Below are 83,100 nucleotides of genomic sequence, written 5' to 3'. Positions count from 1 at the left end.
CGCGATGGGCTGCGCAGCGGCCCCGGCGATTCTGAAATCACCTGCACTCGCTGGCTCAATCGTAAATGCCAATGGCCTCAGGGGCCGCTGCGCAGCCCATCGCGGCCAGGTCCGCTCCTACAAAAGCTGCGAGTTCAGCTCCTTAACTGACTGGCATTGGCCCAGCTCCTACAGGGGTTTGTCAGCAACCTGCGTTCCACAGGGTGGAACCACCTTTGATTGTTCTTGCTCCTCACTCGCGGTTAGCTGACAGCTCATCAATAAGACCGGACTACAGTCCTGCCGCGAGCCCTGGAGAAACAACATGCACCCTGCACAGCGTGGAACGTCGCGAACCCGACAGGTCACCGCTGCCGTGATCGGCAACGCCCTGGAGTGGTATGACTTTATCGTTTATGGCTTTTTGTCCAGCATCATCGCCCGGCTGTTTTTTCCCTCCGACAATGAATACACCTCGTTGCTGATGGCGCTGGCGACCTTCGGCGTGGGCTTTTTCATGCGCCCGGTCGGTGGCGTGTTACTGGGCCTGTACGCGGATCGCAAGGGTCGCAAGGCGGCCATGCAACTGATCATCCTGTTGATGACCCTCGCCATCGCCATGATTGCCTTCGCCCCCGACTACGCCGCCATCGGCATCGGCGCCCCGGTGCTGATCGTGGTGGCGCGCATGCTCCAGGGCTTTGCCACCGGCGGCGAGTACGCCAGTGCCACTGCCTTTCTGGTGGAAAGCGCTCCGGCCAATCGCCGGGGTTTGTACGGCGCCTGGCAGTTGTTCGGGCAGTGCCTGGCGGTATTTGCCGGTGCCGGTATGGGGGCGTTGGTCACCCACCTGCTGTCGCCGGAAGCGCTGGACAGCTGGGGCTGGCGGCTGCCCTTCGTGGTCGGCTTGCTGATCGCCCCGGTGGGGCTGTGGATGCGTCGTCACATGGAAGAAACCGACGACTTTATCGACGCCCGCAAGGCCAGCACCGACAAGCCCATGGGCTTGCTGGACGTGCTGCGCGAGTACCGTCGCGGCGTGCTGGTGACCATGGGTTCGACCATCAGCGGCACCGTGACCTTCTACGTCATGCTGGTCAACATGCCGACCTTCGCCCACCGCCAGCTCGGCCTGGCGCTGGACCAGGTGTTCATGGTGCAGATGCTCGCCGTGGCCCTGATGACCGTGATCATCCCTCTGGCCGGTTTGCTCTCGGACCGCATCGGCCGGCGGCCGGTGTTGTTTGCCGGTAACCTGGCGTTCTTCCTGCTGGTGTACCCGATGTTCAACTGGGTCGCGGCGGCGCCGAGCGTGGAGCGTTTGCTGATCATGCAATTGCTGCTCTGCGCGATCATCGGCGTTTGTTTTGGCCCGGCACCGACTTCGGTGGCCGAGCAATTCCCCACCAAGGTTCGCTCCACCGGTCTTGCCCTGGCCTACAACGTGGCGGTCATGCTGTTTGGCGGCTTCTCGCCGTTTATCGTTACCTGGCTCAGCCAGACCACCGGCAGCGCCGTGGCGCCGGCGTATTACGTGCTGTTTTCCTCCCTGATCGGCCTGATCGCCATCTGCTTCCTGCGTGAAGCGGCGCCGGCCGTGCTTGAACGTCGTCGCCGTCGTGACACTACGCTTGCGTCACGGAGTATCTGAATGAACCTGCCCGAGACTGTTATGAGCACCCCTGAGACGAAGTACTCGACCACTCCCCAGGCGCAGATTGTGGGCCTGGATGCCTTGCAGCTGTCGGACGCGATCCGCACCCGACAGGTGTCCTGCGTTGAGGTGATGCGGGCTTACCTGGAACAGGTCGAGCGCTACAACCCGAAGGTCAACGCCATTGTTTCGCTGCAACCGCGCGAGCAGTTGCTGGCCCAGGCCGATGAGCGCGACCGCCAACTCGCCGACGGCCAGTGGCTGGGCTGGATGCATGGCATGCCCCAGGCCATCAAGGACTTGGCGGCGACAGCCGGCATTCGTACCACGATGGGCTCGCCGATTTTCGCTGATCAGGTGCCCGCGCATGACGCGATCAGTGTTGCGCGGGTACGGGCCAGCGGCGCGATTTTTATCGGCAAGACCAACGTGCCGGAATTCGGCCTCGGTTCGCAAAGCTACAACACGGTGTTCGGCACCACCGGCAATGCCTACGACCCGCGCCTGTGTGCCGGTGGCAGCAGCGGTGGCGCCGCCGTGGCGCTGGCGCTGCGGATGCTGCCGGTGGCCGATGGCAGCGACATGATGGGCTCGCTGCGCAACCCGGCGGCGTTCAACAATGTCTATGGCCTGCGCCCGTCTCAGGGCCGGGTGCCCTATGGCCCGGCGCCTGAGCTGTTCATGCAGCAATTGGGCACCGAAGGCCCGATGGGCCGCAGCGTCGCCGACGTCGCCCGATTGCTGCAGACCCAGGCCGGCTACGACCCACGCTCGCCGCTGTCGATCAACGACGACCCGGCCCGGCTCGGCGGGCCTTTGCAACGTGACTTCAGAGGTACCCGCATCGGTTGGCTCGGTGATTTCAACGGCTACTTGCCCATGGAACACGGGGTGATGGCCCTGTGCGAAAGTGCCCTGGCCGACTTCACTGACCTGGGCTGCGTGGTCGAGGCCTGCCAGCCGGACTATTCGATGGAGCGGCTCTGGCGCACCTGGCTGACCCACCGTCAATTCCTGGTCCAGGGCAACCTCGGCAAGCTCTATGCCGACCCGGCCAAGCGGGCGCTGCTCAAGCCGGAAGCGATCTGGGAAGTGGAAAGCGGCCTGAACCTCAGCGCCGCCGATGTCTATCAGGCCTCGGTGGACCGCAGCGACTGGTATCGGGCGCTGGCCAAGCTGTTCGAGTGTTACGACTACCTGCTGCTACCGAGCGCGCAAATGTTTCCTTTTGATGCAGATGTGCACTGGCCACGCTTTGTCGCAGGGCGGGAAATGGATACCTATCACCGTTGGATGGAGGTGGTGATCGGCGCGACCCTCGCAGGCTTGCCGGCGATGAACGTGCCGGTAGGCTTCAATCCGGCCGGCCTGCCCATGGGAATGCAGATCATAGGCCCGGCGCAGGCGGATCTGGCGGTGCTGCAACTGGCCCACGCCCACGAGCAGCTGACCCAGTGGGTCGCCAACTGCCCGCCGGGGATGTTGGGCAAGACCCGCTAGCCACGTTCGGGCCTGCATCTTGCAGCATGAGCCACGGTCTTCAGCACGGGGTTGAAGAGGGAGTAGACATGCTGAGCAAAGACGGAGCAGGCACCGTACGGTCGGTCGAGCGCGCACTGGCGATTGTCGAGTTGCTGGGTGAACACGATGACCTCGGGCTGGAAGAGCTGCACTACCTGACCGGGCTGCCCAAGGCCACTGTGTCGCGCTTGCTGCACACACTGCAAGAGCAGGGCTGGCTGTACCGCAGCCCCACCGACCGGCGCTACCAACTCTGCGCCCGGCGCCTGTTCGGTGATGCCGGCAAGCGCTTGCGCCGGGGCCTGGTGGAGCATTCGGCGCCGTTCTTGTGCGACCTCAGTGAACGCACGGGGCTGGTGGCCGACCTGTCCTATTTCGACGGCAACGACCTGTTCGTGGTCGAAAGCTGTATCCCGCAAGTGCTGCGCAAGCGCTACCCGCTCAACCGCATGATCGTCGGTCAGTCCGCCAGCCTGTTTCATTCGGCCATGGGCAAGGCCTGCCTGGGCGAGTTGGGCGAGGACGACATGGAGCGCCTGGCCCAGCGTCACAAAGTGGCTGTCGATGCCCTGCAACAGGCCCATCGACAAACCCATAGCCAAGGCTTTGGCGAACGCACCGAAGGCGTCTGGGAATACCCCGTGAAGCTACCGTTCCTGATCCGTGCCGTGGCCTTGCCGGTGTACGCCGGCGAGCGGCTGGTGGGCAGCATTGCCCTGCACTGGCCCAGTGATCAGGGGTGTGTGGAGCAAGTGCAGCGCCAGCATATGGGGGCGTTGGCGGCGACCGTGAGCCAAGTCGGCGCCACTTTGTCCGCCGTCGTCTGAATCACCTGAGTGCCCACAAATGCTGGGCGGGTAATGTGGGAGCGGATTTATCCGCGAATGATGACGACGCGCAATGCCTGAAAAAACGCGGTGCATTCATTCGCGGATAAATCCGCTCCCACATTAGTTTCTATGTAGATCCAGATCGATTCCACCTCGTGGAACCGCATTGCATTGCGCAATTTCGGCAACTTTTCAGAATGGACCTCGCCCGAATAATAAAAACTGGTGAGCCCGACATGTGGAACAAACGACAGTATCTGGCGGCGATGGTGTGCGGTGTGTTGTTGAGCGAGGCGCAGGCGGCGGGGTTTATCGAGGACAGCAAGACGACGCTGCGCTACAGCCAGTTCTACTGGAAGGAAAACAACGGCGAGGGTGTCGGCCCGACCCGCAATGAGTGGGTGCAGGCTGCGCAGTTCAGTTTCAACTCCGGCTGGTTCCAGGACTTGCTGGGCGTGGATTACAGCTACGGCCTGGCCGAGGACCTGTACGTAGGCGACAACGCCACCAGCATCAGCAACCTTCAAGCCCACCATTCGGTGCAGTCGCCCCATGGCATGGCCAAACCGATCGAGGCCTATGTGCGCGGCCATCTGGTCGGCGACCTGGGGGAGGTCTACGGCGGGGCCGGCAAGAAGATCCGCCGCTACGCCCAGTACCGCGACGACAGCACGCGCATCCTGCCGGCGTCCACGCTCGGTTATGACCTGGGCTACAAGCTCAAGGCGCTGGACCTGCGCTACAGCCGCATCAACGGGTTCAGCCCGCGCAACGAATCCGGCTGGAGCGAAGATCTGAGCAACTTCCGCGGCCAGAAAATCGACGACCTGCAGCTCTATGCCGCCGCCTACAAGCTGCCTTGGGGCACCAGCCTGCAAGCCGAGTACGCCGAATCCGAGGACTACCTGCGCGAGGCGATGGTCAAGCTTGAACACAGCTTCGCGCTGGGCGAGGGCAAGAATCTGGATCTGTACGTCACGCACGGCAGGCAGCAGGACGCCGGCAAACTGTTCGAATACGGCGGCGTGCCGGGGCTCTACGACCCGGAAAGCGCCCACGATGCGCGCTACATCGACGTGTCGGCCAAGTACCGCTTTGGCGCGTATTACCTCGGCGCGGCGTACAACAAGGTCAGCGGCGACGACTTCGACCGGTTGTTCTTCGCCAAGGACCACGGCACCTGGAACAGCAGCGCCAAGCTGTTCTACTACTTCGGCCTCAAGGATGAGGAAATGTACAAGGTCAGCGGCGGGATGAACTTCGCCGAGCTGGGCCTGCCGCAGCTGAGTTTGGATCTCTACTACGCGCTGTCGGATCACGCCGCCGGCTACGAAGGCTTTTCCCGCCGCGAATTCCAGAGCCTGCTGCAGTACAACTTCACAGGCCTGCTCAAGGGCCTGAGCCTGGTGTGGCTGCACGACGAGTTCCATACCAAGGGCGTACCTGACGGCGACACACGATTGACGACATCACGCGGGCCGGCCGGGATCATTACCCATAACGCCGAGCGGTTTTATCTGAATTACATCTATTCATTTTGAGAATCAAAGGCATCGCCGCCACCCGTTGGTGACGGCTTGCCGCAGATTTGGCAGCGCCGATCCCCCCCTTTGACGCTTTCGGCAATTCCCCTGTCGTTTTTGCATCGGGGCCTGTCGCCCCCTAGGCATATGCTGGCTCCAAAGCGCCGGCAGACGATTCGGCGCGGGATAGATCGAGAAAGGGGACAGCCTGATGAGCCCAGCCGAGTTACACGCCGACAGCATCGTTATCGACGGGCTGATCATTGCCAAGTGGAACCGTGAACTGTTCGAAGACATGCGCAAGGGCGGCCTGACCGCGGCCAACTGCACCGTGTCGGTCTGGGAAGGCTTCCAGGCCACCGTCAACAACATTGCCGCCAGCCAGAAGCTGATCCGCGAGAACAGCGACCTGGTCATGCCAGTGCGCACCACCGCCGACATCCGCAAGGCCAAGGAGCTGGGCAAGACCGGCATCCTCTTCGGCTTCCAGAACGCGCATGCCTACGAAGACCAGATCGGCTATGTCGAAGTCTTCAAGCAACTGGGCGTCGGTATTGTGCAGATGTGCTACAACACCCAGAACCTGGTCGGCACCGGTTGCTACGAGCGCGACGGCGGCCTGTCTGGCTTCGGTCGCGAAATCGTTGCCGAAATGAACCGCGCCGGGGTCATGTGCGACCTGTCCCACGTTGGTTCCAAGACCTCCGAGGAAGTCATCCTCGAATCGAAAAAGCCTGTCTGCTACTCCCATTGCCTGCCGTCGGGGCTCAAGGAGCACCCGCGCAACAAGTCGGATGAAGAACTGAAGTTCATCGCCGACCACGGCGGTTTCGTCGGCGTGACCATGTTCGCCCCGTTCCTGGCCAAGGGCATCGACTCGACCATCGACGATTACGCCGAAGCCATCGAGTACACCATGAACATCGTCGGCGAAGACGCGATCGGTATCGGCACCGACTTCACCCAGGGCCACGGCCAGGACTTCTTCGAATACCTGACCCACGACAAAGGCTACGCCCGCCGCCTGACCAGCTTCGGCAAGATCATCAACCCGCTGGGTATCCGTACTGTCGGCGAGTTCCCGAACCTGACCGAAACACTGCTCAAGCGCGGTCACAGCGAACGCGTGGTGCGCAAGATCATGGGCGAAAACTGGGTCAACGTCCTCAAGGACGTCTGGGGCGAATAAACCCCCGCCCCAACCACCCAATCCCTATAAAAAATTTCTGGAGTTAAGTTTCCATGGCCAAGATCGCCCCGCAATTGCCAATCGAAGTCGACAGCGAGACCGGTGTCTGGACGTCCGATGCCCTGCCAATGCTCTACGTACCACGGCATTTCTTCGTCAATAACCACATGGGCATCGAGGAAGTGCTGGGCGCCGACGCCTATGCCGAGATCCTCTACAAGGCCGGCTACAAGTCTGCCTGGCACTGGTGCGAGAAAGAAGCCGAATGCCATGGCCTGGAAGGCGTGGCGGTGTTCGAACACTACATGAAGCGCCTGTCGCAACGCGGCTGGGGCCTGTTCAAGATCCAGGACATCGACCTGGACAAAGGCACCGCCAGCGTCAAGCTCGAACACTCCGCGTTCGTCTACGTGTACGGCAAGGTCGGGCGCAAGGTCGACTACATGTTCACCGGCTGGTTTGCCGGCGCCATGGACCAGATCCTGGCAGCCCGTGGCAGTTCGATCCGCACCGTTGCCGAGCAAGTCTACGGCGGTTCGGAAGAAGGCCACGACGACGGCCTGTTCATCGTCAAGCCGCTGTAAGTCGAGGACCCTGCCATGGCTTTCGAAGCAATGTTCCAGCCGATCCAGATCGGCAAACTGACCATCCGCAACCGCGTCCTCAGTACCGCGCACGCCGAGGTGTACGCCACCGATGGCGGCATGACCACTGACCGTTATGTGAAGTACTACGAGGAGAAAGCCAAGGGCGGTATTGGCCTGGCGATTTGCGGCGGTTCGTCGAGCGTCGCCATCGACAGCCCGCAGGGCTGGTGGAAGTCGGTGAACCTGGCCGACGACCGCATCATTCCGCACTTCCAGAACCTGGCCGACGCCATGCACAAGCATGGCGCCAAGATCATGATTCAGATTACCCACATGGGCCGGCGCTCGCGCTGGGACGGCGAGCATTGGCCGACCCTGCTGTCGCCCTCGGGCATCCGTGAACCGGTGCACCGTGCAACCTGCAAAACCATTGAGCCGGAAGAAATCTGGCGGGTGATCGGCAACTACGCCAGCGCCGCGGCACGTGCCAAGGCCGGTGGCCTGGACGGCGTCGAGCTGTCGGCGGTGCACCAGCACATGATCGACCAGTTCTGGAGCCCGCGGGTCAACAAGCGCACCGATGAATGGGGCGGCAGCTTCGAGAACCGCATGCGTTTCGGCCTGGAAGTGATCAAGGCGGTGCGCAAGGAAGTCGGCCCGGATTTCTGCGTCGGCCTGCGTATCTGCGGCGACGAATTCCACCCCGATGGCCTGAGCCACGAGGACATGAAGGAGATCGCCAAGTATTACGACGCCACCGGGATGATCGATTTCCTCGGCGTGGTCGGCTCCGGGTGCGACACCCACAACACCCTGGCCAACGTGATCCCGAACATGAGCTACCCGCCGGAGCCGTTCCTGCACCTGGCGGCCGGCATCAAGGAAGTGGTCAAGGTTCCGGTGCTGCACGCACAGAACATCAAGGACCCGAACCAGGCCACGCGGATTCTGGAGGGCGGTTACGTCGACATGGTCGGCATGACCCGCGCGCACATCGCCGACCCGCACCTGATCGCCAAGATCAAGATGGGCCAGGTCGACCAGATCAAACAATGCGTCGGTGCCAACTACTGCATCGACCGCCAATACCAGGGGCTGGATGTGCTGTGCATCCAGAACGCCGCGACGTCCCGCGAGTACATGGGCGTGCCGCACATCATCGAGAAATCCACCGGGCCCAAGCGCAAGGTGGTCGTGGTGGGTGCCGGCCCGGCCGGGATGGAAGCGGCGCGGGTGGCCGCCGAGCGTGGCCACGACGTGACCCTGTTCGAGAAAAAAGACGCCATCGGCGGGCAGATCACCACGGCCTCCAAAGCGCCGCAGCGCGACCAGATCGCCGGTATCACCCGCTGGTTCCAGCTGGAACTGACGCGCCTGAAAGTCGACCTGCGCCTGGGCACGGCGGCCGACGTGGCGACCATCATGGACCTGCGCCCCGACGTCGTGGTGCTGGCCGTGGGCGGGCACCCGTTCGTGGAGCAGAACGAGCACTGGGGCGCGGCCGAAGGGCTGGTGGTCAGCAGCTGGGACGTGCTCGACGGCAAGGTGGCGCCGGCCAAGAACGTGCTGGTGTACGACACCATCTGCGAATTCACCGGCATGTCGGTGGCCGACTACATGGCCGACAAGGGCAGCCAGGTCGAGATCGTCACCGATGACATCAAGCCGGGCGTGGCGGTGGGCGGTACCTCGTTCCCGACCTACTACCGCAGCATGTACCCCAAGGAAGTGATCATGACCGGCGACATGATGCTGGAAAAGGTCTACCGCGAGGGCGACAAGCTGATTGCTGTGCTTGAGAACGAATACACCGGCGCCAAGGAAGAACGCGTGGTCGATCAGGTGGTGATCGAGAACGGCGTGCGGCCTGACGAAGAGCTGTATTACGCGCTCAAGGAAGGCTCGCGCAACAAGGGCCAGATCGACATCGAGGCGCTGTTCGCGATCAAGCCGCAGCCATGCCTGAGCCAGAGCGGCGACGGTTACCTGCTGTTCCGGATCGGCGACTGCGTGGCGCAGCGCAACACCCATGCGGCGATCTATGACGCACTGCGGCTGTGCAAGGATTTCTGACCGGTCGTACACAAACCCCAATGTAGGAGCGGATTTATCCGCGAATAAAGGCGACGCGGTTTAACAGATACATCGCAGCGCCTGCATTCGCGGATAAATCCGCTCCTACACAGAGCCCCGAGATCTTTGGGAGCTACACCATGCTAAACACCCTTCTTCCCATCCTGCTGTTCGCCGCCCTGGGCCTTGCCGCCCTCGGCGCATTGCGGCGGGTTTCATTGTGGCGCCAGGGGCGGCCGGCCAAGGTCGAGCTGCTCAAGGGCCTGCTGGCCATGCCGCGTCGCTACATGGTCGACCTGCACCACGTGGTCGCCCGCGACAAATACATGGCCAACACCCACGTCGCCACCGCCGGCGGCTTTGTGCTGGCGGCGGTGCTGGCGATCCTGGTACACGGTTTCGGCCTGCATAACCGCATCCTCGGTTATGCCTTGCTGTTCGCCACGGTGCTGATGTTCGTCGGCGCGTTGTTCGTCTACAACCGCCGTCGCAACCCGCCTGCGCGCCTGTCCAAGGGCCCATGGATGCGCCTGCCGAAAAGCCTGCTGATGTTCTCGGTCAGCTTCTTTCTGGCGACCCTGCCGGTGGCCGGTATTCTGCCGGCCGATTTCGGCGGTTGGGTAATGGCCGCGATTCTGTCTGTGGGTGTGCTGTGGGGCGTGTCCGAATTGTTCTTCGGCATGACCTGGGGCGGGCCAATGAAGCACGCCTTCGCCGGAGCCCTGCATCTGGCCTGGCACCGCCGCGCCGAGCGCTTTGGCGGTGGCCGTTCGACGGGCCTCAAGGCGCTGAACCTGGATGATCCGCAAGCGCCGCTGGGCGTGGAAAAGCCCAAGGACTTCACCTGGAACCAGCTGCTCGGCTTCGATGCCTGCGTGCAGTGCGGCAAGTGCGAAGCCGCGTGCCCGGCCTTCGCCGCTGGCCAGCCGCTGAACCCGAAAAAACTCATTCAAGACATGGTGGTCGGCCTGGCCGGCGGTACCGATGCCAAGTTCGCCGGCAGCCCGTACCCGGGGAAACCGATCGGCGAGCATGGCGGCAACCCGCACCAACCGATTGTCAACGGCCTGGTCGATGCTGAAACCCTGTGGTCGTGCACCACCTGCCGCGCCTGCGTCGAGGAATGCCCGATGATGATCGAGCACGTCGATGCCATCGTCGACATGCGCCGTCACCTGACCCTGGAAAAAGGCGCCACGCCGAACAAGGGCGCCGAAGTGTTGGACAACCTGATCGCCACCGACAACCCGGGCGGTTTTGCCCCGGGCGGGCGGATGAACTGGGCAGCGGACTTGAACCTCAGCCTGATGGCCGAGAAGAAAACCGTCGACGTGCTGTTCTGGGTCGGCGACGGTGCCTTCGACATGCGCAACCAGCGCACCCTGCGGGCCTTTGTCAAAGTGCTGAAAGCGGCCAAGGTCGACTTCGCGGTGCTGGGCCTGGAAGAGCGCGACAGCGGTGACGTGGCCCGGCGCCTGGGGGATGAAGCGACCTTCCAGCAATTGGCCCGGCGCAATATCAACACCCTGGCCAAGTACAACTTCAAGCGCATCGTCACTTGCGATCCGCACAGTTTCCATGTGCTGAAAAACGAATACGGCGCCTTCGATGGCCACTACCACGTGCAGCACCACAGCACCTACATCGCCGAACTGATCGGTGCCAATCGCCTGAACCTCGGGCAACACAAGGGCGGCAGCGTGACCTATCACGACCCCTGCTACCTGGGCCGCTACAACGGCGAATACGAGGCCCCGCGCGATGTGCTGCGCGCCCTCGGCATCGAGGTCAAGGAGATGGAGCGCTCGGGCTTCCGTTCACGCTGCTGCGGTGGTGGTGGCGGCGCGCCGATTACCGACATCCCCGGCAAGCAGCGGATTCCCGACATGCGCATGGAAGACATTCGCGGCACCGGCGCCGAGCTGGTAGCGGTGGGTTGCCCACAGTGCACCGTGATGCTCGAAGGCGTGGTCGAACCGCGCCCGGCCATCAAGGACATTGCCGAGCTGGTGGCCGACGTGCTGATCGAGGAAGCCATCGCCCCAAAGTCGGTACCGAGTAAACGTGAACCTGCGGAGGTGCACTGATGAGCGACATTATCCGCCGCGATCCGCGCGCTGAATGGATCGCCCGCAACCGCCTGCACCCGCTGCACGCGGCCATGCAACCGGCGCAAACCAGCTGGATGGGGCCCAACGGCATCATCCGCAAGAACCCCCATGCAGTGGGCTTTATCGGCCCCAATGGCATCAAGCGCATCGACCGCAGCGGCGCACAGCAGGGCGGTTCAACCAAGCGCACGGCAGCGGCCGAAGTGCAATTGCCGCTGCATCAAGTGCCGTCGCCAGCGTTTTACATCGCGGTGGCGCCCGACATGGTCGGTGGCCGCCTGAGTAGCCACGACCGTGACCTGCTCGGTTTGGCTCATAGCCTGGCCGGCAGCGACGGTGCGGTGCTGGCCATCGTTTTCGGTGAGCACAAGGAATCGGCTTTCGCGACCGCAGGCGTTGACCGCCTGCTGGTCATCGAAGGCGAGCAATTCGATGGTTATGCACCGGAGCAACGTATCCAGGGCCTGCGGGCTGTGGATAACCAGTTCAGCCCGCGCCACTGGCTGCTGCCAGACAGCCGCACCGGTGGCGGTGAGCTGGGTCGCCGATTTGCCGCAGCGCTGGGCGAACGCCCGGCGACGCGGGTCTGGCAGGTCAAGGACGGCCAGTGCATTGGCCGTGCCGGTGCCGGCCAGCAGGACCTGCAACGCGCCGTACCGCGGCTGATCCTGGCCGCCGCCGAGTGCGCGGACCCGGTCAGCGATACCCGTCACGAAGTTTTGCCGGTGGAGTTGTCCACAACCGTGGCGCGCAGTCTCTCGCGCATCGAGGATCTGGGCGCGGTGGCAGTGGACCCGGCAGCCATTCCGATGGCCGAGGCCGAGTTCATTTTTTCTGGCGGCAACGGGGTCAAGGACTGGCCACTGTTCCATCGCACGGCCGCCGCCCTGGGCGCCACCGAAGGCGCCTCACGGGTGGCGGTGGACGACGGCTTCATGCCGCGTGATCGGCAAGTCGGTGCCACCGGTACCTGGGTCACGGCACGGGTGTATGTGGCCGTCGGTATCTCGGGCGCGATCCAGCACCTGCAGGGCATCGGCGCCTGCGACAAGGTGGTGGCGATCAACATGGACCCGGGCTGCGACATGATCAAGCGGGCCGACCTGTCGGTGATCGGCGAAAGCGCCGCGATCCTGAAGGCCCTGATCGATGCCATCGAAGGCTACCGTAACCAAGCCAAGCGCGATGCCGCTTAACGCAGGATGAAAGCATGAACACAAAGGTCATCAGCCTGGTTTCAATCGGTGCCCACCCCACCTCCGGCCGCGCGCGCCGCGCCGAGCAGGACGCCCGCGCCGTAGAGCTGGGTTTGCAATTGGCTGGGGATAACCTGCAGGTGCTGCACGCCGGCGACCCGCAGGAGCCGGCCTTGCGTTCTTACCTGGGCATGGGCCTGGCGCAACTGCACGTGCTGGAACAACCGGCCGGCGCCGATGCCCTGGGCGTACTCGGCGAGTACTTGCGCCAAGCGGGTGCCCAAGTGGTGCTGACCGGCAGCCAGGCCGAAACCGGCGAGGGCTCAGGGATGCTGCCGTTTCTGCTGGCCGAGCAACTGGGCTGGCCGCTGGTGGTGGGCCTGGCCCAGGTCGAATCCATCGACGGCAGCATTGCCCACGTGCTGCAAGCCTTGCCCCGTGGCCAGCGCCGCCGCCTGAAAGTGCGCCTGCCGTTTCTGGCCACGGTGGACAACGCCGCACCCAAGCCGCGCCAGAGCGCGTTCGGCCCGGCGCGACGGGGTGTGCTGGCGGCGCGGGAAGTGGAGATTGTCGAAGACGAGTTATCCACAACCGCGCAGCTGTTGCCGGCCAAACCTCGGCCCAAGCGGCTGAAAGTGATCAAGGCCAAAAGCGGTGCCGATCGCATGAAGGCGGCAACGGCCAAGGCCAGTGGCGGCGGTGGGCAAGTGCTCAAGGATGTCAGCCCGCAGGCGGGGGCGGAGGCGATCTTGAAGTTGTTGATCGAGGAGGGGGTGGTGCGCTGAACCTAGCAGTTCTGTCAGTACCGGGCATGCCCTGAGGTTGCTAGGATCAGGCGTTGATTCAGCTACCACAGGGCATTAGCCATGCACACCTCACAACGTACACCGCGAGCGCTGCTGCTGGCGGTTGACCGGCAGCAAAGCCCCTTATTTGAATCATTTTCTGAAGGTGTCCAACGGCAGGCTTATACGCCTTATGGTTGGCACAGCAGAGAGCGCCAGTTGCAGACTCAACTGGGATTCAATGGGCAGCTCAGGGAACACAGCAGCGTCGTTTATATGCTGGGTAACGGCTATCGGGCGTATAACCCGGTTTTGATGCGTTTCAACAGTTCGGATCATTTCAGCCCCTTTGGAAAGGGCGGCTTGAATGCCTATGCCTACTGCGCCGGCTCCCCTGTTAATCGGATCGATCCCTCAGGCGCATCCTGGCTAGCCCTATTGGGTCAAGGCGTAGGGTCTCTGTTGAATGCGATCTTCGCAGGAGCCGCAATTAACAGGGCTGCCGCCACGATTGTTTCCGGCATACCGTCCCCGATGACGACGCGTGTTGGCAACGTGTTAAGTTTCTGGGGAGGGGCAGGGGGTTTGCCTTCCCGAATGCTGGGCGTTCCATCTTCTGCGAGTGCTGCGCTCCCGACCAGCGGCATATCGATTGCATCGAACGCGGGTGTCATTGGAACCCAGGTTCTGACAGGCGCTGGGGCGGTAGCGCAAAACCATGTTATTGCCAAAAAATGGTGGGCGACAGCGGGTACAAACGGTCAGTCCAGGCCGCGGGTAGTGTGGGAGGCGGTCAAAGAGGCAAGTGGTTGGAATCTGCTCCGGCGGCAACCTCCAGGACAGGTTCCGTCAAGGTCTCCCGAAGTACCACTGCAGGATGTCGTCGTTGAAACTAGACGTACGTAGTTTTAGACATTCGAGCCTTTTGCCTGGGAACTAGCCAGCAGATTTGCTAGTACCAGCCAGGCATATTTGGTGACTGCCAGGATCCTGCCGCAAAGCCGAAAGACAGAGGCATTAAATGGTCGTTTCAAAGAGACTTCAGCAAGCCTCGCAGGCAGTGTTGCTAGCGGTTGATCAGCAACGAACTCCATTATCTGAAGCGTCCAATCGCCTGGTGTTTACGCCTTATGGCGAGCGGAGTGCACCGTGCCCTCCACAAATCCTTTTGGGCTTTAATGGGCTCTTGAGAGAGGCTGCCAGTGGGGCTTATCTGTTGGGCAATGGCCATCGGGCCTATAACCCGGCATTGATGCGATTTCATAGCCCGGATGCTTTGAGCCCTTTTCGCCAGGGCGGAGTTAATGCCTATGCGTACTGTCTGGGCGATCCGGTGAATGCTTGGGACCCTTCGGGTAAATTCCATGTCCGATATTTCCCACGAGTTCCCATTACTGCTCCCTTGACAACCCTGGCGCCCTTAACGGCTCAATCGGTTGTTTCGTACGTGCAGCAGGGGTTTTCCGTTGCGCTCAATATTTTCTCGTTTCTTGCAGGTGTTGCGACAGCGTCGGCGACGCCTCCGCCATCAGGGCTTTCACTGGCGGCAGCGCGTTTAGGCGTGCTAGGCCCGACACTCAGTGCAATAGGTGGGGCAATGCAGTTAGGAGGTGTGCCACAGGGGGTTTACGTTTCCATGGCCGCTAATACGGTCTCGACCGCCGGCGCTGCACTCAGAATGGTGGGTGCGTGGCGGAAAGTCGACGGAGCAATGGAGATGGCCCGTCGTGTCAGGGGTGGTGTTGTTCGATTGACTGGGTGGAATAACCCCTATCCAAGAGACATTGGGACGTCGGTATAAAGCCAGAGGAATATTCCCACATGGTTTCGACTGACATCTTGGTTGGAGTTTCTCTATTCCTGTAACGGGTCACGGGCTCTAGGAAATACCCTACGAAACCTGTCGCCTGCCATGACCTTGTCCCTGGGAAGCCCGATCCCTAGTCTTCCTCGGCCGCTGAATGTTCAGCGGTCGGGTGTGGAAACCCAGGTTAGATCTAGATAAGCGACAGTGCTTAATGGCAGCTGTGCGTGGGAGGGCCCTCGGGTCCTGCCGGGTTTCTAGGTCTCCCCCGGTTTTCCACCCTGCGTACAGTTGCCACCCATTCATGTGGAAACGAGCGGGTGCAACGCCATCAGGAGATCCTAGAATGACCAAAGTACTTCCCGACCCACCCCCCTCTTCAATCAAAACCGTCCAAACCCCCTTCGGCACCTGCGACGCCCCGCACGGCCCGCTGTTCGCCGTCCTCGGCGGCATCGGCATTGAAGACGCGCTGATCCACACCTCGCTGTACCTCGACGGCGTCCTTGCCACCTACCAGCAGGCCGTGGCCCATGCCAGCGAAGAAGGCCGGGGGATGTTGTGGTCGACGGTGCATTTGGCCGAAATGGCCAAGGCGCTGGTGGATGGTTTGCTGGATGGGTTAGAGGCCGAGCAGGACAAGGTTGCCAGTTGAGTCGGTGGTGACCTCTGGGGCCGTTGCACGGCCCATCGCGGCCAGGTCCGCTCCTACATGGAGCCCGCGTTGTTTGTGATTAACGCGCGAATCTGTAGGAGCGGACCTGGCCGCGATGGGCTGCAAAGCAGCCCCAAAAGGCGCCGCGAATGTTACTGCGCGGCAACCCCCTTCAAATACGGCGCCGGCGCAGCCCCGAGGTTGTTCAGCATCCGCTCGCTGTACCAGTCAATGAAATTCACCACCCCGATGCAGCAACCACAGCGGCATCGACCTTGGTGCCAATAGATGTAGCTACCACAGCCAGACAAATAGCATTGACAACGGCCAGCGCTTTTCCGGTGGATTCAGTCTTGTGAGTGCAGGTGCGAACCCGCCCCCAGGGCCGCTGATAACGACCGCAAATTACGCGGGCACATTTGGGGCGACGGCTTCATTTACAGCGACGGCACTGACTCTTGCTGGCGTGGGGGGGAGCGATTGTTCCTGCGGTTGCCGCTGCTGGTCCGGCTTTTACTGCCACCAGTGTAGCGTTGCGCCTGATCAACCACGCATTGACCCCTGGCGAAGGAATGATAAGGCAAGGGGCTCGAGGCCTGGGCAGGTTGCTGAGGGTGCACGAACGAATCAGAGGTAGGAATCCAACGGCTATGGTCTAGGCGAAGCCGTTAACGTCAAAAGAATATTCCTACTCAATCAGGGCGGTAATCTTCCAGGTTTTTTCTGCATTTCCCTGGCGGGCGACGAGCACTAAGAAATACCCTACGAAACCTGTCGCCTGCCATGACCTTGTCCCTGGGAAGCCCGATCCCTAGTCTTCCTCGGCCGCTGAATGTTCAGCGGTCGGGTGTGGAAACCCGGGTTTTAGGTTTTGGAAAGCGCACGCTTGCGATGCTTTATGGCGGCTGTGCGCGGGAGGGCCTTTGTGCCCTGCCGGGTTTTCCAATTCCTACCGGTTTTCCACCCCGCGCACAGTTGCCACCCAATCGAGTGGAAATCGAACGGGCGCGACTTCACCAGGAATGTGAATATGACAAAAGCAATCCCCGACCCACCCCTCTCTTCAATCAAAACCGTCCAAACCCCCTTCGGCACCTGCGACGCCCCGCATGGCCCGATGTTCGCCGTCCTCGGCGGCATCGGCATTGAAGACGCGCTGATCCACACCTCGCTGTACCTCGACGGCGTCCTCGCCACCTCCCAGCAGGCCGTGGCCCATGCCAGCGAAGAAGGCCGGGGAATGTTGTGGTCGACGGTGCATTTGGCCGAAATGGCCAAGGCGTTGGTGGATGGTTTGCTGGATGGGCTAGAGGCTGAGCAAGACAAGGTTGCCAGTTGAGTCGGTGGTGACCTCTGGGGCCGTTGCACGGCCCATCGCGGCCAGGTCCGCTCCTACATGGAGCCCGCGTTGTTTGTGATTAACGCGCGAATCTGTAGGAGCGGACCTGGCCGCGATGGGCTGCAAAGCAGCCCCAAAAGGCGCCGCGAATGTTACTGCGCAGCAACCCCCTTCAAATACGGCGCCGGCGCAGCCCCGAGGTTGTTCAGCATCCGCTCGCTGTACCAGTCAATGAAGTTCACCACGCCAAACTCATAGGTCTTGGAATACGGCCCCGGCTGGTATGCGGTGGAGTTGATCCCACGCTGGTTCTCTTCGGCCAGGCGACGGTCCTGGTCGTTGGTAGCATCCCAGACCTGGCGCATGCGCTCCACGTCGTAGTCAACCCCTTCAACCGCGTCCTTGTGCACCAGCCACTTGGTGGTGACCATGGTTTCCTGCGCGCTGATCGGCCACACCGTGAAGACGATGATGTGGTCGCCCATGCAGTGGTTCCACGAATGCGGCAGATGCAGGATGCGCATCGAGCCCAGGTCCGGGTTCTTGATCCGGCCCATCAGCTTCTGGCAGCCCTGTTTGCCGTCCAGGGTCATCGACACGGTGCCCTTGAGCAACGGCATGCGCACAATACGGTTGCGCAGGCCGAAGCTGGCGTGTGCGTATGGGATCTTCTCGGCTTCCCAGGCGGCGGCGGAGGCAGCCACGTGGTCCTTGAAGGTCTGGTCGGCGCGCGGGTCGGTGACGTCGTCCCACTCCAGCAGGGTTTTCAGCAATTCAGGGTGCGAGCCGCCGCAGTGGTAGCACTCACGGTTGTTTTCCAGCACCAGTTTCCAGTTGGCCTTTTCCATCAAGGTGGTTTGCACCGCCACCTTGGTGTTCTCCATGTCGTAGGGCTCCATGTAGTGGTTCAACGTGGAGAGGAAGTCGTCGATCGCCGGTGGGTTCTCGGCCAGGCTGATGAAGATGTAGCCGCCCGAGGTTTTCACCTTCACAGGCTTTAGGCCGTATTGCTTCATGTCAAAGTCGGCGCCCATCTCGGTGCCGGCGAACAGCAGGCGACCGTCCAGCTCGTAGGTCCACTGGTGGTAGTGGCAAACCAGCTTGGCAACCTTGCCCTTGTCCGAAGTGCACAGGCGCGAGCCACGGTGGCGGCAGACGTTATGGAAGGCGTGCACCTGGCCTTCGGCACCCCGAATCACAATGATCGGGTTGTTGCCGATCTGCAGGGTAATGAAGTTGCCCTTGGCAGGGATCTCGCAGGTCATGCCCGCGATCAACCATTCCTTCTGGAAAATCTCCTGCATGTCGATCTGGAACAGGCGTTCGTCGTTATAGAAGGGCTGCGGCAGCGAAAAGGTGCGCTCACGGCTCTGCAGCATCTCGGCGGTGGCCTTGCGTGCGGGTTCCAGTGGATCGCCCAGGCTCAAGGTTGCGGTGACGTCCATCGTTGTGGTCCTCATGGCCATACAGTGTGGCCGGCGAAAGTGGCTAATCGGTTGTGGTGCGACGCAAGGCTGAAAAATCAGCAGGATCATTTGCGATGGAGTGTGCGTTCAGGCGCGCCGATGACCTTACCTATGGGCGACATGGTCGAATCAGTTCCCGACGTCCAAGCCCTTATGGCAGGCGGCTGGTCGCGATAAGCACGTCAATGTCGCGGATAGGAAAGTGACCGTCGTGCAGCTTGATCAGAATCGCCAGTATGAGGCCGGCAGTCGGCCGTGGAGATGAGCATGTCGAACAGCTTTCTGAATCCGGTTACCACCCAGACCTGGGCCAATGGCCGGCACATCGTCCGTTGCGTCAAGGTGATCCAGGAAACCTGGGATGTGCGCACCTTCTGCTTCATGGCCGACCAGCCGATCATGTTCTTCTTCAAGCCCGGCCAGTTTGTCACGCTGGAGCTTGAGATCGAAGGCCAGCCGATCATGCGCTCCTACACCATCTCCAGCTCCCCGTCGGTGCCTTACAGCTTTTCGGTGACCATCAAGCGCGTGCCCGGCGGCAAGGTCTCCAACTGGCTGCACGACAACCTCCAGGAAGGCCAGGAGCTGGCCGTGCACGGCCCGGTGGGGTTGTTCAACGCCATGGATTTCCCGGCCACCAAAGTGCTGTATCTGAGCGGCGGCGTCGGTATCACGCCGGTGATGTCCATGGCGCGCTGGTTCTACGACACCAACGGCAACGTCGACATGGTCTTCGTCCACAGCGCCCGCTCGCCCAAGGACATCATTTACCGCCGCGAGCTGGAACACATGACCTCGCGGATCGAGAACTTCAACCTGCACATCATTTGCGAGAAATACGGCCATGGCGATCCGTGGGCCGGTTATCGCGGCTACTTGAACCACAAGCTGCTTGAACTGATCGCCCCGGACTTCAAGGAACGGGAGATTTTCTGTTGCGGCCCGACCCCGTACATGCACGCGGTCAAACACCTGCTCGAATGCGCCGGCTTCGACATGAGCCGCTACCACGAGGAGTCGTTCGGGGCGACCCCGCCTGAGGTCAAGGCCGATGCGCTGGAGCACGCCGAACAGGCTGCCGATGCACCGGAAGTGGACATCGCCGACCAGCACCAGGTCGAATTCACCGCCACCGGCAAGAGCATCCGCATCGCCCCCGGCGAGACCGTGCACGCGGCGGCCGCCAAGCTTGGCCTGATGATCCCCAAGGCCTGCGGCATGGGCATCTGCGGCACCTGCAAGGTGATGAAACTGGGCGGCGAAGTGGAGATGGACCACAACGGCGGCATCACCGATGACGACGTGGCCGAGGGTTATATCCTCTCGTGCTGCAGCGTGCCCAAGAGCGATGTACGCATCGAATACTGAGGCTTGCGCACGCTGACCGACGAACAACGGGAACCGACCGGCAATACCGGGGTCAACCCGCACGCATGAAAACTGTGTCAGCAGGCCCGGAATCAGTGGCTTGCCGACCCAGTTTTCTTTATCGTGTCCGCCCCCTGAAACTGCCGAGAAATCATTATGTTGGAAGCAACCCTCAGCCAATTGGAACAACTGGTCAGCGAACTGGTAGAAAAAAACAGCGCCCTGACGTCCGCCAACGCGCAACTGAGCGCCGAGCTGGCCCAGGCCAAGGACGAAAACGAAACCCTGCAACTGAGCCTGCTGGAACAGGAAGAAAAGCAGAACGCGACCGCCAGCCGCATCCAGGCCCTGGTTGATCGCGCAAGCGCCGGTACCGTAAGCGCATGACGGTGGCGGCAGAATCGATCAAAGTCGTCTCGATTCTGGGCAACGACTATTCGATCAAGGCCCCGGTAGGCGAGGAGCAGACTCTGCTCGATGCCACCCACATGCTCAAGGTCGCTCTGGCCGAAACCAAACGCAAATACCCGAGCCTGATCGGCGACAAACTGTTGGTGCTGGCAGCGCTGAACCTGTGCTCCAGGCAGATCGAACTGCAGCAGCAACACCGCCAGGCCCTCGACCGTTACCAAGAGCAAGTCAACGCCACGGTCGACGTCATTTCGCGGACCATCGCGAACAACTGAGCCCCCCAAGGCTTGCGCTACTTCCCCGCTGAATGCTTGCCCACGGATTGATTGCAATCTGTGGGCAGATTTTCTGCGCGCGACGCTAAAGAGCGCCATCAATCCTGTAGGAGCCGGCTTTAGCCGCGATGGCCTACACAGCAGGCCCATCGATTGGGGCCGCTACGCGACCCTTCGCGGCTAAAGCCGGCTCCTACAAATTCAATTCTGATGTCGAACAATTTCGCAAATAACTGTATACAGTCTGCCGGGCTGTTGGTCAGTGACAGCTCACTCTTGGGGGAGAGACGGGCATGCGAGTGTGGCGACGCAGTATTCAGTGGCAATTGACCTTGAGCATGGGCGCGGCCCTGCTGGCCAGTATCCTGATTGTGGTGGGCATCTACACGGCGGTGGTCAATCGCCTGACCGAGCGCTATTTGATCGACACGGCGTTGCCGTCGAGCGTCGAATCGATCCGCAATGATATCGAACGCATGCTGACCCGGCCGCTCACCGCCGCTGCCGATATCGCCAACAACAGCCTGTTGCGTCGCTGGCTGGCCGAGGGCGAAGACCCCGCCCAGGCGCCGCAATTCATCGAGTACCTCGAAGGCCTGCGCGAAGAAAATCAGGCGTTCACTGCCTTGTTCGCGGCCACCGCTTCCAACCATTACTACAACGAAAAAGGCCTGGACCGGACCTTGAGCCGCAGCAACCCGGCGGACAACTGGTTCTACCGCTTCGTCGACAGCGCTGACACGCGCATGCTCAACATTGACACCGATGGCAGCACCGGCGAGCTGGCGCTGTTTATCGACTTCAAGGTGCGGCAGGCGGGGCAGTTGGTGGGCATTGCCGGCCTTGGCCTGCGGATGCGCGAGCTGTCGGCGCTGATTCATGATTTTCGATTTGGCGAGCGGGGGCTGGTGTACCTGGTGCGCAATGACGGCTTGATCCAGGTGCACCCGCAGTCCGAATTCAGCGGTAAACGCCAGCTCGCCGAGCAGCTCGGGGCGACCACGGCGCAATCGCTTTTGGGACAGCATCAGGGCCTGAGCAGCAGTCGCTTCGAGCGCGACGGTGAAGACTATCTGGCCCTGAGCCTGCCACTGCGCGACCTGAACTGGACGCTGGTGGCCGAAGTGCCCGAAGCGCAGATTTATGCACAGGCCAGGCAAGCCCTGTGGCTGACCAGCCTGGTGGGCGTGGCGGTGGCGCTGTTCTCGTTGCTGTTGGTGGTGCTGTTGGCGCGCGGGCTGGTGCGGCCGTTGCGGCAGGTGACCAGCGCCTTGACCGACATTGGTAGCGGCGGGGGTGACCTGAGCCGGCGGCTGGACGATTCACGGGCCGATGAGCTGGGCGATCTGGCGCGTGGCTTCAACCGCTTTCTCGACAGTCAGCGTGAATTGATCACTCAGGTATTGAGCACCAGTGAGCGGTTGCGCAACGCGGTGGGGCAGGTGGCATTGGTGGTGGAAAATACCGCTGAGCGCTCCCAGCAACAGCAGGAAATGACCGAGATGGTTGCCACCGCTGTGCATGAAATGGGCCTGACGGTTCACGACATCGCCCAGAATGCTGGCCACGCGGCGGTGGCCTCCCAGAACGCCCGGGATGAGGCACTGCAGGCGCGCGAAGTGGTGCAGCACTCGATTGTGCAGATTGAAGGGATGTCGACCGACATTGGCGTCGCCGCCGGAGCGGTGGGGGAACTGGCGACGGAAGTGGCGTCCATCGACCAGGTGTTGGCGGTGATTCGCAGCATCTCCGAGCAAACCAATCTGCTGGCGCTCAATGCCGCGATTGAAGCGGCGCGGGCGGGTGAGATGGGCCGGGGCTTTGCCGTGGTGGCCGATGAAGTGCGCACCCTGGCGCAGCGTACGCAGGCCTCGACCAATGAGATCCAGCAGATGATCCAGCGCCTCAAGCAGGGTGCCCACAATGCCGTGGCGTCGATGCACGCGGGGCAGGCAGCGACCGGGGCCGGGGTTGCATCAAGCCAGCGCACCGGGGTGTCGTTGACGGCGATTACCGGGCAGGTTGAGCACATCAGTGATATGAATCATCAGGTGGCGACGGCGACGGAAGAGCAGTCGGCGGTGACCGAGGAGATCAACCGGACTGTGCAGGGCATTTCGGATCTTGCCCGCGAGACGGTGGGGGAGGTGCAGGCCAGTCGGGAGGATTGCCGGGTGCTGCGTGGGTTGGCGGATGACCTGGCGCGGCAGATGGGTGGGTTCAGGTTGTGATCCGGTGAAGCTTGGGGCCACTTCGCAGACTATTGCGGCCAGGCCGGGACGCCGGACTGCCGCTCCTGCAACGACAGCGCAACACATGTAGGAGCGGACCTGGCCGCGATCGCCCGCGGAGCGGGCGCAGGATCTAATAGACAAAGATGGTCAGCCCGCCATCGCCGCCCGAATCTCCGCCGCCAATGCCCTTACCCGCTCCTATCCAGCCATGCTCCCGAAGGCCCTTGCCTAGCAGTTCTGCTAGCTAGGCACGCCTCGCCATCCATCACACACTCGATCACAGGCCTTCCCTTGAGGTGGGCCAGACATTGAGGCGCCTGCGGGCGCATGGAATTCGATCGGGGTGCGCACAGATGCAAGATTCACGATTTGCTCAGGGATTCAGAACGCTGGGGGTTGGCCTGGCAGCGCTATCGCTGGCGGCGTTGATGTCGGGGTGTGTGAGTAGCGAAGGCAAACCTGCCAATGACGTGCCCATTGAAAAAGAGACCAGTGCGGTGCCGATGGCAACGCCGCCGCAGGTGTATGCAAAGGAGATTGGCTCGGCGCGGTTTGAGCGGTCGGGGATCAAGGAGGTGCAAGGGTATACCGTAGAAAGCGGAAACCTGCTGACCAAGGATGGTGACACGGGGTCGCTGGTAGTGGTTCGGTCCGCCACAGGAGCGGTCCTCGCCATCGTCGATAAACCGGGTGAGCGCGGTTTGCTATTGGTTGATAAGGACAACAATCGGAAGTTTATTCCGGAATCACCGTCAGATTACATGCAGCTGGATACAGTGGAGCAGGCTGAAGTCATTCAGCCGGCCAAGGGCGACGAGAAAAAGGCGGGTGAGCATAAGTATGTGGACATGCTATTTGCATTCACAGCGTGGTCAGCGGAAAAAATCGGGGGTGACCCAATTGCTTACGCGCTTGCCCAAACGGAGACTGCAAATCTGGGGCTGAGGAACTCACTGGTTTCTGGCGTTTCGTTGCGATTAGTGGCCGTGAGCATATTTAATGAAGGTGGAAGCGTGACCGCGGAAGGGTTGAGGTGGTGGCAGAATACTCTTGAACCTTACCGTACGTTATACAATGCGGACGTCAGTGCCGCCATCAGCGGTGGCAACGCTACTGCCAATGGCTGGGCATATAACCCCGGCTGGACCAGTGCGAATGTGTATTGGGCGCCACTTGTATTCAGGCATGAGATTGGTCATAACGCCGGTGGTAGTCACTGTAATAATGATCCGAATTCCACAAATTATAGGTTTGGCCATAGCAATGGCAAGTCCAACACCTTTCTCTGTGGCAACAATGTCCCCTATTACTCAACGACCCGTGTTCGTGATCCGGACGGAAATCCATTGGGAAATGCAAAAACCGCGGATATGGCGAGAGTCTGGGAAGAGAATACTGCCAGGATGACAGGTTACAGACCCGAATTACCCGGCGAGCGCTTGATTCTTGCAGGCCTTGGCGAACAGGAAACAGCCCGTTTGCGGATGGATACCTCAGTGCCAAATCCGCGAGCGGGCTTGGTAGCTCTTGATCCGAGTGTCGGGCCAACGCAGTTGCAAGCGCTGCCGGGGGGCGGTTATACGACGCTGACAGTGAAACTGAAGAATGACGCAGGTGTTGAGTTTCCGGTCAAGCTGCGAGCACAGCGCTCTATTGGTGGCTGCCCGGTTAGTGGGATGAATAATAATGCCGCTTGCCAGGGAGGGGGGGCGCTCTTTTTCACACTTCAGTATTTCAATATTGATAATCAACACCTCGCCAATGGCTTTTATAACGGTGTTTTGAAGTTGAAAGCGATGGATGCTGCTGCGCCTGGGTGGCAAGTGCCGGTCACGATTTCTGTCTCCGTGGCGGTTTCCGGATCTTCTGGGTCCAGGGAAAGCGTTACTATTCGACATGAGGATGCATGTGTTGTCCTGGATTTCGGAGCACCTGGAATGCTTGGGTTGGGGCGAGACGAATGTAATCGGAAGCCAGAATCTTCCCTCACTGATCCTGCCCAGTGGCACATAACCGCAGACCAGAAGATAACGTACAATCTCGGCTTATACTTTTTGCACGGTAATCGCAGGCCTGAACTTAATGAATTGAACACCGGTAAGCCGCCGCTCCATGTCAGGTATCTGGGCGGCGACTCGGTAAGAATAGAAAATGGAGGTCAGTGCATGACCTATGCCCCTAATCCGAGAGCGTTATATCTGGATGTCTGCTCAGCAGCGAATCATGGGCAAGTCTGGAGGCTACAGGATCGGTAAGACGTAGCTGGATCAGCGAAAATATTTGGGCCTGTTTTTTCGCTATAGCACCGGGGGCATGCGTTGCGCTTGCCCCCGCGCTTCACAGCAGGGTATCACCGCCATCGCCGCCCGAATATCCGCCGCCAATGCCCTTCCCGCGCCTATACAGCCATGCTCCCGACAGCCCTTTTCAGGCCCTTACCTAGCAGTTCTGCTAGCTAGGCACGCCTCGCCATCCATCACACACTCGATCACAGGCCTTCCCTTGAGGTGGGCCAGACATGGAGGCGCCTGCGGGCGCATGGAATTCGATTGGGGGTGCACGCTTATGCAAGATTCACGATTTGCTCAGGGATTTAGAACGCTGGGGGCTGGCCTGGCAGCGCTATCGCTTGCGGCGTTGATGTCGGGGTGTGTGAGTAGCGAAGGCAAACCTGCCAATGACGTGCCCATTGAAAAAGAGACCAGTGCGGTGCCGATGGCAACGCCGCCGCAGGTGTATGCAAAGGAGATTGGCTCGGCGCGGTTTGAGCGGTCGGGGATCAAGGAGGTGCAAGGGTATACCGTAGAAAGCGGAAACCTGCTGACCAAGGATGGTGACACGGGGTCGCTGGTGGTTGTTCGTGCGCCGGATAACTCGGTCGTTGCGATCATTGATGAGCCGGGCAATCGCGGCATATTGCTGGTAAATCGCAACGGTGAAAGAACATTTCACCCAGAACCGCCGCTGAATTACATGACCGCTGACACCGTTCCAGGCGCTGAGGAGCTGCGGTTGGCAGCGCCTCCACCGAGCTCTGGTGAGCACAAGTATGTCGATATGCTTGTTGGCTATACGAACTACACGCTCGGCCAGTTGGGGGGAGATGCCGTGGGTTATGCACTGGCACAACTTGAAACGCTGAATCTGGGACTTCGTAATTCCTTAGTGTCAGGGCTTTCTTTGCGACTGGTGGGTATTAAAATCATTGATGAAACGCCTGATTACGGTACGTCAAGTGAGGGCTTGCGAAATTGGCAAAATAATCTTCAGAACGACAAGGTGGCCTTGCATGCTGATGTCAGTACGTCTTATGGGTCAGGGAATGGTCCCGGAGGCCGTGCCTATATGCCCGGACACACGAGTGTGAATCTATGGTACGCGCCATCAGCGTTTCGTCATGAGATCAGCCATAACGCAGGGGGGGACCACTGTAATGGCGATCCAGATTCAAAGAATTATAAATACGGTTACAGCAATGGCAGGTCGGCCACTTTTTTATGTGGTAACAACGTTCCCTATGTCTCAACGCCCGCGGTTCGTGATGCGCATGGCCTACCTCTGGGTAATGCGAATACAGCTGATATGGCCAGGGTGTGGCGAGAAAACATCGCTCGGTTAACGGGGTATCAGCCTGAACTACCCGGCGAGCGCTTGATTCTCGCAGGCCTTGGCGAACAGGAAACAGCCCGTTTGCGGATGGATACCTCAGTGGCAAACCCGCGAGCGGGCTTGGTAGCTCTTGACCCGAGTGTTGGGCCAACGCAGTTGCAAGCGCTGCCGGGGGGTGGTTATACGACGCTGACAGTGAAACTGAAGAATGACGCAGGTGTTGAGTTTCCGGTCAAGCTGCGAGCACAGCGTTCTATTGGCGGATGCTCTCAGAGTGGTATGAATAATAATGCCGGGTGCCAGGGAGGAGGAGCGCTATTCTTCACGCTTCAGTATCTCGCCACCGATAACCCCCAGATTCCCGAAGGCATGTTCAACGGTGTCTTGAAACTTAAGGCCATTGATGCGGCTGCCCCTAACTGGGAAACGCCGGTGACGATTTCAATTTCAATTCGGCAGACGAAACTTCCTAAAGTTAGATTCCTGAGCGAGAACTACTGTTTGTTGGACGAAGGGGTGCTCGCGGTGAAAATAGTCACAGGGGCAGCCTGCCACGGTGCTGATCCATCAGCGCATTGGACGGTCTTGCCCAATGGAACGATCGCTCGCGGTGATTTATTTGTCGTTCGCGCTGGAGATAAGGCCGTGCTAGGCACTCCCTCGACGGCAACACCTGCATTGAAGGTGGATTTTTCTTCTTCGCCGCCGACAATAAAACAAGATGATACTTGCTTGACAGCAGGCGCTGCTTCATTTGGATCTAAGCCGTTGTCTTTGGCTCGGTGCGGTATGAATGGGCAAAAATGGGATTACGTCCCCATCCCTAATCAATAATCATGGTTTTTGACTGTTCAGCAACGGCGTAATCAAGCGTGTGCTTCGGTCATCGGGTGCAACACCCGATGACCGAATGAACAGAGTTATCACCCCTCCATCGCCGCCCGAATATCCCCCGCCAATTCCCTTACCCGCTCCTCCTCGGTATCCCACGAGCACATAAACCGCGCCCCCCCACTACCGATAAAGGTATAAAACCGCCAGCCCTTGATCCGCAGCACCTCCAGCGCCTGCTCCGACATCTGCAGGAACACGCCGTTGGCCTCCACCGGGAACATCAGTTCAACCCCGGGAATGTCCTTCACCAACGCGCTCAGCAGCTGCGCGCAGTGGTTGGCATGCCCGGCATGCTTGAGCCAGGCCCCGCCTTCGAGCAAGCCGACCCAGGGTGCGGAGAGGAAGCGCATCTTCGACGCCAGTTGCCCGGCCTGCTTGCAGCGATAGTCGAAATCCACCGCCAGGTCGCGGTTGAAGAACAAAATCGCGTCACCCACCGCCATGCCATTCTTGGTGCCGCCAAAGCACAGCACGTCGACCCCGGCTTTCCAGGTCAGTTCGGCCGGTGAGCAGCCCAGAAAGGCGCAGGCGTTGGCGAAGCGGGCGCCGTCCATGTGCAGGTTCAGGCCCAGCTCTTTACAGGTGGCGCTGATCGCCTTGATCTCTTCCGGGCGGTAGACGCTGCCCACTTCGGTGGCCTGGGTCAGGGTGACCACGCGCGGCTTGGGGTAGTGGATGTCCTGGCGCTTGAGGGCGATTTCGCGGATCGAGGCGGGGGTCAGTTTGCCGGCTTCGGTGCGGGCGATGAGCAGCTTGGAGCCGTTGGAGAAGAACTCCGGCGCGCCGCATTCGTCGGTTTCGACGTGGGCGGTCTCCGAGCAGATCACGCTGTGGTAGCTCTGGCATAAAGACGACAAGGCCAGTGAGTTGGCCGCCGTGCCGTTGAAGGCGAAAAACACTTCGCAGTCGGTTTCGAACAAGGCGCGGAAGTGATCCGCGGCGCGGGCCGTCCATTGGTCGTCGCCATAGGCGCGCTCGTGGCCGTGGTTGGCTTGCGCCATGGCGGCCCACGCCTCGGGGCAGATTCCGGAATAGTTGTCGCTGGCGAACTGCTGGGTTTGTTCTGACATGGCCCTGTCCTTTGTTCGATGATGGAACGCACTGTAAACCATGCTTTCGGACGTCGCCTACGGGGCATTTTTGACAGGCTGTAGCGAGTGCGCTACAGCCATGTCGTAAACGCACCTTTGTGTGGCGCGTGTAGGCATTCCGCGTGCCTGTCCCGGCCATACCATCGCATCCAATGAGGCCCAACCCGTTCGGTCCGGTGCCCACCGATCCGCTGCCAGGAGAGATGCGATGTTTAGCAAGCAAGACCAGATCCAGGGTTACGACGATGCACTGTTGGCGGCCATGAACGCCGAAGAGCAGCGCCAGGAAGATCACATCGAGCTGATCGCCTCGGAAAACTACACCAGCAAGCGTGTCATGGAGGCCCAGGGCAGCGGCCTGACCAATAAATATGCCGAAGGTTATCCGGGCAAGCGCTACTACGGTGGCTGCGAGCATGTGGATAAAGTCGAGCAACTGGCCATCGACCGCGCCAAACAGCTGTTCGGTGCCGACTACGCGAACGTGCAGCCGCATTCGGGCAGCCAGGCCAACGCCGCTGTCTACCTGGCGCTGCTGCAAGCCGGCGACACCGTGCTGGGCATGAGCCTGGCCCACGGCGGCCACCTGACTCACGGCGCCAAGGTCAGCTTCTCGGGCAAGCTGTATAACGCCGTGCAGTACGGCATCGACACCGACACCGGCCTGATCGACTACGACGAAGTCGAGCGCCTGGCGGTCGAGCACCAGCCAAAAATGATCATCGCCGGGTTCTCCGCCTACTCCAAGACCCTGGACTTCCCACGCTTTCGTGAAATCGCCGACAAGGTCGGTGCCTACCTGTTCGTCGACATGGCCCACGTGGCCGGCCTGGTCGCTGCTGGTCTGTACCCGAACCCGCTGCCGTACGCCGACGTGGTCACCACCACCACTCACAAGACCCTGCGCGGTCCGCGTGGCGGCCTGATTCTGGCCCGTGCCAACGAAGCGCTGGAAAAGAAACTCAACGCAGCCGTTTTCCCCGGCGGCCAAGGCGGCCCGCTGATGCACGTGATCGCCGCCAAGGCGGTGTGCTTCAAGGAAGCCCTGGAGCCTGAATTCAAGGCCTACCAGCAACAAGTGATCGACAACGCCCAGGCCATGGCCAGTGTGTTTATCGAGCGCGGCTACGATGTAGTCTCCGGCGGCACCGACAACCACCTGTTCCTGGTCAGCCTGATCCGTCAGGGCCTGACCGGCAAAGACGCCGACGCCGCCCTGGGCCGTGCGCACATCACTGTGAACAAGAACGCCGTGCCGAACGACCCGCAATCGCCGTTCGTGACCTCGGGCCTGCGCATCGGCACCCCGGCCGTCACCAGCCGTGGCTTCAAGGTCGCCCAGTGCACCGCGCTGGCCGGCTGGATCTGCGACATCCTCGACAACCTCGGTGATGCCGACGTTGAAGCCGATGTTGCGCAGAATGTCGCCGCCCTGTGTGCAGACTTCCCGGTTTACCGCTGAGTGGGTTCAGGAGTAATGACTATGCAACGCTACTCTGGCTTTGGCCTCTTCAAACACTCGCTCAGCCACCACGAAAACTGGCAGCGCATGTGGCGCACGCCGACCCCGAAAAAGGTCTACGACGTGGTCATCGTCGGCGGTGGCGGGCATGGTCTGGCGACCGCCTACTACCTGGCCAAGGAGCACGGCATCACTAACGTGGCCGTGGTCGAGAAAGGCTGGCTGGGCGGCGGTAACACCGCCCGCAACACCACCATCGTGCGTTCCAACTACCTGTGGGACGAGTCGGCGCACCTGTACGAACACGCCATGAAACTCTGGGAAGGGCTGTCCCAGGACATCAACTACAACGTGATGTTCTCCCAGCGCGGCGTCTACAACCTGTGCCACACCCTGCAAGACATGCGCGATTCCGAGCGCCGGGTGTCGGCCAACCGTCTCAATGGCGTGGACGGTGAACTGCTCAACACCCAGCAAGTGATGGACGAGATTCCGTACCTGGACTGCTCGAAAAACACCCGCTACCCGATCCTCGGCGCCACCGTGCAACGGCGCGGCGGCGTGGCCCGTCACGATGCCGTGGCCTGGGGCTTTGCCCGTGCGGCCGACGCCTTGGGCGTGGACCTGATCCAGCAAACCGAAGTGATCGGTTTTCGCAAGGAAAACGGCGCGGTCATCGGCGTTGAAACCAACAAGGGCTTTATCGGCGCCAAGCGCGTCGGCGTGGTCACCGCCGGTAACTCCGGGCACATGGCGAAGCTTGCGGGCTTCCGTCTGCCGATCGAGTCGCACCCGCTGCAAGCACTGGTGTCGGAGCCGATCAAGCCGATCATCGACAGCGTGATCATGTCCAACGCCGTGCACGGCTATATCAGCCAGTCCGACAAGGGCGACCTGGTCATCGGTGCCGGTATCGACGGTTGGGTCGGCTACGGCCAGCGCGGCTCGTACCCGATCATCGAGCACACCCTGCAGGCCATCGTGGAAATGTTCCCGATCCTGTCACGCGTGCGCATGAACCGTCAGTGGGGCGGCATCGTCGACACCACGCCGGACGCCTGCCCGATCATCTCCAAAACGCCGGTTGCGAACATGTTCTTCAACTGCGGTTGGGGCACCGGTGGCTTCAAGGCCACCCCGGGTTCGGGCAACGTCTTTGCCGCAAGCCTTGCCAAGGGTGAAATGCACCCGCTGGCCGCACCGTTTTCCATCGACCGTTTCTACAGCGGCGCCCTGATCGACGAACACGGCGCTGCCGCTGTCGCCCACTAACAGGAGAAATTCATCATGTTGCACATCTTCTGTCCTCATTGCGGCGAGCTGCGCTCCGAAGAAGAGTTCCATTCCTCAGGCCAGGCGCACATTCCGCGCCCGCTGGACCCCGGTGCCTGCACCGATGAAGAGTGGGGCACCTACATGTTCTTCCGCGACAACCCGCGTGGCCTGCACCACGAACTGTGGATTCACGCCGCCGGTTGCCGCCAGTACTTCAACGCCACCCGTGACACCGTTACCTATGAAATTCTTGAAACCTATCCGATCGGCGCCAAGCCGCAAGTGACAGGCAAGAGCACAAGCCCGCAATTGGTTGCCAGTGGTCAGGGGGAAAAGGTATGAGCCAGGTCAATCGCCTGTCCAACGGCGGTCGTATCGACCGCAGCCAGGTCTTGAATTTCACCTTCAACGGTGTGCGTTATCAGGGCTATGCCGGTGACACCCTGGCCGCGGCCTTGCTGGCCAACGGCGTCGATATCATTGGTCGCAGCTTCAAATACTCGCGCCCACGCGGCATCGTTGCCGCCGGTGCCGAAGAGCCGAACGCGGTGCTGCAGATCGGTGCCACCGAAGCGACCCAGGTGCCGAACGTGCGCGCCACCCAACAGGCGCTGTACGCAGGCCTGGTCGCGACCAGCACCAACGGCTGGCCGAGCGTCAACAACGACGTGATGGGGATTCTCGGCAAGGTCGGCGGCAAGCTGATGCCGCCGGGCTTCTACTACAAAACCTTCATGTATCCGCAGTCGTTCTGGATGACGTACGAGAAGTACATCCGTAAGGCGGCAGGCCTTGGCCGTTCGCCGCTGGAAAACGACCCGGACACTTACGACTACATGAACCAGCACTGCGATGTGCTGATCGTCGGTGCCGGCCCTGCTGGCCTGGCCGCGGCCCTTGCTGCTGCCCGTAGCGGTGCCCGGGTGATTCTTGCCGACGAGCAGGAAGAGTTCGGTGGCAGCCTGCTCGACAGCCGTGAAACCCTCAATGGCAAGCCTGCGGCCGAGTGGGTCGCCAGCGTTATCGAAGAGCTCAAGGGCTATTCCGACGTGACCCTGCTGCCACGCTCGACCGTGAACGGCTATCACGATCACAACTTCCTGACCATTCACCAGCGCCTGACCGACCACCTGGGCGACCGCGCGCCGATCGGCCAGGTTCGCCAACGCATGCACCGTGTCCGCGCCAAGCGCGTGGTGCTGGCCACCGGTACCCACGAGCGTCCGCTGGTGTATGGCAACAACGATGTGCCAGGCAACATGCTGGCCGGTGCGGTGTCGACCTATGTGCGCCGCTATGGCGTGGCACCGGGCAAAAAACTGGTGCTGTCGACCAACAACGATTACGCCTACCGCGTGGCACTGGACTGCCACGACGCCGGCCTGCAAGTGGTCGCCATTGCCGACGCACGCCACAACCCACGTGGTGCGCTGGTTGAAGAAGCCCGCGCCAAGGGCATTCGCATCCTGACGTCGAGCGCAGTGATCGAGTCCCGTGGCAGCAAGCACGTGACGGCTGCCCGCGTGGCGGCCATCGATGTACGCGCCCATAAAGTCACCAGCCCCGGCGAGTGGCTGGAGTGCGACCTGGTGGCCAGCTCCGGCGGTTACAGCCCGGTGGTGCACCTGGCTTCGCACCTGGGCGGCAAGCCGATCTGGCGTGAAGACATTCTCGGTTTCGTCCCTGGCGAAGCGCCGCAAAAACGCGTTTGCGTCGGTGGTATCAACGGCGTTTACCCGCTGGCCGATGCCTTGGCCGATGGTTTCGCAGGCGGTGCTCTGGCAGCGACAGAAGCCGGATTCAAGGCGGTTGAAGGCGTGTTGCCGAAAGCCGTGGCCCGTAAGGAAGAAGCCACGATTGCGCTGTTCCAGGTGCCACACGACAAATCCACTGCACGGGCGCCGAAGCAATTCGTCGACCAGCAGAACGACGTGACCGCTGCCGCCATCGAACTGGCGACCCGCGAGGGCTTCGAGTCGGTCGAGCACGTCAAGCGCTACACCGCACTGGGCTTCGGTACCGACCAGGGCAAACTGGGCAACGTCAACGGCCTGGCCATTGCCGCCAAGTCCATGGGCATCACCATCCCCGAGATGGGCACCACCATGTTCCGCCCCAACTACACGCCGGTGACCTTCGGCGCGATCGCCGGGCGTCATTGCGGGCACCTGATGGAGCCGGTGCGCTTTACCGCACTGCATGCCTGGCACGTGAAAAACGGTGCCGAGTTCGAAGACGTCGGCCAGTGGAAGCGCCCTTGGTACTTCCCGAAAACCGGTGAAGACCTGCACGCCGCCGTGGCCCGTGAATGCAAGGCCGTGCGCGACAGCGTGGGCCTGCTCGATGCCTCGACCCTGGGCAAGATCGACATCCAGGGCCCGGATGCGCGCGAGTTCCTCAACCGCGTCTACACCAACGCCTGGACCAAGCTCGACGTGGGCAAGGCCCGCTACGGCCTGATGTGCAAGGAAGACGGCATGGTCTTCGACGACGGTGTGACGGCGTGCCTGGCCGACAACCACTTCGTCATGACCACCACCACCGGCGGTGCGGCTCGCGTGCTGCAATGGCTGGAGATCTATCAGCAGACCGAATGGCCGGACCTGAAGGTGTACTTCACCTCGGTCACCGACCACTGGGCGACCCTGACCCTGTCCGGACCCAACAGCCGCAAGCTGCTGGCTGAAGTCACCGACATCGACCTGGGCAAGGACGCTTTCCCGTTCATGACCTGGAAGGAAGGCAACGTCGCTGGCGTACCGGCGCGGGTGTTCCGTATCTCGTTCACCGGCGAGCTGTCATATGAAGTGAACGTGCAGGCCGACTACGCCATGGGTGTGCTGGAGAAAATCGCCGAGGCCGGCAAGAAGTACAACCTGACCCCGTACGGCACCGAAACCATGCACGTGCTGCGGGCCGAGAAGGGCTTCATCATCGTCGGCCAGGACACTGACAGCTCGATGACTCCGGACGACCTGAACATGGGCTGGTGTGTCGGTCGCACCAAGCCGTTCTCGTGGATCGGCTGGCGTGGCATGAACCGCGAAGACTGCGTGCGCGAGAACCGCAAGCAGCTGGTCGGCCTCAAGCCGGTTGAATCCAACAAGGTTCTGCCAGAAGGCGCGCAGCTGGTGTTCGACACCCGCCAGACCATCCCGATGAAAATGGTCGGCCACGTCACCTCCAGCTACATGAGTTCGACCATGGGTCACTCGTTTGCACTGGCGGTGGTCAAGGGCGGACTCAAGCGCATGGGTGAGCGGGTCTTCGCTCCGTTGGCGGACGGCACCTTCATCGAAGCAGAAATCTGCTCGTCGGTGTTCTTCGACCCTAAAGGCGATCGCCAGAACATTTAAGAGCATCGCTGGCAAGCCCTGCTCCTACATTCCCCGAACGTAGGAGCAGGGCTCGCCCGCGATAGGCACGACACAAAATTCAAGGCAGGTGTCACATGACAGCAGTCAACGTTTACCAGCAACGCCCAGACAACGGCGCCAAAGCCGAGTCCTCGCTGCACCACGCAGACCTTCCCAGCCTGGTCGGCAAGGGCCGTAAAAACGCAGGCGTGACCCTGCGCGAGAAAAAACTCCTCGGCCACCTCACCCTGCGTGGTGATGGCAAGGACCCCGCCTTCAGCAGCGGCGTGTTCAAGGCCCTGGGCCTGGAACTGCCGGTGGCCCTGACCGTGGTCGCCAACAAAGACATGTCACTGCAATGGCTCGGCCCGGACGAGTGGCTGTTGATCGTCCCCGGCGGCCAGGAAGTGGCGGTCGAGAAAAAACTGCGCGCGGCGCTGGGCGACCTGCATATCCAGATCGTCAACGTCAGCGGCGGTCAGAGCCTGCTGGAGTTGAGCGGCCCGAACGTGCGCGACGTGTTGATGAAGTCCACCAGCTACGACGTGCACCCGAACAACTTCCCGGTCGGCAAAGCCGTGGGCACCGTGTTCGCCAAGTCGCAACTGGTGATTCGCCGCACGGGCGATGAAACCTGGGAACTGCTGATCCGTCGCAGCTTCGCCGATTACTGGTGGTTGTGGTTGCAGGATGCATCCGCTGAATACGGCCTGAGCATCCAGGCTTGATCGTCTACACAGGAGTTTAAGCATGAGCCGCGCCCCGGATACCTGGATTCTCACCGCCGACTGCCCCAGCGTGCTTGGCACCGTGGACGCGGTGACCCGCTACCTGTACGAGCAACGCTGCTACGTCACCGAGCACCATTCGTTCGATGACCGGGTGTCGGGGCGTTTCTTCATTCGCGTGGAGTTTCGCCAACCCGAAGGCTTCGATGAAACGGCCTTCCGCGCAGGCCTGGCCGAGCGCGGTGAAGCCTTCGGCATGCTGTTCGAACTGACGCCACCCAAGTACCGGCCGAAAGTGGTGATCATGGTCTCCAAGGCCGATCACTGCCTGAACGATTTGCTGTATCGCCAGCGTATTGGCCAACTGTCGATGGACGTGGTCGCGGTGATCTCCAATCACCCTGATCTGGAACCTTTGGCGCGCTGGCACGAAATCCCCTACTACCATTTCCCCCTCGACCCACACGACAAACCGGCGCAAGAGCGCAAGGTGTTGCAGGTGGTCGAAGAGTCCGGCGCGGAATTGGTGATCCTTGCCCGCTACATGCAAGTGCTGTCACCCGAGCTGTGCCGCCGACTCGACGGTTGGGCGATCAATATCCATCACTCGCTACTGCCGGGCTTCAAGGGTGCCAAGCCTTACCACCAGGCCTACAACAAGGGCGTGAAGCTGGTCGGGGCGACGGCGCACTACATCAACAATGACCTGGACGAAGGCCCGATCATCGCCCAGGGCGTGGAAGCTGTGGACCACAGCCACTACCCCGAAGACCTGATCGCCTGCGGCCGCGACATCGAATGCCTGACCCTGGCCCGGGCGGTGGGCTACCACATCGAGCGACGCGTGTTCCTAAACGCCAACCGGACGGTGGTGCTCTAACCGGCACCATTGGATTGCTTTTGATTTTTAATGTGGGAGCGGATTTATCCGCGAATAGGGCCCCTGAGGTCTTTCAAAACTACCGCGGTGCCCTTATTCGCGGATAAATCCGCTCCCACAGGAGAATGCATTCCCATAGGGAATCGCATCGTTTCTAGCTTCACGCAATACAACCAGTTTCCAGAGCAACCGGCGTTACGCCGACTCGGCGAACGCTTTACAGCGCTACAAAAACAATACAGCGAGGTGAAAGCATGTCTGGCAATCGTGGTGTGGTGTATCTCGGCGCGGGCAAGGTCGAAGTGCGGAAAATCGACTATCCGAAGATGCAGGATCCCCGTGGCAAGAAGATTGAGCATGGCGTCATCCTGAAAGTGGTCTCCACCAACATCTGCGGCTCCGACCAGCACATGGTGCGCGGCCGTACCACCGCTCAGGTCGGCCTGGTGCTCGGCCACGAGATCACCGGTGAAGTGATCGAAAAAGGCAGCGATGTCGAAAACCTCAAGATTGGCGATCTGGTCTCCGTCCCCTTCAACGTCGCCTGCGGCCGCTGCCGCAGCTGCAAGGAACAACACACCGGCGTCTGCCTGACCGTCAACCCGGCCCGTGCCGGTGGTGCTTACGGTTACGTCGACATGGGCGACTGGACCGGTGGCCAGGCCGAATACGTGCTGGTGCCCTACGCCGACTTCAACCTGCTCAAACTGCCGGACCGCGACAAGGCCATGGAGAAAATCCGCGACCTGACCTGCCTCTCCGACATCCTCCCCACCGGCTACCACGGCGCCGTCACCGCAGGCGTTGGCCCGGGCAGCTCGGTGTACATCGCCGGTGCCGGCCCGGTCGGCCTGGCCGCCGCCGCTTCGGCACGCCTGCTGGGCGCCGCCGTGGTCATCGTCGGTGACGTCAACCCGGTCCGCCTGGCCCACGCCAAGGCCCAGGGTTTCGAAATCGCCGACCTGTCCCAGGACACCCCGCTGCACGAACAAATCGCCGCCCTGCTGGGTGAGCCGGAAGTCGACTGCGCCGTCGACGCCGTAGGCTTCGAAGCCCGTGGCCACGGCCATGCCGGTGCCCAACACGAAGCCCCCGCCACCGTGCTCAACTCCCTGATGGGCGTGGTACGTGTTGCCGGCAAAATCGGCATCCCCGGCCTCTACGTCACCGAAGACCCGGGCGCCGTAGACGCCGCCGCCAAAATCGGCAGCCTGAGCATCCGCTTCGGCCTGGGCTGGGCCAAATCCCACAGCTTCCACACCGGCCAGACCCCGGTGATGAAATACAACCGCGCGCTGATGCAAGCGATCATGTGGGACCGCATCAACATCGCTGAAGTGGTGGGTGTGCAGGTGATCAGCCTGGATCAGGCGCCGGAAGGGTATGGCGAGTTTGATGCGGGTGTGCCGAAGAAGTTTGTGATTGATCCGCATAAGACGTTTAGTGCTGCCTGAGTAGCGTAAACCACCGGCATGTAGGAGCCGGCTTTAGCCGCGATGGCCTGCACCGCAGGCCCAACGATAGGGGCCGCTGCGCGCCCCATCGCGGCTGAAGCCGGCTCCTACCGCCAGCTCGCTTGCATCGCCGCAAGCGTCTCCCCTATAGTTCGCCCCGTCGCTGCAAAATCAGCGGCCGGGAGTGCAAGCCCGAAAAACTTAAGGTGCATCAGCCACTGCCTGCAGGTATTCGTACCTATGGGCGGCTTAACAGCTTTTGGAGCCTTGAATGACTGACCCTATTTCACCACTTGAAACAACCAAAGTCCCGGTGATGCTCATCAACCCGGACGCAACCCTGCAAGACCTTCTCGCCTATACCGATCTGCGAATCAAGACCACCAAGGAATTGATGATCAGCCTGTCGTGCCTCAATGCCGATGCGATGGAACGCCGTGATGTCAGTGCCGTGGCGGATGTGGCTTATCTGTTGTTGCAGGATGGGGGAGAGGTGCTGGATGCAGTGCGCTGGCGATTGACCTGACGGTCCAGGCGGTAGGAGCGACTTCAGTCGCGAAGGGCCGCATCGCGGCCCCGGATGCCGATCTTGATCCACGCTAGGGGTGATGGCTTACAGCGCCCCTAAGCAGCCCCTTCTGTATTACGCTTTCAACTGCCGGCCCAGCACATCCAGCAGATCACACCCATCGCGCAGCAACATCGTGGCCGCCTGAGCAATATGCTGCAGGTCGGTGCCGTCGACGTGGGTGATTTCGGTACGGGCAAGGCTTTCCATCATTTGTGTCGCACTACGGATTCGGTACAGCGCGGTGGCATGGATGCTGACAAGCGACGCTTGGCTGTCGATCATCAGGGCAGGGGTGTCCAGATCGATGTCGGTCAGGGGGATGTATTGAGGCATATGAAGTTCTCTGTTGGGTTGGAGATCATTTGCACTCTGTGATTGCGAGTCGCCAAACCCGGCCGCCATGTGGACGACGGGGCAAACTATAAACGCCAGATCCTGATACAGGCAAGGGAGGGTCAGAGGCTTCGTGGGCAAGCGCGGTCGTTGTAGGAGCGGACCTGGCCGCGATGGGCTGCGCAGCAGCCCCAAATTATGGGATCAAGAACGGTGATGGAACGAACAATGCCGGGGCCGTTTCACGGCCCATCGCGGCCAGGTCCGCTCCTACATTCGATCGTGTACACCATTTGCCCGGCGCGGGAACATTCCCCCCTCCATCCAGTCCAACCGCTGTTTCTTGCCGTTCCCGGCTTACGAGGTCATTTCATGAAGATTACCCGTCCCCTCGCCCTGGCATCCTTGATGGCGCTGGCCGCAAGCTCGGCCTTTGCTTTCAATCTGAGCGATGCGGCCAACACGGTTTCGGCCATGCAGGGCAACAATCAGGATGGCGCAGCGGTCAGTGCGGCGCCGGCATCGGCGAATTTGCTCAATACCCTGGGCAGCGAATTGCAGATCACCCCGCAGCAGGCGGTGGGCGGCACCGGCGCGTTGCTGGGCCTGGCCAGGAATCAATTGAGCGGCGATGACTATTCGCAATTGAGCAAGGCCGTGCCGGGCCTGGACCTGCTCTCGGGCGACAATGCCCTGGGTGGCCTCATTGGCCTCGGCGCGCTGCTGGGCAAGGGCAGTGGCGAGCAGTCGCCCTTGAGCCAGGCGCTGGGCGGTGTGGAGAACAAGGACGACCTGAACAAGGCCTTTGACGCGTTGGGGATGCAGATCGGAATGATCGGCCAGTTCGCCCCGCTGATTCTCCAGTATCTGGGCCAGCAGGGCGTGGGCGCCTCGCTGCTGCAGAACCTGGGCAATATCTGGGGCGTGGGCGGCCTGGGCACTGAAGTGGCCGCAGGCCTGGGCGGTTAAGGCTTGAGCTCGGCGCGCAGGGCGTCGATGCGCTGATCCTTTTGCCTCCAGAGCTGGTTGACCCAGTCCTGGACGAACTGGCGGAAGACCGGGTCGTTTTCGTAGTCACCGGCCCACAGGGCCGGGTCCAGTTCGTGCACCTGAATGTCGATGATCACGCTGGAGACATCGCCACACAGCAGGTTCCAGAAACCCGGAGGCGAATCGCCCGGGTACACCAGGGTCACGTCCAGCAGCGCATCCAGTTGCTCGCCCATGGCCGCCAGCACGAAGGCCACGCCACCGGCCTTGGGCTGCAGCAGGTGCTTGAACGGTGAGCGCTGGGCGTCATGCTTGGCCTGGGTGAAGCGGGTGCCTTCCAGGTAGTTGACCACCGTCACCGGCTGGCGCTTGAACAGCTCACAGGCCTGGCGGGTGATCTCCAGGTCCTTGCCCTTGAGCTCGGGGTGCTTGTGCAGGAAGGCCTTGCTGTAGCGCTTCATGAACGGGTAGTCCAGCGCCCACCAGGCCAGCCCCAGCAGTGGCACCCAGATCAGCTCCTTTTTCAGGAAGAACTTGAAGAACGGCGTGCGCTGGTTCAACGACTGGATCAGCGCCGGAATATCCACCCAGGTCTGGTGATTGCAGACGGCCAGGTAGGAGGTGTCGGTGCGCAGGCTGGCGGCACCGCGTACCTCCCAGCGGGTGGGGATGCACAGGGCGAAGATCAGTTTGTTGACCTCGGCCCAGGTCTCGGCAATCCACATCACGGCCTTTGAGGCGTCATCGCGGTAACGCCCCGGCAAGACCAGCTTGAGCAGGGCAAACGCCAGCAGCGGGCCGATCAGTACCAGCGTGTTGAGCAGAAGCAGCAGGGTGGTGAAACTGCCGGTGAGCAGGCGGCGCATAAGCAAACTCTTGAGTTTTTGTCGGTGGGCAATGATAAGCAGGGAAGGGCGCGGCGCCAAACCCGAGGGCGGGACCGGTCCTACAAAAGTTTTACGAATTGTCCGATACACTGGGTTTTTCGTCGGCGAACGATTCCCACATCCCGGGTCTAACGTCGGGCGCCCATTCTTATTTCCGAGGAAGTCATTGCACGTGAAAGCCCTTCTTGCACTGTTAGCTGTGCTGGCGCTGCCAGTCATGGCCGCCGAGCCGACCCTCTATGGCCGCTACGAATACATCGGCCTGCCGGAAATCGGCGAAACCCTCAAAGCCAAGATGGACACCGGCGCCCTGACCGCATCGCTGTCGGCCAAAGACATCGAGCGCTTTACCCGCGATGGCGACGACTGGGTGCGCTTCCGCCTGGCGACCAAGGATGCCGATGGCAAAGTCTACGAACACAAGATCGCGCGCATCAGCAAAATCAAAAGCCGCGCCGATGAAGACGAAGACGGTGAAGGCGCCGAAGTGGCCAAGCGCCCGGTGGTCGACCTGGAACTGTGTCTGGGCGGGGTCAAGCGCACCGTCGAGGTCAACCTGACCGACCGCAGCAGTTTCAACTACCCGCTGCTGATCGGTGCCAAGGCGTTGCGTGAGTTTGGCGCGGCGGTGAACCCGGCTCGGCGGTTTACGGCCGGCAAGCCGGAGTGCTGATCGGCTGAACTCACGCCACCGGCGGCTCGGTCGCCTTGAGCGACGGCCGCTCGCTGACTTCGGCGAACCACTTGGCCAGCTTCGGATGACGCTTGCGCCAGGCCAGGTCCGGCATGCGGAAATCCAGATAGCCCAGCGCGCAGGCGACGCTGATGGCGGCGATGTCGAAGGCTGAGCTCAGTTCGGCGATGGCGTCCTGTTCCAGGTGCGTGAGTGCGCGTTCGATTTTGTCCTGTTGATTGTCCAGCCACAGGTCCCAGTGTTTTTCTTGCGGACGCAGGAAGGTTTCGTAGCGAATCATCACTGCGGCATCGAGTATCGCGTCGGCCAGCGAGGCGATGGTCAGGCGCCGCCAGCGGGCGCTGCCTTCACGGGGGATCAGCGGGTTACCAACGTGCTGCTGGTCGAGGTATTCGAGGATGACCCGGCTGTCGTGCAGCACCGTGCCGTCGGCCAGGCGCAGGGCCGGGATCTTGCCGGCGGGGTTGTCTTGGTTGAGGTCGGCATTGGGGTTGACCGGGCTCAGCACGATGGTCTTCAGCGCCACCCGGTCAAGCTGGCCGGTCTCGTGCAACAGCACCATGACCTTGCGCACAAAGGGCGAGGCGGGGGAGTGGAATAGGGTCATGCTCGGGGTGGACATGGTGTTCCCTCTGGCTGGATGAGAACACCATAGTAGGGGATCAGGCGCGACGCCTGCTATCGGCACAAACCTCGCAAGCTGAGTAGCGCCGGGATGCCCAGGCCGATCCAGGCCAGCACATCCCAGCCGCCATCGCCCAGCAGCGCTGTCACCAGCCCGGCAAAGCCGAGCACGGCGATCAGGCTCGGCATGCCGAACACCGGCCAGAAGGTGGACGCGTTTTTCTTCATCGGGCCAGCTCCGTCCGGCCGACAATGGCAGTTGCCCGACGGCGAACCCACCACAAATACACACCGCTGCCGAGCACGATGATGGTCAGTACATCCAGCACTGCCCAGAGGATCTGCATCGGCCGACCGCCGTAGTCACCAAAGTGCAGCGGCTGCGACAGGCCCATGGCGTCCATGTACCAGGGTCGCTCGCCGATGGCCGTGACCTTGAGGGTGCTGGCATCGATCAGCACCGGCGTGAGCAGGTGCGAGGTCAGGTGCGTGCTGCCTTTCATGAACACCGCGTAATGGTGCTCGCTGGAAAAGCGCGTGCCGGGGAAGGCAATGAAGTCCGCTTTCATCCCGGGCGCTGCTTCGCTGGCGATGTCGAGCAGGGCAGTGGCCGCAGCCCGTTCGGTCAATGGCGGCGCATCGCGGTACGGCGCGACCATGGCGGCCAGGCTTTCGTTGCGCCAGGCGGCGATGATCAGGTCGGCGCAGGCGCTGATCACGCCCGTCACGCCTACCACCAATGCCCAACTCAGGGTCACCATGCCGATCAGGTTGTGCAGGTCGAGCCAGCGCACGCGGGTGGATTTGGCCTGGCGCACGGTGCCGAACTCCAGCCTGCGCATAAACGGTGAATACAGCACCACGCCGGAGATGATCGCGACCACAAACAACAGGCCCATGAACGCCAGCAGCAACTTGCCCGGCAGGCCGGCGAACATGTCCACATGCAGGCGCAGCATGGTCAGCATGAAGCCGCCGTTGGCCGAAGGCATTTCAACGGTTTCGCCGGTGCGGGCGTCGAGCATGAAGGTGTGTGAGGTGTTGGGGTCGGCGCCCGCGGTGGCGGCCATGATGACGACCACGCCATTGGCGTCGTCTTCGTCCCTGCCCAGGTATTGCACCACTTCGCCGGGGCGATGGGCCTGGGCCTTGAGCACCAGCTGCTGGAGGTCCAGATGCGGGGTGTCGGCGGGCATTGCCTTGAGTTCAGGGGCATCGCCGAGAATGTGTTCCAACTCGTGGTGGAAGATCAGCGGCAGGCCGGTGAGGGCGAGCAGCAGCAGGAACAAGGTGCAGATCAGGCTGGTCCAGGTGTGGATGAAGGACCAGCGTCGAATGGTGTGGCTTTTCATTTGGGCTCCAGGCCGTTTTCGCGGGCTTGCCCCATTGCCGGTCAGTTAAGGCGAGATCCATGTAGGAGCGGACCTGGCCGCGATGGGCCGCGCAGCGGCCCCTTGGGCCTGTGACATCTGCGAATCAGCTTGCGAGTGCCGGCGGTTTCAGAATCGCCGGGGCTGCTGCGCAGCCCATCGCGGCCAGGTCCGCTCCTACAAGGGTTGCGTCGTTCAATTGCTTAACTGACCGGCATTGGGGCCTGCGAAGCTTTTAGAACGTGTAGTTCACGCTGGCCACGACGTTGCGCTCGTCACCGTAGTAGCACCAGTAACCATCACACGACGCCAGGTAGTCCTTGTTGAACAGGTTCTTGGCATCCACCGCCACCGAGGCGCCCTTGAGGGCGTTGCTCAGGCGACCGAGGTCATAATGCACCGAGGCGTCATAGATGGTGTAGGAACCGACGTGGCCCAGCTCGGTGTTGGTGGTGTTGCCGTAGGTGTCGCCGACATAACGCACACCCGCGCCCACGCCAAAGCCGTCGAGCACGCCGGCGTGCCAGGTGTAGTCGCTCCAGAGGGTGGCCTGGTTGCGTGGGATCAGCGCCATGCGATTGCCTTGTTCGGCGGCCGCGCCCTTGCGGATTTCGGTGTCGGTATAGGTGTAGGAGCCGACCAGCTTGAGGTTGTCGGTGACGTTACCGGTGGCTTCCAGCTCCAGGCCGCGGACCTGCAGTTCGCCGACCGGGCGGGTGATGTTGCCTTCCGTCACTTGCACGTTCTTCTGACGCAAGTCGTAGACGGCGGCGGTCAGCAGGGTGCTGCTGCCCGGTGGCTGGTACTTGATACCGGCTTCGTACTGGCGGCCTTCGGTCGGTTTGAACGAGGCGTCGGCTTTGACGCTGGCGCCGGTGGTCGGCTGGAACGACTCGGTGTAGGAGAGGTACGGGGTGATGCCGTTTTCAAACACATAGCTCAGGCCCAGGTTGCCGCTGAAGGCCTTGTCGCGCTCGGTGCTGGTGGCATCGTTGTTGTTGTGGAAGACGGTGGAGGTGTGAATCCAGTCTTCACGCCCGCCCACGGTCAGGCGCCAGTTGTCGAGGGCGATCTGGTCCTGGATGTAGAGGCCGGTCTGGCGAATTTTCTGGTTGTAGTCGTACATCGTGAAGTACGACACGTTGGAAAAATCCTGGCCGTAGATCGGGTTGTTCACGTTGCTGGTCGGGACCGAACCGCTCAAGCCGTAGAGCCATTGGTAGTGAGTGTTGGAGCGCTGATGGTCCAGGCCCAGCAGCAGCGTATGGGTCAAGGCGCCAGTGCTGAAATCGGCCTGGAAGTTGTTGTCCACGGCGAACTGGCTGATGTCTTCATCGACGATGCCGGTTTCGCGGTTGACCGTGCCGTCATCGGCCACGGTGTTGAGGGTCGCCACGTTGATGCCCTGGAACGATAAATCGCTCTTGGTGTAACGCAGGTTCTGACGGAACTGCCAGACGTCATTCAGGCGGTGGTCGAAGGCATAACCCAGCGCGTAGTAGGTGCGGTCGTAGAATTCCCAGTCCGGGTCACCCAGATTCTTGTGGTGGGAAATCTTGCCGGCCGCCGAATCCAGGGTAGTACCTTGCAGGGGCAGGAACTGGCCGGTGATGCCGGTATCGTCGCGGGTGTACTGGGAAATGAAGGTCAGATGGGTGTCTTCATCCATGTTCCAGGTCAGGCTGGGGGCGATGTTGTAGCGCTTGTCCGGCACGTGATCGACCGGGGCGCCGCTGTCACGCACGACGCCGCTGACGCGATAGAGAAAGCGCCCGTCATCATCGACCTTGCCGGTGCTGTCGAAGTTGATCTGCTTGTGGTTGTTGCTGCCGGCCTGCACTTCGATTTCATGGCTGCTCTCGGCGTCCGGGCGACGGCTGACCATGTCGAGCATGCCGCCTGGCGGGGTCTGGCCGTACACCGATGAAGACGGGCCGCGCAGCACGGCGATGCGCTCAAGGTTCCAGGGCTCGACTTTGGGGTTGGCGAATGAGCCGCGTGGCAATGGCAAGCCATCGAGGAACTGGGTCGGGTCGAAACCGCGCACGCGCAGCCAGTCGGCGCGGGAGTCGGAGCCATAGCCGCTGCTTTGCACCCCGGCGGTGTAGCGCAGGGCATCATTGAGGTTGAGGACCGAACGGTCGTCCATCTGCTCGCGGGTGATGACCGAGATCGAGCGTGGCGCTTCGACGATCGGGGTGTCGGTCTTGGTGCCGGCGGCAGTGCGGGTGGCGAGGTAACCGGTGGTCGGGCCCCAGGCGCTTTCAGAGTCCTGGCGGGCGTTCACGCTGGTCTCTGGCAGGGCCAGGCTCCCTTCCGGCACTGCCGCCAAGGTAAAAGTTCCGGCGGCACTCTGTTGCAGTTGCAGGCCGGTGCCGCGCAGGGCAGCGCTCAAGGCGCCGACGGCATCATATTGGCCCTGAACGGGGGCAGACGTTTTGCCCGAGGCCAGCGCCGGGTTCAGCGACAGGGCCAGGCCCGACTGGCTGGCGATCTGGTTCAGGGTGCTGGCCAGGGGGCCGGCTGGCAGATTGTAGCTACGGGTGCCGGACTGTTCGGCGGCGAGCAGCGGGCCGCTGGCCAGCGGCGCGGCAACCGCGATGGCCACAGCCAGAAGGCTGGGGCGAAGAAGGGTCTGGATGGCGCGGGACATGCGGCAACTCCTGAGAGAAACGGTGCTTATTGCCTCCTTGCCGCACGAGAATGAAAAAGTGATAGGGCTGATCGAAAATAATTTCGATTCAGATTCTACGGCGTGTTTTTGGCCATCACCGTGACCCACCAAGGCGTGCGTTGCTCGATCTGCACCGGCAGGGTCGGCAGCAGCGATTTGAGCGCAAGGTCGGTGTCGGTCAGGGGGAAGCTGCCGGTGATGCGCAGGTCCGCGACCTGCGGGCTGACGCTCAGGTGGCCGCTGCGATAACGCCCCAGTTCCTCGATCAGGTCGGCCAGGCGCACGTTGTCGACCACCAGCATGCCGCGGGTCCAGGCATCGGCGCCCGGGGTCAGGGCGAGGCTGGCGCTCAAGCCGTTTTCGCGCATGAACACCTGCTCCCCTGCCTTGACGATGCGTTCGTCGTGGCTTGCCTGCGGGCGGGCGGCGACGGCCGATTGCAGCACGCTCAGGCGCGTGCCGTCGTCTTCACGCCGCACCAGGAAGCGGGTGCCGAGGGCTTGCAGGGTGCCGTCGGGGGTTTTGACCAAAAACGGACGTTCGTCCTTGTGCCCGGTCTCGATGGAGATTTCGCCGTCCTGCAGCACAATCAGGCGCTGCTGGTCATCGAAGCGTACGTCGATGGCGCTGTGGGTGTTGAGACTGATCAGGGTACCGTCGTCCAGATGCAGGGTGCGCTGTTCGCCGGTGGCGGTGCGTTGGTCGGCCAGCCAGTACCCAACGGGGAAATAGTGCTCGCCGATCACCAGTGTCAGGCCACCGACCAGCACGACACTGGCAACCCCGCTGCCCATTTTGCGCAGGCGCTGGCGAATCCCGGCGCGCGATTCCAGCAACGCCTGGCGAGCAGGGCCGGCAGCGGCACTGAAGCGCCGGTCGAGCATGCCCAGTTGCATCCAGGCCTGGGCGTGTTCTTCATCGGCGGCAAACCACTTCTCGAATTCTGCTCGCTCAATCGCGCTGGCGTTGCTGCCGTCCAGGCACAGTTGCCAGGCGATGGCGGCATCGAGCACTCGCGAGGACACCGGGCGGTTGTTGAGCGGGTTCACGTCGGCTCTCCGTACAAGGCCACGTAGCACTGGCGCATGCCCTGGGCCAGGTATTGGCGCACACGCGGCGCGGAAACGCCCAGGCGCTCGGCGATTTCGGCGTGGCCGAGGCCGTCGAGGCGGTTATACAGAAACGCGGCGCGGGCCTTGCTCGACAGCTTGCCGAGCAGACGGTCGATGGCCCTGAGGTCTTCAAGGATCAGGTGTTGTTCTTCCGGGGACGGCTGTTCGGCTTCGGGGATCAGCATCAGCTCGGCCAGGTAGGCCTGTTCCAGCGCGGCGCGGCGGAAGTGATCGAATAGCAGGCCTTTGGCGATGGCCAACAAAAAAGCCCGTGGCTCGCGCGGCGGGCTGATCGAATCGCGGCCCAGCAGGCGCACGAAAGTGTCCTGGCTCAGGTCCTCGGCGCGCTGCGGGCAGGCGATGTTGCGCCGCAGCCAAGCGAACAGCCAGCTGCGGTGGTCACGGTACAACGCCCCGACCAACTCACGCTGTGGGCTTTGAGCAGACGACAAGGATGGCCCCGAAAAAGAAGTGTTAACCAACGAGAATTATTCGCGATTGTGTCAGAGGCAGTGGTGGGGTGCAATTCGCGCTCATCGGAAGGGGGGTACTTGCATTCTTCTACTGTGGGAGCGGATTCATCCGCGAATAGTTTCACTGAGGTTCGACTGACACACCGTGGTGAAGCTATTCGCGGATGAATCCGCTCCCACATTTTGTCCGCACCCAGATCTTAGAATGAATGGGAATGCTGCTGCCGGCGCCGCCACTGGTTCAGGCGCTGTTCGAGCAGCAACGGGCTGTCGATGCCTTGCTTGCGCGCCCGGCTGAACAAGATTAACGCCAGCTCCGCCGTCACCAGCGCGTCAGCACTGGCGTGGTGGCGCACTTCGGCTTGCAGGCCGAACCGGGCAGTCCAGTCATCAAGCCCGGCTTGGCGCAGGGTAGTGTCGAGGCAGAGCATCGGCGCCAGTTCCGCCACGTCGATAAAGCTGTGCTGCAGGCGCAGGCCCAGGCTGTCTTTCAAGGCCCGGGCCAGCATGCGTTGGTCGAACGGTGCGTGAAAGGCCAGCACCGGGCTGTCGCCGATAAATGCCATCAGGTCCAGCAAGGCATCGGCCGGGTCGCAACCGGCGGCAATCGCGCTGGGGCCCAGGCCGTGGATCAGCACGCTGGGGCCCAGCTTGTGTTCGCGGCGGTGCAGGGTGCGTTCAAACGCCTGGCCCAGATTGATGGCGCCGTCTTCTATCACCACGGCACCGATCGACAGCACCTGGTCCCGGTTGACGTTCAGGCCGCTGGTCTCAAGGTCGAGCACCACCCAGCGCTGTTGCCGCAGGCTGCCATCGCCCATCGGGGTCGGCTGGGCCAATTGCGCCAGGCGTCGCTGTTGTTTGCTGTTCAATGCGGGTGCGGCGGGGCGTAGCCAGGCAAACAGGCTCATAGTTGATACCGCAAGGTCAGGCTGGTTTGCAGGCGCTGGGCCTGGCGCAGGGATTCGCGCAGGATACGCCGGTCCAGGTCATTGAGGGTGCTGGGGTCCAGCCGGTTGGAATAGGGCAGGTTCTGCCGGGTTTGCAGTTGATGCTGCTGCATCCGGGTCTGCTGGATGAAGTGGTAGGCCTCTTCATAAGCGGCGCCGTCGAGGCGGTCGATCACTTCCTTGGCGACCAGCTGGCGCAGGCGTTCCAGGGTATTGTTGGCGCCAATGCCATTGGCCAGTGCCAGCAGCCGGGCGCCGTCCACGAACGGGGTCAGGCCTTGAACCTTGAGGTCCAGCGTGGCGGTTTTGTCGCTGCCCTGGCGGGTCAGGACAAAGTCACGGAAGCGCCCGACCGGGGGGCGGTTGCGCAGTGCGTTATCGGCCAGCATGCGTTGGAAGATGCGGTTGTCGGCGACCTGATCGAGGATGCCTTGGCGCAGGTGTTCACAGCCCTGCTCGTCGCCCCAGACCCTACGCAAGTCGAAGTAGATGCTCGAGCCCAACAGGCTCTGCGGGGTGGCTTCGCGAATGAACTTGGCGAAGCGCCGGGCCCATTCGGCGCGCGACAGGCACAGCTCGGGGTTGCCGGCCATGATGTTGCCCTTGCACAGGGTAAAGCCGCACTGGGCCAGGCTCTGGTTGATATGGTGCGCCAGTGGCAGCAGCTTGCCGCGAATCTCGGCGGCGTGGGCGGCGTCGCGGGCCTCGAAGAGGATGCCGTTGTCCTGATCGGTGTGCAGGGTTTGCTCGCGGCGCCCCTCACTGCCAAAACACAGCCAGCTGAAGGCGATACCGGGGTCGCCTTTTTCTTCCATCGCCAGCTCGATCACCCGGCAGACGGTGTGATCGTTGAGCAGCGTGATGATGTGGGTGATCTGGGTCGACGAGGCGCCATGCGCCAGCATGCGGTCGACCAGTTGGCCGATCTCGCCGCGCAGGTTGACCAGGGTTTCCAGGCGCGGCGCATTGCGAATGGTCCGCGCCAGGTGCACCAGATCGACCCGTTGCAGGGAGAACAGATCGCGCTCGGAGACCACGCCGCACAGGCGCCGGTCTTCGACCAGGCAAACGTGGGCGATATGCCGCTCGGTCATGGCAATCGCAGCATCGAAGGCGGTGGCTTGCGGGCTCAAGTAGAACGGCGCCTGCGTCATGTGCTGCTCGATGGCCCGGGTGAAATCGCAGTTGCCGTCGGCCACCACCTGACGCAGGTCGCGCAGGGTGAAAATTCCCTGTGGGGTCCTATGCTCATCCACGATGACGATGCTGCCGACCTGCTGTTCATGCATCAGTTTGACCGCTTCACGCAACGGCGTTTGCCGGCCGCAGCTCACCGGGTGACGCATCGCCAGTTCGCCCAGGCGGGTATTGAGCGAATATTGATTACCCAGCGATTCTACGGCGCGTCGTTGGACTTGCAGGTTGACCTGATCGAGCAGGCTGCTGACGCCGCGCAAGGCAAAGTCGCGAAACGGCTCGGACAGGGCGAACAGCCGGATAAACGCCTGCTTGTTCAGTTGCAGGCAAAAGGTGTCTTCAGCTGCCAGGTGTTCGGTGCGGGTGGCCCGTTCACCCAGCAGCGCCGCCAGCGGAAAACACTCGCCGGTGGTGATTTCAAAGGTGGTTTCGGTGCCGCGCCGAGCACTGTGGGGGCGTTCGCCGACCACCCGGCCTTGTTTGACGATATAAAAATGCTCGACCGCGCCGTCGCTGGGCTTGATGATGCTTTCGTCGGCGGCAAAAAACCGCAGTTGGCATTGTTCTACCAGATACGCCAGGTGCGCCTGCTCCATCTGGTTGAACGGTGGAAAGCGCTGGAGAAATTGCAAGGTGCCGTGAATATTCTGCAGCACCGCTGTTTTCCCGGCCTGGGCGAAGGCGTCCATTTTGCTCATGACCATTACCGCATTGTTCTTGTTGAGGCCCATGGTCGGCCGGTAACCGGGCAGTGCCCATTGGACGTAAGTCTAAGCAGGTATATGGGCAAAAAAAACCGACGAACGGCCCGTCGCGCGCCGATGAAACGCGGTCTGATCGTGATTTGCAGGGATTTTTGGCGTTGATGAAGAGAAAGACATGGCCGATAACGACAAACTGTTGAGCGATGCCGAGATCGAGGCCCTCAATGCGCTCATTTTGGCCTCACCCACGGCTGAGCCACTTCAAGCGCTGATTGTCGATGACGACGTGCGAACCTGTGATTTATTGGCGCAAATACTCGAACTGAACGGCATCAAATGCCAGCGGGCGCACAGTGGCACTGCAGCGTTGGGAGTATTGGCGACCGAGCGCACGATCGGCTTGATGATCACCGACCTGCGGATGAAGGCCATGGACGGTCTGGATTTGATTCGCAAGGTGCGCGAATCGGAGCGCGCGGCGTTGCCGATCATCATCACTTCGGGCGATGCCGAAGTACGCGACGCCATCGATGCGATGCATTTGAGCGTGGTGGATTTTTTGCTCAAGCCGATTGATACGCAGCGGCTGCTTGAGCTGGCGCGGCGGGAGTTGGGGATAAATCCCTCGCAGGAGCGGCTTTAGCCGCTCCTGCGAGAGGTAGGTCAGCCGTCTTACAGGCCGTTCCTGGCCTTGAACTCACGACGACGACGATGCAGCACCGGCTCGGTATAGCCGTTCGGCTGCTTCGCGCCTTCGACCACCAGTTCGACCGCCGCCTGGAAGGCGATATTGCTGTCGAAATCCGGGGCCAATGGGCGATACAGCGGGTCACTGGCGTTCTGGCGGTCTACCACCGGCGCCATGCGCTTGAGGCTTTCCAGGATCTGGGCTTCGCTGACGATGCCGTGGCGAAGCCAGTTGGCCAGCAGCTGGCTGGAAATCCGCAGGGTGGCGCGGTCTTCCATCAGGCCTACGTCATTGATGTCCGGCACCTTCGAGCAACCCACGCCCTGGTCGATCCAGCGCACCACGTAGCCGAGAATGCCCTGGGCGTTGTTGTCCAGTTCGTTGCGCTTCTCTTCTTCCGACCAGTTGGTATCAACGGCCAGCGGAATGGTCAGGATGTCATCGACCGAGGCTTTTTCACGCGAAGCCAGTTCAGCCTGACGAGCAAACACATCAACCTTGTGGTAGTGCAGCACGTGCAGGGCGGCCGCGGTGGGCGACGGGACCCAGGCGGTGTTGGCACCGGCCAGCGGGTGAGCGATTTTCTGTTTCAGCATCGCGGCCATCAGGTCCGGCATGGCCCACATGCCTTTGCCGATCTGGGCGCGGCCTTGCAGGCCGGTGGCCAGGCCGATATCAACGTTTGAGTTCTCGTAGGCGCCAATCCACTTCTGCGACTTCATATCGGCCTTGCGCACCACGGCGCCGGCTTCCATGGACGTGTGGATCTCGTCACCGGTACGGTCGAGGAAGCCGGTGTTGATGAACACCACGCGCTCGCTCGCCGCCTTGATACAGGCCTTGAGGTTGACGGTGGTGCGACGCTCTTCGTCCATGATCCCGACTTTGAGCGTGTTGCGCGGCAGGGCCAGGACGTCTTCGATGCGGCCGAACAGCTCGCTGGCAAAGGCCACTTCTTCAGGGCCATGCATTTTCGGTTTGACGATGTAGACGGAACTGGTGCGGGTGTTCTTGCGCGAGGTGTTGCCGCTGAGGTTGTGCACTGCGGCCAGGCAGGTGACCAGGCCGTCGAGGATGCCTTCCGGCACTTCATTGCCTTGGCCATAGAGGATGGCGTCGATGGTCATCAGGTGGCCGACGTTACGCACGAACAGCAGCGAACGACCGTGCAGGCTCAGCGTGCCGCCCTCTGGCGTGGTGTACTCGCGGTCCGGGTTCATGGTGCGGGTGAAGGTCTTGTCGCCCTTGGACACGCTTTCGGCCAGGTCGCCTTTCATCAGGCCCAGCCAGTTGCGGTACACCACGACCTTGTCGTCGGCATCGACCGCGGCGACCGAGTCTTCGCAGTCCATGATGGTGGTCAGCGCCGCTTCCATCAGCACGTCTTTGACACCGGCGGCGTCGGTCTGGCCGACTGGGGTGCTGGCGTCGACCTGGATTTCGAAATGCAGGCCGTTGTTTTTCAGCAGGATCGAGGTCGGTGCCGAAGCGTCACCGTTGTAACCGATCAGTTGGGCGTCGTTGCGCAGGCCGCTGTTGCTGCCACCCTTGAGGGCGACTACCAGCTTGCCGGCTTCGATGCGGTAACCGGTGGAGTCAACGTGGGAGCCTGCCGCCAGAGGCGCGGCTTCATCGAGGAAGGCACGGGCAAAGGCGATGACCTTGTTGCCACGGATCGGGTTGTAGCCCTTGCCCTTTTCCGCGCCGCCGTCTTCGCCGATGGCATCGGTGCCGTACAGCGCGTCGTAGAGCGAGCTCCAGCGGGCGTTGGAAGCATTCAGGGCAAAGCGGGCGTTCATCACGGGCACAACCAGTTGAGGGCCGGCCAAGCGAGCGATTTCTTCGTCGACATTTTGCGTCGATGCCTGGAAGTCCGCTGCTTCTGGCAGCAGATAACCGATTTCTTGCAGGAAGGCTTTGTAAGCCGCAGCATCATGCGCTTGACCCTGGCGTGCCTGGTGCCAGGCGTCGATCTGCGCCTGCAGCTGGTCACGCTTGGCCAGTAGAGCTTTGTTCTTCGGAGCGAGGTCGTTGATGATCTTTTCCGCGCCGACCCAGAAGGCGTCGGCGTCGATGCCGGTTCCGGGAATGGCTTCGTTGTTCACGAAGTCGAACAGGACTTTGGCGACCTGAAGGCCACCGACTTGAACGTGTTCAGTCATTGCTTGCCTCACTCTGCTCAGCTATTCAGCTCTTCTATTTAAAGCCTGTCAGCGCTTCTCTGACTACGGAACCAGAACATGCCCGAACGGACGGCTGGGCGAAGCTCGCCAGCGCTTGGCCGGCGGGGCTTTCCGTATTCTCACAGGCGCCTTGGCAGACATCGATCCAGCATTATGTAGTCCGCGCTGCGGCATACTACATGATGAGCTGCGGTTGTGAAAATTAGACTAAATACGTCGCTCCGCGACCGATATGGGGAATGCGGTCACGCTGGGGAGGCGTATGTTCTCAAAAAAATGGTGGATTGTTCCAGATAAATCTTAAAACGGTACACGATTTGTCTGCGCCCGCCGCTGCGGCAGGTTGCCGCGGCTTGCCTATACTTCTCCAATCCGGCGTGTTCGGCCAAGTGCCCGCGTCATCACTGCAGAGGACCTTTGCGTGGAACATTTAGTGTTGACGGTATCGGCACCCGACAAGCCTGGGTTGGTGGAGAGCATTGCCAAGTGCATCGCCGATCATAGTGGCAACTGGCTCGAAAGCCGCATGTCGCGGATGGCCGGCCAGTTCGCCGGCATCGTACGCATCGCCGTACCCGCCGAAACCCACGAAGAGCTGCTCAATGCCTTGGAGGCGTTGGCGAATCAGGGCATTCACGTGAACATCGCCGAATGCGGCATCGAGCCGTCCTGCACCTGGAAGCCGATTGCCATGGAGTTGGTGGGCAATGACCGTCCGGGGATCGTCCGCGACATCACCCGCTTGCTGAGCGAGCAAGGTGTGAACATCGAGCGTTTAACCACCGACGTGCGCCCGGCGCCCATGAGCAGCGAGCCGCTGTTTCATGCCGAAGCACTGTTGGCCCTGCCGTTGACCCTGTCGCTGGACCAGCTTCAGGAACGCCTGGAAGCCCTGGCCGATGATTTGATGGTGGAATTGGTACTGCGCGCGGAGGACTGAGCGCAGTTATCCCGTTTTACCGGGGATGCCCCTGTGGATAACCTTGGGAGAGAGTGCTGCAGGCCACGGTCAGCGTGGCCTGTAGCGGTTTGTTCGTTTTTTGATCAGGCGCGGCGGCGCAAAGTCAGCCAGGCATCCAGGCTGTAAACCGCAAGGCCAGCCCAGATAAACGCGAAAGTCACCAGGGTGCTGGAAGACAGTTTCTCGTCAAACAGGAACACCGCCTGGAGCAGCACCAGCGTCGGCCCCACGTACTGAAGAAAGCCCAGGGTCGTGTAGGGCAAATGCCGCGCTGCTGCGTTGAAGCACAGCAACGGCAGCAGCGTCACCGGGCCTGCGGCCACCAGCCAGAGCGCCTCGGGGCTGGTGTAGAACGCTGCTTGCGCGCTTTGCGCCGCCGGGTTCAGCAGCATCCAGCCCAATGCCAACGGCACCAGCAACCAGGTTTCCACCACCAACCCTGGCAGCGCAGCCACCGGCGCCTGCTTGCGGATCAGGCCGTAGAAGCCGAAGGTCAGCGCCAGTACCAGCGATACCCAGGGCAGGCTACCGACTTGCCAGACCTGCTGGGCGACTCCAATCCCCGCCAGCGCCACCGCGACCCATTGCAGGCGGCGCAGACGCTCACCCAACAACAGCATGCCAAGCAACACGTTAAGCAGCGGATTGATGTAATAGCCCAGGCTCGACTCGAGCATGTGGCCGTTATTCACCGCCCACACATACACCAGCCAGTTACTCGCGATCAGCGTGCCGCTCAGAGCCAGGATGGCCAGCCGGCGAGGATTGTCGCGCAGCTCGCGCCACCAGCCCGGGTGTTTCCAGACCAGCAGCAACAGCGAGCCGAAGAGCGCCGACCAGAGTACCCGGTGGACGATGATCTCGACCGCGGGTACTGCCTGGATGGCTTTGAAATAAAGTGGGAACAAGCCCCAGATGATGTAGGCGGAAATGCCCAGAAGATACCCGCGACGCGGGTTGGCGGCATGCATGCAAAATCCTTGCTTAGGCAGCTATCAAAATTGCCCCATTGTAGGGCGCCCAGCAAGGGTTGTCTTTGCGGTCAGAACAATTTCAACGGCTCTTCGTCCAGCGCTGCGCGTTGCTCGCGCAGGGCCAGAATCTGATCGCCCCAATAGCGTTCGCTGCCGAACCACGGGAAGCTGTGCGGGAACGCTGGATCGTCCCAGCGCCGCGCCAGCCAGGCACTGTAGTGCAGCAGGCGCAAGGCTCGTAGCGGTTCGATCAGGGCCAGTTCACGCGGGTCGAAATCGTGGAATTCGTTGTAGCCGTCCATCAGTTCCGAGAGCTGGCCGAGGCGCTCCTGACGGTCGCCTGCGAGCATCATCCACAGATCTTGGACCGCAGGGCCCATGCGGCAGTCGTCAAGGTCGACGATATGGAAGACCTCGTCGCGGCACATCATGTTGCCGGGGTGGCAGTCGCCGTGCATGCGGATGGCTTGGTAGGGCGTGGCTTGGTAGATGGCTTCGACCCGTTGCAACAGGTCGCGCGCCACTGATTCAAAGGCGGGAAGGAGGCTGCGCGGGACGAAGTTGCCTTCCAGCAGGGTGGTCAGCGAGTCATGGCCAAAGTTCTGCACGCCCAGCGCTTCGCGGTGCTGGAAGGGGCGAGTGGAGCCCACGGCATGCAGACGCCCGAGCAACTGGCCGAGGCGATACAACTGGTCGAGATTGCCCGGCTCCGGCGCCCGGCCACCTCGGCGTGGGAACAGGGTAAAGCGAAAGCCCTGGTGTTCGAACAGGCTCGCACCGTTGTGCTCAAGGGGGGCGACCACCGGCACTTCGCAGTCGGCCAGCTCGGCCGTGAAGCTGTGTTCTTCGAGGATCGCTTCGTTGCTCCAGCGCCCTGGCCGGTAAAACTTGGCGATCAGCGGTTCGGCGTCTTCGATGCCGACCTGATAGACACGGTTCTCGTAACTGTTGAGCGCCAGCACACGGGCGTCACTGAGAAAGCCGATGCTTTCGACGGCGTCGAGGACCAGGTCAGGCGTCAATGTTTCAAACGGGTGGGACATGCTCACTCCTGCGCGCGGCAGGTTGCCGCGTGGCCTCTCATGGTAACGCAGAAGGTTGATGGGCTGTTGGAACGGTGTGGCGCTGTAGGAGCCGAGCTTGCTCGCGATAAGGACGCCGCGGTTTTACAAGTATTGCGCGTCATCGTTCATCGCTGGCAAGCCTTGCTCCTACCAGGGTTCGCCGCAGTCCGCGAATGGCCCAGACGCATCTACAGCGGAGTGCCCAGCAGTACATTGGACGGTGAGACCTGCACCTGTACCTGCGACCCTGCCTGCAACTGCTGCTCCGCCAACCGCTGCGGCTCACACAGCGCACACATCGTCTGGCCATTGCTCAGGATGATCCTGACTTCGCTCGGCCCTTCTTCATCGGCAAGGATTTGATCGATCCTGCCCAGCAGTCCGTTATGCCCGCAAACCAGTGCATCACCCACCGCCACCAGCTCCAGCCAACCGGCCTTGATCAAGGCCACCACTTCGGTGCCGAGCTGCAGTTCCAGGCGCAAGGTACTGTCGTGGGTGATCTGGGCGTCGAGGGTGAGGCCGCCAGCCAGCATCAGGGTGACTTGATCGTTATGGCCATGGGCATTGATGGCGCTGACCCGACCATGCAACTGGTTTCGCGCACTGGTGCGCAGCATCAGGCGGCCGAGCAGGTCCAGGTCGCTGCTGTCTTCGGCCGCTTCAAGTATCTGTGCCTGCAGCGCCTGCAAGCGCTGATACAGGCGCAATACGCGCTCGCCCTCGGTCGACAGGCGAGCGCCGCCACCGCCGCGGCCGCCGACAACTCGCTCGACCAGTGGCTGGTTGGCCAGGTTGTTCAGTTCATCAATGGCATCCCAGGCCCCCTTGTAGCTCATGCCCGCGCTTTTCGCGGCGCGGGTGATCGAGCCTTGTTCGGCGATGTGCTGCAGCAACGCAATCCGTTGCGGGCGCCGGACGATATGCTGGGTCAAGGGTGGGGGCAGGGACATGGTCTGACACGAAATCCAAAAAAGGCTGACGCTCGACGTTGCCTTTGCCATCGCGGCAAGTCAAGGCTGCCCCGGCCGAGGGGTACGCGCCAGGCAGTAGACATCAACCCGCGCCGCGCCGGCCTCGATCAGCAGCCGGGCCAGCGCCTGGGCCGTGGCGCCGGTGGTCAGCACATCATCGACCAGCGCCAGGTGCTGGCCGCGCACGACGGCTGCGTCATCCAGGGCGAAGGCATTGCGCAGGTTGCGTTTGCGCGAACGGGCGTCCAGTTCTTGCTGGGCCTGGGTCTCCCGTGGGCGCTGCAACACGTGTGAATCCACCGCAATCCCGAGGCTGCTGCCGAGCCAATCGGCAAGCATGGCGGCTTGATTGAAGCCGCGCTGACGCAGGCGTCGGCTGGCCATCGGTACCGGCAACAAGCGCTCTGGCCTGTGCAGCCCTTCACTGAAACGGTGGGCCAGCCACTGTCCGAGCAACTCGGCCAAGAGTCGGCCCAGTGGCCAGCGGCGCTGGTGCTTGAAGCGGGTAATCAGTGCGTCGACCGGAAAGCCGTAATGCCAGGGCGCCTCGACCTGAGTGAAGGCCGGCGGACGTTTGCTGCATTGCCCGCAGGTCAGCCCGGCCATGGGCAAGGGCAGGGCGCAGACCTGGCAGCGTTCATCCAGCCAGGGCAGCTCGTCTTCGCAGGCGCTGCACAGTGGGTAGGGGTTATCGGTGATCTCATCGCACAGCAGGCAGGTCTGGTTATTATTTAGCCAGATGTAAACCGGACCTCCATGTGGTGGTTGACAGTCCATTGCGCTTTCCTTAAATATGCCGCTTATCCGTGTTGCGCTTGTGGGTTTGCGAACCCCTGGCGCCAGTCCAAGCATAATCAAGGTATTGCCCATGAGCGCCAGCACCACTGCAACCCTGCGTCACGACTGGACCCTGGCCGAGGTCAAGGCTCTGTTCGTTCAGCCCTTCAACGACTTGCTGTTCCAGGCGCAGAGCGTGCACCGCGCGCATTTCGACCCTAATCGGGTTCAGGTTTCTACCTTGCTGTCGATCAAGACGGGCGCCTGCCCGGAAGATTGCAAATATTGTCCGCAGTCCGGTCACTACAACACGGGGCTGGAAAAAGAGAAGCTGATGGAGGTGCAGAAGGTCCTCGAAGAGGCCGCTCGCGCCAAGGCCATCGGCTCGACCCGTTTCTGCATGGGCGCGGCCTGGAAGCACCCATCGGCCAAAGACATGCCCTATGTGTTGCAGATGGTCAAAGGCGTGAAAGCCATGGGCCTGGAAACCTGCATGACCCTGGGCAAGCTCGATCAGGACCAGACCGCTGCCCTGGCCGAGGCCGGCCTGGACTACTACAACCACAACCTGGACACCTCGCCGGAATTCTACGGCTCGATCATCACCACCCGTACCTACAGCGAGCGCCTGCAGACCCTGGCGTACGTGCGCGATGCCGGCATGAAGATCTGCTCCGGCGGCATCCTCGGCATGGGCGAGTCGCTGGACGACCGCGCGGGCCTGTTGATTCAACTGGCCAACCTGCCTGAGCACCCGGAGTCGGTGCCGATCAACATGCTGGTAAAAGTCGCTGGCACGCCGCTGGAAAACGCCGACGATGTCGATCCGTTCGATTTCATCCGCATGCTCGCCGTGGCGCGCATCCTCATGCCGCAATCCCACGTTCGGCTGTCGGCCGGCCGTGAAGCGATGAACGAGCAAATGCAGGCTCTGGCGTTCATGGCCGGTGCCAACTCGATCTTCTACGGCGAAAAACTGCTGACCACCGCCAACCCGCAAGCCGACAAGGACATGCAGCTGTTCGCACGCCTGGGCATTCAGCCCGAAGCCCGCGAAGAGCATGCGGACGAGGTGCACCAGGCCGCCATCGAGCAGGCGCTGGTCGAGCAGAAAAGCAGCGAACTGTTCTACGACGCCGCTTCTGCCTGAATCCGGGGCCCGTTGTGGCCCCCTCGATTGTTGATCTGACCGCGAGGCACGCATGTCCTTCGATCTCCGTACGCGACTGGACGAACGTCGTGCCGCCGCGCTGTACCGTCAGCGCCCCTTGCTCGAAAGCCCTCAAGGCCCCGAAGTGGTGGTCGATGGCAAGCCGCTGTTGGCGTTCTGCAACAACGACTACCTCGGCCTGGCCAACCATCCGGCCGTGATCGCCGCCTGGCGCGCCGGTGCCGAACGCTGGGGCGTGGGCGGTGGCGCTTCCCATCTGGTGATCGGCCACAGCGGTCCACATCATGCTCTCGAAGAAGCCTTGGCCGACCTCACCGGTCGCCCGCGTGCACTGCTGTTCTCCACCGGGTACATGGCCAACCTCGGTGCGGTGACCGCGCTGGTCGGGCAGGGCGACACCGTGCTGCAAGACCGGCTCAATCATGCGTCCTTGCTCGATGCCGGTTTGCTCAGCGGCGCGCGTTTCAGCCGTTATCTGCACAACGATGCGCAAAGCCTGGCCAGCCGCCTGGAAAAAGCCACCGGCAATACGCTGGTGGTGACCGACGGGGTGTTCAGCATGGACGGCGACCTGGCCGACTTGCCGTCCCTGGCGCGCGTTGCCAAGGCCAAGGGCGCCTGGTTGATGGTCGATGATGCCCACGGCTTCGGCCCGCTGGGTGCCAACGGTGGCGGTATCGTCGAGCACTTTGGCTTGAGCCAGGATGATGTGCCGGTGCTGGTTGGCACCCTGGGCAAGGCGTTTGGCACTGCCGGTGCGTTTGTAGCCGGCAGCGAAGACCTGATCGAGAGCCTGATCCAGTTCGCCCGGCCCTATATCTACACCACCAGCCAGCCGCCGGCGCTGGCTTGCGCCACGCTCAAGAGCCTTGAGCTGCTGCGCAGCGAACACTGGCGCCGGGAACATCTGGCGGCGTTGATCCGCCAGTTCCGCGAGGGGGCGCAGGCCATTGGCCTTGAGCTGATGGACAGCTTCACGCCGATTCAACCGATCCTGATCGGCGACAGCGCCCGCGCCTTGAAGCTTTCCCAACTGTTGCGCGATCGCGGTCTGCTGGTCACGGCCATTCGCCCTCCGACGGTGCCGGCGGGCAGCGCGCGCCTGCGCGTCACCCTCAGCGCCGCCCACAGCGAAGCGCAGGTGCAGCTATTGTTGAATGCACTGGCCGACTGTTACCCGCTGCTGGAGCCGAACCATGCGTGATCGATTGATTCTGCTGCCGGGTTGGGGCTTGGGCGTTTCACCGCTGGAGCCGCTGGCCGCGGCCCTGCAGGGGCTTGATGAGCATCTGCGGGTGGAAATCGAACCCTTGCCCGAGCTTGAAAGCACCGACCCCGAGGACTGGCTCGACGAGCTGGACGCCAACGTGCCCGACAATGTCTGGCTAGGTGGCTGGTCGCTCGGCGGCATGCTCGCCTCGCAGTTGGCGGCGCGCCGGGGCGACCGTTGCTGCGGCCTGTTCACCCTGGCCAGCAACCCCTGTTTTGTGGCACGCCCTGATTGGCCGACGGCGATGCCAGAGCCGACCTTCGCGGCTTTTCTGGAAGGCTGCCGGGCCAATCCGCAGGTCACCCTCAAACGGTTTGCCGTGCTCTGCGCCCAGGGCGCCGCCGATGTACGCGGCTTGACTCGTCTGCTCGCGGCGGCAGCACCGCAAAGCCCGGGCGACAGCCTGGTCCATGGTCTGGAGCTGTTGGCGAAACTGGACACCCGGGCGGCCCTGCAAGCGTTCAGCGGCCCGCAGTTTCATCTGTTTGCCGGTGACGATGGCCTGGTGCCCGGTGAAGCGGCGGGCGCGTTGTACACGCTGCTGCCCGATGTCGAAGTCGGCCTGATCGAACAGGCCTCCCACGCGTTTCTTCTGGAGGATCCTCATGGACTGGCCGCGGCCATCCAGGCCTTCTTGCACGAGTCCGGCGATGACTGACCTCTCTCACCCGGCATTGCCGGGCAGCCTGCCTGACAAGCGTCAGGTCGCAGCTTCTTTCTCCCGCGCCGCCGCCAGTTACGACAGCGTTGCCGAACTGCAACGCGCGGTCGGCACAGCATTGCTCGATTCATTGCCCGCATCGCTGCAACCCCGGCGCTGGCTGGATCTGGGCAGCGGAACCGGCTACTTCAGCCGCGCCCTGGCCGAGCGTTTTCCACAGGGCCAGGGTGTGGCTCTGGACATCGCCGAAGGCATGCTCCGGCATGCGCGGCCTCAGGGCGGCGCGGTGCATTATGTGGCCGGCGATGCCGAGCGATTGCCGTTGCAGTCGCAGTGCTGCGATCTGATTTTTTCCAGCCTTGCAGTGCAGTGGTGCGCCGACTTTGCCTCGGTGCTGCGTGAAGCCCGGCGCACGCTGGCGCCCGGTGGCGTGTTGGCCTTTGCCAGCCTGTGTGTCGGCACCTTGCAGGAATTGCGCGAAAGCTGGCAGGCGGTCGATGGCATGGTGCACGTCAATCGCTTCCGCCAGCTTGATGATTATCAGCGCCTGTGCGCGCAAAGTGGTCTTGAGGTGCTGACGCTGAACGCCCAACCGCACGTGTTGTACTACCCTGACGTGCGTGGGCTGACCCATGAGCTCAAAGCCTTGGGGGCACACAACCTCAACCCGGGTCGACCGGGCGGTTTGACCGGCAGAGCGCGTATGATGGGCCTTATCCAGGCTTACGAGCGCTTCCGGCAAGCCGAGGGGCTGCCTGCCACCTACCAGGTGGTGTACGCCGTGTTGCAGAAAAAAGGGGGGTGAAATGAGCCAGGCCTACTTCATTGCAGGCACCGATACAGACGTCGGCAAGACCACGATCGCTGCCGGCCTGCTGCAAGCCGCCCGCTTGAATGGATTGAGCACCGTGGCGGCCAAGCCGATTGCTTCAGGTTGCGAGAAGACCCCCGAGGGTCTGCGCAACGCCGATGCACTGGCACTGATGGCTGAGAGCTCGGTGGTGTTGGCGTACGACCAGGTCAACCCGTTTGCCTTTGAACCGCCGATTGCGCCGCACCTGGCAGCGCGTGAAGCAGGTGTCGCCCTGAGTGTCGAAGGCTTGCAGGTGCCGATGCGCGAGGTGTTGGCGCTTGGCGCCGACTTCACCCTGATCGAAGGTGCCGGGGGCTGGCGCGTACCGCTGTCGGACCAGGCCAATCTCTCGGACCTGGCCATTGCCCTGAAATTACCGGTGATCCTGGTGGTGGGCGTGCGACTGGGCTGTATCAACCACGCGCTGCTGACCGCCGAGGCCATCGCCCGCGACGGCCTGCAACTGGCCGGTTGGGTGGCGAACATCATCGACGGCCGAACCGCCCGGTTGGAAGAAAACCTCGCGACGCTGGCCGAGCGCTTGCCGGCACCTTGCCTGGGGCGCGTGCCGAAACTTAAAGTGGTATCGGCCGCCGCGGTGGCCGAGCATTTGCAACTGGATTTGCTCGATTAAGTCTGCGTTACAGGGAGAGCTGAAATGGAAGTCACAGCAAGCAGCGCCTTCTATGCCGGTCTGGGCTCCATCCAGGCCGGGCAAAACCGCGTCGACCAGGCGGCCAGTCAGATCGCCAACACCAGCGTCGAACGCTCCGCCACCAGCGCGGTGGAACTTTCACTGGGCAAGGCCCAGGTTGAATTGGGTGGCAAATTGGCCAAAGCGTCGGACGAAATGCTCGGCACGCTGATCGACACCTACGCCTGACCCCTCCCCGCATCACGCTCGACTACGCTTTTCAAATGACTGAAGCCTGCAGTTTGCGGGCTGCTCGGCATGCCTGTGCACGGCCATTCCACGCCTTCCCGGGTAGGAGCAGGGCTTGCCCGCGAAAGACCACACCTCGGTCTTCCCTAGTCCAAAACGCAACATGAGCATGCGATGAATACCGGCCTATCACCCCCGCTCAGTACCCTTGACATCCCTTTGGCGTAAACGTATGTTTCAAACAACCGTTTGATCGGGAGCCCGACACAGGAACCGGTCGGTTTGGTCATTCCATCCAGAATTCATCAGCAGAGGTTTATCGCTATGCCTGATTACAAGGCCCCCTTGCGTGATATTCGCTTCGTACGTGACGAACTGCTCGGCTACGAAGCGCACTATCAGAGCCTGCCCGCGTGCCAGGACGCCACGCCGGACATGGTCGACGCCATCCTCGAGGAAGGCGCCAAGTTTTGTGAACAGGTACTGGCGCCGCTGAACCGCGTCGGCGACCAGGAAGGCTGCACCTGGAGCGAGTCGGGCGTTAAAACCCCCGCCGGCTTCAAAGAGGCCTACAAGCAATTCGTCGAAGGCGGCTGGCCGAGCCTGGCCCACGACGTCGATCACGGCGGCCAGGGCCTGCCGGAATCCCTGGGGCTGGCGATCAGTGAAATGGTCGGCGAGTCGAACTGGTCGTGGGGCATGTACCCCGGCCTGTCCCATGGCGCGATGAACACCATCTCCGAGCATGGCACCCCCGAGCAGCAAGAGGCTTACCTGACCAAACTGGTCTCGGGTGAGTGGACCGGCACCATGTGCCTGACCGAACCTCACTGCGGTACCGACCTGGGCATGTTGCGCACCAAGGCCGAGCCTCAGGCCGACGGTTCCTACAAAGTCACCGGCACCAAGATCTTCATCTCGGCCGGTGAGCACGACATGGCCGACAACATCGTCCATATCGTGCTGGCCCGCCTGCCCGATGCGCCGGCCGGCACCAAAGGCATCTCCCTGTTTATCGTGCCCAAGTTCCTGCCGAACGCCGAAGGCGGCGTGGGCGAGCGCAACGCGGTCAGCTGTGGCTCCATCGAACACAAGATGGGCATCCACGGTAACGCCACCTGCGTGATGAACTTCGACGCGGCCACCGGTTACCTGATCGGCCCGGCGAACAAAGGCCTGAACTGCATGTTCACCTTCATGAACACCGCCCGTCTGGGTACTGCGCTGCAAGGTCTCGCGCACGCCGAAGTGGCCTTCCAGGGCGGCCTGAAATACGCTCGCGACCGTCTGCAGATGCGCTCGCTGACCGGCCCCAAAGCCCCGGAAAAAGCCGCCGACCCGATCATCGTCCACCCGGACGTACGTCGCATGCTGCTGACCATGAAAGCGTTCGCCGAAGGCAACCGCGCGATGGTCTACTTCACCGCCAAACAGGTCGACATCGTCAAGTACGGCCAGGATGAAGAGCAGAAGAAACAAGCCGACGCGCTGCTGGCATTCATGACCCCGATTGCCAAGGCCTTCATGACCGAAGTCGGCTTCGAGTCGGCCAACCACGGCGTGCAGATCTACGGCGGCCACGGGTTTATCGCCGAGTGGGGCATGGAGCAGAACGTTCGCGACAGCCGCATTTCGATGCTGTACGAAGGTACCACCGGCATCCAGGCGCTGGACCTGCTCGGCCGTAAAGTGCTGATGACCCAGGGCGAAGCGCTCAAGGGCTTCACCAGGATCGTGCACAAGTTCTGCCAGGCCAACGAAGGCGTTGAGGCGGTTAACGAGTTCGTCCAGCCGCTGGCGCAGATCAACAAGGAGTGGGGCGAGCTGACCATGAAAGTGGGCATGGCCGCCATGAAGGACCGCGAAGAAGTCGGCGCCGCTTCGGTGGACTACCTGATGTACTCCGGTTACGCGTGCCTGGCCTACTTCTGGGCCGACATGGCGCGCCTGGCGGCGCAGAAACTGGCCGAAGGCACCCACGAAGAGGCTTTCTATACCGCCAAGCTGCAGACCGCGCGCTTCTACTTCCAGCGCATTCTGCCACGCACCCGCGCGCACGTTGCCACCATGCTGTCGGGCGCCAACAACCTGATGGATATGAAAGAAGAAGACTTCGGCTTGGCTTACTAAGTCGTTTCTTCCCATTTTTCAGAAGTCAAAACCGCCTGCCCTTCATGGGGCCGGCGGTTTTTTTTATGGGTGTGAGTATCAGTTTATAAGCAGTGACTATATTTGGCAGTGTAGTCACCAGATGACCCTATATATCTATTTGGTTGTTGATATACACTCGATGTTTACTCTGATCGGTCCTTCGGGACCCTTTTCTGGTTTGGAGAGGTTGCCATGGCTGACTACAAAGCGCCCCTGCGCGATATGCGCTTCGTCCTCAATGAAGTCTTCGAGGTCTCCAGCCTCTGGGCGCAGATGCCGGCGCTGGCCGAGACGGTTGACGCCGATACCGTCGAGGCGATCCTGGAGGAGGCCGGCAAGGTCACCAGCAAGACCATCGCCCCACTGAGCCGCAGCGCCGATGAAGAGGGCTGCCGCTGGGACGATGGCGCAGTCACCACCCCGGCCGGTTTCCCCGAGGCCTACCAGACCTACGCCGAAGGCGGCTGGGTGGGCGTTGGTGGTGATCCGTTGCACGGCGGCATGGGCATGCCCAAGGTGGTCTCGGCGCAAGTCGAAGAAATGGTCAACTCCTCGAGCCTGGCCTTCGGCCTGTACCCGATGTTGACGGCCGGTGCCTGCTTGTCGATCAACGCCCATGCCAGCGAGTCGCTGAAAGAAACCTACCTGCCAAATATGTATGCCGGTGTCTGGACCGGTTCCATGTGCCTGACCGAGTCCCACGCCGGCACCGACCTTGGCATCATCCGCACCAGGGCCGAGCCTCAGGCCGATGGCAGTTACAAGGTCAGCGGCACCAAAATCTTCATCACCGGCGGTGAGCACGACCTGACCGAGAACATCATCCACCTGGTGCTGGCCAAGCTGCCAGATGCCCCGGCCGGGCCCAAGGGCATCTCGCTGTTCCTGGTGCCCAAGTTCATGGTCAATGCCGACGGCAGCCTGGGTCAGCGTAACCCGGTCAATTGCGGCTCGATCGAACACAAGATGGGCATTCAGGCCTCGTCCACCTGCGTGATGAACTTCGATGAGGCAGTCGGCTATATCGTCGGCGAGCCGAACAAGGGCCTGGCGGCCATGTTCACCATGATGAACTACGAGCGCCTGGGCGTGGGTATCCAGGGCCTGGCATCGGCCGAGCGCTCTTACCAGAACGCTATCGAGTATGCCCGCGACCGCCTGCAAAGCCGTTCGCCAACCGGCCCGCAGGCCAAGGACAAAGTCGCCGACCCGATCATCGTCCACCCCGACGTGCGGCGCATGCTGCTGACCATGAAAGCCTGCAACGAAGGCGGCCGGGCGTTTTCCACCTACGTGGCCATGCAATTGGACTGCGCCAAGTTCAGCGAAGACCCGGTGGTGCGCAAGCGCGGTGAAGACCTGGTCGCCCTGTTGACCCCGGTGGCCAAGGCGTTTCTGACTGACCTGGGCCTGGAAACCACCGTGCACGGCCAGCAGATCTTTGGCGGCCACGGGTTTATCCGTGAATGGGGCCAGGAGCAGCTGGTGCGCGATGTGCGCATCACTCAGATCTACGAAGGCACCAACGGCATCCAGGCGCTGGACCTGATGGGCCGCAAGGTCGTGGGCAGCGGTGGCGCGCTGTACAAGCTGTTTATCGATGAGATCCGCCACTTCACGGCCACTGCTGACGCGGCGCTGGGCGAGTTCACCAGGCCGCTGAACGCGGCGCTGGATAACCTCGATGACCTGACCGACTGGGTGCTGGACCGGGCCAAAACCAACCCCAATGAAATCGGCGCGGCCTCGGTCGAGTACCTGCATGTGTTTGGCTACACCGCTTACGCCTACATGTGGGCCTTGATGGCCAAGGCGTCCTTGGGCAAGGAAGCGCAAGAGGATTTCTATGCCAGCAAACTGGGCACCGCACGCTTCTATTTCGCCCGCCTGCTGCCGCGTATCCATTCCTTGACCGCCTCGGTGAAGGCCGGCAGTGAATCGCTGTTCCTGTTGGATGCCGATCAGTTTTGATCGACGGGCGGCGTGTAGGTAAATGCTTACACGACGTGCTGCTGTTTGGCCTCTATCGCAAGATTGGATCCAGAGCTAATCTAGCTTTCAAGGACGTAGCGCTGGACGCGCAAGAGATAGAACACGGACACGTAGGATTCCCGCCAGGATGGTGGGCAGAAATGGATGTCAGGGAAACAGTCTGCAAAGCCCCGCTTCGGCGGGGTTTTCTTTTATCCGGGTACAGTGTTTTCCCGGTGTCGCTTCAGCTCGGCACGTCCATCGGCTACACGCCCGCCGGACGCGGCCCGATCACTTCCTCCAGCAACGTACGCAGCAGCTCGACCGACGCTTGCTGGCGTTGCGCATCACGGAACACCAAGCCGACTTGCAATGGTACGCGTGGCTCGCTCAGGGGCTTCCAGAGCAGAGTCTGATCGTCATGGATTTCCTGTGCCCGCCCTGGCAACACCGTGGCCAGTGAGGTGTGTGGCAGGCTGTCGAGAATCCCCGCCATGTTGTTCATCTCCGCTTGCACCTGTGGGCGGCGGCCCAGGTTGGCCAGTTGCGTCTGCCAGATCTGGCGGATCTGAAACTCCTCCCCCAACAGCAGCATCGGCAACTCCGCGGCCTGGCTCAGCGAGACTTTCTTGAACTCGCGCAGCGGGTGTTCGGCGGGAATCACCACCCGCAGTTCGTCCTCGTACAGCAGCAGCCCATGCAAGCCCGGCTGGCGGGGCGGCAGATAGCTGATGCCGATATCCAGGGTACCGTTGAGCAGGCGTCGTTCAATCGCCAACCCCGACAGCTCGTAAATCTGCACCACCAGATGCGGCTGAGCCTTGCGCACCCGTTCAAGCAGCTTCGGCACCAGGCTCGGGTGCACGGTTTGCAGCACACCGATGGCCAAGGTTCGCAGCGCTTGGCCCTTGAAGTTGCGCAAGGCCTCGCGGGCCCGCTGCAGGCCATCGAGCAGGGGCAAGGCGTGGTTGTACAACGTATGCGCCGCGAGGGTCGGCAACAGCCGTTTATTGCCGCGCTCGAACAGGCTCACATCAAGGCTGTGCTCGAGTTGCCGGATCTGTTGCGACAAGGCCGGTTGCGACAAGGAAAGGCGTTCGGCGGCACGGCCGACGTGGCCTTCCTCGTACACCGCGACGAAATAACGCAGTTGCCTGAAATCCATAAGAAATACTTATCGAAAATGCTGGGAAAACGAAATGGCCGGGCGACCGGCACACGCCTAGTCTATCCCGTATTCACAAGGCTTACAGGGCCAGAGAGCGCGATGAATACCGTTGACGTGGATGGTGTTTACATAGGCAAGGCAAAAAACCTCGGTCACGGGCTGCTGACTGATATCGACAAGCATCAGGTGGCAAATCGTTTGTGGTTGTGGCCGCAGGGCCTAGGCAACGACGAGCAGGGTTTGCCGCTGGAAGGGTTGCGGGCATGAATCTGTTTAATCTGCGCCGCAATACCGCTGCGCTTGAGTCGTCTGTCACAGAGCCCGCCCCAGTGGAGCCCCAGGGGCTGTCGAGCGCGTGCCTGATGCCGAGCGTCGAGCGGCCCCTGCAACAATTCGTACGGGGCCAAGGCTCCTGGCTGTGGGACAGCACCGGCCGCGCCTATCTGGACTTCACCCAGGGCGGCGCCGTCAACAGCCTCGGCCACAGCCCCAACGTGCTGGTCAAAGCCTTGGCCAGCCAGGCCCAGGCGCTGATCAACCCCGGAGCGGGCTTTCACCATCGTGGGTTGCTGCGCCTGTCCAATCTGTTGTGTGAGCGCACCGGCAGCGACCAGGCGTATCTGCTCAACAGCGGCTCGGAGGCCTGTGAAGGCGCGATCAAGCTGGCACGCAAGTGGGGCCAGCTGCACCGCAACGGCGCTTACCGGATTATCACCGCGAGCCAGAGCTGCCACGGGCGTAGTTTCGGCGCGCTATCGGCCTCCGGCAAGGCGGAATTTGAAGCCTTGTTCGAGCCCAAGCTGCCGGGCTTCTGCAAGGTACCGTTCAATGATCTGCCAGCACTGCATGCGGCGGTTGATTCCCGGACTGTGGCGATCATGCTGGAGCCGATTCAGGGCGCGGCGGGCGTTATTCCTGCGACGGCCCATTACCTGAAGGGCGTTGAGCGGCTGTGCCGTGAGCTGGGCATCCTGCTGATTCTGGATGAAGTGCAGACAGGCGTAGGTCGCTGCGGCGCGTTGCTGGCGGAAGAAACCTACGGCGTGCGCGCCGATATCGTCACCTTGGGCAAGGGCTTGGGGGGTGGCGTACCGCTGGCGGCATTGCTGGCACGCGGCAGCGCCTGTTGCAGTGAACCGGGCGAACTGGACGGCAGCCACCATGGCAACGCCCTGATGAGCGCTGCGGGCCTGGCGGTGCTGCAAACTGTGCTGGAGCCTGGCTTTATCGATCATGTTCAGGACGCCGGTCGGCATATGCGTGATGGCCTGAGCCGGCTTTCCGGCCGTTATCAACAGGGTGAAGTGCGCGGCCAGGGGTTGCTCTGGGGCCTGAACCTGGCCGATGACAGCGCGGCCGAGGTGGTCGGGGCCGCGCTGCAGGAAGGCTTGCTGCTCAATGCCCCGCAACCTGATTGCTTACGCTTCTCACCGGCACTGACCGTGAGCAAAGGCAATATCGATGAAATGCTGCTGCGCCTGGCCCGCGCCTTCGCCCGCGTGCGCACGGCCCAGTTGCAGCGCTCCCTTGACTGATACCGATTTCCCTAACCGTCTGGCGTTATTGCGCATCGCCCCGGGCCTTATTTGGCTCGGGGCGTTTTTTTTGTGGGGAGAGGAACGCCGTCGGGCGGCTGAAGTCTTTAGAGAGTCACTTACAGAGGAAGCGTTTCATGGATCTGATTCGAATTATCTTCGCCATCCTCCTGCCGCCGCTGGGCGTGTTCCTGCAAGTGGGCTTTGCCGGTGCGTTCTGGCTGAACATTCTGCTGACGCTGCTGGGCTACATTCCGGGCATCGTGCATGCGGTGTATATCATCGCCAAGCGTTGAGGGCTCTATTGCCACACTGCTTGTACGGCGCAGTTTTGGGGAGCGCCTGCGAACAGAGAATCTCCCACGGGCCTGAGTCACGACTGGGGCAGTCAGTCAAGCTCAATATCGGCATGAACGGAGATGGGCGTGGAGCAAAGCTTGTCGGGACGCCGAACCGTCGCGATAGCATCGACTCGGTCTCGGGAAATGTCGCCAATGGCTGCGTCTACCCAGCAAGTTTTTTGTCGCTTGTGCTGGCCTCATCGCTAGCAAGCTCTGCTCCCACACAGGCTGTGGGAGATTCTATGGTTGACTGCAATTTTTTTGATGTAGGAGCCGAGCTTGCTCGCGATAAGGACGCCGCGGTTTTACAGGTATTGCGCGTCATCGTTCATCGCGGCGGTGCGGCGATCCGACAAGCCCCAATGCCGGTCAGTTAAGGCGCAGAGCATGTGGGAGCGGATTTATCCGCGAATGTAGGCGCCGCGCAATGCCTGATAAACCGCGGTGTTTTCATTCGCGGATAAATCCGCTCCCACAGGGTTTGTGTCGTTTAATGCCTTAACTGACCGGCATTGGGGCAAGCCCGGCTCCTACATTTAGATCAAAAGCACCACGCGTAATTTCGGCAGGACTGGAGATGGGCGTGGGAGCAGAGCTTGTCGGGACGCCGAACCGTCGCGATAGCATCGACTCGGTCTCAGAATAGGCCGCAAACAGCTGCTCAAAGAGGCGGGGCGGACTCCTGCAACAGTGCCTTGCTATAGAACTGCCACTCATGCTCCAGCGCGTGGGCCAGGTTGGCTGCAGTACGAAAGCCATGGCGTTCGTTGGCATAGAAATGCCCTTCAGCAGGAATGCCATTGTCCTTCAACGCTTGCAGCATCGAGCGGGTTTGCTCCGGCACCACCACGGCGTCCAGCTCCCCCTGAAAGAAGATCACCGGCACCTTGATATTGGCGGCATGCAGCAGGGGCGTGCGGGCGTGGTAGCGTTCGGCGTCACGCTCGGGGTCGCCGATCAGCCAGTCCAGGTAATCGCCTTCGAACTTGTGGGTAGCGCGGGTCAGCGCCAGTGGGTCGCTGACGCCATACAAGCTGGCACCGGCACGGAACACATGATGAAAGGCCAGTGCGCACAAGGTGGTGTAGCCGCCAGCGCTGCCGCCGCGGATAAAGGCTTGCTGCGGGTCGATCAGGCCACGTTCGGCCAGATGCGCCACTACCGCGCAGGCATCTTCCACATCCACCTCACCCCAGCGCAGGTGCAGGGCCTGGCGATAGGCACGGCCGTAACTGGTGCTGCCGCGATAGTTGAGGTCGGCGACGGCAAAGCCGCGCTGGGTCCAGTACTGGATGCGCGGGTCGAGCACCGGAAAGCATGCCGAGGTCGGCCCGCCGTGGATAAACACCACCAAAGGCGGTCGAGCCTGGCCATCCATGGACGGGTAAAAGAAGCCATGGGCCTGGCCATCGCCACTGGGATAGCACAACGGCTGCGGACGGCTGATGCGCTCGCTGGGCAGGGGCATGATGCCGCCGGCCAGAATCTCGACCTGGCCGCTGTGGCGGTCGATGGCGATCACCGCCGGGGTACGAGTCGGGGAAGCGGCAATGGCGTAGACGTGCTGCTGATCCAGATCCAGGCAACGAAAGCGATTGAAGTCTTCTGCCAGGCAATCGACCGGGTTGTCGGCGCCGTGCAGGCCGAGGCGGCTGAAGCCATCTTCGAACCAGGTCGCCAGATACTCGGTTTCGTTCAGGGCTAGCCAGGTGCTCGCACCCAATTGCCAGGGTGCACCGGCATGGTCGGCGCTCGCCGCTGGCAAGGCGCTCCAGCCGCTGGAGCCCTCGCCCCAAGGCTGCCAGAACCCGTTACGGTCGGAGAGGCAATAAAGACGGTTATCCGAGATGAAGCGAGGCTGTTGCAAAGACTCCGGCAGCCCGCCGTCGCCCGCGATACAGCGAGGTGTGCCCCAGCCATCGGCGCTGCGCTCGGCGCACAGCAGGCGGGTTGCAGTCCACGGTTGTTCAGGGCGGCTCCACTCGATCCAGGCCAACCGCTGACCGTCGTCGCTCAGGGTCGGCGCGGCATAAAAGTCGGCGCCTTCGGCCAGTACCTTTCGCTCGCCATCGTGCAGAGCAATGGCGACCAGACGGTGTTCGACGCTATCCGGGGCGTGGGTTTCTTCAACTGACAGCACTTGGCCTGATGCGTACTGCAGGTCGCCATATCGGCGTGTGCCCTGAGTCAAGGCGACAGGTGCCGCGCCATCGAGCACCTGGGTATAGAGCTGCTGGTCGGACTCGTTGACGAACACCAGGCCGTCATCGCTCAAGCAGAATGAGCCGCCGCCATATTCGTAGACCCGGCTGCGCGCGCTGAAGCCGTCGGGGGTCAGGCAGTGCGCCTGGCCGTTGCGCCACCACCAGATACGGCAGGCGGCGTCCTGAGGGCGAAACTCGTTCCAGAACAGGCCTTGCTGGCCCACTCGCAATTCGGCGAAGTCGGTGCCGGCGGCGACGGCCTGCTCGGCGGTGAAACGTTCAGCTTTTGGCGATGAGCCGCGAGTTTCGTTCATTTCGAAAGGCCAGTTGTTCAATGGTCCGGGTCGCGGTTTCGGCGTCTTCCCGCGCTTGCAGGATAATCCCGTGGTCCGCGGACTTGCTGCATACAGGGTCAGCATTGCTGGCGTCCCCGGTGAGCATGAAGGCCTGGCAGCGGCAGCCGCCGAAATCCTTTTCTTTCTCGTCGCAGGAGCGGCAGGGCTCCGGCATCCAATCATAGCCGCGAAAACGGTTGAACCCGAACGAGTCGTACCAGATGTGCTGCATGCTGTGATCGCGCACATTGGGGAACTGCACCGGCATCTGCCGCGCGCCGTGGCAGGGCAGCGCGGTGCCGTCCGGGGTCACGGTCAGGAAAATGCTGCCCCAGCCGTTCATACAGGCTTTGGGGCGCTCTTCGTAATAGTCCGGGGTGACGAAAATCAGCTTGCAGGGGTTGCCGGCCGCTTGAAGTTTTTCCCGGTATTCATTGGTGACCCGCTCCGCGCGCTCCAGCTGCTCGCGGGTGGGGAGCAGACCGACGCGGTTCAGGTGCGCCCAGCCGTAGAACTGGCAGGTGGCGAGCTCGACAAAATCCGCTTCCAGTGCCACGCACAGCTCGATGATTCGGTCGATCTTGTCGATATTGTGCCGGTGAGTGACGAAGTTGAGCACCATCGGATAGCCGTGGGCCTTGACTGCCTTGGCCATGGCCAGCTTCTGCGCAAAGGCTTTCTTTGAACCGGCGAGCAGGTTGTTGACCTGCTCGTCACTGGCCTGGAAGCTGATCTGGATATGGTCGAGACCTGCGTCCTTGAAGTCGCTGATTTTCTGTTCGGTCAGGCCGATGCCGGAGGTGATCAGGTTGGTGTAATAGCCCAGCCGCCGACCCTCGCGGATCAGCTCGGCGAGGTCCTGGCGCACCAGCGGCTCACCACCGGAGAACCCCAACTGCGCGGCGCCCATTTCGCGGGCTTCGCGCATCACCTTGAACCATTGTTCGGTGCTCAGCTCCTGGCCCTGCTCGGCAAAGTCCAGCGGGTTGGAGCAATAGGGGCATTGCAGCGGGCAGCGGTAGGTCAGCTCGGCGAGCAGCCACAGTGGCAGGCCGACCTCGGGTTTTGGCGGCAGCTCAGACAAGTTCGATCCAGTGTTCGGCACGGGCGACCTCCATAAACTGCTCGATGTCATCGCCCAGTTCCGGCACACCCGGGAACTGGCGGTCCAGTTCGCTGATGATTGCGGCAACGGTGCGCTGGCCATCAATGAGCCCGCCAATGGCGGCGGCGCTCTCGTTGAGTTTGATCATGCCCTCGGGGTACAGCAGCACGTGTCCCTTTTGCGCCGGTTCGTACTGGTAACGGTAGCCCTGGCGCCATTTGGGGGTCAGTTCTCGATCGAAGCTCATAGGGCAATCCCCTTGTGCCAGACACGCTCGCGGGTCACGCTGTGATAGGGCGGGCGGTTCAATTCGTAGGCCATGCTCATGGCATCGAGCATGCTCCAAAGTATGTCCAGTTTGAACTGGAGAATTTCCAGCATGCGCTGCTGGCCTTCGGCGGTCGTGTAATGCTGCAGCGTGATCGCCAGGCCATGCTCGACATCGCGACGGGCCTGGCCCAGGCGGGTGCGGAAGTACTCGTAGCCGGCCGGGTCGATCCAGGGGTAGTGCTGCGGCCAACTGTCGAGCCGGGACTGGTGGATCTGCGGGGCAAACAGCTCGGTCAGCGAGCTGCTGGCGGCCTCTTGCCAGCTGGCGCGGCGGGCAAAGTTGACATACGCATCGACGGCAAAGCGCACGCCGGGCAGCACCAGCTCCTGGGAGCGCAGTTGGTCCGGGTCCAGCCCCACGGCCTGGCCCAGTCGCAGCCAGGCTTCGATGCCGCCGTCTTCGCCGGGAGCGCCATCGTGGTCAAGCAGGCGCTGAATCCACTCGCGGCGGATCTCCCGGTCCGGGCAGTTGGCCAGGATCGCGGCGTCCTTGAGCGGGATGTTGACCTGATAATAAAAGCGGTTGGCGACCCAGCCCTGAATCTGCTCGCGGGTCGCGCGGCCTTCATACATCGCCACGTGGTACGGGTGATGAATGTGGTAATAGGCGCCCTTGGCACGCAAGGCCTGCTCGAATTCGGCGGGGGACAGCGGTTTGGCGTCGCTCATGTCAGCTCCTACAACTCGATGCTCATGCCGTCGAAGGCGACTTCGACGCCCCGGCGTTCGACTTCGGCGCGTTCGGCGGAGTCTTCATCGAGGATCGGGTTGGTGTTGTTGATGTGGATCAGCACCTTGCGCTGACGCGGGAACTGCTCGAGCACTTCGAGCATGCCGCCCGGGCCGTTCTGTGCCAGATGGCCCATTTCGCGGCCGGTGCGGGTGCCGACGCCGCGGCGCTGCATCTCGTCATCGTTCCACAGGGTGCCGTCGACCAGCAGGCAATCGGCTTCGTGCATCTTTTGCAGCAGGGCGTCGTCGAACTGTCCAAGGCCAGGGGCGTAGAACAGTTTACCGCCGGTACGCAAATCTTCGACGATCAGGCCCAGGTTGTCGCCGGGGTGCGGGTCGAAGCGGTGCGGAGAGTAGGGCGGCGCGGCGCTGCGCAGCGGGAACGGTGTGAAGCGCAGATTCGGGCAAGCGTCGATGACGAAGCTGCCTTCCAGCTCGATGCGGTTCCAGACCAGGCCACCGTTCCAGTGGCTGAGCATGTTGAACAGCGGAAAACCGGTGGTCAGGTCCTGGTGGACCATGTCCGTGCACCAGACCTGATGGGGGCAGCCTTCGCGCAGGCTGAGCAGGCCAGTGGTGTGGTCGATCTGGCTGTCCAGCAGGACGATGGCGTTGATGCCGGTGTCTCGCAGAGCGCGAGCCGGTTGCATCGGGGCAAAGCCTTGCAGCTGCGCGCGGATGTCCGGCGAGGCGTTGCACAGCACCCAGTGCACGCCGTCATCGGACAGGGCTATGGAGGATTGGGTGCGCGCCGTGGCGCGCAAGGTGCCGTCACGAAAGCCCTTGCAGTTGACGCAGTTGCAGTTCCACTGCGGGAAACCGCCACCGGCGGCGGAACCTAGAATCTGGATGTACATGGCTGCTCCATCGTGCGGCGCCTGGAAATAAAAACGCCCCGGCTGACCGAGGCGTTGTACTGCAAGCGCACTCAGCGGCTAGCGAAGTACATGGTTACTTCAAAGCCGATACGCAGGTCAGTGTAAGCAGGTTTGGTCCACATGGGAGTACTCCTTCCGGATAGGTCTAGGGGCTTGTAACTAGACATTTAGTCCACCTCCCGAGGGAGAGGGTCAGATGCTTAGGGACCTATGTTACTAAATTTCTCAGTCGGGATATGCCCGATTTTTCAAGAAAAAACGTTACAGCAACGGTAAGTATCAGCGTGGGGGCCGCCACAGGTCATTTGGCGCCTGGCCATTGGCCAGACACAAAACGCCGTGGCAAGCCTGGGTCAGCTGCTGCGCGGCTGCACTCACGGTATTTGAGTCCAGGGTTTTAAGTGTGTCTTGAAGTGTAGCCGGACTATCCGACAAGCGACCGCCCAAGAGCGACTGCCAGGCCCGTTCAGCGGCCTCGGCGTCGGTCATCGCGCTGCTTTCGAACTGAGCGCTCAGTGCCGTTATCGGCTCACTCAGATCAACGGCGCTGATGGTTTTGGCCTGTTCGTTCAACACGTCCTGGATATGCGCGACGATCTCACTGGTCGTGGCGCTGGGCGATTGAACGCCGAAGACAATGCCTTGCAGGCCTTGAAGCTGGCGAAAAGCGCTGAAGACCGCATAGCCCAGCTGCAGCTCGACGCGCAGGCGTTGATAGAACGGGCCTTGCAGCAGATACGCCAGCAGGCGCCAGAGGGCTTCAGGGCCAGGGTAGAACAACAGAACCGCCTGCTCACTGCCCGCCAGGGTCTGCTGGCGCCATTGCCGCTCAAACGCCAGTGGTGGTGTGCCAGTGAAGTTGGCCTGTGCTTGCCCGGGGGCAGTGCTCAACACATGGAAAAGCTGAGCCTGCTGCGCTGTGGATAACCCGGTCGCCATCGCGTGCCAGCGTGCCGTTGCCCACAGATCGTTCAAGGCATCGCAAGCGGATTCCCGGTTTGGCGATTCGGTTGGACGCGGGGATTCGCTCAACAGCGCTTCAGGCAGTCGCTGGATCAATGCCCGGATCGGCATCAAGGGCGGCGTATGGTCGGCCTCGCCGTAACCCTGCCAGCTGCTGGCCGGTGGCGCACGGAGCACGTTCAAAGCCTCTTGCAGAACGGCTGCGATGGGCGCTGCAACACCGCTGCACTTGAGCTGCCAGAAGGCCCCGCAGGCACTGAAGCTCAACTCGACACCTGCCTGCCGGGCGCGTTGGACGAGGCCTTGCAAGGCGTGTTCGAGTACCTTTGCGAAGCTGCTCTGAAGGGGGGGATGGAGCTGCCAACGCAGGTAGACCGCTGCCCATTCACCCTGCGCCGGCAGGGCATCGCTCAATGTCAGCGCCTCGGGGCAGGGCGCTGTTGTCAGGGGCGCCGCAGCCGTCTGCAAGAACGGATTGGGGGCGGGCAGTCGCCAAGGGATATCCGGGGCAATGCGCTGTACAGTTTTGTTGAGCATTCGCTGCACAAGCGCTGGCAAAGCGCGGGTGACGTTTTCGCCTTCGCCGTAATGCTCGCTGGCAAGACGGGCCAGTTCCAGGGCGCTGCCGGTAGCCAGCTTGCGTTGACGCAGCAGCGCGTATTCACGCTCCAGCGGCTGCCACTTCGCGTGCTGGAAAAACGCCAGCCAGTCGTACAGAAGGCCGATGGCTGTCGGATCATCCTTGAGCGAGGCGGGCTCGAATCTGATGTGCAGCAACGCCTGGCCCGCAAACTGATAAAGCAGCTCGCAGATCAGGCGCTGCAGACCCACCTGCTCGCGCATTTGCGCGACCAGCCCGCCCGGTTGTTCATCGGTCAGCCAGGTGGAGAGGAAATCGATCGCTTGCGCGATGCCATCGGGCAATTCCTCGCAGGCGAACAGCAGTGCTTGCGTTGGCACGTCATCGAGCAGCGGTGGCGGCAACGGTTGTTGCACCCTCTCACCACTCGGGAACAGCGCGCCGAACTGCCGTGCCAGCGCTTCAAGCGCTTCCAGAGGCTGAGGCCCTGCCAGGCTCAAGGTCATCTGCCCGGCCTGGTAATAGCGCTTGCGAAACTGCTGCAAGGCACATTGGAAATCGGGCCGGGGCACCGGCAGGCTGTAGCGATTGCCGGCGTGAAAGCCGCGCAACGGGTGCGCCGCCGAAAGCTGTTGCAACAATGCGAATTGCTGTTGTGCGGCGGCGTCGCGTGACCAGGCGATGAACTCGGCGTGCAGCACTTCACGCTCGCGCAGTTGATCTTCCGGGGCCAGACGCGGGTGGGCCAGCATGTCGCACAAGCGCTCCAGCCCGCCGGCGAAGGCTGCAACCGGCACTTCAAAAAAGTAATCCGTGGTGCGCTCGCGGGTGCTGGCATTGACCTGCCCGCCATGGCGCTGCACATAGCGCATCAGCCCGTCAGCGGCGGGAAAACGCTCGCTGCCGAGAAAAAACAGGTGTTCCAGAAAGTGGGCCAGGCCAGGCCATTGCGCAGCGACGTCATGATTGCCAGCGGCTACGCGCAGGGCCGCTGCACAGCGTTTGAGCTGCGGTGCAGCGTGCAGGCTGACACGCAGGCCATTGGCCAAGGTGAGGTGCTGGAGCATGACGACGTAAGCTATTGGGCCCGTAGAGTCGTCATGCTAACGGATAACACCGCTGGCAGCTTCAGCCTTTGCTCAAATCGCCGTACAGCTCGGGTCGGCGGTCTTGCAGATACGGCGTATGCGCGCGCACGCTGGTCATCAGCTCCCGGTCGAGGCTGACCACCAGCATTTCGCTGCTCTCTTGCGCCTGGGCAAGCACACTGCCATCGGGGGCGGCGATGCTGCTTTGGCCGCAATAGTGGATATCGCCTTCGCTGTCGCAGTAGTTGGCGTAGGCCACATAACACTGATTTTCCTGGGCGCGGGCACGCACCGTGACCTGGGCGATGAAGTCATACGGCTTCATGTTGGCGGTGGGCACCAGGATCAGCTCGGCGCCCGCCAATGCCAGGCGACGGGTGTTCTCCGGAAACTCCAGGTCGTAGCAGATCAGCAGGCCCAGGCGCCAACCGTTGAGCTCGATGATCGGGAATTCGCCAGCGCCGGCACTGAACATTTGCCGGTCCAGCTCGCCGAACAGATGCGTCTTGCGGTAGTTACCCAGCGCCTGACCTTGGGCGTCGATCAGTTGCACGCTGTTGAAAATCCGGTCGTCAACGCCCCGCTCCGGGTAGCCGTAGACGATGGCGATACCGCAGCTGCGAGCGATCTCACCGACCTGCTGCGCCGCCTGGCCGTCGTGAGCTTGCGCCAGGCTCGCGACCTGCTCGGCGCCGATGTTATAGCCACTCAGAAACATCTCCGGGCAGACCAGCAGGTTCGCACCGCGAGCGGCGGCCTCATGGGCCTGTTGGCGCAGGCGCTCAAGGTTGGCGGTCACATCCAGCGGTAGCGGTGCACATTGAAACAGGGCGATGCGCATGGTGACGTTCCTTTTTAATCCGGCAGGGCAATCGGGCCGATCTCGGCAAACACGTCACCCGGGCCGGGGTTCTGCGGGTGAGTGCGACCACCAAAGTGATTCATGATGCCCCACACCGCGTTGAGCGAAGTTTGCACGGCGCCTTCGACCCAGGCGGGTGTCCAGGACACATCGTCGCCAGCAATGAATATGCCGCGTTGCTCGGCGGGCATCTGGTCCTGCATGAAGTGGGCATACATACGTTGATTGTAACGGTAGTGCCCCGGGAGCGCGCCCTTGAAAGCGCCAAGGAAATGCGGGTCGGCCTCCCATGAAACGGTGATCGGGTCACCGATGATGCGCCCGGCGATATCCACCTTCGGATAGATCTTTTTCAATGCGTCGAGGGCCAGTTTGACGCGCTTTTCCACCGGGTGCGGGAGCATCTTCAAGGCATCGCTCATCCACGAGTAGGACAGGCAGATCACCCCCGGCTTGTCGTCGCCGTTGTCGAACAGGTAGGTGCCGCGGGTCAGTCGGTCGGTGAGGGTCATGCTCATCACGTCGCGGCCGGTTTCCGGGTCTTTGTCCTTCCAGAACGGCCGGTCGACCATCACGAAGGTTTTCGAGGATTGCATGTAGCGGGTGCGGTCCAGGGCCATCCACATCTTTTGCGAGAACAGCGACTCTTCGCATTCGATCTGGGTGGTCAGCAGCCAGCTCTGGCAGGTGGTCAGTACCGCAGCATAGTGGCGGGTGTCGCCCCAGTTGTCGGTCACCGCCAGGCGCCCGTCGCTGGCGCGGGCAATGCTTTTGACGCCCGAGCGCGGCGCACCGCGGTGCAGGGTGCTCAAGCTGGTGCCTTGCGGCCAGTGCGCACAGCGTTCGGGCACGTGGCGCCAGATGCCCAGCGGCACTTGTTCGACGCCGCCGACGATCAGGTGCTGATGGTCGTCGCAGTTGGTCATCACCACGCGGAAGATTTCCAGCATCGAATTGGGGAAGTCCGAGTCCCAGCCGCCGGTGCCGAAGCCCACCTGGCCGAACACCTCGCGGTGCAGAAAGCTCAGCTTGGCAAAGGCTTTGGAGGTGGCGACAAAGTCATAAAAGGTGCGGTCATCCCACAGCGGCACCAGGGTGTTCCACAGTTCCTTGAGGCGCGGCACATCGCGGTCGCGGATCGCTTGCTGGATCTCGCCAAAACGGGCGCCGTCCTCCAGCGCATCGGCCCAGGCGTCAGCGACCTCCTGAAACAACTTGGGCAAGTCGGCGAGTTTTTCCGCGTAATAGGTCTGGCCTTCCAGATCGATGACCGTGCTGCCGGAAGCGCCGGTCAACGGATTGGGAAACGGCTTGGTCTCAAGCCCGAGCTTGTCCACATAGTGATAGAACGCCGTCGACGACACCGGGAAGCGCATCCCGCCTAGCTCGGCGATGATCCCATCGGTGCCCTCGAAGGCCTGTGAACGCAACCGGCCGCCCATCTTCGACGCTTCATACACCACAGGCTTGAGGCCCAGCTTCATCAGCTCGTAGGCGGCCACCAGGCCAGCAATCCCGGCGCCGACAATCGCCACTTCCTCACCGTGGCGTTGCGCCGGAATACTGCCCAGGCCGGCGGGATGCTCGATCCAGTCATCGAATGCGAAGGGAAAGTCCGGTCCGTAGACCGTGATGGGTTTTTTACCGTCGGCGGGGTGGCGATTGTTCTTGTGCATGGCAGACCTCGTCGGGCTCGGCGCTGGGTGCAGAGCGTGAGTATAGAGAACGAATGAGGGCCATTTTAAGGAGGGTGGGGTTCGTAAATAAGATGCAAGGTGTCGTCATATAGAGCATTGATTGATCAATATGACGAAAAATTTGTGCATTTTGATGTGAGGCGTCATCGCTTAGGTTTAGTTGCTGCTTTCTCGCTCGTTCAGCTGCCAATGCTTCGAACCCTTCTACCAACTCGGAAAAGATATCCCTTTTCATAACACCCTCGCCTTTATCAAGTTATCCAGCAGTACGCGCCCGTCGAGCCTATACAGGGATAACAAAAAAGGTCACCGTGCTTTGGTTTCTGGAAATGTCCGCTTACTCAGATGGGCTGCCCGCGATCAATCTTGCTGCTGAGGATGATCGAGGTGGTGGTCTTCTCCACCCCCTCGACACTGCCGATCTGGTCCAGCAACTGGTCCAGTTGTTCCGGCGAGTCGGTGCGCAGCCAGGCGACGTAGTCGAATTCGCCACTCACGGCACACAGTTGCTCGACCTGCGCCATGGCGCTCAGCCGGCGCACCACGTCCTTGCCGGAGCGCGATTGCACGGTGATCCCGACGTAGGCCTGCAAGCCGCCATCGATGACCCGCTGACCCAGCCGCACCCCGTAGCCGGTGATGACCTTGGCCTTTTCCAGCCGGGCCAGGCGGGAGGTGACGGTGGTGCGGGCGATTCCCAGGTTGCGCGCCAGCATGGCCACGCTTTCGCGGGCATTGATTTGCAGGGCGGCGATGAGTTGGCGGTCGATTTCGTCGAGGGCGGGGGGGCGCAGTTCGGACATGGGGTTCTCAGGCTAAGGCTGGCACAGGCCAGTTGATTTGATAGCGGGTGCTGCGCCCGCCGCCGGCCATTCTGGTCAGGTAGCCTTTTTCCAGCAAGTCGGCGAGGTGGCGGGTAGCGGTGGCCTTGCTGACCTTGGTGACGGCTTGATACTCAGACGCGCTGATGCCTTCGCTGAATCCGTTCTCACCGCCATCCAGCAGGCGGTTGAGCACTTTAAGCTGTTCATCAGACAAGCCCTGGTTTCTGTGCAGCTGCCAGAATCGCGCTTTGTTCAGTACGCGCTCGATGCGCGCGATCGCGCTTTGCGGGCTGGCGAGCAAGGTTTGCAGAATCCACTCAAGCCAGGGAGTGATATCCATCGAGCCCTTCTGGCTGTTTTGAAGGATTCGATAGTAGCCCGCGCAATCTTCAAGGATGCGTGCTGACATGGTGTAGAGGCGGGTCGCCTGATGCTCCCCTTGTGCCAGCACCAGATCGGTCAACGCCCGCGTCAACCGGCCGTTGCCGTCTTCAAAAGGGTGAAGCGTGACGAACCAGACATGCGCGATGCCGGCGCGTATGAACGGGTCGAGCCGGGTGTCGTTTCGGCTTTCGTTAAACCGGGTGAGCTATTCGGCTCACGGGATGAGCCGATTAACGCACCTATTTGGCTCATCGTCCAGTTGGCGGCTGTTTGTGCCAGCGCGTGCTCAAGCGCGGCAGGGGGTTAAGGGGTCCACCCGGACCACTTTCCCATCGGCCAATTCTCGTTACCAAATTTCAAAAAATAGTGTGTGTGGTGTGTATGGTGGTGCGGTAGTGTGTATGCTGCACATCATCGGGCAAGGAGGTAAAGGGAAGCCACCACCAGTACAAACATCCAGTAAAGCATGGGCGGGTCACAGTGAAACACCCCGCTCTAGAGATACCGAAAGGAACATTCAACAACATACTGAAACAGGCTGGTCTCAAATGAAACCGGCAACACGGCGGGACGGAACCAATGAAATTTCCAGTTGTACTTCATAAAGATCCTGACTGTGCCTATGGCGTCACAGTGCCCGACGTGCCGGGCTGCTTTTCCGCTGGTGAGACTGTCACCGAGGCGCTGGAAAGCGTGCAAGAGGCACTCGCCCTGCATTTCGAAGGCCTGGTAGTCGACGGCGTAGCGTTACCTCAGCCAAGCGAAGTCGACGCGCATTTGGATAATCCAGACTATGCAGACGGAATCTGGGCGGTAGTGGAGTTCGACGTGACGCCATACCTGGGCAAAGCGGTGCGGTTCAACGCGACGCTGCCTGAACGGCTGCTCAAGCGCATTGATGACGTAGTAGGTCGGGATGGGCGTTACGCATCGCGTTCAGGATTTCTTGCCTGTGCTGCGCTGCGTGAGCTGTCGCACTGAAGGCCAAGGTCGCGACACTCGGTAAAAGGGATAAAAAGCAAAAAAGCCGCGCAATGCGCGCAATGCTGTTCACTTAAGCGGAGCAGCCTTGCGATCCACCGGAAACCGGGTTTTAGACATCTTCACTGTCCTGGGTCTCGACGGCCTGGGGCATTTTTTTATGAACAACGTGCCGATGCTGCCG

Annotated in this window: 72 protein-coding genes and 3 pseudogenes; 46 read left to right on the top strand and 29 right to left on the bottom strand. The window is 61.8% G+C overall.

The window, feature by feature from the left end; translation table 11 throughout:
• Positions 1–304: 304 nt before the first annotated feature.
• The 14 genes from GUY40_RS15945 (at position 305) to GUY40_RS15880 (ending at position 17,246) form a co-directional block, all read left to right on the top strand.
• Complete coding sequence (locus tag GUY40_RS15945) at positions 305–1,630, top strand: citrate-proton symporter (RefSeq protein WP_166569877.1); 1,326 nt, start codon at positions 305–307, stop codon at positions 1,628–1,630.
• Positions 1,631–1,651: 21 nt separating this feature from the next.
• On the top strand, positions 1,652–3,133 hold the full coding sequence (locus GUY40_RS15940; protein ID WP_166569880.1) for an amidase: 1,482 nt from the start codon (positions 1,652–1,654) through the stop codon (positions 3,131–3,133).
• Positions 3,134–3,201: 68 nt separating this feature from the next.
• Positions 3,202–3,981 carry an IclR family transcriptional regulator gene (locus GUY40_RS15935; RefSeq protein ID WP_166569876.1) on the top strand — a complete coding sequence of 260 codons (780 nt, stop codon included), beginning with the start codon at positions 3,202–3,204 and terminating at the stop codon, positions 3,979–3,981.
• Between the two features lie 239 nt (positions 3,982–4,220).
• Positions 4,221–5,525: an OprD family outer membrane porin gene (locus GUY40_RS15930; protein ID WP_166569875.1), complete on the top strand. Its 1,305-nt coding sequence runs from the start codon at positions 4,221–4,223 to the stop codon at positions 5,523–5,525.
• A gap of 193 nt (positions 5,526–5,718) precedes the next feature.
• Positions 5,719–6,696 carry a dipeptidase gene (locus GUY40_RS15925; protein ID WP_166569874.1) on the top strand — a complete coding sequence of 326 codons (978 nt, stop codon included), beginning with the start codon at positions 5,719–5,721 and terminating at the stop codon, positions 6,694–6,696.
• Between the two features lie 53 nt (positions 6,697–6,749).
• Positions 6,750–7,280, top strand: coding sequence for a DUF5943 domain-containing protein (locus GUY40_RS15920; RefSeq protein ID WP_030139308.1), 531 nt, complete (start codon positions 6,750–6,752; stop codon positions 7,278–7,280).
• A gap of 15 nt (positions 7,281–7,295) precedes the next feature.
• The gene (dgcA, locus tag GUY40_RS15915) at positions 7,296–9,356 is read left to right on the top strand and encodes a dimethylglycine demethylation protein DgcA (RefSeq protein WP_166569873.1); all 2,061 of its coding nucleotides are present in this window, start codon (positions 7,296–7,298) and stop codon (positions 9,354–9,356) included.
• A 140-nt stretch (positions 9,357–9,496) separates the two neighbouring features.
• Positions 9,497–11,443: a dimethylglycine demethylation protein DgcB gene (gene dgcB, locus GUY40_RS15910; RefSeq protein WP_166569872.1), complete on the top strand. Its 1,947-nt coding sequence runs from the start codon at positions 9,497–9,499 to the stop codon at positions 11,441–11,443.
• Positions 11,443–12,663, top strand: a complete 1,221-nt coding sequence (locus GUY40_RS15905; RefSeq protein WP_166569871.1) for an electron transfer flavoprotein subunit alpha/FixB family protein — start codon at positions 11,443–11,445, stop codon at positions 12,661–12,663. The genes dgcB and GUY40_RS15905 overlap by 1 nt, the downstream gene beginning before the upstream one ends.
• Before the next feature lie 14 nt (positions 12,664–12,677).
• Positions 12,678–13,448, top strand: a complete 771-nt coding sequence (locus GUY40_RS15900) for an electron transfer flavoprotein subunit beta (protein WP_166569870.1) — start codon at positions 12,678–12,680, stop codon at positions 13,446–13,448.
• 81 nt (positions 13,449–13,529) lie between these two features.
• Entirely contained in the window at positions 13,530–14,354 is an 825-nt protein-coding gene (locus GUY40_RS15895) for an RHS repeat-associated core domain-containing protein (RefSeq protein ID WP_166569869.1), read from the top strand.
• 115 nt (positions 14,355–14,469) lie between these two features.
• On the top strand, positions 14,470–15,249 hold the full coding sequence (locus tag GUY40_RS15890; RefSeq protein ID WP_166569868.1) for an RHS repeat-associated core domain-containing protein: 780 nt from the start codon (positions 14,470–14,472) through the stop codon (positions 15,247–15,249).
• A gap of 349 nt (positions 15,250–15,598) precedes the next feature.
• Positions 15,599–15,907 (top strand): DUF3077 domain-containing protein, encoded by a 309-nt coding sequence (locus tag GUY40_RS15885; RefSeq protein WP_166569867.1) that lies wholly within the window; start codon positions 15,599–15,601, stop codon positions 15,905–15,907.
• A gap of 1,030 nt (positions 15,908–16,937) precedes the next feature.
• Positions 16,938–17,246 carry a DUF3077 domain-containing protein gene (locus GUY40_RS15880; RefSeq protein ID WP_166569866.1) on the top strand — a complete coding sequence of 103 codons (309 nt, stop codon included), beginning with the start codon at positions 16,938–16,940 and terminating at the stop codon, positions 17,244–17,246.
• Between the two features lie 152 nt (positions 17,247–17,398).
• Here GUY40_RS15880 and gbcA read toward each other — a convergent pair whose 3' ends face one another.
• Positions 17,399–18,691 (bottom strand): glycine-betaine demethylase subunit GbcA, encoded by a 1,293-nt coding sequence (gene gbcA, locus GUY40_RS15875; RefSeq protein WP_166569865.1) that lies wholly within the window; start codon positions 18,689–18,691, stop codon positions 17,399–17,401.
• 288 nt (positions 18,692–18,979) lie between these two features.
• Here gbcA and gbcB point away from each other — a divergent pair, with 288 nt between their 5' ends.
• From gbcB to GUY40_RS15845, 7 genes and pseudogenes are all read left to right on the top strand, one after another.
• Entirely contained in the window at positions 18,980–20,080 is a 1,101-nt protein-coding gene (gbcB, locus tag GUY40_RS15870; RefSeq protein WP_166569864.1) for a glycine-betaine demethylase subunit GbcB, read from the top strand.
• A 156-nt stretch (positions 20,081–20,236) separates the two neighbouring features.
• On the top strand, positions 20,237–20,467 hold the full coding sequence (locus tag GUY40_RS15865) for a hypothetical protein (RefSeq protein WP_166569863.1): 231 nt from the start codon (positions 20,237–20,239) through the stop codon (positions 20,465–20,467).
• Positions 20,464–20,766 (top strand): cell division protein ZapA, encoded by a 303-nt coding sequence (locus GUY40_RS15860; RefSeq protein WP_166569862.1) that lies wholly within the window; start codon positions 20,464–20,466, stop codon positions 20,764–20,766. Before GUY40_RS15865 ends, GUY40_RS15860 begins: the two co-directional genes overlap by 4 nt.
• Before the next feature lie 293 nt (positions 20,767–21,059).
• Positions 21,060–22,136 (top strand): annotated as a pseudogene (locus GUY40_RS28815) (cache domain-containing protein); the annotation flags it as partial.
• A gap of 123 nt (positions 22,137–22,259) precedes the next feature.
• Entirely contained in the window at positions 22,260–22,997 is a 738-nt protein-coding gene (locus GUY40_RS28810; protein WP_371924826.1) for a methyl-accepting chemotaxis protein, read from the top strand.
• Positions 22,998–23,353: 356 nt separating this feature from the next.
• Positions 23,354–25,255: a hypothetical protein gene (locus tag GUY40_RS15850; protein WP_166569860.1), complete on the top strand. Its 1,902-nt coding sequence runs from the start codon at positions 23,354–23,356 to the stop codon at positions 25,253–25,255.
• Between the two features lie 283 nt (positions 25,256–25,538).
• Entirely contained in the window at positions 25,539–27,443 is a 1,905-nt protein-coding gene (locus GUY40_RS15845; RefSeq protein ID WP_218585457.1) for a hypothetical protein, read from the top strand.
• A gap of 89 nt (positions 27,444–27,532) precedes the next feature.
• On the opposite strand, the gene GUY40_RS15840 is transcribed toward GUY40_RS15845, so the two are convergent.
• A complete protein-coding gene (locus GUY40_RS15840) occupies positions 27,533–28,573 on the bottom strand; it encodes a low specificity L-threonine aldolase (RefSeq protein ID WP_166569858.1) in 1,041 nt (346 codons plus the stop codon).
• A 229-nt stretch (positions 28,574–28,802) separates the two neighbouring features.
• Between GUY40_RS15840 and glyA the strand changes: the two genes are divergently transcribed.
• The 8 genes from glyA to GUY40_RS15800 all read left to right on the top strand — a co-directional run bounded on the left by glyA (position 28,803) and on the right by GUY40_RS15800 (position 38,275).
• Positions 28,803–30,056, top strand: coding sequence for a serine hydroxymethyltransferase (gene glyA / locus GUY40_RS15835; protein ID WP_166569857.1), 1,254 nt, complete (start codon positions 28,803–28,805; stop codon positions 30,054–30,056).
• A gap of 21 nt (positions 30,057–30,077) precedes the next feature.
• Positions 30,078–31,328 (top strand): sarcosine oxidase subunit beta family protein, encoded by a 1,251-nt coding sequence (locus GUY40_RS15830; RefSeq protein ID WP_166569856.1) that lies wholly within the window; start codon positions 30,078–30,080, stop codon positions 31,326–31,328.
• A gap of 15 nt (positions 31,329–31,343) precedes the next feature.
• A complete protein-coding gene (locus GUY40_RS15825; protein ID WP_166569855.1) occupies positions 31,344–31,673 on the top strand; it encodes a sarcosine oxidase subunit delta in 330 nt (109 codons plus the stop codon).
• Complete coding sequence (locus GUY40_RS15820) at positions 31,670–34,687, top strand: sarcosine oxidase subunit alpha (RefSeq protein WP_166569854.1); 3,018 nt, start codon at positions 31,670–31,672, stop codon at positions 34,685–34,687. Before GUY40_RS15825 ends, GUY40_RS15820 begins: the two co-directional genes overlap by 4 nt.
• Before the next feature lie 95 nt (positions 34,688–34,782).
• Positions 34,783–35,415, top strand: a complete 633-nt coding sequence (locus tag GUY40_RS15815; protein WP_166569853.1) for a sarcosine oxidase subunit gamma — start codon at positions 34,783–34,785, stop codon at positions 35,413–35,415.
• A gap of 22 nt (positions 35,416–35,437) precedes the next feature.
• On the top strand, positions 35,438–36,295 hold the full coding sequence (gene purU / locus GUY40_RS15810) for a formyltetrahydrofolate deformylase (RefSeq protein ID WP_166569852.1): 858 nt from the start codon (positions 35,438–35,440) through the stop codon (positions 36,293–36,295).
• A gap of 254 nt (positions 36,296–36,549) precedes the next feature.
• On the top strand, positions 36,550–37,749 hold the full coding sequence (fdhA, locus tag GUY40_RS15805; protein WP_166569851.1) for a formaldehyde dehydrogenase, glutathione-independent: 1,200 nt from the start codon (positions 36,550–36,552) through the stop codon (positions 37,747–37,749).
• A 271-nt stretch (positions 37,750–38,020) separates the two neighbouring features.
• Positions 38,021–38,275 (top strand): hypothetical protein, encoded by a 255-nt coding sequence (locus GUY40_RS15800; RefSeq protein ID WP_166569850.1) that lies wholly within the window; start codon positions 38,021–38,023, stop codon positions 38,273–38,275.
• Between the two features lie 117 nt (positions 38,276–38,392).
• Here the strand turns inward: GUY40_RS15800 and GUY40_RS15795 are convergent, their stop codons facing one another.
• On the bottom strand, positions 38,393–38,653 hold the full coding sequence (locus GUY40_RS15795; RefSeq protein WP_166569849.1) for a short-chain dehydrogenase: 261 nt from the start codon (positions 38,651–38,653) through the stop codon (positions 38,393–38,395).
• 372 nt (positions 38,654–39,025) lie between these two features.
• On the opposite strand from GUY40_RS15795, the gene GUY40_RS15790 reads away from it, so the two are divergent.
• A complete protein-coding gene (locus GUY40_RS15790) occupies positions 39,026–39,622 on the top strand; it encodes a DUF2780 domain-containing protein (RefSeq protein WP_166569848.1) in 597 nt (198 codons plus the stop codon).
• Here the strand turns inward: GUY40_RS15790 and GUY40_RS15785 are convergent.
• Positions 39,619–40,509, bottom strand: coding sequence for an acyltransferase (locus GUY40_RS15785; RefSeq protein ID WP_166569847.1), 891 nt, complete (start codon positions 40,507–40,509; stop codon positions 39,619–39,621). The two genes, GUY40_RS15790 and GUY40_RS15785, sit on opposite strands and share 4 nt — an antisense overlap.
• A 193-nt stretch (positions 40,510–40,702) precedes the next feature.
• Here GUY40_RS15785 and GUY40_RS15780 point away from each other — a divergent pair, with 193 nt between their 5' ends.
• On the top strand, positions 40,703–41,203 hold the full coding sequence (locus GUY40_RS15780) for an ATP-dependent zinc protease (protein ID WP_166569846.1): 501 nt from the start codon (positions 40,703–40,705) through the stop codon (positions 41,201–41,203).
• A 10-nt stretch (positions 41,204–41,213) separates the two neighbouring features.
• On the opposite strand, the gene GUY40_RS15775 is transcribed toward GUY40_RS15780, so the two are convergent.
• The 8 genes from GUY40_RS15775 to GUY40_RS15740 form a co-directional block, all read right to left on the bottom strand.
• Positions 41,214–41,846, bottom strand: coding sequence for a glutathione S-transferase (locus tag GUY40_RS15775; RefSeq protein WP_166569845.1), 633 nt, complete (start codon positions 41,844–41,846; stop codon positions 41,214–41,216).
• Positions 41,847–41,902: 56 nt separating this feature from the next.
• On the bottom strand, positions 41,903–42,076 hold the full coding sequence (locus GUY40_RS15770) for a hypothetical protein (RefSeq protein WP_166569844.1): 174 nt from the start codon (positions 42,074–42,076) through the stop codon (positions 41,903–41,905).
• Entirely contained in the window at positions 42,073–43,200 is a 1,128-nt protein-coding gene (locus tag GUY40_RS15765) for a PepSY domain-containing protein (protein WP_166569843.1), read from the bottom strand. The genes GUY40_RS15770 and GUY40_RS15765 overlap by 4 nt, the downstream gene beginning before the upstream one ends.
• A 253-nt stretch (positions 43,201–43,453) precedes the next feature.
• Positions 43,454–45,871: a TonB-dependent siderophore receptor gene (locus GUY40_RS15760; RefSeq protein ID WP_166569842.1), complete on the bottom strand. Its 2,418-nt coding sequence runs from the start codon at positions 45,869–45,871 to the stop codon at positions 43,454–43,456.
• Positions 45,872–45,966: 95 nt separating this feature from the next.
• Positions 45,967–46,941 carry a FecR family protein gene (locus GUY40_RS15755; RefSeq protein ID WP_166569841.1) on the bottom strand — a complete coding sequence of 325 codons (975 nt, stop codon included), beginning with the start codon at positions 46,939–46,941 and terminating at the stop codon, positions 45,967–45,969.
• Positions 46,938–47,456 (bottom strand): RNA polymerase sigma factor, encoded by a 519-nt coding sequence (locus GUY40_RS15750; RefSeq protein WP_166569840.1) that lies wholly within the window; start codon positions 47,454–47,456, stop codon positions 46,938–46,940. The genes GUY40_RS15755 and GUY40_RS15750 overlap by 4 nt, the downstream gene beginning before the upstream one ends.
• Positions 47,457–47,677: 221 nt before the next feature.
• The gene (locus tag GUY40_RS15745) at positions 47,678–48,388 is read right to left on the bottom strand and encodes a PolC-type DNA polymerase III (protein ID WP_166569839.1); all 711 of its coding nucleotides are present in this window, start codon (positions 48,386–48,388) and stop codon (positions 47,678–47,680) included.
• Positions 48,385–50,328, bottom strand: coding sequence for a DUF294 nucleotidyltransferase-like domain-containing protein (locus tag GUY40_RS15740; RefSeq protein ID WP_166569879.1), 1,944 nt, complete (start codon positions 50,326–50,328; stop codon positions 48,385–48,387). The genes GUY40_RS15745 and GUY40_RS15740 overlap by 4 nt, the downstream gene beginning before the upstream one ends.
• A 175-nt stretch (positions 50,329–50,503) precedes the next feature.
• Here GUY40_RS15740 and GUY40_RS15735 point away from each other — a divergent pair, with 175 nt between their 5' ends.
• A complete protein-coding gene (locus tag GUY40_RS15735) occupies positions 50,504–50,971 on the top strand; it encodes a response regulator (RefSeq protein WP_166569838.1) in 468 nt (155 codons plus the stop codon).
• A gap of 29 nt (positions 50,972–51,000) precedes the next feature.
• Here the strand turns inward: GUY40_RS15735 and GUY40_RS15730 are convergent, their stop codons facing one another.
• Positions 51,001–53,178 carry a malate synthase G gene (locus tag GUY40_RS15730; RefSeq protein ID WP_166569837.1) on the bottom strand — a complete coding sequence of 726 codons (2,178 nt, stop codon included), beginning with the start codon at positions 53,176–53,178 and terminating at the stop codon, positions 51,001–51,003.
• Positions 53,179–53,620: 442 nt separating this feature from the next.
• On the opposite strand from GUY40_RS15730, the gene GUY40_RS15725 reads away from it, so the two are divergent.
• Positions 53,621–54,139 carry an ACT domain-containing protein gene (locus GUY40_RS15725; protein ID WP_166569836.1) on the top strand — a complete coding sequence of 173 codons (519 nt, stop codon included), beginning with the start codon at positions 53,621–53,623 and terminating at the stop codon, positions 54,137–54,139.
• Between the two features lie 104 nt (positions 54,140–54,243).
• Here the strand turns inward: GUY40_RS15725 and rarD are convergent, their stop codons facing one another.
• The 4 genes from rarD to GUY40_RS15705 all read right to left on the bottom strand — a co-directional run bounded on the left by rarD (position 54,244) and on the right by GUY40_RS15705 (position 57,949).
• Positions 54,244–55,131: an EamA family transporter RarD gene (gene rarD, locus GUY40_RS15720; RefSeq protein ID WP_166569835.1), complete on the bottom strand. Its 888-nt coding sequence runs from the start codon at positions 55,129–55,131 to the stop codon at positions 54,244–54,246.
• Positions 55,132–55,202: 71 nt separating this feature from the next.
• A complete protein-coding gene (locus GUY40_RS15715) occupies positions 55,203–56,177 on the bottom strand; it encodes a serine/threonine protein kinase (RefSeq protein ID WP_166569834.1) in 975 nt (324 codons plus the stop codon).
• Positions 56,178–56,386: 209 nt separating this feature from the next.
• Positions 56,387–57,151 (bottom strand): TOBE domain-containing protein, encoded by a 765-nt coding sequence (locus tag GUY40_RS15710; RefSeq protein WP_166569833.1) that lies wholly within the window; start codon positions 57,149–57,151, stop codon positions 56,387–56,389.
• 60 nt (positions 57,152–57,211) lie between these two features.
• The gene (locus GUY40_RS15705; protein ID WP_166569832.1) at positions 57,212–57,949 is read right to left on the bottom strand and encodes a ComF family protein; all 738 of its coding nucleotides are present in this window, start codon (positions 57,947–57,949) and stop codon (positions 57,212–57,214) included.
• Between the two features lie 91 nt (positions 57,950–58,040).
• On the opposite strand from GUY40_RS15705, the gene bioB reads away from it, so the two are divergent.
• From bioB to GUY40_RS15665, 8 genes are all read left to right on the top strand, one after another.
• The gene (bioB, locus tag GUY40_RS15700; protein ID WP_166569831.1) at positions 58,041–59,099 is read left to right on the top strand and encodes a biotin synthase BioB; all 1,059 of its coding nucleotides are present in this window, start codon (positions 58,041–58,043) and stop codon (positions 59,097–59,099) included.
• A gap of 52 nt (positions 59,100–59,151) precedes the next feature.
• Positions 59,152–60,324 (top strand): 8-amino-7-oxononanoate synthase, encoded by a 1,173-nt coding sequence (gene bioF / locus GUY40_RS15695; protein WP_166569830.1) that lies wholly within the window; start codon positions 59,152–59,154, stop codon positions 60,322–60,324.
• Positions 60,317–61,048 carry an alpha/beta fold hydrolase gene (locus tag GUY40_RS15690; protein WP_166569829.1) on the top strand — a complete coding sequence of 244 codons (732 nt, stop codon included), beginning with the start codon at positions 60,317–60,319 and terminating at the stop codon, positions 61,046–61,048. Before bioF ends, GUY40_RS15690 begins: the two co-directional genes overlap by 8 nt.
• A complete protein-coding gene (gene bioC / locus GUY40_RS15685; RefSeq protein ID WP_166569828.1) occupies positions 61,041–61,856 on the top strand; it encodes a malonyl-ACP O-methyltransferase BioC in 816 nt (271 codons plus the stop codon). Before GUY40_RS15690 ends, bioC begins: the two co-directional genes overlap by 8 nt.
• A 1-nt stretch (position 61,857) precedes the next feature.
• Positions 61,858–62,538 (top strand): dethiobiotin synthase, encoded by a 681-nt coding sequence (bioD, locus tag GUY40_RS15680; RefSeq protein ID WP_166569827.1) that lies wholly within the window; start codon positions 61,858–61,860, stop codon positions 62,536–62,538.
• 24 nt (positions 62,539–62,562) lie between these two features.
• Positions 62,563–62,787 (top strand): pyrroloquinoline quinone biosynthesis protein PqqE, encoded by a 225-nt coding sequence (locus tag GUY40_RS15675; protein ID WP_166569826.1) that lies wholly within the window; start codon positions 62,563–62,565, stop codon positions 62,785–62,787.
• A gap of 324 nt (positions 62,788–63,111) precedes the next feature.
• Positions 63,112–64,917, top strand: coding sequence for a phenylacyl-CoA dehydrogenase (locus tag GUY40_RS15670; RefSeq protein ID WP_166569825.1), 1,806 nt, complete (start codon positions 63,112–63,114; stop codon positions 64,915–64,917).
• 213 nt (positions 64,918–65,130) lie between these two features.
• Positions 65,131–66,909: an acyl-CoA dehydrogenase C-terminal domain-containing protein gene (locus tag GUY40_RS15665; RefSeq protein WP_166569824.1), complete on the top strand. Its 1,779-nt coding sequence runs from the start codon at positions 65,131–65,133 to the stop codon at positions 66,907–66,909.
• Between the two features lie 265 nt (positions 66,910–67,174).
• Here GUY40_RS15665 and GUY40_RS15660 read toward each other — a convergent pair whose 3' ends face one another.
• A complete protein-coding gene (locus tag GUY40_RS15660) occupies positions 67,175–68,074 on the bottom strand; it encodes a LysR family transcriptional regulator (RefSeq protein WP_166569823.1) in 900 nt (299 codons plus the stop codon).
• Between the two features lie 102 nt (positions 68,075–68,176).
• Between GUY40_RS15660 and GUY40_RS15655 the strand changes: the two genes are divergently transcribed.
• The 3 genes from GUY40_RS15655 (at position 68,177) to GUY40_RS15645 (ending at position 69,908) form a co-directional block, all read left to right on the top strand.
• Positions 68,177–68,344 carry a hypothetical protein gene (locus tag GUY40_RS15655; protein ID WP_256675774.1) on the top strand — a complete coding sequence of 56 codons (168 nt, stop codon included), beginning with the start codon at positions 68,177–68,179 and terminating at the stop codon, positions 68,342–68,344.
• Complete coding sequence (locus tag GUY40_RS15650; RefSeq protein ID WP_166569822.1) at positions 68,341–69,612, top strand: aspartate aminotransferase family protein; 1,272 nt, start codon at positions 68,341–68,343, stop codon at positions 69,610–69,612. Before GUY40_RS15655 ends, GUY40_RS15650 begins: the two co-directional genes overlap by 4 nt.
• Before the next feature lie 137 nt (positions 69,613–69,749).
• Positions 69,750–69,908 (top strand): YqaE/Pmp3 family membrane protein, encoded by a 159-nt coding sequence (locus tag GUY40_RS15645; RefSeq protein ID WP_009404205.1) that lies wholly within the window; start codon positions 69,750–69,752, stop codon positions 69,906–69,908.
• 706 nt (positions 69,909–70,614) lie between these two features.
• Here GUY40_RS15645 and GUY40_RS15640 read toward each other — a convergent pair.
• The 11 genes and pseudogenes from GUY40_RS15640 to GUY40_RS15590 all read right to left on the bottom strand — a co-directional run.
• Positions 70,615–72,471 (bottom strand): S9 family peptidase, encoded by a 1,857-nt coding sequence (locus GUY40_RS15640; RefSeq protein WP_166569821.1) that lies wholly within the window; start codon positions 72,469–72,471, stop codon positions 70,615–70,617.
• Positions 72,437–73,597: a pyrroloquinoline quinone biosynthesis protein PqqE gene (gene pqqE / locus GUY40_RS15635; protein WP_166569820.1), complete on the bottom strand. Its 1,161-nt coding sequence runs from the start codon at positions 73,595–73,597 to the stop codon at positions 72,437–72,439. The genes GUY40_RS15640 and pqqE overlap by 35 nt, the downstream gene beginning before the upstream one ends.
• Entirely contained in the window at positions 73,569–73,844 is a 276-nt protein-coding gene (pqqD, locus tag GUY40_RS15630; protein ID WP_166569819.1) for a pyrroloquinoline quinone biosynthesis peptide chaperone PqqD, read from the bottom strand. Before pqqD ends, pqqE begins: the two co-directional genes overlap by 29 nt.
• Entirely contained in the window at positions 73,841–74,596 is a 756-nt protein-coding gene (gene pqqC / locus GUY40_RS15625; RefSeq protein ID WP_166569818.1) for a pyrroloquinoline-quinone synthase PqqC, read from the bottom strand. Before pqqC ends, pqqD begins: the two co-directional genes overlap by 4 nt.
• A gap of 8 nt (positions 74,597–74,604) precedes the next feature.
• Positions 74,605–75,516 (bottom strand): pyrroloquinoline quinone biosynthesis protein PqqB, encoded by a 912-nt coding sequence (gene pqqB, locus GUY40_RS15620; RefSeq protein ID WP_166569817.1) that lies wholly within the window; start codon positions 75,514–75,516, stop codon positions 74,605–74,607.
• 71 nt (positions 75,517–75,587) lie between these two features.
• Positions 75,588–75,659, bottom strand: a complete 72-nt coding sequence (pqqA, locus tag GUY40_RS15615; protein ID WP_008365141.1) for a pyrroloquinoline quinone precursor peptide PqqA — start codon at positions 75,657–75,659, stop codon at positions 75,588–75,590.
• A gap of 157 nt (positions 75,660–75,816) precedes the next feature.
• Positions 75,817–78,147, bottom strand: coding sequence for a pyrroloquinoline quinone biosynthesis protein PqqF (gene pqqF, locus GUY40_RS15610; protein ID WP_166569816.1), 2,331 nt, complete (start codon positions 78,145–78,147; stop codon positions 75,817–75,819).
• A 61-nt stretch (positions 78,148–78,208) separates the two neighbouring features.
• A complete protein-coding gene (locus GUY40_RS15605) occupies positions 78,209–79,009 on the bottom strand; it encodes a carbon-nitrogen hydrolase family protein (protein ID WP_166569815.1) in 801 nt (266 codons plus the stop codon).
• Between the two features lie 14 nt (positions 79,010–79,023).
• Complete coding sequence (locus tag GUY40_RS15600) at positions 79,024–80,706, bottom strand: NAD(P)/FAD-dependent oxidoreductase (protein ID WP_166569814.1); 1,683 nt, start codon at positions 80,704–80,706, stop codon at positions 79,024–79,026.
• A gap of 362 nt (positions 80,707–81,068) precedes the next feature.
• Entirely contained in the window at positions 81,069–81,530 is a 462-nt protein-coding gene (locus GUY40_RS15595; RefSeq protein ID WP_166569813.1) for an Lrp/AsnC family transcriptional regulator, read from the bottom strand.
• A gap of 7 nt (positions 81,531–81,537) precedes the next feature.
• A pseudogene (locus GUY40_RS15590) lies at positions 81,538–82,140 on the bottom strand (Fic family protein); the annotation flags it as partial.
• 221 nt (positions 82,141–82,361) lie between these two features.
• Between GUY40_RS15590 and GUY40_RS15585 the strand changes: the two are divergent.
• Together GUY40_RS15585 and GUY40_RS15580 are read left to right on the top strand one after the other, a co-directional pair.
• Positions 82,362–82,487, top strand: a pseudogene (locus GUY40_RS15585) (type II toxin-antitoxin system HicA family toxin); the annotation flags it as partial.
• Between the two features lie 27 nt (positions 82,488–82,514).
• Entirely contained in the window at positions 82,515–82,916 is a 402-nt protein-coding gene (locus GUY40_RS15580; RefSeq protein WP_166569812.1) for a type II toxin-antitoxin system HicB family antitoxin, read from the top strand.
• The last annotated feature ends 184 nt before the right edge of the window (positions 82,917–83,100 follow it).

The sequence above is a fragment of the Pseudomonas sp. R5(2019) genome, from assembly GCF_009905435.1.
In the GTDB taxonomy this organism is placed as follows: domain Bacteria; phylum Pseudomonadota; class Gammaproteobacteria; order Pseudomonadales; family Pseudomonadaceae; genus Aquipseudomonas.
The sequence above is the reverse complement of the archived record's forward strand: the minus strand, read 5'-3'. Positions and strand labels throughout refer to the sequence as shown.

Coding starts and splice junctions, on each gene's coding strand:
- GUY40_RS15840 (WP_166569858.1), bottom strand. CDS start 28,573: ATGTCAGAACAAACCCAGCAGTTCGCCAGCGACAACTATTCCGGAATC.
- GUY40_RS15925 (WP_166569874.1), top strand. CDS start 5,719: ATGAGCCCAGCCGAGTTACACGCCGACAGCATCGTTATCGACGGGCTG.
- GUY40_RS15785 (WP_166569847.1), bottom strand. CDS start 40,509: ATGCGCCGCCTGCTCACCGGCAGTTTCACCACCCTGCTGCTTCTGCTC.
- GUY40_RS15850 (WP_166569860.1), top strand. CDS start 23,354: ATGCAAGATTCACGATTTGCTCAGGGATTCAGAACGCTGGGGGTTGGC.
- GUY40_RS15650 (WP_166569822.1), top strand. CDS start 68,341: ATGAATCTGTTTAATCTGCGCCGCAATACCGCTGCGCTTGAGTCGTCT.
- gbcA (WP_166569865.1), bottom strand. CDS start 18,691: ATGGACGTCACCGCAACCTTGAGCCTGGGCGATCCACTGGAACCCGCA.
- GUY40_RS15675 (WP_166569826.1), top strand. CDS start 62,563: ATGGAAGTCACAGCAAGCAGCGCCTTCTATGCCGGTCTGGGCTCCATC.
- GUY40_RS15705 (WP_166569832.1), bottom strand. CDS start 57,949: ATGGACTGTCAACCACCACATGGAGGTCCGGTTTACATCTGGCTAAAT.
- GUY40_RS15845 (WP_218585457.1), top strand. CDS start 25,539: ATGGAATTCGATTGGGGGTGCACGCTTATGCAAGATTCACGATTTGCT.
- GUY40_RS15900 (WP_166569870.1), top strand. CDS start 12,678: ATGAACACAAAGGTCATCAGCCTGGTTTCAATCGGTGCCCACCCCACC.
- GUY40_RS15800 (WP_166569850.1), top strand. CDS start 38,021: ATGACTGACCCTATTTCACCACTTGAAACAACCAAAGTCCCGGTGATG.
- GUY40_RS15580 (WP_166569812.1), top strand. CDS start 82,515: ATGAAATTTCCAGTTGTACTTCATAAAGATCCTGACTGTGCCTATGGC.
- dgcA (WP_166569873.1), top strand. CDS start 7,296: ATGGCTTTCGAAGCAATGTTCCAGCCGATCCAGATCGGCAAACTGACC.
- GUY40_RS15770 (WP_166569844.1), bottom strand. CDS start 42,076: ATGAAGAAAAACGCGTCCACCTTCTGGCCGGTGTTCGGCATGCCGAGC.
- GUY40_RS15710 (WP_166569833.1), bottom strand. CDS start 57,151: ATGTCCCTGCCCCCACCCTTGACCCAGCATATCGTCCGGCGCCCGCAA.
- GUY40_RS15935 (WP_166569876.1), top strand. CDS start 3,202: ATGCTGAGCAAAGACGGAGCAGGCACCGTACGGTCGGTCGAGCGCGCA.
- glyA (WP_166569857.1), top strand. CDS start 28,803: ATGTTTAGCAAGCAAGACCAGATCCAGGGTTACGACGATGCACTGTTG.
- GUY40_RS15940 (WP_166569880.1), top strand. CDS start 1,652: ATGAGCACCCCTGAGACGAAGTACTCGACCACTCCCCAGGCGCAGATT.
- pqqD (WP_166569819.1), bottom strand. CDS start 73,844: ATGAGCTTCGATCGAGAACTGACCCCCAAATGGCGCCAGGGCTACCGT.
- GUY40_RS15715 (WP_166569834.1), bottom strand. CDS start 56,177: ATGTCCCACCCGTTTGAAACATTGACGCCTGACCTGGTCCTCGACGCC.
- pqqB (WP_166569817.1), bottom strand. CDS start 75,516: ATGTACATCCAGATTCTAGGTTCCGCCGCCGGTGGCGGTTTCCCGCAG.
- GUY40_RS15665 (WP_166569824.1), top strand. CDS start 65,131: ATGGCTGACTACAAAGCGCCCCTGCGCGATATGCGCTTCGTCCTCAAT.
- GUY40_RS15655 (WP_256675774.1), top strand. CDS start 68,177: ATGAATACCGTTGACGTGGATGGTGTTTACATAGGCAAGGCAAAAAAC.
- GUY40_RS15885 (WP_166569867.1), top strand. CDS start 15,599: ATGACCAAAGTACTTCCCGACCCACCCCCCTCTTCAATCAAAACCGTC.
- GUY40_RS15745 (WP_166569839.1), bottom strand. CDS start 48,388: ATGAGCCTGTTTGCCTGGCTACGCCCCGCCGCACCCGCATTGAACAGC.
- GUY40_RS15690 (WP_166569829.1), top strand. CDS start 60,317: ATGCGTGATCGATTGATTCTGCTGCCGGGTTGGGGCTTGGGCGTTTCA.
- rarD (WP_166569835.1), bottom strand. CDS start 55,131: ATGCATGCCGCCAACCCGCGTCGCGGGTATCTTCTGGGCATTTCCGCC.
- bioD (WP_166569827.1), top strand. CDS start 61,858: ATGAGCCAGGCCTACTTCATTGCAGGCACCGATACAGACGTCGGCAAG.
- GUY40_RS15820 (WP_166569854.1), top strand. CDS start 31,670: ATGAGCCAGGTCAATCGCCTGTCCAACGGCGGTCGTATCGACCGCAGC.
- GUY40_RS15660 (WP_166569823.1), bottom strand. CDS start 68,074: ATGGATTTCAGGCAACTGCGTTATTTCGTCGCGGTGTACGAGGAAGGC.
- GUY40_RS15775 (WP_166569845.1), bottom strand. CDS start 41,846: ATGTCCACCCCGAGCATGACCCTATTCCACTCCCCCGCCTCGCCCTTT.
- GUY40_RS15795 (WP_166569849.1), bottom strand. CDS start 38,653: ATGCCTCAATACATCCCCCTGACCGACATCGATCTGGACACCCCTGCC.
- GUY40_RS15865 (WP_166569863.1), top strand. CDS start 20,237: ATGTTGGAAGCAACCCTCAGCCAATTGGAACAACTGGTCAGCGAACTG.
- GUY40_RS15815 (WP_166569853.1), top strand. CDS start 34,783: ATGACAGCAGTCAACGTTTACCAGCAACGCCCAGACAACGGCGCCAAA.
- GUY40_RS15880 (WP_166569866.1), top strand. CDS start 16,938: ATGACAAAAGCAATCCCCGACCCACCCCTCTCTTCAATCAAAACCGTC.
- GUY40_RS15730 (WP_166569837.1), bottom strand. CDS start 53,178: ATGACTGAACACGTTCAAGTCGGTGGCCTTCAGGTCGCCAAAGTCCTG.
- GUY40_RS28810 (WP_371924826.1), top strand. CDS start 22,260: ATGACCGAGATGGTTGCCACCGCTGTGCATGAAATGGGCCTGACGGTT.
- GUY40_RS15890 (WP_166569868.1), top strand. CDS start 14,470: ATGGTCGTTTCAAAGAGACTTCAGCAAGCCTCGCAGGCAGTGTTGCTA.
- purU (WP_166569852.1), top strand. CDS start 35,438: ATGAGCCGCGCCCCGGATACCTGGATTCTCACCGCCGACTGCCCCAGC.
- GUY40_RS15595 (WP_166569813.1), bottom strand. CDS start 81,530: ATGTCCGAACTGCGCCCCCCCGCCCTCGACGAAATCGACCGCCAACTC.
- GUY40_RS15645 (WP_009404205.1), top strand. CDS start 69,750: ATGGATCTGATTCGAATTATCTTCGCCATCCTCCTGCCGCCGCTGGGC.
- GUY40_RS15605 (WP_166569815.1), bottom strand. CDS start 79,009: ATGCGCATCGCCCTGTTTCAATGTGCACCGCTACCGCTGGATGTGACC.
- bioF (WP_166569830.1), top strand. CDS start 59,152: ATGTCCTTCGATCTCCGTACGCGACTGGACGAACGTCGTGCCGCCGCG.
- GUY40_RS15735 (WP_166569838.1), top strand. CDS start 50,504: ATGGCCGATAACGACAAACTGTTGAGCGATGCCGAGATCGAGGCCCTC.
- GUY40_RS15930 (WP_166569875.1), top strand. CDS start 4,221: ATGTGGAACAAACGACAGTATCTGGCGGCGATGGTGTGCGGTGTGTTG.
- GUY40_RS15825 (WP_166569855.1), top strand. CDS start 31,344: ATGTTGCACATCTTCTGTCCTCATTGCGGCGAGCTGCGCTCCGAAGAA.
- GUY40_RS15740 (WP_166569879.1), bottom strand. CDS start 50,328: ATGGTCATGAGCAAAATGGACGCCTTCGCCCAGGCCGGGAAAACAGCG.
- pqqC (WP_166569818.1), bottom strand. CDS start 74,596: ATGAGCGACGCCAAACCGCTGTCCCCCGCCGAATTCGAGCAGGCCTTG.
- GUY40_RS15760 (WP_166569842.1), bottom strand. CDS start 45,871: ATGTCCCGCGCCATCCAGACCCTTCTTCGCCCCAGCCTTCTGGCTGTG.
- GUY40_RS15790 (WP_166569848.1), top strand. CDS start 39,026: ATGAAGATTACCCGTCCCCTCGCCCTGGCATCCTTGATGGCGCTGGCC.
- bioB (WP_166569831.1), top strand. CDS start 58,041: ATGAGCGCCAGCACCACTGCAACCCTGCGTCACGACTGGACCCTGGCC.
- bioC (WP_166569828.1), top strand. CDS start 61,041: ATGACTGACCTCTCTCACCCGGCATTGCCGGGCAGCCTGCCTGACAAG.
- GUY40_RS15765 (WP_166569843.1), bottom strand. CDS start 43,200: ATGAAAAGCCACACCATTCGACGCTGGTCCTTCATCCACACCTGGACC.
- GUY40_RS15600 (WP_166569814.1), bottom strand. CDS start 80,706: ATGCACAAGAACAATCGCCACCCCGCCGACGGTAAAAAACCCATCACG.
- dgcB (WP_166569872.1), top strand. CDS start 9,497: ATGCTAAACACCCTTCTTCCCATCCTGCTGTTCGCCGCCCTGGGCCTT.
- GUY40_RS15905 (WP_166569871.1), top strand. CDS start 11,443: ATGAGCGACATTATCCGCCGCGATCCGCGCGCTGAATGGATCGCCCGC.
- GUY40_RS15945 (WP_166569877.1), top strand. CDS start 305: ATGCACCCTGCACAGCGTGGAACGTCGCGAACCCGACAGGTCACCGCT.
- GUY40_RS15640 (WP_166569821.1), bottom strand. CDS start 72,471: ATGAACGAAACTCGCGGCTCATCGCCAAAAGCTGAACGTTTCACCGCC.
- GUY40_RS15670 (WP_166569825.1), top strand. CDS start 63,112: ATGCCTGATTACAAGGCCCCCTTGCGTGATATTCGCTTCGTACGTGAC.
- pqqF (WP_166569816.1), bottom strand. CDS start 78,147: ATGCTCCAGCACCTCACCTTGGCCAATGGCCTGCGTGTCAGCCTGCAC.
- GUY40_RS15895 (WP_166569869.1), top strand. CDS start 13,530: ATGCACACCTCACAACGTACACCGCGAGCGCTGCTGCTGGCGGTTGAC.
- GUY40_RS15830 (WP_166569856.1), top strand. CDS start 30,078: ATGCAACGCTACTCTGGCTTTGGCCTCTTCAAACACTCGCTCAGCCAC.
- fdhA (WP_166569851.1), top strand. CDS start 36,550: ATGTCTGGCAATCGTGGTGTGGTGTATCTCGGCGCGGGCAAGGTCGAA.
- gbcB (WP_166569864.1), top strand. CDS start 18,980: ATGTCGAACAGCTTTCTGAATCCGGTTACCACCCAGACCTGGGCCAAT.
- GUY40_RS15920 (WP_030139308.1), top strand. CDS start 6,750: ATGGCCAAGATCGCCCCGCAATTGCCAATCGAAGTCGACAGCGAGACC.
- GUY40_RS15860 (WP_166569862.1), top strand. CDS start 20,464: ATGACGGTGGCGGCAGAATCGATCAAAGTCGTCTCGATTCTGGGCAAC.